The sequence below is a fragment of the Paenibacillus sp. JNUCC-31 genome (genome assembly GCF_014844075.1).
In the GTDB taxonomy this organism is placed as follows: Bacteria; Bacillota; Bacilli; order Paenibacillales; family Paenibacillaceae; genus Paenibacillus.
The window spans coordinates 922,742-1,038,084 of the sequence record NZ_CP062165.1; the positions used below are offsets into that span (position 1 = coordinate 922,742).

Below are 115,343 nucleotides of genomic sequence, written 5' to 3' on the forward strand. Positions count from 1 at the left end.
TGGTTGACCGGAATCAGGTTGACGTGGCACAACATGTTCTTCAGCACGCCTGCCAGTTCTGCCGCATGCTCCGGCTGATCGTTCACGCCACCAATAAGTGCGTATTCAAACGTAATTCTTCTTCCGGTTTTGGCCAGATAATAACGCAGTGACTCCATAACATCATCGAAAGGAAAACGACGGTTTACCGGCATCAGTTTGGAACGTAATGCATCGTTAGGCGCATGGATGGAGATCGCGAGGTTAATCTGCGTGTCTTCATCCGCAAACTTGTAGATGTTCGGTACGATTCCGCTTGTGGATACCGTGATATGACGCTGACCGATATTCAGTCCTTTTTCATGAATCATGATACGCAAGAACGTCATCGTGGCTTCATAGTTTTCAAAAGGTTCACCCGAACCCATGATTACGATGCTGCTGACACGTTCACCCCGTTCATCCAGAATTTTTTGGGCTTGCACAACCTGAGCCACAATTTCGCCAGCAGTAAGGTTACGCTTTAGTCCGCCCAGTGTGGACGCACAGAACGTACACCCAATCCGGCAACCAACCTGTGTCGTTACACAGATGCTGTTACCATAATTGTGCTTCATAATCACTGTTTCGATCGCATGATCATCATGCAAACCGAACAGGAATTTCACCGTTCCATCCTTGGATTCAAACTTCGTAATTTCGGTAAGTGTAACGAATTCAAACTGTTCAGTCAGTTTTTCACGCAGTGCTTTGGACAGATTCGTCATTTCACTGAAATCATTTACACGTTTCACATAAATCCAGTCAAAAATCTGACCACCGCGAAAAGCCGGCTCCCCGTTATCGATAGCCCACTGTTGCAGCTCTTCCAGGGAATAATCATATATAAAAGGTTTCATTTTGTTGTCAACACCTATTCCTTCTTTTCTTTTCATTCTTCCTATTCTATCACAAAGACCACTTTACATCCATGTATACCCTTGATGCCCGTACTTCATGCATTATAACACCTCAGTGTCTGCATCGCACCCTATCATCACTTTTTACTGATGTTCAACCTTCCTGTCTTATCACAAAGAAATCCGCCGAAGTTTCCCTCGGCGGTCATCCTTCCGTGCTTTATTAAACTGTTAATCGCCTATCCTTGTCAACCGCGCAATGAAAAATCCGTCACTGTGAGCGTACTGAGGCAAGATCTGCACCCCACCGTTCACAACCTTCCAATCGGCTGTTTCCGATCCAGACCAGACCAACTCTTCAGCCGCCTTGTATTCCGGATGCCGATCCAAAAAATCAGCGACCATATGCTCGTTCTCCGCAGGCTCAATCGTACATGTACTATACACCAGAATACCACCTGGCTTTAACAGTGGTGCAACCCGATCCAGCAGTTCACGTTGCAAGTTGGAAATATCCTTGATGTCTTCTGTGGATTTGGTCCATTTGACATCCGGCTTGCGACGAATAACACCTAAACCGGAACACGGTGCATCCAGCAGTATACGATCGAACGATGCCTCTGGGTAACGCTCATCCAGATCCAGAGCATCTCCTGTAACGGCATCAATGCAACTGAGTCCCAGACGATCCGCCTGATCCATAATCAATTGACGTTTATGAGCATGTACATCATTCGCAACAATCCGTCCACGGTCCTGCATTTTCTCAGCCATATGGGCGGTCTTGCCACCGGGTGCTGCACAGCAGTCCAGTACAATCTGACCTTCTTCAGGCCCCACTGCCTCGGCTACGAGCATCGAACTTTCATCTTGAACGGACAACAGGCCATCCCGATACCAGGACGTAAGTGCCATGTTGCCACCACTGCGAACGAGAATGCCTTCCGAACTAAGTCGGGAGGGTTCCACGATCGCACCCGTACTCTCCATCTCTTGCATCAATTTCTCACGTGTAGTCATTGTCGTGTTCACACGAACACTAACCGCAGGCGGTTCATTATTCGCACGACAAATCGCTTCCGCCGTCTCTTCGCCATACTGGCTGATCCAGCGTTTGACCAACCACAGCGGGTGAGAATGCTCAAGTGAAATACGCTCAGCTGCAGGCAGATGCTCGGGAATATGCAGTTGATCACGGTTACGGATCATATTCCGCAGAACCCCGTTCACCATACCGGAGATGCCCTGATGACCTAACTTTTTAGCCAGGTTGACGGCTTCGCTCACCACCGCGTGTTCCGGAATACGGTCCAGATATATCATCTGATACACGCTGATACGCAGCAAACTGCGAACCCAGGGTTGCAGTTTGGATACACCTTTGGCTACGTAACGTTCCAGAAAATAATCAAGGGTATTCAGTCTCGAAATCGTACCATAGACCAGTTCGGTAGCCAGCCCCGCATCTGCTGGGCTAAGCTCGGCTTCTTTCAAACGTCGGTTCAGCTCCAGGTTGCTGTAAGCCCCCTCTTGTTCAACAGCGCTGAGCACCTTCACTGCGAGTGCACGAGCAGATGTTTTGGGCCGCTCCGAGCGGGATGCACCATTTGCTGAAGATGAGGATGCAAATGAATTTCGTGCACCACCTGATTTCCCCGAGTTTGGACGACGCTGGTTTCCTCCGCGCCCGGACGCATTACCTGCGACTTTATGACCAGTCCCTGACGGGCGGCCCGGTGTATTTCCGCTCATTTCAGCACCATTCCTGGTTTCAGGGTACCGCCACGGGCGAAATCAGCGGCTTGCATTACTTTTTTGCCAGCGGGTTGGACCTCAGTAAGCCAGAGGGAACCATCACCTGTGCGAACTTCAATGCCGTTCTTGCCTAATTGCAACACTGTTCCCGGCTCAGCTTGTCCAGCATCCGAAGACGTGAGCACATCCGCCTGATTCGGATTTGCTGCTGCCCAGACCTTGAAGACCTGCTCATCCCACATCGTAAATGCACCTGAGAACGGCACAAGTCCGCGAATCTGATTAAACAGTTCACGCGATGTACGGTTCCAGTCCATCTTCTCGTCGTCCCGAGTCAGATTGCGGGCATACGAAGCCTCAGCTTCATCCTGAGGGACAGCCTTTGTTTCGCCAGCAACCAGCCGCGGCATTTCTTCCTGAAGCAACTTGGAACCCGCTTCGCTGAGCTTTACAAACATGGAACCTGATGTATCTTCATCCGTAATCGGCACTTCCACACGTGAGATCATATCCCCCGTATCCAGACCTTCCGCCATGAACATCAGCGTAACTCCCGTTACCAGCTCCCCATTAATAATGGAACGCTGAATCGGGGCCCCACCGCGATATTTGGGCAAAAGCGAACCATGCACGTTCACACAACCTCGAACGGGCATATCCAGCACAGCTTTGGGCAGAATCTGCCCAAAGGCCGCGGTTACAATCAGATCCGGCTGCCATTCGGCTAATCGGGCCACTGCTTCCGGATCACGCAGTTTCACCGGTTGAAATACAGGCAGGCCGTGGCGTTCTGCCGCAGCCTTGACTGGTGTTGGCGTAAGCACCTTTTTGCGACCCTGTGGTTTATCCGGCTGTGTCACTACGCCAACCACGTTATAACCCTCGGCTATAAGCATATCAAGAGAAGGTACTGCAAATTCAGGTGTTCCCATAAAAACAATATTCAAGTCGATCACTCCTTAGTTACGACGCGGCCCGGTTTGTTCGGCTGCAATTTCGTACACCTTTTCAGCAATATCTGTAAAGAGTACGCCATCCAGATGGTCAATTTCATGCTGGAATGCGCGTGACAGCAACCCGCTGCCCGTAATAATCAGTTCTTTGCCTTCACGGTCCAGCCCTTTGACTGTAACCGTCTCAAAACGGCGCACATCACCGTTAATCCCAGGGATACTCAGGCAGCCTTCAGGTCCAAATTGCTCTCCCTCACTCGAAATGATTTCAGGATTGATCATCTTGATCAAGCCCTGCTCATCTCCAGCATCGATCACAATGAGACGTTTCAAAATACCAACTTGTGGTGCAGCAAGACCTACGCCTTCAGCGTCATACATCGTATCTGCCATATCATCCAGCAGTTTCTGTACATTGGGTGTAACTTTGGTTACTTCTTTAGCTCTTTTGTGTAGTACCTCATCCGGTTCTTTCACGATAATACGAATCGACATGTTGTAAGCACCTTCCTAATCCTCATCATAATTTCAGGACATCAGGCTCATTTCAAAAATAAGTACTGATTTTCTGCTATGTAGCAGGTATCAAAAACTGATTTTAAGGTATCGAGCCATCATTCATGTTGTTTTTAATCTATGTTTATACCGCTTGTTTACATCCGCATTTTACTCCAAATGCTCACATTAACATTTGCGGGTCTACATCCAGACTAATTTGCAGTTTCTGCGCCTGAACATCGTCGTCCATGCGCCGGGCCGTCGCAAGCGCCAGTCCGATGGCGTCGACATCCCCCCGCCATTTTATCATACATTGGAATCGGTATCTATTCTTGATCCGAGGAATGGGTGACGCTACCGGTCCAAGCACGTCGAAAGCATCATTGCTGAAACGATCCAGGCTGCCTAACCAGCCAGCAGCATTTGCCTTTTCTTTCAGTATCCGTGTGTAGTTCTCAGCCAGACGGATCAATACCGGAAGCTGCTCATGTGAGAAGGTCACCAAAATTAGGCGACAGTAAGGTGGATACTGCAAATTGCGCCGATGCAACAGCTCCTCACGGACAAACGAAACATAGTCATGCTGACTCGCATGCCCAATCGAATAATGCTCTGGTGTATAGGACTGAACAAAGACCTCACCCGGAAGTTGATGTCGACCTGCACGACCCGCCACCTGGGTAAGCAGCTGAAATGTTTTTTCGGCAGCCCGGAAATCTGGCAAATTGAGTGCCGAGTCTGCTGTTATGACACCAACCAGGGTGACATCAGGAAAATCAAGCCCCTTGGCAACCATCTGAGTGCCCAGCAATACGTCTGCCTTTTTCTCGCGAAACTGCTTCAGCAGCTTCTCATGAGAGCCTTTTTCGCTCGTCGTATCCACGTCCATCCGAATGACACGAATACCCGGGAACAGTTTCGCCAACTCTTCCTCTACTCGCTGTGTACCTGTCCCAAAATATCGAATATGCTCACTACCGCAATCCGGGCACACTTCAGGCGCTGCTTCCGCATATCCACAATAGTGACAACGAAGATTGTTGGAGCGCTGATGATAGGTTAGCGAAATATCACATTCGGGACAGCCGGCAACATACCCACAGCTGCGACACATCACAAAGGTGGAATATCCGCGTCGATTCAGCAGAAGCACGGTCTGTTCCCCGCGTTCCAGCCGCTCCTCCAGCCCTTTGTGCAAGGCACGGCTGAACATCGAGCGATTTCCATCCTTCAGCTCTTCACGCATATCAACAATACGGACCTCCGGCAGCTTGTTGCCAAGTGCGCGGGTAGGCATCTCCAACAAAAGTGGTGCAAAGTCATCATTACTCTGTGAACGAGCAGCATAGTAACTTTCCAGCGATGGTGTCGCTGAACCCAGAACAACGACGGCCTGGTGCTGCTGTGCTCTTTTTACCGCTACATCACGGGCATGATATTTCGGGGTTTCTTCCTGTTTATATGAAGTCTCATGCTCCTCGTCCATTATGATCAGACCAAGACGACTGAACGGAGCAAAGACTGCTGAACGGGCGCCAATGGCAACCTTCACCTGACCTTCCCGAATTTTGCGCCACTCATCATAACGCTCTCCGCCAGACAACCGACTGTGCATCACGGCAACCTGGTCACCAAAGCGTCCTTTGAAACGCTCTACCATCTGCGGTGTCAATGCAATCTCGGGTACAAGCACAATCGCCTGCCGATCCTGTTCAATACAGCGCTGAATGGTCTGGAGGTATACTTCCGTCTTACCGCTGCCTGTTACACCATGAAGCAAAAAGACGCCATGGCGCCTCTCCTGCAATCGACCATTAATATTGTGATAGACATGCTGCTGCTCGTCAGTCAGATTCAGTGGCTCGGTCGCGCGAAACTTACGGCCCTGATAAGGGTCACGAAAGACTTCGACGTCCTCCGTCACAACTAGCCCTTTCTCCTCCAGCCCTTTGACTGTAGCTGCTGATACCTGAAGGGTGGCCAGCAATTCTTTCATCGCCATTGGCAGCAGTTCTTTCATTTCCAGCAAAAAAGCCAGAACTTCTTTCTGTCGTTGTGCCTTTGCAGGGAACGAAGTCAACGCCTCTTCCGCCGCCGCCACATCCACAGCCAGATTAATCGACTTCATCGTTTTTTTATTCAGCTTGTCCTTAATCGCCTGGCTCTCCAGTAACACGCCACTTAGCAACAGCTTCTTGATCAGCATCGCATGATTGGGATATTTCCGACTGAGTTGTTGCAGAGGAACCTGCCCGCGACTCTTCACAAAACGAATAATATCCTGCTGCACTTTCTCTGTCGTCGATTCCTCTCCCCATACAAATAGAACCTCTTCACTAGGCTCCGAACCTGCCGTTTGTCCGTCGAGGGCATCTCCAAGTGAGATATACCGCTCTGCTTTCCCTTTCAGCGCAGTTGGTACCATGACCTGTAAAGACAAAATGCGATTGCTGGCATAACGTTCACTCATCCATTCAGCCAATTCAACCAAATCTTCAGATAACGGCGGAACGATATCCAGCAACTCCTGAATCGGTTTGAGTTTGAAAGACTCCGTGCCCGTGCGAGGCACCAGATCAACAACGAAGCCCTGCACCGTCCGATGACCAAAAGGTACACCTACCCTGCTGCCAATCTCAATCCATTCACGCATGGATTCCGGCACCAGATAGTCAAAAGGCCGATCCGTCTGCTTCACAGGAACATCGACAATAACCTTGGCGATTTCCATATTAATTCCTCCCGGCAATGCGCTCCGCCGCAATCGAAAGCAACCGGCGGGCGACTTCTTCCTTCGCCACCACCTGAAGCTCTTCCACCAACCCTTCACGGTCATAGATGTGCACCGCGTTGGTATCTGTTCCAAATCCGGCACCCGCACGGGTGACATCATTGGCTACGATCAGATCACAGTTTTTCCGTTCCAGTTTCTCACGTGCATACCTTTCCATTGAATGGGTCTCAGCAGCAAACCCAATCAGAAATTGGTGACTCTTCTGCTTGCCCAGTGTTTCAAGAATATCTATATTTTTAATAAGTTCAAGCGATAACGTATCGCCCTTCTTCTTCATTTTCTCCGTGTACACATCCTTGGGACGATAATCCGCAACAGCTGCCGCCTTCACAACGATATCGGCATCCTCCCACTGGCCAGCCACTGCATCATACATATCCTGTGCCGACTGTACGGGAATTACATGGACATTGGCTGGTGGCGGAACCTCTGTATTGCCCATTACCAGCGTAACGTTCGCACCAAGATCACGCGCTACTGCCGCAATGGCAAATCCCATTTTCCCTGAAGAATCGTTTGTAATATACCTTACCGGGTCAATGCGTTCAATCGTCCCGCCTGCGGTGACTACAACCTTTTTGCCCTTAAGCAAAGAAGCTAGTTCATGACGTTCCCGTTTGGCTGACTCCTGTTGTTCAAAGAACCGTTCAACCACATCGACAATCGTCTCCGGCTCTTCCAGGCGCCCTTTGCCAACATACCCGCAAGCCAGCTGCCCTTCACCCGGCTCAATCATCAGGGTTCCCCGTTCGGTGAGCAGACACATGTTGTGCTGGACGGCCGGATGATCATACATATGTACATTCATCGCCGGAGCGATCATCACGGGAGCCGTCGTTGCAAGCAAGGTTGTTGAGAGCATATCATCGGCCATGCCATGCGCCATTTTGGCAATGACATTGGCTGTTGCTGGAGCAACCAATACAAGATCGGCCATATCCGCCAGATGAATATGCGAGACAACGGAAGGCTCCCGCTCATCAAATGTATCACTATATACCACATTTCGGGTCAAGGTTTGCAGCGTTAATTCGGTAATAAACTGTTTCGCGGAATCCGTCATAATGACATGGACATCCGCCCCTTTTTGTACCAGCCTGCTGCATAATGTCGCCGCCTTGTATGCGGCTATGCCTCCAGTTACACCGAGCACGATTTTTTTACCGTTCAACATGGTTATTCCCCCCGATATATATGACATTATAAGGATGAATAGAGAAAAAAATAACAACCTCGCGGTTGTCAAATAAAGCCGGCTTGCGCCGTATGCAGTTGAAGAGCGCCGCTAGCGGCTTACTCTTCTTCCTCTTCGTCCTGTCCTTTGATGACAACGAGCAGATCACCATAAATTTCTTCGAGTGCAACGCCAACCTGTTTATGGGATCTGGCATTTCTCAAATCCGTTTTCTCACCTTCACGAAGCTGTCTGGCACGGCGGGAAGCGGCAACAACAAGTGAATACTTGCTGTCAACTTTGTTCATCATTTCATCAATAGAAGGATACAGCATATTTACAAAACACCTCTTTGCATTAGTATAATCGCAATGCACCACTGACGGATCATGATGAATCGTCTAAACCACGTTAACCAGACGAAGCTGCTCTACCTATATCCTATGACAGCAGCTCCACTGATTATCGCAATCCTTTGCGGAATTGGATTATTTATTGATCTTACAATGTTCGGCGATAATAATGCTTTCTATTCGTTTACACGCCAAATCAATTTCGTCATTAACGACAGCGTAATCGTACTGCTCCAGCAGACTGATCTCATCTACCGCGACGGACATCCGGTGATCAATCGTCGCCTGACTTTCCGTACCACGGCCCTGAATGCGATCTTTAAGCTCGTCCAATGAAGGAGGCAACAGAAATACAAAGATCCCTTCCGGGAACTTCTCTTTCACTTTTAACGCGCCTTGAACTTCAATCTCAAGAATAATGTCCCGGCCTTCATTAATCGTTTTCTCCACAAAATCACGCGGTGTTCCGTAATAGTTCCCTACATATTCTGCATGCTCCAACAATTGATCTTCAGCAATCATGTTCAGGAACTCCTCATGGCTTCTGAAGAAATAATTGACACCATGTTCTTCTCCCAGACGAGGCTGACGAGTCGTTGCCGATACAGAATAAATCAACTCCGGCACCCGTTTGCGCAAAGCGCTGCATACTGTACCCTTCCCGACCCCAGATGGGCCGGACAACACAACCAGTAATCCCTTAGACATATTACACTCCATTTTATTCGTCGTTATCATCATCTTTCGAAGAAAGACGATGGGCGACCGTCTCTGGCTGTACCGCAGACAGAATGACATGATCGCTATCCGTAATAATAACGGCACGAGTACGTCTTCCGTACGTTGCGTCTATCAGCATATGACGATCTCTTGCCTCTTGTATAATTCTCTTGATCGGCGCCGATTCCGGACTCACGATGGATATAATCCGGTTCGCCGATACGATGTTACCGAATCCAATGTTAATGAGTTTGATTGCCATAATCAGGTTCTTCCCCCTATACATGCGACTCTTTTGCCGAAAAATGACCGCTCATTCGATATTCGCCGCTTGCTCACGAATCTTCTCCAGTTCCGCTTTCATCTCGACAACACGGTTCACCAGAGCCAAATGGTTGGCTTTTGATCCAATCGTATTAACTTCCCTATTCATCTCCTGAATAAGAAAGTCCAACTTGCGGCCTACCGGCTCATCACTCCTCAGCAGCTCCCTGCTCTGTCCAAAGTGACTCAGTAGACGCGTAAGCTCTTCCTCTATGTTAGAACGATCGGCAAACATAGCAATTTCCATACCTAATTTATGCTCGTCAAAAGGGAAAGAGCCTTCTTCCTGCATTTCCGTAAGCCTTTGTCTTAACTTGTTGCGATGATCACTCACCACAGTCGGGGCAAGAGCAAGCATCTCGGTATGCAGTGATTCCAGACGACCGACTCGTCGTTCCAGATCACTGGCCAGATGAAGACCCTCGCGAGCGCGCATCTGCTCCAGACCGGATAAAGCCTCTTCCAACCCAAGCTGCAGGACACGCTCCCATTCGTCTTTCTGTTCTTCCGGAATCGAACTTGTCCCATCCGAATGTACCATGACTTCTGGAAGTGCCAGCATATCCATAATACTCGGTCTGCCCTGCAAGCCATAGCGGCTTTCCAATTGCTCTGCGGCCTGAAGATAGGCCCTGACCGCCTGCTCATTCAGAACAGCGGGAAGAGCCTGGTCTTCATCTTTTTCTTTCATCACATAAACATCAATCCGCCCACGTTTTAATCGGCTCTGTACCTTTTTCCTCAATCCGTCTTCATAACACGTCCACTCTCTCGGGAGACGCATCATCACTTCGCAATAACGATGATTAACAGACTTGATTTCCAATTGTACCTTATAGCCCCCAAAATGAAAGGCGGATTGACCGTATCCGGTCATACTGAATGACATCGGCATCACATCCGTTACACTATTGTAATTGATTATTAGGGTTGAAACAAGTAGGACATTGATGCTCCGACTTCTCCCAGACATATTGGGTCAGTTCGGCCGTCATACCATAGAACATGAACGGAGTCATTAAATAGATTCCTTTGAAATATTCCGTAGCTACATCCAGAAGCTCCTTGGCAATCTTCACACCCATGGCCCGGCCTTCTTCGCCTTCAAGACCTGCCATCCGGGAACGCACTTCATCCGACAGCTGAATACCCGGCACCTCATTATGCAGGTACTCTGCGTTTCGGCCGCTGGCAAGTGGCATAACTCCCACAAAAATGGGTACATCCAAGTGCTTGGTCGCCTCATGCATGGCTACAATTAATTCAGGATCGTATACCGGTTGCGTCATAATATAGTCGGCTCCGGAAGCAATCTTTTTCTCCAGCCGCTGTACAGCTTTATCCAGATATTTCACATTCGGGTTAAATGCGGCACCGATAACAAATCCCGCCTTCTGCTTGAGCGGTTTACCGGAGAAGGACACACCGTCGTTCAACTGCTTGATCATACGTATAATTTCAAAAGAAGTCAGATCGTATACCGAGCTTGATCCAGGCAAGTCACCAAATCGTGCAGGGTCACCGGTTACAGCCAGTACATGGTTAATGCCAAGCGCGTCAAACCCCATCATGTGCGACTGTGTTCCGATCAGATTGCGGTCACGACATGCAATATGCACCAGTGAGCGCAATCCTGTACGATCCTGAACCAGATGACCAAGAGCCATATTACTCATCCGGGTAACCGCCAGGGAATTATCCGCCAATGTTAACGCATCTGCACCAGCCGCTTTCAGTGTCTCGGCCCCTTTCATGAACTTCGCAATGTCAAGATCACGAGGCGGGTCAAGTTCGACGATAACCGTATGGCGCTGTTTGACCAGATCCACAATCGTGGGCTGTCCACCCCGTCCGGATCGTTCATCTACATTCTCATGCAGGATAATTCGAGGTTTGGGCTCTGACGGATCAGGTTCCAGTATAGGTGCAGGTGTATATTCAACAAGAGCCTGGGCAATCGCCGTGATATGATCAGGTGTCGTACCACAGCAGCCTCCGATAATACGCGCACCCAGTTCAGCAAATTGCACTGCGGTCTGTCCGAAGTATTCCGGTGACGCGCCATAACGGAACTGACCGTCTACATAGTCCGCTGCCCCCGCATTCGGATACACAGACATGGGAATACCAATACGACCCGACACCGTTTCCATCGCCCGCATAATTCCGTTTGGACCTGAACGACAGTTGAAACCAATGACGTCAGCCCCCTGCTCACGCATGATTCGGAATGCCTCAGGCATCGTAAACCCATCCAGTGTATGCCCAACATCCTCCACAGCGAACTGTCCAATGACTGGCAAATCACTCAGCTTGCGCGCCTGTAGAAGAGCGATATCCATTTCCTCGATATCATAGAAGGTTTCGAGCAAAATGCCGTCCACTCCTTCATCCAGCAGTGCATATATCTGCTGCTGATAGAAACGCTTCAATTCACTCGTTGATACGTTCGTCCGCTTTCCTCCACGGATGGAGCCAACCGCGCCGAGAACATAACCATTTGGGCCAGCGACTTCTTTGGCAATGCGGGCACCGGCACGATTGACATCCTCCACTTTGGACTCCAAACCGAACTTGGACAGCTTATCGTAATTGGCAGAATACGTGTTGGTTTCGTGAATTTCCGTACCCGCATCGCGATAACGACGATGTACATCTGCCACCACTTCAGGTGAAATCAAGTTTAACTCTTCATATGAAATCCCTACTGGGAATCCCATCTGATACAGGAAGGTTCCCATCGCCCCATCCCCAATGAGAACCCGTTCCTGCATTACACTGCGCAAATCCGCCTTCATCCCTTTTCCCCCCGCCTGGCTGATCATTTCATACTAATGTAACACAAAAAACGTCCCGAAACGAAGAAAAACACAGGTTTTCCGTGAAATTAAGTCTTCATAACCATCTGGACAAAAGCATGAATGCCTGTAATTGCAAAAAAAAGAGGCCTCAGGCCTCTTCATCTAAACCGTCTTCTTACGAAGTGACTCCTTTGAACACAACTTCAGCTGGCCCAGTCATGTACACGTGATTGTCGACTTCGTTCCATTCAATATGAAGGTCTCCGCCCTTAAGGCTGATCACCGCTGTGCGATCCGTATGTCCGTTCAGAACGGAAGATACCAGTGTTGCACAAGCTCCGGTTCCGCACGCAAGGGTCGGTCCAGCGCCGCGTTCCCATACACGCATGTCCACATATCCGCGATCGCGAACGGTTGCAAACTCCACATTCATTTTTTTGGGGAACATGGGATGAACCTCCAGAAGTGGCCCCCATGTGGAGAGATCAAAATTCACAGCATCATCCACATAGATGACCGCATGAGGGTTACCCATGGATACAGCCGTAAATTTGAACTCCTGTCCGTTCGCTTCAATAGAATGATTCACCACCGGATTGGCGTCTACAGTTGTTGGAACTTGAAGTCCGTCCAAGATGGGTTCTCCCATATCAACACGAACGGTTTCCACTTTACCATCACGAATGTTCAGGCTGACAGGTTGTACACCTGCACCGATGGTTTCAATCGTAATCTGTTCTTGTGTCACATGACCGTGATCATATACATATTTCGATACACAGCGTATGGCATTGCCACACTGCTCTGCTTCGGAACCGTCCGAATTCATGATGCGCATCTGAAAATCCGCCTTCTCTGAAGGCAGTATATAAACCAGGCCATCCGCGCCGATGCCGAAGAAACGGTTGCACCATTTTACAGCCAATTCTGATGCATCGGCCGGAAGCTGTTGTTCCCCAAACACAACAATAAAATCGTTGCCGAGTCCATGCATTTTCGTAAATTCCATAACCTTGCCCACTCCTTTTGGCAGTCTGCTGCCAAAGCGTTATAAAAAAAGCTATCCTGCAAAATGCCGAGGGAACCTGCCTCGAATCATTTTGAGGATAGCATAACGAAAACGATAAGGAATTGCTATTAATTTTATGCCGAAAACTTTGTACTTTTCGGTACGAAGCGACCAGGGCCCATCCGGCGACGGTTACGACGACCTCCCCACACACTGCCTGCTCCCATGAGGAAGGTTGGAATGCCTGCGGCAACGATGGAAATGGCCCATTCACGCATGCCCAGCGGTACGGTTTTGAAGATAGGCTGTAACGGCTCCACATACATGACCGCCAACATCAGTACGATGGATGAAATGACTGCAAGAACCAGATACTTGTTTTGCAGTGGATTCCGGTGAAAAATAGAGCGGGAACTACGGCAGTCGAATACATGAATGAGCTGTGCCAGAACGAGCGTAGCAAAGGCTACGGATTGAGCTTTAATGAGCTGACCCGGTTGATCCGGCGCAGCCTGAAGAGTGAGCCAGAACGCTCCAAGTGTACAAAGTCCAATCAATACACCCCGACTGACGATTTTCCAGCCCAGTCGTCTGGCAAAAATGTTTTCCTTGGCGCCGCGCGGCTTGTGTTCCATCAAATCTTTTTCCGGCTGATCCACACCCAGTGCCATGGCCGGCAATCCATCGGTCACCAGGTTGACCCAGAGAATCTGGATTGGCACGAGCGGCAAAGGCAAGCCCATCATCATCGCAAAAAACATGGTTAAAATCTCGCCTACATTCGATGCAAGCAAATAACGGATAAATTTTCGGATGTTCTCATAAATATTACGGCCCTCTTCAATCGCAGCTACAATAGTAGAAAAGTTATCGTCACTCAGGATTAACGCTGATGCTTCCTTCGTCACGTCCGTGCCTGTGATTCCCATCGCAATACCGATGTCTGCCGCTTTGATGGCTGGCGCATCGTTCACACCATCTCCGGTCATCGCTACGACATGCCCTTTGCGCTGCAATGATTTTACAATACGCAGTTTGTGCTCAGGCGATACCCGTGAAAACACGTAAATGCCCTCCACCTGTTTATCCAGTTGATCGTCCGTCATGCCTGCCAATTGCTGTCCGCTAAGTGAAGCCCCGCCCCGTTGAAGAATGCCCAACTGCTGGGCAATGGCCTCTGCTGTGGTGCCATGGTCACCCGTAATCATAACGGTACGTATGCCTGCTCTACGGCATGTCGCAATTGCATCCCGTACTTCACGTCGTGGTGGATCAATCATGCCTGTCAGCCCTACAAAGACGAGCTGGCTCTCCGCAGCATGTTCATTATCCACTTTTTCATCCGGTCTCACATCGCGATAAGCCATTCCAAGAACCCGCAGCGCAGACCCGGCCATACTCTCGTTAGCCGCCATAACCTTCTGCCGCAGTGTGCCCGTGAAAGGCACAACATTGCCTTCCCACAAAATGTAGCTGCATTGTCCAATCAGCACATCAGGTGCACCTTTGGTATAGATCATGCGACCACCCTGATGTTGAACCAGGACAGACATCCGTTTCCGATCCGAATCGAACGGGAATTCCTGCTGACGTGCATATAATTCTTTCAATCCTGCAGGGGTGAGGCCCATCTTGGAAGCCAGCGTTACAAGTGCTCCTTCCGTAGGGTCACCTTTCAGTTCCCATACCACGCTGTCTTCCTTGACCGTTTCCTTAGCATGGTCTTTCTTTGTATCTTTCTTGCTATCCTTTTTCGTCTCTTTGCCTTTCTTTTTATTCCGCATCTCATCCGCAACACTCTCGATAATACTCGCATTGTTGCATAGTGCGCTAATCTGGAGCAGCCTCCGCAAGGTCTGATCACTCTTCAGTTCCACGTTACGACCGTTCTCCAGCATCTGTCCTTCTGGTGCATATCCGTCTCCGGTTACCTTAATGCTGCGTCCCTCCAGCCAGACATCCGTAACTGTCATCTTGTTCTGGGTCAGCGTACCTGTTTTGTCCGAGCAGATAACCGAGGCACAACCAAGCGTTTCGACGGATGGAAGCTTGCGTACGATGGCTTTTCGCTTAATCATCCGCTGTACACCAAGGGCCAGCGCAATGGTTACAATAGCCGGCAGACCCTCCGGTATGGCGGCCACCGCCAGGCTGACCCCTGCCAGAAACATGCCTACCGCGGGTTGTCCATGCAGAATACCTGCAACAACGACCATGACGGTTAACCCGAGCGCGACAAAAATCAGAATTTTACCCAGCTGTTCCAGCCTGTGTTGGAGTGGTGTTTCCTGTTCCTCCGTATTTTGGATCAAATCAGCGATTTTGCCCATCTCGGTATCCATCCCCGTACGGATCACCACGCCTTTGGCGGTACCACGAGTGACCATCGTTCCCATGAATCCAATATTCTTCTGATCTCCGAGCGGTACGTCTTCAGCAGCAATGGGATTGCAATGTTTGCTTACAGGAACCGATTCACCGGTCAATGCGGATTCCTCAACGTCCAGGCTGTTCGTCTCCAGCCAGCGTACATCAGCAGGTATACGGTCGCCGCTCTCCACAAAGACAATATCCCCTGGAACCAACTGCTTGGCTGCCAATTGTACTTCCTGACCAGACCTTAGCACCTTGGCAAGCGGTGCCGACAACTGCTTCAATGCACGAAGTGAGCGCTCGGCCCGGAATTCCTGTACAAAACCAAGGATGGCATTAAGTACGATGATGGCAACAATCGTTACAGCATCCAGGTACTCTCCAAGCAATCCGGATACCAGCGTGGCTCCCATCAATACCAGAACCATAAAATCCTTAAATTGATTAAGCAATAACGTAATTGGAGATATTCGCTTGCCTTCGCTCAGTTCATTCGAACCGACAGCTTTCCTCTTCTCCATTGCAGCTTCTTCGGTTAACCCTTCCTCTGGACTTACGCCAAGGGTATTACGAAGCTCCTCAACGCTTAGTTGGTGCCACTTGGTATGTTCCATGCTTCAAGATTCCCTCCCAGTCTGTATTTCCTCTGTAAAACCTCACCCTGCATCACCGGCTATGCTAATCCTCAGGCTGTACGCTATGCCGGACAAACTACCTGCTCTATATGTATTCGGACAGGGCCCCGATTAGCACCGAAAGGCAAATCCTTTCCCTGATGGACAGAATACGCTAAAATAAAGGTCAGCGGTTATTTATGAAGTAGCAATTTACTTTTGCAGTGCAAACGACGACGTATTTGCAGCGGGTGCTGTTTTTATTACATATACCGGTTGCCCGTTTCAGTTATAGATAGAGAGGAAGTTGAAAAAAATGGCATTGGACGGCATCGTAACACGAGCCATCGTACATGAACTGCAAGGCTGCAAGGGCGGACGCATTAGCAAAATTCATCAGCCTAACGGCCATGATGTGGTTCTGACCCTTCGGGCTCAGCGCGGGAATAGCAAATTACTTATCTCTGCCAGCCCAACGTATCCTCGTGTACACTTTACGGAGAAAACGTTTGTTAACCCAACGGAAGCTCCCATGTTCTGCATGTTGCTGCGGAAACACTGTGAAGGAGCAATCATTGAAGAGATTCGTCAAATTGGCATGGAGCGGATCATTCATATCGACGTACGTCAGCGCGACGAGTTGGGTGATGTTTCAGTCAAACGGATTATCATTGAATTGATGGGGCGTCACAGTAATATTGTTTTGGTCGATCCGATTACGGGGACCATCCTGGATGGTATTCACCACGTGACTCCGTCAATCAGTAGCTACCGGGTTATCATGCCAGGATTTTCGTACACAGAACCGCCAGAGCAACATAAAAGCAATCCGCTGGAAATAAACAGCACTGAATTTGAAAACAGCTACTCTGCTTCAGAAGAAGAGGCCTCACGCTGGCTCGTAAATTCATTCAGCGGTCTTAGTCCGCTGATCGCCGGAGAGATTACCTCTCGGGTACCTGCCAGTGACCGTGCCGATCAAGCTGCAAACAAGGATGATACTCGGATCGAAGCCGATGCGTTGTGGAATGCTTTTGAATCTGTGATGGGGCCAGTAAGAGACCACAACTACACCCCTGTGACCGGACTGAATGCCAAAGGCAAAATGATTTTCTCGGCTGTTCAGCTTCAGAGTATTCAGGACGCAGAGAAAACCTATGACACGATGAGCAAGTGTATGGAGGATTATTACGGAGACAAGGCCGAGCGGGATACTGTCAAGCAAAGAGTAAGCGATCTGCTGCGTTTCCTGCAAAATGAGCGTAGCAAAAACATTAAAAAGCTGGACAACCTGAACAAGGATTTGCTCGAAGCCGACGATGCGGACAAATTCAGATTATGGGGTGAGCTGTTATTCGCATCCCTGCACCAAGTCAGCAAAGGGGACAAAAGTGTTGAGCTGGTAAACTTCTATGATGAAGATCAAGCCAACATTACCATTCAGCTCGACCCATTGCTTACACCATCTGACAATGCACAGCGTTATTTCAAAAGATATAACAAATATAAGAACAGCCTGGCTGTCATTCATGAGCAACTCGGGAAAACGAAAGACGAGATCAACTATCTCGACAATCTGCTCCAGCAGCTGTCCATCGCTTCCATGAACGACATTGAGGAGATTCGCGAGGAACTTGTACAGCAGGGTTATCTTCGTGACCGCAACAAAAAAGGCAAGAAGAAAAAGAAAAACGACCGCCCAACGGTGCATCAGTTTACTTCTTCGGAAGGTATTGAACTTCTCGTAGGCAAAAACAACCTGCAAAATGAGTACGTAACCAATCGTCTGGCTTCGTCCAATGACACCTGGCTGCATACCAAAGACATCCCGGGTTCACATGTCGTCATTCGCAGCACTGACTTTGGCGAAGCCACCCTGGAAGAAGCTGCACAACTCGCAGCTTACTTCAGTCAGGCCAAAGAATCCAGCAGCGTACCCGTGGATTACACCCTTATTCGTCACGTTCGCAAACCAAGTGGTGCCAAACCAGGTTTTGTCATTTACGACAATCAGAAGACCGTGTTTGTTACACCAAATGAAGAGTTGATTAAGAGCTTGCCATCCACGATCAAAAACGGATAGCGTTCCCTGCTTTTGATTCGGATAGACAACTTAAAATCCCCCGAAACAGTGTCTGTTTCGGGGGATTTTTTGTTTTTCAAATAAATATGACCTGACTCTGGTAGTTCACTTTTTTTGAATATATATTCACTTAGGTGTATAATAATACGATGATCTATAAATCCACTTTTAAGGATGTGTCCCATGACCATACATATCAGACAAACCCAGCCTAATGATTTGCTTCCGTTAACCGTATTAATGCATGAATATGTCGTCGGATTTTATAACAACCCCTGGCCAGGTGATCAGGCAATCGAGCTTTTGATTAGAAACCTGCTTGATCAGCAAATTGGTGTTCAATTCGTCGCAGAACAGGACGGTGAACTTATTGGGTTCGCTACGCTCTACTTTACCTACAGCACGATGAAGGCAAACCGAGTTGCCATTATGAATGACTTGTTTGTGAAGGAGGCTTTGAGAGATGGCGAAGCAGAGACTGGACTATTTGAACACTGTCAGCAGTATACACGTGAACACGGATGTGCTTATATGTCCTGGATCACAGCAGCAACCAATGAACGGGCACAACAATTATTTGAACGTCTTGGAGCTGCTCGCGGCACATGGGTGAATTACTCCATCAACTAAATAAAATGGATTCAAAAAAGGACATAGAGACATGGGTAGCGACTAGCGCTCACCATCTTTCTATGTCCTTTAATCATTCTATCATTCTTATTCTTCACTTTGACAACAGATTCGTTCTATCCCAGTCTCGCCCAACATATAAAAATCTCCGACTTAAGACTTTCCGGCCGCGGCCCGAAGTTTATCGAGCACATCCATGGTTACGGTTTTGCTACCCAGATCCCCGTGGAAAACAACCCCTTGCCTTACTCCGTGGTAATCCGATCCGCCTGTTTGAATCAATCCAAATTCCCGTGCCAGTTCCGCATATCTGCGCTCTTCTTCTCGTCCATGATCGGAATGAACCACTTCAATACCATCAGGATTGGAGCCCACAACGATACGACGAACCAATTCATCGTCTTCGTATAAACCAGGATGGGCAATAACTGCAGCACCACCCGCATCTTTAATCCACTTGCATGCATCTTCCGGTGCCACTCGGGGAACCGACACAAAGCCCGGTTGGCCTTCAGCCAAATAACGGTTGAACGCATCCCTCATATCAGCGGCATATCCTTTGCGTACCAACACATCGGCCATATGAGGTCTACCGATGCTTTCATCCGGCTCCAGCGGTCGGCCAAGGTTATCAATGACCTCCTGCCAGCTGATTTCGAGTCCAAGCTCCTGCAGCTTGGCAATGATCCGATGATTTCGTTCTTCCCTCGCTTCCCGAAGTCCGCGCAGCCGCTCCAGAAATTTCTCATCTTCTGTATTCACATAATACCCCAGCACATGAATATCCTTGCCACCAGCGCGGGTACTAATCTCTACTCCTGCAACAACGTCTATACCAAACTCGCGGCCAGCCCGCTGTGCCTCGGCTACACCCGCTACCGTATCGTGATCTGTCAGCGCCATTGCAGCCAAGCCCCTTTGTTTGGCAAGCTTAACATTCTCGGCAGGTGGCTGCATTCCGTCCGAAGCCTGGCTATGGGTATGGAGGTCACAACGTCCTAGATGATGACTCATAAATAACAGCTCCTTTTAATCAGCTCATTACAGGTTTAAACGTTTGCCGTCTATTGCATTCCACCAATCTTGGGTCGATCATGCACTTGTCCAGCAACTGCATTTATTTTCCCTATTCTGTTGACCCTTCTAACGTTGCCTGCTCCTGCTGACGCAAATAATTCAAAAAGGCCACTGCCGACAAGGGAAGCAATGAAGATTTCAGATGTATGGCATAGAACTGCCGTTTGAACTCAAGTCCACGAATATCCACGATATGGACCAGTCCAAGGGCAAGTTCATGTTGGACGGATGATGGAGATAACATCGTGATTCCCACTCCCGCTTCCACAGCAGATTTTACAGCTCCCGTACTGCCAAGCTCCATCACCACATTCATGTCCTGTGGATCAATATTTCTCTTCTGCAACTGGTCTTCCATGACCTGACGGGTACCCGAGCCTTTCTCCCGCAGTACAAATGCGTAGTTCAGTACCTCTTCAAGCTCCACTTCCCCGCGATCAGCCAGAGCATGTCCAGCCGGAACCACCAGTTTCAGTTCATCCTGCATGACCGGCTCTACAATCATATCCGGGTGGTGGACCGGCGCTTCGATCAAACCAAAGTTAAGCTGATGTTTCAAAATATCATCCATAATTTGCGTTGTGTTCATTACTTTCATAACGATGGAGATATCCGGGTATTGACGGGCAAATGGCCCCAACATCCGTGGCAATACATATTCACCGATTGTCAAACTTGCCCCGAGCTGCAATCGTCCTTGCAGCATTTGTGTGAACGCCGACATCGCCTCATCAGTCTGTCTAACGAGTTCTACACTTCGTTTTGCATGAGGCAATAATGTTTGTCCAGCCTCGGACAATTCTATTTTCTTGGTCGAACGGAGCAGCAGTTTGGTGCCAAAATAATCCTCAAGGGATTGAATCTGCATCGTCACCGCAGGTTGTGTCATATGTAATGCTTGCGCAGCCGCTGAAAAACTCCCCTTCTCCGCAACGGTATAAAAAATATGCAATTGATGAAAATTCATATCTTCGCCCCTCTTCTGTACGCTTTCCCCATTGTAGCCGATTTCTATAATTACAACAAAAAAAGCATGCAGCTTGTCTGCATGCGATGTAGCCTGAATCTATTATTTCAGAAAATAGGGATAATTCCGAACTTTACTTATGCTTGCGACTGTTCTTAACAAGAGTCATTCGTCTTGAATGTCTCAGCCACGAATAATACGATTTCAGATCCCGCAATTCAATCGTCTCGGACATTTTCCCCAGAAACGTAACTACAATCATCTTATGAAGTGGATTGCCAGCGATATCATATTCCCCTTCAAGTTCGGAAAATTCAGCAACCACGACCAGATCTTCGTCGATGAGGTAGACATCCTGCTCATTACGGTAGTATGGTGTAATACGGTCCTGCTTCAGACACTCCCATAACCATGCCGCAATATGGTCATCATCATTACGTGTCGGCTCAATACGATCTGCGTACCGTACTTTGGCATGATGGGTAATGACGATGTCGGCCACTTTCTTGTCTCCAAGAGCCACAAAAAAAGGCTCGTAGGTGCTCCAACGTTGCATCACCTTATCACGCATGGGAATCACTCTCCACCAGATAGGACTTTCTATCTATTTCTTTACCCAATATATTACAACATAAGTCCCGTAACCTCAAGGCGTAAGTTCAGATTTTTTCACAAAAGCCGTTTTACACCTAATTCAATAAAAGAGCGGCCCCGAAGGACCCCTCAGTGTTCATCGTTTCGAAAGGAACAGTGGCAACAAGTTCACTGTTCATTCCCAACGATTTGTTATATTCCGTAAAAACTCGTTTTGTCCATCGTTTTGCTGGCATACTCTGTTTTGATCTCATTCCGGTAGGAACGTTCGACCTTGCGCACATAGGAAAGTCTGTTCACATTTTTCATCGTATCTTCAGCCCGCTCTGCATTAACATACATAACGACATAATGCATACGGCGGGAGATGTAATGAACGGTACCATATTTTTCGAGATTACGAGCCGCTTTCAAATCACTGACCCAAATAATAAATCCTGTCCTTTCCGCAAACATCATCGCTTCCCCGCCCCTTTCTATAATGGAGACCGGAGCCTCAAAAGGGTCCGGTCTATCATGAGTCTATTGGGTTATCATTCTCTAGCTACAACCACACTTGCCGCCGCTTCCACAGCCGCCTTTCGGATTTGGATCATTACTTGGTACCTTAATTGTGGTTGAAACTGCGAAGGCAATCGTCTCCGACATCTGGAACAACATCTCATCCAGCGATTTCTCCGCCTGTTTGAAACGCGCTACTGCCTCAAATTGTTCCAACTCCAGCTCCAACGCCTGAACCTGATCTTTCGCCGCGTGATAGTCCGGGTGAAAATGACCAAAACGCTGGGTTTCTTCAAATAATTCTTTCTTGGCGTTCAGCTTGCGTATTCCGGCCTGAATTTCAGGGTTCGTCTCCACTTGCTGCTTCCAATATAAATAATCCGATACTTCGGCAGATTGGTTAATCATGTCGCCCAGTTCATATGCGCCCGTTAACACTTGGGCCATATCGACCGTGTTCATTTCCGCTACGCTCATGAAATTCATCCTATCTATATATAAAGTTCTACTAACGTAGACTATTTCATAATAGCATATCCCCGAATAGTTAAGAAGAGTTTTTCCTGCAAATAGAAATTAGGGGAACAAGGGATCGGCGATTTGGAGCTGGTTCATGTTTTGGCCTGTTCAGGGATGATCAGACGTATCTCGCTCCATTCGGTGGGCGAAAATGTAAGCCGTTCGGGATGTACACCGATGTCTGACGAATGCCATCCTGTGAGTGTCCAATCTTCATAACCGTGAATCTGATCCGGAATAAAATAAATGACATCCTTGTCCAGCTTCAGACCCAGTTTGGTCTGCCATTCAATCGCTTTCGCTGCAATCTGACGAGCTGTGGACATATGATAACTCCTCCACTGGTTGTGCCATACCTCCGGAATCTCCCCATACCCGGGAAAAAGAACTGATTGCTCCGTGATCGACTCATCCTGATCATAAAGATGCAGATCAGGGCCTGTTTCAATGAGCCCCTCACGACCACGCACATTAAAGAGTTCCTTTTCCAGCTCAAGTCCTGTAATGGATTCCTCGGCAATTTGCATCCGTTCCGTCCTCTTCAGCTTTTCAGATAACTCTCGTCTGAAATCAAATATCCATCCATTCATGTTCTTCGCTTCATTGACCTTGTCCGTTAGACCGGTATTTTGATCAGCGTCTCCATGCAAATGTGCTGCTTCTTTTCCCCACTGCTGTATGGCCAGATTCACATGCTCAGGCAGACCTGATCCGGCATACCGTCCAAGAAAGCTGACCATAGCATCTGCGGTGAAGCCGATCACTGCTGCAGCGATGATCCGTTCCTTTGTCACCCGATATATAGACATCCGGTCACGACTTGCAAGCTCTGAAATCAACTCCAGGTTCCAGCGTACCTGCGGAGGTATATCTGGCGGAACCATAATTTCAAAGTCAGGCTGCACAAAAAAAGTCTGGTTTCCTGAATCCATTGCGCCATCATAGCCTGAATCTAACAAATTGACAGGTTCAATCAACCAGCGATAATACAACCTTCCTTCGGAAGTCTCACCTACTTCGCCATATCCAAACGCCGCCAAAAGATCAAGCCATCCCCGTGTTTTTTCTTTAATATCCATCCCTTCTTTTAGCCAATCACTGTCTGGAGTCGCTGTTGCGATAGCGAACCATTCATTGGAGCCTGGAGCAAGTAACGACAATTGATAGCGAAAATGCTGAAGTACCGGCTCGGCTGCACCGTATCGGTCCATGCATATGTTATAAATTACCCGCTGCATGGAAGGCCACGACAACGACAACCAGTGATCCAGACGATCAATGGATACATACATCCGGTTATGAATCTTTTCAATCAAACCCAGACTGAGAAGCACATCAAAAATAACAGCAACATGAACCGGGTACACATCCATAGAATTGTAGTGAATATCCAATCCAGCAAAATCTTCATGATCCAGCACCGTGATCCGGCTTAATTGCTTGACTATTCTCTTATGAACAGTCCCTTTGCCGGTGAGGGGAAGTCCTTGGTTCTGGCCTTCTCTAACCATCCAGGCCAAAATATGCAGAAGCTCTGCCGCAATATCGGGTTTCCCCTCTCGGATAACCTGAATCCCATGACATGATCTGGAGTTATTTTTCGTAATCTCACCCTGCACCTCGTCCACCTTCTGTTGTACGAAGTGTCCAACCCGTTCAGCATAGGTTATCGTCATTAAAGGAAGTAAAGAATGAGGTATGTAATAAAGCCGTTCGCCCCACGTCTTAAGCACGGCTTCAATCCATCCTTTTTGCTGAAGTGTAATAAATGCGGTTATAGCTTCTGCTCTGCTGAGGCCTATTGAAGCCCACTCTGCTGTTGACATCATGACGGAAAAAGGTTGTCCGGCCTGTTTGTGAAAAATCGCACCAAGTACCGTGTGCTCCATGCACGAAAGCTCGTTTAACAAACTCACATCCAGAAGGTCCTGTGTATTATTCATGGGCTGACCAATCCTTTCTCTTTATTTTAGACACGGAAATGAACATGGGTGATTCATTATAATTCATGAACAATCTTGTATTCATATCCTTGCTCAACCAGAAACATCTGACGACGTAATGCAAATTCTTGTTCCTTGCTGTCTTCCGATACAAGTGCATAGAAATAAGCTTTATTTTCTCCGGACTTCGGCCTTAGAATCCGACCCAATCGCTGGGCTTCTTCCTGTCTTGAACCGAAGCTTCCTGATATTTCAAGCGCAACAGCAGCATCTGGCAGATCTACAGCAAAATTGGCGACCTTGGATACGACAATCGTTTTGATTTCACCACGTCGAAAGGCTGCAAACCATTTCACTCGCTCTTGCTGAGACATCGTACCAGATATAAGTGGAGCATCAATTTCCCGGGCAATGGTCTCAAGCTGATTCAAATATTGTCCAATAACAAGAGATGGCAACCCCCGATGACGTTCCAGTATCTTTCGGATTACAGCTAATTTGGCCGGATTTTCGGCGGCAATACGAAATTGATGTTTGACCTCTGCTTCCAAATAATTAGATCTCAATTCAGTTGAAAAAGGGACACGTATTTCCTGGCATTGTACATCTGCAATCCAGCCTTGCTGCTCCAATTCCTTCCATGGCATGTCATATAACTTCGGACCAATAAGTGAAAATACATCTTGCTCACAACCATCTTCACGCACCAATGTTGCGGTCAATCCCAGCCTTCGTGTAGCTTGAATATCTGCCGTAGCTCGAAATACAGGTGCTGGCAGCAAATGTACCTCATCATAAATAATCAGCCCCCACTGACGTTCACTGAGCAATTTGATATGGGTAAAATCAGCATCCTTGGACTTTCTGTGCGTAAGAATCTGATATGTAGCCACAGTCACTGGTCTCACTTGTTTTTTTTGACCGGAATACTCACCAATCTGTTCACTGGTTATGGTTGTTTTATTTTGTAATTCCTCAATCCATTGCCGCACAGACGTGGTGTTAGAGGTCAAAATAAGGCATTCACATTGCAGGCGTTCCAGTACGGCCAATCCAATAACCGTTTTACCTGCCCCGCATGGCAACACAAGCAGACCACTCCCCCCCATACCCTCGCTGCCTTCAAAAGCATTCACAGCGTCTTGCTGATAAGGACGCAACTCAAATTGTCCTGAATGTGCGCTTGTATCCTCTTGCCAACCAAATGGAAGACTTGTTCCATTCCTGTATCCTGCATAATCCAGCACTGGATAACCCAAACGGGTCAATTCACGCTTCAGCAGTCCGCGCTTCTCCCCGTCCAACTCAAGCTCATGAGGATCGACACGTTCCATCCGGAAAGCCGAGATCGTCTTCATGCCGCTTAATTCATCCAGCAATCGCTCATCTTCACTGACAAGACGCATTTTGCCCTGACCTGTGTCAGACTGCAATTTCAACTTTCCATATTGATCCACAATTCTTCGGATATCCTGAATCAGGGCGGCAGGAACATTCCAACGGGACACTGATTCCAGACTCGCAATCACTTGATCAGCGCTCCATCCCAGTGCGGCGGCATTCCATAAAGACAAGGCCGTGATTCGATAGGTATGAAAAGCCGCTGGTGTCTTTACCAGTTCGGCATACATTCCCAGTTGAGCTCTGGCCTGATCAAATCCGGGATGGCCCACTTCAAGCAATACTGTAAAATCCCGCTGAACAATACAGGCGTCCGTTTTCTCCATTCCGCTTCCCCCTAATTAAAAAAAGTATCTATTCCTGTGAATAAGAGGCATCACAAAAAGTCCAATTCCGGTGTCTTCCGAAAATGAACCTATACAGTACAGCAGCTCAACCTTGACTTAACCTCTACAAAGACCATACCAAAAAAGCACCCTGCTCATACCTTGGTATGAATAGGATGCCCAACTGCATTCAAATCATTCGGCTGTATACCCCTTAGCCATGGCAATAAATAGCTTCACAGCATTTTGCATGGCATCTTCATCAAAGTCAAACTTCGGATGATGATGCGGATAAATCGCATTTTTCTTCGGATTACCTGCTCCGACAAACATGAAACAGCCAGGAATCCGCTGCAGATAGTACGCAAAATCTTCAGCGGGCATCATCATGGGTGACTTCTGTACAGAGTCTGCCCCGAATACGTCCACTGCTTCCCGAAAGAAACGGGCCGTTTCCTGCTCATCATTGACGACTGGAGGATACCCCATAATATAGTTCAACTGAGTCTCTGCACCATAGATTGCTCCTGTCTGAGCAACAATCGTATGAACACGTTCTTTCATGATACTGCGCGTCTCTTCGTCGAAGGTTCTCACCGTACCGGTCAATTTGCATAATTCGGCGATGACATTCTGTGCAGAACCGGCCTGCATCGTTCCAATGGTTAACACCGCTGGACGCAAGGGATCCACCGAGCGACTGACAACGGTCTGCAACTGCATCACCAGAGCAGAGCCAGCCACCAGACTGTCCACTGTAGACTGTGGCATGCCGCCATGTCCACCTTTTCCTGTGATCTCAATATAGAAGTCATCTGCCGCTGCCATCATCGGTCCTGGTGTACTCGCAGCCACGCCCACAGGAAGCGGGGTCCACAGATGAATGCCATAGATGACATCCACCCCTTCCAGTCCGCCGTCTGCAATAACCTTGAGCGCGCCACCTGGAAGCAATTCTTCTGCTGGTTGGAACAAAAAGCGTATCTCACCCTTGATCTCATGTTTATGGCGACTAAAATAAAGTGCCGTTCCCAGCAAAATGGATACATGCCCATCATGGCCGCAGGCATGCATGGCTCCTGCATGTTGTGACGCATATTCAACGTCCTTCTCATCCTGGATCGGAAGTGCATCCATATCCGCACGAAGCATCACGACAGGCCCTGGGTTATCCCCCCGAATGGTTCCAATAACCCCATGCCCGCCCACGTGACGTTTCACTTCAACGCCAAAACTCTCCAGCATACCCGCTATAAAAGAGGATGTCTTCTCCTCATGAAAGGAAACCTCAGGATTCCGATGAAGATGACGACGCCATTCTACCATGTGGATTTGCAAATCATCCCACCATATATTGTTTGTCATGTCTCTCCATCCTTTCGCTCTCTGAACGGGACTTTCATCAAGCCCGAACCTTCCTCTTGAAACCTATTGCTGTATATTGTAGCAGAATTGGAAGAAAACCGATACGAATGACCCCTGGAAAGCTTGCACGGGAAGGGGAAACATACTATCATAAACTAGAGAAAAGAACGAGATTTATACTCTCGGAAGCTTATGAGGAGGATCAGACGCTTATGATTTTTGAGAATACAGGCTTGGATGGCTTGAAGAGCGACTTGGCATACCTGGATGAGAGCGCCGAGAAAGTCGGATTTGTCCGGTGGCAGTGGGAATATTATCGTGCTACATATGATTACAAAATTGAAGATGAACAAACCAAATCGGAATACTTTGTACGTATTAATACCCGTGCGATCGATGGCAAACTCGAAAAACCGGATACGGTTCTCGCGGTTGAAGCTGTTTATCTTGGAAAAGCAACCTTCCCGCATGGCCTGGATTATGACTCTACCGTACCGCAGCCAGTCGTGAAGCTGGCGGCCCAAAAATTACAGCAGCTTAAAGAACTGCTGGAAGCTTAGGCTGGGCCGAATCATGAAACAACAAACGGCCCAAACGAAAACGAAGAGAGGCACGCCGGATTTCCAACTGCTAATCCTCACTTTATTGTTGGTGGGCTTCGGACTGGTGATGGTATTTAGCTCCAGTTCCAGCATTGCAATTGCAAGCAAAAGTTTTAACAATGATGCCCTGTTCTTCACGAAAAAACAACTACTGTGGGCGGTTCTCGGTTTAGTGGGCATGTTTTTTGCCATGAACATCCGATTTAACAAATACAAAAAGCTTTATGCACCGTTTTTCCTCTTTACCACGGTGATGCTATTAGTTGTTTTGGTTTCAGGTGCGATGTTGAACGGTGCACGAAGCTGGATTCGAATCTTTGGATTCAGCGTCCAGCCCGCCGAGTTTGCCAAAATCGCTATCATTTTGTACCTGGCTGCACTAATTACCAAAAAAGGGGAACGGTTCAGGGATCTTAAGACAGGGTACATCCCTGTGCTGGTCATTGTTGGATTCATTGCGGGACTGATCATGCTGCAACCTGACTTTGGTACATGCTTCATTCTCGTGGCTACATGCGGCCTTGTCATCTATGCAGGCGGGGCCAGCATGAAACATATTATGGGTTCCATTCTGCTGGTTGTGCTCGGAGCCGCATTGGCACTGGGAGCAAATGCCCTGTTTTCCTCCGTATCTTCTCCAGATACGACAAATGGCTCAGCTACAGAAGCAACAAAGAACTACAAAATCGATCGGATTCATGCGTTCCTTGATCCATTATCCGAGAAAACTGGAGGAAGTCTTAACCTCTATCGCTCCCTGGTGGCAATTGGGGATGGGGGCATCACTGGCTCTGGTATCGGGCAAGGTACGATGAAGCTGCATTATTTGCCGAATGCCTATAATGACTTCATTTTCTCCGTCATTGGGGAAGAGCTTGGTTTTATTGGAAGTGTCCTGTTTCTGCTGGTCTACCTGTACTTCATCTGGCGAGGAATTATCGTATCCCTCCGCTGTCCAGATCCATTCGGGACACTAGTCGGTATTGGGATTATGGGATTAATCGCGATCCAGGCATTTATCAACATCGGGGGCGTAACGCAAACCATTCCGGTGACCGGGGTTACTCTTCCGTTTATCAGTTATGGCGGTACCTCACTCTTTGTAATGATGGTGGCGATGGGCATCGTGCTCAGCATCTCACGCACTAATAATCTGGACGTCATCAAGGAAGAGAAAACGAAGTCAGTGACGGTTCAGACATCACGTACCTCTCCCGCGCTTCGTTCACGTGAATCCATTCGTCGAATTCGGTAATGAGAAGTAAACGTTATTCGAATGGTTTTTGAACCAAGTCCAGATGAAAGCAACCAAAAAGACTTCGCATCCTATTTATTCGATGCGAAGTCTTTTTGGTGTTGTCTATCTCGATGAAGAATCGGTAGATGTACCGTTGTTCTTCCCTTACGGTTAGTTAAAGTTTACAGGTCGTCGCCTCTGAAAGATACGCCTTCTACCTTTACATTAACTTCAACAACACGTAATCCGGTCATGGTCTCTACCGCTTCTCGAACATTCTGCTGGAGCATGCGAGAAACTTCATGAATCGGTGTCTCGTACAGGACGATGATGCGCAGATCAATGGCTGCTTCCAGCTGGCCGACCTCAACGCCTACGCCTTTCTGTACGTTTTTACCGCTCAGGCGCTTGGCCCAGCCCTCTGACAATCCTCCAGACATTGCGGCAATTCCGGGCGTCTCCATCGCAGCCATTCCGGCAATTTTCGCCACTACGTCATCGGCAATCCGGATGTTTCCGCCCTCCAGTTGAAGTTGTTCTGCCATGCCACATCCTCCTTCACTTCGTTACTCGTATTTTAAATCCTTTCCACCCCAAAAAGCAAATTAAACTCGAAAAGATGCGTTTACAACCTACCACGATTTGGTTATATTGAAATATGAAAATAATCTCATACGAATTTTTATGATGATGTTTAAAACAAAATAATCAGTTAACCGAGGTGTTTGTTGTGAGAAACCGGATTTCATCCATTTTGCTGATTGTTACTTTTGCACTCAGCGCCGTCGCCCACTACATGAAATGGGATTCGATTCTACAGTTCGTGATATCAGCCATTTCGGTTATTTTCGTAGCCGGTTTTCTAGGCAAGGCTACCGAAAATGTAGCCCATTATGCCGGTCAGCGGCTGGGCGGATTTCTGAATGCTACCTTCGGCAATGCCGCCGAGTTGATCATCGCCATTTTCCTTGTTAAAGAAGGACTATTTGACATGGTTAAAGCGAGTTTGACTGGTTCTATTATCGGTAACCTGCTGCTGGTGCTCGGTTTAAGTATTTTTGCTGGCGGACTCAAATTCAAAATTCAGAATTACAATGTATCGCTTGCCGGTCTGAACGGCTCCCTGATGATTGTAGCTATCATTGCTCTGTTTATTCCAGCCGTCTTCCTGAACACCCATTCCATTACACAGAAGGATACGAATACACTCAGTCTCATTGTCGCAGGATTGCTGATTCTTGCCTACATCGCCTGGTTGCTTTTTTCCATGGTGACTCACAAGAACTATCTTGCCGATGTCACAGAGGATAGAGATGAAGAATTACCACATGAACACGCACCGGAGTGGTCGAAGAAAAAATCGATTCTCTATCTCGTTCTGGCAACAGTCATGGTTGCTTTCGTCAGTGAATGGCTTGTGGGTACGCTTGAAGTGTTCACCGAACAGTTTGGCCTGAGTGAGCTGTTTGTCGGCGCCTTCCTCGTTGCCATTATCGGTAACGCCGCCGAGCATAGTGCAGCCATCATGCTTGCCATGAAAAACAAGATCGGCGCCGCCGTGGAAATCGCGGTTGGCAGCAGTTTGCAAATCGCACTCTTCGTTGCACCTGTTCTGATTTTTGTCAGTTATTTCATGGGTAATACGATGAATATTGTCTTTACAACGATTGAACTGGTTGCCATCGGTGTATCCGTGTTTATAGCCAAGTCCATCACTCAGGACGGTTCAACGAACTGGTACGAAGGTCTGCTCCTGTTAGTCGTGTATATCATTCTGGGCGTATCGTTTTTCTTGGTGTAAACCCGCTCAGCACTTCCCCATCTTAGGTAATTTAGCGTAAGAGGCAGCCGAAAATACATTTTCGGGCTGCCTCTTTATTTATCACTTCGCCTCCAGTACATCAGACTACCCATTTCATTTCAAACGTACAAAAAAAGCATGCAAACACCTGCATGCCTTCTATTCTGACCCACGCTATTGCAGGCTATTGCTCATTCTTCTTATTCAAAGCTTCATATAGAATTGCCAGATTCCGCTCAAGCGCGCTAACCAGCTGCTTACCTGCACCTTCTGGAAGAAGCCCTGCACGAACAGCAAAATCAACTTCCTTGGAGAACCCATACATCTGTGTATCCAGTACTTCCTCATAGAGAGGGCAGTAGCGGGTAGCCAGATTCTCCATCTGTACTTCTATAAGCTTCTGTATTTTATCTGCATCTTCTTGAAGAAGACTGATCGCTTTCAAGTGCAACTGGTCCTGCAGATCAGATGAAGTCATGCATTTTTCCCCCCTATGTCCCAAAATCGCGTAAAGACGTTCTACCTCTAATATTAGACGAAATCAGGAGCTAATACAAGAACCTGACCAAAATAAGCATACAACCTGAAGACCACTATTCCTGCCTAATCCCCCTATTTTCCGGAGGTCTTGCCGGATACCCGAATTATCTCATGCAAAAAAAGCACCTCTGCCCATTATTGGCAGAGATGCTTCCTCGAGTCATTACTCGGATGCGATACTTACATTCAGTCCATGCTTGGCAAATACTTCTGACATGGCTGCTTTGGCTTCTGCTGCATCCGGGCCATGAACATGCAGTTCATAGCTGTGCGTGCTGATTAACGTTGTAAACAGCCCAAGAATACTTTTGACATCGATATACTTGTTCTCTGAATGAAGCACGATTGAAGAAGTAAACTTGCCCGCTGTTTGAGCAATTTCCACTACCGCTGCATTATTACTCGACATAGGAATCCCTCCGTCTTTTCACTTTTGGTATCATCTATTAATTACCACTACATGATACCGTGAATCCGCTTTCCTAGCAACAGCAAAATGCTGTTCCTACTTCAGACGGTCTGGATTAAGGCATTCCAGCTCAGGAATCACGAAAATCCCGTCTTTACGGATCAACACATCATCAAAATAAATTTCGCCACCACCGTAGTCCGGGCGCTGGATTAATACCAGATCCCAGTGAATGGAGGAACGGTTTCCATTGTCTGTTTCTTCATAGGCCTGCCCTGGTGTAAAGTGCAAGCTGCCTGCGATTTTTTCATCAAACAGAATGTCCTTCATCGGGTGCAGGATATGTGGATTGAATCCAATGGCGAATTCACCGATATGACGAGCTCCCTCATCTGAATTCAGAATTTCATTAAGACGTTCTGTGTCGTTGCTCGTTGCTTCAACAATTTTGCCGTCCTTGAACGTGAACTTGATATTCTCAAAAGTAATTCCGTTATACAGCGTTGGCGCGTTATAACTAATCGTTCCGTTCACGGAATCACGTACAGGAGCGCTGTACACTTCGCCATCCGGAATATTTTTTTGGCCAGAACATTTCTCTGCACCGATACCTTTAATGGAGAAGCTCAGGTCCGTTCCTGGTCCAGTGATACGCACTTTGTCTGTGCGTTTCATCAGGTTGGCCAGGGAATCCTGGGCTTTGTCCATTTTGGCATAATCCAGGTTGCACACGTCAAAGTAGAAATCTTCAAACGCTTCTGTGCTCGTATTCGCCAGCTGCGCCATGCTTGCATTCGGGTAACGAAGCACAACCCATTTCGTATGTTTAACCCGCTGCTCACTATGTACAGGATGGGAATAAAGTGAATTGTACATTTTCATTTTTTCTTCCGGTACATCGGACAGATCGTTCACATTTTCTCCTGCACGAATACCGATGTAACAGTCCATTTGCTTCATCCGGTTCAGATCAATCTCTGCCCAGGTTTTCATCATGTCTTCTGTCGCACTTTTCAGCATCGCACGCTGTACCGTCTTGTCTGTCAGCTGTACAAAGACGTTACCACCTTTTTTGCCTACTTCTTCAATAATTGCATTCATCAGATCACGTTCCGTGCCGATCATTTCAACCAGCACATTTTCGCCGGGCTGTACATCTACAGAGTAGCCCACCAGATTGGCTGCGAGCTTCTGAATTCTTGGGTCCTTCATCTTGTAAACTCCTCCTGTCATCTGCCATCTTTGAATTGAACAACGGTAAATTACGATACTATTGTAGCATGCTACAACGATCCCGTCAGCAGGCAGTCACTCAAACTCGTTTACTCATAAGACCTGAAATTTACATCAGTGACAAGTGCTTCTTTGTTGCTTTTGTTGTTCATGTCTTTATAGTCCACCTGGCTTTCCGAGGAAAGTCGCAAAGGCAAGCTGGTTTTGCGATCCACCGTAAGATGATATACCGTCTGTACGTTGGCCTGTTTCATCATCTGTTCCATCGACGTTTCTCCTTGCTCCCACACTTTATTCAAGTCTTTCTCCAGCTTCTCCTGGCTCGCCCCCTTCACCCTACTGGCCTTGTGCATATACTCTGCACGTATCGCATTCATCTCGTCATGAAGCTGAGCGAGTGCCCAGGTTTTGGCGTCTTTGGGCGCAAGTTCAATCCGCAATATTTGGGTTCGGCGACCTGAACCGTACTCGGACTTAATCGTTTTGTTCAACCGATCGATACTTTCCATTTGAGCGATTGGATTAAAACGGGAAAGCGAACCGCGCAGGGGTTCGTGTTCGGCTGTTAAAGCCATCCACTGTCCTTGTTTTCGTTCAAATGAAGCGCTAAATCCGCTCGGTTGACCGTTATTGTTCACAGCGGCGGCATTCACCCCTTTTACTCCTGTTCCGACAGCAGTCACAGCTCCAGGCAGCCTCGTTTGCAAAGTCAGTCGATCATGATTCTCAAGCTTGCCTTCAAATTTGAACTGATTCTCGAATAGTCCGCTGCTCTCACGCCGCAGTCCCGCCTCTCCATCAAAACTCAACGTTTCTTTACCGGCAATCCCCGACAGTGCCCGTGAGAATAATTCCTCCGGACTCTGATTTCGCTGCAGCAGACCGCAACCAGGAGCACACACCACCACAATACTCAGAATCAACAATAACCCACGAACATACCGACGGTTCAACATGTTCTACTTCACCCTTTCGTCAACTTTCTCCATAGCCTGCCCCTCCCTTATTTGCTTATACTTCCTTCCTTTGGCATTACTGCTTCCCAAAATAAAGAGAGGACGACTCCTCAAACGGAATAGTCCTCCCTTAGCGTGTAACTTCGTGTTCTTCCACGACAATCCGGTTTCGACCGCCATGCTTCGCACTATACAGAGCCATATCAGCGCGGTAAAATAACGATTCCACACTGACCTTCTCATCCATCCAGTTCCATTCAGCAATACCACTGGATACGGTCACGGAAGGCCTTGTCTCTTCGGCCACCCTCCTGCGAATGATTTCGGCATATTCTAGTGCCTGACGAGAACCAATCTGCGGCATATAGATGGCCAGTTCTTCCCCGCCCCATCTGGCTGAGATATCACCAGGCCGAACAGAACTTGTTACAATATCACTCACCTGTTTCAATACCTGATCACCCGTTTGGTGCCCAAACGTGTCATTCACCTGCTTAAACTGATCAATATCTACCACAACCAGTGAACCACAGAATTCATTCGTCTGCCGTTCATGGATCACACTATCCAGGTAATGCCTCACATACAACCCTGTCAGCATATCCAGGTTCGCCAAACGTCGCACCTCGGCATGAAGCGTCGCATTGGAGAGTGCAAGTCCGATATGAATGGACAGCATCTGGAGCAGACGGTAATTATCATACGAAAAATATTGCTTTTTCGTATGTCCCAGTAAAATTGCCCCCTTCACTTCACCATTTACCCGAAGGGGCGACGCCATCAATGACATGGAGCCAGTGAGATCCATGAATACCGAAGACACCTTATCGTATTTCCCATAATCAGACAGAATAAGCGGTTCTTCTTTCTCATAGAGCAAACCTACAATACCGTAGTCCACCGGGAAAGATTTGCGGCATATTTCATGCACATTGGATGACATCACTTCAAATTGTTTTGTACTGTCGTTCAGTTGAAGGATACAACACGTTTCAGCCTGAAAAATGTCCTTCAACTCCTGCTCGGAGAATTGATAAATTTCCATTAGTTGCAAGCTTTTATTCAAGCGTTGCGTCAGATCATTGATTAGACGAAGTTCTTGGATTAACATATTCGATTGTTCATGCAATTTGGCATTTTCAAAGGCTGTCCCTGCTGTATCTGCCATCATGGTGATGAGTTTCAGATCGGAATCTTCCAGTAACTCCTCATTCATTTCAATATGGAATACACCATAGATGCCTTGTTTTCCTTTTAGTGGAAGGCCTACTTCCAGAATACGCTGTTCCCCTTCGTCTGACCGAACAATGATAAGCTTGCCCTCCATAAACGAACGAACACAGATATCTTCTCCCCGTTCATGAACAAGCAATGGTTTGATACGGGGATTGAAGCTGCTCTGATCCTGAGACATGTACAGTTTCATGCAAGTGGTTGGATATAAATAATCAATACTGTCAAACACTTCATCCAGAATTGCATCTACATCCATTTTGTCATGCATCCGTTGAACGATCTGGAAAAGAATCGATCTTCGGTGTTCTTCTCGTGCAGTTTGCTCATGAGCACGTAACAGATCCGTCATAAATATGTATTCAAATCTTCGGTAAAAGCAGGTACGAAAATGCATTGCCTCCGATCGAACAACGGCTTTAGACGTTTCATATTGATTTTGCTCGTAGGTTATTGCAGTAAATACAGCGAACATATCCTGATTTGTCCTGGAGAACAGCGGCTCCGCAAGGAGAAGGAACTCTCCATGTTCAGTGGAACCCCGCAAGGACTGTGCTTGTCCTGATTCAAGGCATTGTAATACCGTGGGATATACATCCAGCTCCGGAGACTGCTCATTATCGTGCCCCATGCAGATGCCTTCCGTATTCCATACGTTATAAGTCATTGGAGATCTGTCTGCGTTTGGCTGACGCTGGGTTTGCCAATCGGTATATGCTTGCTGTAACAAACTTCCCAAATATGAAAAATCAAAAGGTGTGATGTCCATTTTTTGCATCCAGAATACATGCTCTTCGTGAGGAGCGACAGAAGATGCGGAATCGCCCGAACTTCGCGAAATCAAGCTGGCTGGTATGCTTCTTAGATGTTCTAACATGTCAGGCGCTCCTTTGCACCGTTTTTGCATCCAACAAATCGGATGCATTAATCTGCAGACGTTATCGCAAACCTGCAAATCCTATGCGATAACCTTAATGTACAAGATCATTTAAAGTTAAGATACAATCTATTTTACTCTCTTTAAAGGTTTTTTGCATCCATATTTCAGAAAATTGTCCCATTATTTTGGGCCTAATGACCTATCGACAAATTTAGACGTTTTTTTTCGTTTCTCACACGCTTGACTTTGCTTCTAGTAAACTGTAATATAAATTGTTGATGAAGACTACTAATGGGTCTTTAAATTTGGGCATTACCGGTTGTGTCACCCTCATTCTTTTTGTTGCTTTCAGGACAGCGGCTGAACTTTCCTGATCGTTCTATGCGAGGCTTGGCCCGCATCAACAAATTGGAGCGCAAACAGAGCCCTATATGAACTTAACTAAAAAGGAGCTACTTTAAACATGGCACGTTACACTGGTCCTAAATTTAAATTGAGCCGTCGCCTCGGCATTTCCCTGAGCGGAACAGGCAAAGAATTGAAACGTCCTTTCCCTCCAGGTCAGCACGGAGCAAACCAACGGAGAAAAATCAGCAACTACGGTATGCAGTTGCAAGAAAAACAAAAATTGCGTCACATGTACGGTTTGGGCGAGAAGCAATTCCGCACTCTCTTTGCTAGAGCGCAAAAAATGCAAGGTATCGCGGGTGAAAACTTCATGTTCTTGCTTGAGAGCCGCCTTGACAACCTCGTTTACCGTCTTGGTTTTGCTAACTCCCGCGCAGGTTCGCGTCAGTTGGTATCCCACGGTCACGTAACTGTAAACGGCAAAAAAGTCGACATCGCTTCTTACCAAGTAAGCACTGGCGACGTTATTAGCCTGCGTGAAAGAAGCCGCGGTCTTTCTTCCGTTAAGGAAGCTTTGGAAAACCGTTCGCATCTTCCTGCATACGTAGAATTCAACGATACAGCTCTGGAAGGTAAATTCATTCGTTTGCCTGAGCGTTCGGAATTGTCCCAAGACATCGACGAAAAACAAATCGTCGAGTTCTACAACCGTTAATCGTTGCATTTTATTAAAGCTTCACGGCAAACAGCTGTCCGAGATTTCTCGGCAGCTGTTTTTTTATGTGTTTTTTTAGTTGCATATACATAATAAACCCCAAGTAAACCCTCTACCCACCTACCCGTCATAGCCACTTTGCAGACAGGCAACTTCCATGTTTTACTGAAATTCTTCAGGGTTTCTCATGATATTTAATTTAATTTCGCATGATATATATCATTATGCAAGAAAGAATGGCAATTTTCGACCATTGCTTGTATTTCTCAGGCATGCAAACCCGCCTTTTTATGCTATAATAAGTGCTGTTAAAAGGAGGAAGACACTGAATGGTTGATGTTAATAAGAAAAAGCCTGATGAACAGCCTGCCCGCAAGCGCAGTTTTGCCCGCAGACTGGGTAGTGTCGTCAAATGGATAGTTGTCCTGGGATTCATGGGGGTGCTATTTGCAGGAGGTGCTTTGATGGGTTACGTCAGTTCCATTGTGAAAGACGAACCCGTCCGGTCAAGGGCCCTGATTGAACAGAAAGTCAGCGAAAACTCCATCACAGGCTTTGCTTACTTTGCCGATGGCAGTCCGATCGGCCAATTACGAACAGAAGAAGACAGGCGTCCGGTCAGCTTTGACCAGATCCCGCAGAAAGTTATTGATGCTGTTATTTCGATTGAAGACAATCATTTTTACGAACATAAAGGTGTAGACATGAGCGGAACGCTCCGCGCTGTGAAACAGAAAGTGCTGAAAGAATCTGTTCAAACGGGCGGCAGCACACTGACTCAACAATTGGCCCGGCGTGTATTCCTCAATCTGGATCGAACCGAGGACCGGAAAGTGAAAGAAATATTACTTTCGCTCCGACTCGAACGTTTCCTGACCAAAGACGAAATTATGACAGCGTATTTGAACAAGGTTCCTTTTGGTAACGGCTCCAGTGGATATAATGTATATGGAGTCAAGGCAGCTGCCAAAGGGCTGTTCAATATTAATGATTTGAGCAAATTAAACACAGCTCAGGCTGCTTATCTTGCAGGATTGCCTCAGCTCCCCTCCTCTTATTCTGCCTTTAATGGAAAAGGCGACTTTGTTGAGGACAATTTTGAGCGTGCAATCAATCGTCAGCATCTGGTCTTGCGTCGTATGCTGGAACTGGCCAAAATTGATCAAACCGAGTATGACGAAGCTCTTGCTTTTGATATCAAAAGTTCTCTCGCACCCAAAACCATCAAAGCTTACAACACTTATCCATACCTTATGATGGAAACGGAACGACAAGCTGCTCAGATTTTGATGAAACAGCTGAATTCGGATAAAGCTGAAGGCACGGATGCCACTGCGGGTACAGCCAAGGATTCGGATACCGATACACCACAAAAAGAAAGCGGCGCCCTGCTGGAAGAAGCCCAGATGCAGTTGCGTACAGGTGGATACCGCATCTATACAACCATTAACAAAAGTGTATACAAAACGATGCGTACCATTGCCGAAGATGACAGTAATTTTTCAGCTGACGATTCCGTGAAAGGAAAAGAACAGACTGCTGCCATACTCATCAATCACAAAACGGGTGCTATTCTTGGCATGATTGAAGGCCGGGATTTCCAGGATGAACAGATGAACTATGCAACCCAGATGATGCGTCAGCCAGGTTCGACCATGAAACCTATTGCCGCATATCTGCCTGCATTGGATGAAGGTCTTGTTCAACCGGCCTCCATTATCGATGATTCACCGATCATTCTGAAAGACGGCCCGAACGGATTCCATATTCCGAAAAATGCCAACAATCGTTACCAAGGACTCGTGACAGCCCGCCGAGCACTGAACTACTCATTAAATGTACCTGCTCTGAAGCTGTTCAACGAAGAAGTCGGGATCGACAAATCATGGGCTTTTGCCAAGAAGCTCGGAATCACCACCATCCAGAAGGATGACTACCAGGCCCAGACCGGCGTTCTTGGAGGTCTTCAGTACGGTGTAACCGTTGAGGAGCTCACTAGTGCGTATGGAGCCATAGCCAACAACGGTGTATACAATGATTCCTATATGATCAGCAAAATTGTAGACTCCAAAGGAAATATTGTATATAAACACGATGCAGAACCTGTTCAGGCCTTCTCTAAACAGACCGCATACCTGATGACAGATATGCTCCGTACCGTTATTACGGAAGGAACGGCAGATAAAGTCCGTGAAAATTACAAGTATTTCAAAAGTGTGCCGATCGTAGGTAAAACGGGTTCAACCCAAAACTATGCGGATGTCTGGTTCGAAGGCTACACGCCAGATGTCACACTGGGAGTTTGGGTTGGATACAAACAGTCAGTAAACACACTGGAAACCAAATCACAAAAGAAACGCGCTCAGCAACTATGGACCCAAATCATGAATCAAGTCATTGCCACAGACAAAGAAATGTTTGTCACGGATTCATTCAAGAAACCATCCGGGATTGAGACACGAACTGTATCAGCTTATAGTGGCAAATTGCCAACTTCGTTGACAGACAGATATGTCACCGATATTTTCAACAGCAAATTTGTGCCGAAGGACAGCGATGATGGTGTCGCCAAAGCCAAGTATATCACCTACAATGGTGTAAACTACATTCCGCGCGATCAAACACCTGGAGACATGACGAAAGAGAAAACGGTTGTTAAACGCAAGAAACCAATCTCTGATCTCATCAAAGAATTGCAAAGCGCTTTCTCACGGATGAGTCGTCACGAATCACTTGGGTATTACCTGCCGGAAGATGCGGATGCCGACATGCCGACACAGATTGATCCAAGAACGGATAACGGCAAGGCACCAGATGCGCCAGGCAATGTAAGAATATCCGTTGGGAACGGTAACGCCGTGATTACGTTTAACGCCACACCGGAAAGTGATGTCGTCGGATATCGTCTCTATCGCTCCGTCAATGGTGCCGGATTCCAGAATCAGGGGCAGGTTGTCCTGACAGGTGAGTCCAGATCATTTACTGCATATGCACAAGGTGGAAACTTTGCGTTCTACGTCACTGCAGTGGATGTCGCTGGTCGTGAGTCTGCTCCTAGCGCAGCAGTTAGCAGCGCAGGAGTGGCAGAACCTCCTGCAGATGAAGAAATAAAAGAACCGATTACTGTTCCGGGAACCGTAGTTACCCCGGAAGATTCCGAGAATGGAAACACCGCAACGACGGCTCCGGCTGCTCCTGGTCAGGTCAGCGTTACGGCTCTCTCGCAAGGACTGCGCATTCAGTGGGCATCCAATCCTGAAGCGGATGGCGTCCAAAGTTATGCTGTATATTATAGTGAAACGGGCGCAGATCCTTACACCAAAATTGGAACGACTTCAGGTACTTCCATGGATTACGGAGTGCCTGCATCCACAAGCGGATGGTTCAAAGTATCCGCCAGCAACAGTGTAGGCGAATCTGAACCGTCCGGGGCCGTGCATTTCCAACCTTAATACAGAGTTATCAAGATTCCACTTTTAACCCCATTCTCGCATCTTGAGGATGGGGTTTTGTTTTGCATGGATACCCAAAAGCAAAAGCCTGATCCGCAATGAGACACGGATCAGGCTTTGAATTGGAATCATGGGACAGGCAGACGTGTTGCATCCGCTGGTTTATTCTTTAGTCTTCAATGGTCGACAGGTCACCCGTTGGCAGATCCAGCTCCCAGGCTTTCAGGACGCGGCGCATAATCTTGCCAGAGCGGGTCTTCGGCAGTTTATCCTTGAACTCAATCTCACGCGGAGCGGCGTGAGCAGACAAGCCCTCTTTTACAAATCGATAGATCTCTTCCTTCAGCTCAGGTGTCGGCTCATACCCCTCACGGAGTGCCACAAAGGCTTTGATGATCTCCCCCCGAGTTACATCCGGCTTACCGATTACGCCCGCCTCTGCTACTGCAGGATGCTCTACGAGCTTGCTCTCCACCTCGAAGGGACCAATCCGTTCACCAGAAGAGTTAATCACATCATCAATCCGGCCCTGGAACCAAAAGTAGCCATCTTCGTCCATATAAGCGGAATCTCCGGATACATACCAGCCAGAGAGTCGGAAGTATTCTTCGTATTTGGCCGGGTTATTCCAGATCTTCGCCATCATGGACGGCCAGGATGTGCGAATAGCCAGGTTCCCCATACTGTATGGCGGCAGTTCCTGTCCTTTATCATCAATAATGGCGGCTTCAATTCCCGGTAATGGACGACCCATGGAACCTGGTTTAATTGGCATGCCTGGATAGTTACAGATAAGCTGTGCACCCGTCTCCGTCATCCACCATGTATCGTGAATTCGCTGTCCATAGGCTTTCCAGCCCCAACGGACAACTTCGGGATTAAGTGGTTCACCTACGGACATGACGTGACGAAGACTGCTCAGATCATGCTGGGCAATGGTCTCTTCGCCCGCCCCCATTAACATTCGGAAAGCAGTCGGTGCACTGTACCATACGCTGACTTTATTTTTCTCAATGGTGCTGTACCAATCTTGCGGACTAAAACGTCCCCCACGTATAACATTGGTCACGCCATTCAGCCAGGGTGCAAAAATTCCATAAGATGTGCCCGTAACCCAACCAGGATCAGCGGTGCACCAGTATACGTCATCTTCGCGCAGATCGAGTACCACCTTGCCGGTGTAATAATGCTGAATCATCGCATTCTGCACATGATATACACCTTTCGGTTTGCCTGTAGAGCCGGAAGTATAGTGAATCAGCAGACCGTCTTCACGGGTCAGCCATTCCACTTCCATATCATCCGAAGCCGCGGACATCTCTGCATCAAAGTCGATGAGTCCTTCTTCCGTTTGCGGACCTCCACCCACAACAAAAATATGCTTGAGTTCCGGCAATTCGGAACGTTTGATTCGTCCCAGCAATTGGGGAGTCGTCACCAGTGCCACAGCTCCGCTATCCTCCAAACGGTCCTTCACCGCAGTCTCCATAAAAGCTTCAAATAACGGACCTACAACAGCCCCGGCTTTCAATGTGCCCAGCAGACTGAAGTAGAGCTCAGGACTGCGAGGCATAAAAATAAACACGCGATCGCCCTTGGTTACCCCATATTTGCGAAGAACGTTACCGAAGCGACTCGACTGCTCACTTAAATCAGCAAATGTATATGCCTCTTCCCGCGAAGCATCACTGTATAAAAGTGCTATTCTTCCGCCTCTTCCTTCCAATACATGACGGTCTATCGCTTCATGCGCCATGTTGACTTTTCCGCTGGCGTGCCACGTAAAGTGCCTTTCAACCGATTCCCAATCAAACCGGCTTCGGGCCTCCGTGTAATCGCCCAGATTAGATTCAGACACAACCGTTTGCAGCATCTCACCATGTGCTTGACTCATGCTTGCCAGCCTCCTTCAACTCGACATCTCGATTCCCATTATGGGTCACTTCTCATTGCCTTTGTGTTGACTGAACTTCCAGTTAGCGCTTACATTAGTAGAGAGAACTTCTCATCATGTACTTGCCAGGCCAAACCGATGAATCCAAACTGCTGTTGATTTGTGAACATTTTTTGTCTACGCAATTATAGCAAATCTTTTCAATCATCGTCTATGGCTTTTCAAATTTTTGGTTTTTTGCTATAAATATGTGTTCATAAAGATCGGTTTTCAGTACCAAGAAGATGGGATGAAGCTAGAAAGGGAGTAGCGGAGCGTAGGGAAAACTACGTGAGCAACTACAATGTTTCCGAAGGAAACATACTTCGCAAGCATCCGCTTATTTCGGCTGAATTCCATATTCGATGCTGATGATGCCACTAGGCATCCTTCGTAATCAAAAGCGGACTTTTTGAACAACCTCTATAAGTAGGGGGAGAGAGGAGCATGAACTATGGAGCATATCAAGGAGTATCATATGCGTTCCATCTTCAAGTCCGGCCACCGAATCACCATTGAAGGACCCGTTCAGGCCGAGACGATTAAGCAGCTTGAATTTCATGCAGATCTGGATGCCTTCAGACGCCCTTCGGAACAACAGGAGGCATTGGCCGAAATTGCCGCATTGCCCGAAGGTCGAATCATCATTGCACGGGAAAATGAAACCATTGTCGGCTACGTAACGTTCCATTATGCAGATGAATGCGAACGTTGGTCCGAAGGCAATATGACCGATCTGATTGAGCTGGGTGCTATTGAGGTTGCAGATGCCTTTCGATCGCTGGGGATTGGACGGGAAATGCTGCTCACTGCGTTTGAAAATGGACAGATGGAGAAATATATCGTATTTACAACAGAATATTACTGGCATTGGGATTTGAAAGGCAGCGCCCTTTCCGTATGGGATTACCGCAAGATGATGGAAAAATTGATGGAAACCGTAGACATGACCTGGTACGCCACGGATGATCCGGAGATCTGTTCTCATCCGGCGAACTGCCTCATGGTTCGCATCGGCAACCAAGTGCCCTTGGAATCCGAGGAACAGTTCGACCGGGTGCGATTCCGCCATCGTTTCATGTACTGATTACGAATCCAATATGTATGATTTCAGAAAATGTATACATAGAAAAACCGCCTGTTCATGAACAGAGTCATCACGGATGAACTGTTATGAATACGCGGTTTTTGTTGTCTTTTACCCTTTAATCATGCCCAACATATGCATCCGTAAGAGGGTTACATATGTTCCAGCATATGTTCCACAATACGGTGGGAACGCCGGGAAGACTCCACCGTGAACTCGGCAAAGTTCACATGTGCTGATCCATCCGCTTTGTCAGACATGGCGCGAAGGACAACGAACGGAACACGGTTCATGAAACTGACCTGGGCTACGGCAGCCCCCTCCATCTCCGCGCAGGCCCCATCCATTTCGGTATACAGCATGTTCACCGTATCCTTGTCAGCAATGAACTGATCTCCTGACAGCACTTTGCCGATCAGATAGTTCGCTCCCTGCGCTTTGCAGGCTTCTTCAGCCAACGCGATAAGTGATGCTTCCGCCGGGAATGCAGACGTCTCCTGGTAAGGGATAACCCCGCGCTCAAATCCAAGTGGTGTCACATCCATATCATGCTGTACACACACCGACGAGATGACCATATCCCCAATGTTCAACTCCGGATTAACTGCGCCTGCGACACCTGTGAAAATAATACGGTTAACCTGGAAACGATCAATCAAAATCTGTGTCGTCACAGCCGCATTCACTTTACCCACACCTGACTTGCAGACCACAATCTGCTTACCCAGCCATTCGCCTGCAACATAGGTGATTCCGGTTTGTTTTACCGTCTCTAATTGCTTCATACCAGCCAAGAGAAGTTCTACTTCCTCATCCATTGCACCAATAATGCCAATTGTTTCCCGCATGTTCTAACCTCCTGTTATGCATTCTGTATGTTGAACCTGGACTCGTTTCCCTCCAAGTGTGTTTTCCGTTTACGTGCTGAGCCCCATCCAGCACAAAAGCTCCGTTTCCGGAGCTTTCGTAATTCCACTATGTAGAGAGAATGCCTTCTCCCTTTCTTATTTAAACTACATCTGCATGGCTTACAGACAGACGAAGAATTGTTTCATGCGGCAAAATAACCCGTGGGTTCTCCACATTTTCTTTCTTCATCAGCTTGGTCAGCAAACGCATCGCTACAGCGCCCAAGTCATACATCGGTTGAGCTACAGTTGTCAGCTGAGGACGGACCATGGAAGCCATACGAATGTTATCCACACTGATGATGGAGAAGTCATCCGGTACTTTCAGACCTTCATCCTGAATGCTGTGAATAGCACCAATTGCCATCTCATCTGTTGCTGCGAAAATCGCCGAAGGTTTTTTCTTCAATCCGAGGAAATACTTCATCGCTTCCACACCAGACTCATAACGATAGTTACCAATGCGTACGAGATCTTCCTGGTATTCCATACCCGCTGCTTCAAGTGCTTTCTTGTAGCCTTGGAAACGAGCATAACCGTTGGCAGGATCTTGCAGTGTACCACTGATCATTGCAATTTCCTTGTGTCCATGACGGATCAAGGTATTTACAGCGTCAAATGCCGCAGCTTCATGATCAATATCTACAGAAGGGTACGTGCCCTTCTCGTCACTTGTTGCACAGAGAACAATCGGCACAGCCGCTGACTGGAACGCCTGAATATGCTCGTCCGTCACTGTTCCACCCATGAAGAGCAGACCGTCCACTTGTTTCTCCAACAACGTGTTAATTACACGAATTTCTTTTTCTTTCTTCTTATCCGCGTTACACAAAATAATGTTGTAGTGATACATATTCGCGATATCTTCAATCCCGCGGGCAATCTCTGCAAAGGTTGAGTTCGAAATGTCCGGAATAACGACCCCGACCGTGGTTGTCTTCTTGCTCGCCAGACCTCTGGCTACCGCATTCGGACGATATCCGAGCCGATCGATGGCTTCATATACTTTTTTGCGTGTTTGTGGCTTAACATTAGGGTTATTATTAACAACCCGTGATACCGTTGCCATAGAGACACCAGCTTCACGTGCCACATCATAAATGGTTACCGTCACAGTACTTCTCTCCATTACCAGTAAATTTTCATACCATTTTCATTAAGATTTATATTACGACAAATTTATGCATTAATCAATTAAAATAGGCTTTAGGACTCACGCAGTGCATTCGTGATTGTGGTTGAAGTAATATTCGAATGGGAAGTATGCCATACAGGAATTCCCTTTTTGACTAGAATCGCCTGCGGAGATTCGTGCTTAACACCCAGCTTATCCGCTGCTTCATTGGACACAGGACGGTCTTCCACTACATAAATGATCCCGTATTGCACCTGTTCACTTGGACTATTTTGCAAATAATCGTTCATCTCCTGATAGGCACTCGCGCTGATCGGACAGCGTGTACTGTGCTTAAACAGAAGCAAAGGTTGATCCTCGGTAGCCTCCACTGCGGAGTTTAGCTGTTCAATACTTGTCATTTTAGTCATGTCAGCCATTTGATATACATCCCCCTTTACCAGGATTACCGCTATGTTGAGCGTTTTCACTCTACGATATCTTAACAAAAAGAGAGCAAAAAAGCCAATTTTCATGAAAACAAGCATTTTACACGTCAAAATTAGACAGCATTCGAGAAGTGCGCCTGCCATACAAAGCCGGATAATTGCCCCAATCTGCGCTCCGTTGTCTCAATCCACTCTGCATCGCCGGATTTCTGGGCGTACCCCATAATATCCAGAAGCAGATTAATGCGTTCTTCTACAGCATGCTGCATCCGATGTTCCATCTCGCGATCTGTAGCATCAGGCCAGGCCAGCAACTGTTCATGCAGGAGGTCTGCAAGTTCATTTCGCTCCCCAAACGATACATCCTGTTTCGCAGGCTGTTCTCCCAACGTACTGATGCACGCTTTCAAATCCGGCTTGACCGGCTGAAGCACTTCGTAGGAAACACAATCTGTACACGCAAATACAGGTACGTTACGAATCTCCACTTTTTTGGCGTATACCACCGTTCTTAATTCCAGTTCCATTACATGTCCGCATCTGCACGTCTTACGCACAGTCATCACCTCACTCGTTCTATAGCTCTTATATAGATATCATTCGACCTAATTCCGCTCAAATCCTGCTATAAACCATAGGTTGCACAAATTACCACTGTCCCCAGATGAAGGTTGTCGAATGTAGGGATTCATTGCATTGTAATCGCTTGCGTGGTTGGAGAACATGCATGACAATGAAGTCACCATGAGAATCTGTTACAATAAAGACGCTATGTGCTACTTACCGTAAAAGGAGAGATGATGATGAGACTAACAGGCAAAAAAGTCATCGCCCTGGTCGATGAAGAATTCGAAGATCTGGAACTGTGGTATCCGGTGCATCGTGTTCGCGAAGAAGGAGCCGAAGTGCATCTCGCCGGAGAGAAAAAAGGCAAAACCTACATCGGTAAATATGGTGTTCCTGCAGAGGCGGAATACAGTTTTGAAGAACTCGACAGCTCACAATATGATGGAATTCTTGTACCCGGAGGCTGGGCACCGGACAAGCTGCGACGTTATCCCAAAGTACTTGAACTCGTCAAGGAAATGCATGCGGATCAGAAACCCATCGGTCAGATCTGTCACGCAGGCTGGGTATTGATCTCTGCCAAAATACTGGACGGGGTTACCGTCACTTCTACCCCGGGAATCCGGGATGACATGGAAAATGCCGGAGCCATCTGGAAAGATGAAGCTGTTGTCGTAGATGGACACATCATTTCGGCTCGTCGTCCGCCTGACCTTCCTCCGTATGGCAAAGCATTTTGTGATGCCCTTGCTGAAAAATAAAGAAAAAACCCATGCCATATTGATATTGGCGTGGGGTTTTGTTATTAAATACTTCTTTTTTCCATAATTGTAAAAAAGTAAATATTTTCACTTAAAGGTATTTAATAGAAATCAACCAATCTAAGATGCATTTGATCCGCTCTGTTCATCCGGGCTACCCATCGAATCATTGAAGACCTGCAGACGCTGTTCGATGTCTGCACTTGTCCGCAGGGTGAAGCATTCCTGTGCTGCCTCTTTGGCAGCCGCAGTTGTCGTATTCAATACCCTGTGCTTCACACGCAGCAAGGATTGTGGGGACATGCTCAAATTGCTTATACCTAGTTCCAGCCATATAGGGATCGAACGCTCGTCTCCGGCCATCTCCCCACACACACTGACATCGATCCCTGCAGTGTGTGCCGCTTCCACTGTCGCGCGCAGCATGCGCAGTACGGCAGGATGATACGGGTGATACATGTGAGCAATCTGCTCGTTCATTCGGTCTACAGCCAGCACGTATTGCACTAAATCATTCGTACCGATACTGAAGAAATCAGCTTCCTCGGCAAGCAGATCGGCGATCATCACCGCTGCTGGCACCTCAATCATGATGCCTACCTGAATATGCGGATCGTACGGCAACTTCCGCTCGTCCAGGTCAGACATCGCTTCACGCAGGATTTCATTGGCCTCCTGAAGTTCTTCTACCGAAGAGATCATCGGGTACATAATTTTAACATTACCGGCAGCACTGGCGCGCAAAATGGCTGTAAGCTGTGTTTTGAACAGATCTTTGCGGTCCAGACTGATTCGAATCGCACGATATCCCAGAAACGGGTTATCTTCTTCCGGAAGTTCGAAATAGTCGAGCTGCTTGTCACCACCAATATCGAGCGTACGAATAACTACCGACTGACCTGCCGTTTTCTCAGCAACAAGACGATAGACCTCATATTGCTCCTGCTCCCCCGGAAATGTAGCCCGGTCCATGTAGAGGAACTCTGTCCGGAATAAACCAACGCCCTTCGCCCCATGTTTCAATGCCATATCCAGTTCCTTGACGGAACTGATGTTAGAAGCCAGATGCAGAACGGAGCCGTCTTTGGTTACCGCATCCACTGTAGCAAGTACCTGCAACTGTTCTTTTTTCTTCAATTGTTTGCTGCGAATCATCGTGTAACGTTCAATTGTCTTACGATCCGGTTCTGTAAATACCAGGCCGTTATCTCCATCAACAACCAGCATATCCCCGGTCTCTACCGGCATGCCAAGACTCGCTTCCAGACCGGAAACGAGTGGAATGCCAAGGGCACGGGCCATAATAGCGGAGTGCGACGTTTTACCTCCGATGAGGGTCACGATGCCCAGCACATGACTTGGATTCAAATGCGCAAGTTGAGAGGGAGACAGCTCTTTAGCCACAAGAATATAAGGCTGTGTATCCGATGGAAGCGTAATTTCCGGTGCACCCAGCAAATGCTTTAACAATCGGTTTCCAACGTCCTTGATGTCTATGGCGCGTTCCTTCATATATTCATCTTCCAGCAGATCAAACATGGTGACAAAATGATCAATCGCTTCTTTGACGGCCACTTCTGCCGCCTTGTATTGACGCTCAATTATGCCACGAATCTCGTTCATGAATACGGGATCTTCCAGAATCGCCAGATGCGCATCAAAGATGCTGGACTCTTCCGGCCCAACGACTTCCTTGAACTCATTCTTGATATATTCAATCTCATCCTTCGATGTCCGTATGCCCTCGTACAGCCGTTCGAACTCTTGGGCGAGATCCACCGAATCCATCTTCTGATCCGGCAGATCCCATTCCCAACTGGGCAGGACAAATGCTTTGCCGATGGCTATGCCTGCAGCGCCGTTGATGCCTTGTATCTTCATTCTACCCCTCCAACGTTCCTGTCATAGAGCACCACGGACATAACGGATGCCTGACCTTTCTTAACTTGCTTAAATGGAGCAAAACTCCATGATTTAACACGATCTGGATTCGTGATCACCATCGGTGTCGTCAGCGACGCCGCCTCGGCTCGCAATACAGCCAGGTCAAACTTGATTAACAACTGACCCGGCTCCACCGTGTCCCCTTCCTGAACAAAAGCTTCAAAGTGCCCTTTCAACTGGGATGTGTCGATCCCGATATGCAACAGGACCTCAAGTCCTTCCCGGGTTGAAATCCCCAAGGCATGCATCGTCGGATACATGTGCATAATCGTTCCGTAGACGGGTGAGACCAGTTCTCCTTTTTCCGGGACAAAGGCGACTCCGTCACCCACAAGCTTGGCTGCGAAAATCTGGTCAGGTACCTCTTCAATCGGTAACATCTTACCCTGAACCGGAGCGCAGAACAGAACCTGCTGCAGATCCCGTTCGAGCAGCTTTGCAATCTCTTCCCGGATCAATTCCGAGTAGGTGCCAAATACGACTTGTACGTTACCGCCACCCAGCTTGATAAGGCCTGCGGACCCCATACTCTTCATTGCACCTGTATCGATTAACCGATCATTATGCACCGTGAGACGAAGCCGTGTAATACAGGCTTCTACCTGCACAATGTTTTCTTTCCCACCCAATGCTTCCAAAATGAGAGGCGCCTGATAGGGAATGTTACCTACCCAATCTTCCAGCATGGAACCCTCTTCACGGCCTGGAGTCGGAATCTTGAACGTGCGGATCGCCCATCTGAACAGGAAATAATAAACCAACCCATATAGTATGCCAACCGGTATGATCTTCCACGCATTCTCCGATAGATGAAAATTGAGTATGTAATCGATAATGCCGGCGGAATAAGAGAAGCCGTGCCTGATATCAAGCCAGTAGCTGATCCACATCGCAAGACCCGACATGACTGCATGCACGATAAACAGATATGGTGCAGCAAACAAAAAGGCAAACTCAATCTGCTCCGATACCCCTGTCAGAAAACAAACAAGCGCGGAAGTAAGAAATGTTTTTTTGATTTTCGGTTTTAGGTCTTCCCTTGCTTCCTGAATAATGGCAAAGGCAATCGCTGGAATTGCGAACATCATGATCGGGAACAACCCCGCCATAAAATATCCTGCTGTCGGATCGCCTGCAAAAAAACGTGGCAAATCCCCTTGCACAATATTTCCGTCTGCTGTTTCATACGTTCCCAGTTGGAACCAGAACACATTGTTAAGCAGATGATGCAGCCCAAAGGCCACCAGTACCCTGTACAGGACCCCATATATAAACAGCCCAAAACCGCCGAGACTGTATTCCCAGGTGGCGATGGCGTTCAATGCATGTTGCAGTATGGGTGCGATCCATAACATAAAAAAGGAGAACAGCGCCGAGCACAGTCCAACAATGAGCAAAACAAACCTTGAACCGCCAAAAAACTGTAAGATTTCGGGCAATTTAATGCTTTTGAACCGATTATGCGTCACCCCGGCGAGTGCGCCGAGAATAATTCCGATTAAGGAAGCAGGTTGAATGGTGTCATCCCCGAAATTGCGAGTCACCTGATCATATATCACAATACCAGCCAGAGCAGCGAGTCCCGCTTGTCCGGCCTGGTTGGAGAGTCCCAGCGCTACACCGACAGCGAACAAATACGGCAAAAAATAAAAAATACCGTGTCCGGCCACGGTAGACACTTCACCAACAACTTTCAATCCCCAGGCGTCCCAGGGCAAACTGCCAACACTCAGCAAAATTGCGGCGGCGGGCAGGACCATTGTAGGCAGCATTACCGCTCGTCCGAGCTGCTGCAAGGATCCGAGCCAATTCATGGCGACCTCTCCTTTCTATCCTAGATGGTAAGCTTTACGCAACGTTTTGTCAAAGCAAAACAGTAACCAATTGGCAATTTGTATCCCACTTCCTTCAGACATGACAAAAAGGAGTCCAAATCTGTGTTGCCCCATAACTACATGGAGCGGAGCAGCGCTTTGATTTCAACTTCATTCCTCATAATCTGCAAATGGTACCCTAAGTTTAAAGTTCATAAAACAGAAAAAATCCCGCCAACTCGAGGTTAACGGGATTTTTCAAGAATCGAGACTTAACCGCGTCCAGCACCGCGCAGAACGATGGAGTCCTCTACCTTGATACAACGATTCGTCACTGCTGTCATACCGCTCTCAGCAGCAATCTGTACGGCTTCATCACTGTGAATACCAAGCTGGAGCCATAATACATTGGCCTTGATCGCGGCAGCTTCACGAGCGACATCCGCACAATATTCATCACGGCGGAATACGTTCACAATGTCAACCGGCTCAGGAATGTCCGCGAGTGTAGCGTATACCGTCTCACCGAGAATCTCGCCTTGCACTTGAGGATTTACCGGTATGATACGATATCCTCTGCTTTGCATGGCCTCCGCTACCATATAGGAGGTACGATCCGATTTGTCCGATAAGCCGACGACTGCGATGTTGCCTGCCTTGCGCAAAAGTTGTCCAATTTCTTCACGAGTAGGGTTGTTAAATTCCATGTTCAAGCACCATCCTTTTCTGCTTAACGTGTTATTTTACTCTTTTACCCATTGAACCGAGGCGCCAAGCGCCTGCAAATGATCGAAATATTGCGGATAAGACTTGGCTACATGGTGTGCATCCCGAATACGAAGCGGCTCCTTGGAACGCAGACCAACAACAGTGAGTGCCATAATTACGCGATGATCGTAGTGAGCGTTGATCTCAACGCCACCCTCGACACCTTCTGGACGACCGTGTACGATAATCTCGGCTTGACGCTCCTCTACGTTGGCACCTGCCTTCCGCAGCTCGTTCAAATAATCTGTAATGCGATCACATTCCTTGTAACGTAAGTTCTCTACATTATAGAACCGTGAAGTCCCTTCCGCAAATACAGCCGCAGCTACCATCGCGAGCACCGCGTCCGTCGCGGCATCTCCGTCAAATTCGACAGCCTTCAATTTACCGTTACCTTGTACATGTACCACATCGTTCTCATGCGTCAACGGCACATCCATCATGCGCAGAACGTCAACGATGGCACGCTCACCCTGTTTGCTCTGTTCCATCAATCGCAAAATTTTAACATCCGATTGGGTGACAGCCGCGGCCGCGAGGACAGCTGCTGAACCCGGATAGTCTCCCTGAACAGTATACGTTTGCGGTTTATAAGCCTGACCCCCGGGTACACGGAAGGACATATAATCATCACTTGCATGAATGACGATACCTGCCTGCTCCAGTACTTCCAGCGTCTGACCAATGACCACTTTGGATTTCAAGTCATTCAATACTTCAATCGTGCTGTCTTCTGCCAGAAGAGGAGTTACAAACAATAATGCGCTCAAGTACTGGGAGCTGACCGAACCTGAGACTTGAATATGTCCACCTTTGGCCTGACCGCCTTTGATCGTAATCGGGAGTCGCCCTTGCTCGTGCTGAACCTCAACACCAAGCTGGCCAAGTGCGTCAATCAGATCATCATGTGGACGTTTGCCGAGAGAATCCGGGTACGTATTCACAAACGTTACTTCAGGGCAAAGTGCTGTTACGCCCATAAGGAAGCGCAGTACGGCTCCCGCATTGCCGACATTCAATTCCCGCACATCACGGGGATGGCTGCCAAAGCCCTTGATAACGATTTTGCTGTCATCCTCTTCAAGCTCGGCTCCAAGATCGCGAATACATCTGCGCATAGCATCACTATCTTCACTATGTGCTGGATAATGAATCGTACTGGTGCCTTCTGCCAGTGCAGCAGCAAGCAGGTAGCGTGTGGTGTAGTTTTTGGAAGACAGGGCTCCAATTTCCCCGCTTAGGGTTGGGGTTGGATTAACGATAACGTCCATGGATGAATTTCTCCTTCATTGATTATAATGTGCTTCTTAAAATTCATAAGATGGTCCTGTTACATATAAGTATAAGATTCCTTGCAGTCATGCTATTCTGCCAAATTGACATTCCATGCATCGCTTGGGTATCATTAAAGGCGTTAAGTCCATACAGAAAAGAGGACCTGAATATGACACAAATTGCTGAAATTGAAACTTCTGAGCTCCGCCGCCGTTTAAAGGCGGGAGAAAAGCTCCAGATGATAGACGTCCGTGAGGACGATGAAGTCGCGCAAGGCATGATTGAGGGAGCCAAGCACATCCCGCTTGGGCAGATTCCGGACAGACTGTCTGAAATCGAAAAATCAGGTGAGATTGTCCTGATCTGTCGGAGCGGTTACCGCAGTGAGCGCGCCTGTGAATATTTACAGCAGCTCGGCTACGATGGCTGCACCAACATGGTCGGCGGCATGCTTCAATGGCAACAGGAAGACTAACACAGCATCAGGGGCGTGGCTCATGCATTAGATACAGCAAGCAAGCTGCATCAGCAGTCTTGCATAGCTTAGCTGAGCCAAGACCTCTGCAAGTCAAACGGGCCCATCGGCCCGTTTTTTATATCTACCTCCCCCGATGACATGGCTCCACTAATCCTTAACTCCCCGCCACAATCTTTTTCCATATGCGAAAGTTATCCCTCTCCGGTGCCTCGGCCATGTACTCATGTGTACAGTCAATTCCTGCATTCAATTACGAGAATATGAAATAATTACAAGCTTAGACGCGGTAATGCGCTAAAATTAGACGAGTCACTTCAGCAGCGGATAACTCCGTAGTATCCACCGTGTAATGTGCGAACCGGTATGCGTCCTTCCGTTCCTGCATAATGGTCTGTATGCGTTCCTCCGCATTACCTGCCAAGAGTGGACGATTATCACAGCCGCTAACGCGCTGTACAATCACTGCCGGATCCGCAGTCAAGGCAACCACCCATCCGTTCTTAGACATGACATCACAATTGTCTGAACGCAGAACGACACCGCCTCCTGTTGCAATTACCTGCGCCTTCTTCTCCAACACCGAGCATAACATGCGGCTCTCGGCATCGCGGAAATACGTCTCTCCCTTGCCTGTGAACAATTCAGGAATCGTACAGCCTTCCTCTCTCTCCACCGCGGCGTCCACATCAATCAGTCGGTAGCCCAGCTCGCGTGCGAGCATGTCAGCAACAGTTGATTTGCCCGTTCCCATCATGCCGATGAGAATAATATTGTTAGACTTGCTCAAGGTGTACACTCCTTTATTTCAAGCAATTCGTGAGCACTTTTGTCCTATCATAACACAGCCCTGCGGACGGGGAAAGGCCATTCCGTTTTGGTCGCGACTTCCCCTTGAGTCTCTGCAATCACTCCAACGCATATCGAAGTAAGTCCATCTACACCATAGGATTCTAATGAACTCAGATGAGCTAATTTCCGAGATCCAGGGGATTATTAAATTCTAACGAATCTCAGTAAACCTATTTCCAAAAATTCCATCAGAACAGCCTACTTTCGCTTCATATCATCGAAATAAGCCCTTCAGAATTCGTTAAAAAATAGAAAAGTCTCATCTTCTCAACATAGAACGTCTCATGTTCGTAACTCCAGGCGAGATTACAATACCACTAAAAAAGAGACCTGGAGTTCATCGGTATTAACCGATTCTCCAAGCCTCTGTCCATGCTTCTCTTTCAGCCAAGGCTCCTGAATCAGGACGCTTTAGCCCAATCTCATGGATCGTATATATGATACTATTCCATCCAGTTGTGGTGGAAGCTGCCTTCTTTGTCCAGGCGTTTGAACGTATGAGCACCGAAGTAGTCACGTTGTGCTTGCAGCAGGTTTGCAGGCAAACGCTCTGTGCGGTAGCTGTCATAGTAGGACAACGCGCTGGAGAAGCCAGGAACCGGAATGCCTTGGGTCACGGCAGCTGCAACAACTTCACGCCATGCGCCTTGGTAGGATTCAACGATATTTTGGAAATATGGGTCCAGAAGCAGGTTTTTCAGTTCTGCATCTTTGTCGTATGCTTCCTTGATATTTTGCAGGAACTGTGAACGGATGATGCAACCACCGCGGAAGATCATGGCGATGTTGCCGTATTTCAGATCCCAGCCGTATTCATCGGAAGCTGCACGCATTTGGGCAAAGCCTTGCGCGTAGGATACGATTTTACTTGCGAACAGGGCTTTGCGCACATTCTCGATGAATGCTTTTTTGTCACCGGAGAATGCTTCAGTCGCTGGTCCGTTCAGGATTTTGCTAGCTGCTACACGCTCGTCTTTCATCGCAGACAGGAAACGGGAGAATACGGATTCTGTAATCATGGACAAGGGTACGCCGAGATCCAGTGCGCTTTGGCTTGTCCATTTGCCTGTTCCTTTTTGACCTGCTGCATCCAGAATGACATCAACCATCGGTTTGCCAGTTTCCGGATCGTATTTGGAGAAGATATCGGCCGTAATTTCAATCAGGTAGCTGTCCAGCTCGCCTTGATTCCATTCCGTAAAGATCGCATGCAGCTCTTCAACAGACACATTCAGCACGGATTTGAGCAAGTGATATGCTTCACCGATCAGCTGCATATCTCCGTATTCGATACCATTATGCACCATTTTCACATAGTGTCCGGCACCGTCTGGTCCGATATATGTACAACAAGGATCGTCTCCGACTTTGGCCGAAATGGCTGTCAGGATCGGTTCAACCAGCTTATACGCACTTTCCTGTCCGCCTGGCATAATGGAAGGGCCTTTCAGTGCGCCTTCTTCACCACCGGATACACCTGTACCGATGAAGCGAATGCCTTTGTCTTCCAGCTCTTTGCTGCGACGTTGGGTATCAGGGAAGTAGGCGTTACCCCCATCAATGATGATGTCACCCTCATCCAGATGAGGAAGCAGTTGTTCAATGGTTGCGTCGGTTGCTTTACCTGCTTGTACCATGATCAGGATTTTGCGTGGGGATTCCAGGGATGCCACAAACTCTTCAATGGAGAATGTGCCTGTCAGATTTTTACCTTCGGCTTCTTTCAGAAGATCGTTGGTTTTCTCCGGGGAACGGTTAAATACCGACACCGTGAAACCTCTGCTTTCAATGTTAAGGGCCAAATTTTTGCCCATTACTGCAAGTCCAATGACACCGATCTGTTGTTTCGCCATCTGGTCCTCCATCCTTTGCTCCAATTAATTTTATTGAAATGAACTCTCAACAATACCCCCATTTTAACGGTTTTACGCATAGAAGTGAACCCCGGACCATGGTCGCACAGCGAGAAAACACCCCAATTGCCTGAGGTGTTCATCGTATTTTCATAAATACAGCATGACATTCAACCTTCCAGCATCAACAAATGTCCTGACAACTGTTTTAAAACTGCACGACAGGCATTCGCTTTTTCGACGTTATTCAACTGAATGGCTGCGTGCAGACGTTCCAGTTCATCGTCCACTTCCATGCGGAGCAGCATGAGCCGCTCCTCGCCTTCGCGCGAGAGGAACATGTCTTCCATCTCTTCCGCCGTCGGCGCAGGTTCCTTTTGAAAAATGACACGCTGTTTGAACCCGGATACTTCCACAAGACGAATGACTTCCCCAAACAAAATATTTTCCACGGTCATCTGCTGATCCTTAAACCGTTTTACCACGGCGTGCCCGCGGGTATCCCCAATCAACTTCTCCAGCCATTCTGCAAGCTTTGCGTCCTTGATAATGTAATCTCCTGTCATCTTGTAGTTCCCACTGCGTGTCTGTTGAAAACGGAGCTTTACCAGCTTGCGTCCGGTGCGGACTGACAGGATAAAAAAGGATTCGTCCTCGCTCCAATATAGTGAATACCCCTCACGAATTAGGTCTTTGATCAAATTTTGGATATGCCGACGGTTGAACCGCAGCTCCAGATTGCAATATTCAACTTCATAACTCTTATTCACGGCACTCCCTCCTTCTGTACCGGATGTGCTCCGGCCATCTTCTTCCATCGCTTCTTCTCAATCGGCTTACCCTATTTTATACTTCATTTTATGTAAGGGTACTTGGTTATTTGACTATTTTTCACCGAATGCAGCTAAGGACCTCACGTTTCCGCAGGAGCACAGGGGCAAGCCCCCGATTTTCATGATATAATGGACGCGAAATGGAGGATTACAGATGACTTTCTCAGGTTTTAATAGTAGTGATTTTGATGTATTTCAGGTCCCGGGGCTGGAACCGCGCATGGAATTGCTCATTGAACGTGTTCGACCGAAGCTGGAAGAGCTGGGTACTGAACTTACGCCTTATCTGACAGAATTATGCGGAGAAGAGATGTTTGTGCATGTTGCAAAACACGCGCGCCGTACCGTCAATCCTCCAAAAGATACATGGGTCGCCTGGGCTTCGTCCAAGCGTGGTTATAAAGCACTGCCTCACTTCGAAGTAGGCATGTTCGATACACATCTGTTTGTTATTTTCGCCATCATCTACGAAAGTCCGAACAAAACAACGTTTGCGGAGGGCCTCGAACGCCAGCTGGATGAAGTGCGCAGCAGTTTGCCTGGAGAGTTCTATTGGTCCATGGATCACATGGCTCCTCACGGTACACTGCAACAGGACATGCAGGATGAGGATTTTGACAAAATCATCACCAAGCTGAAGACGGTAAAAAAAGCCGAGGTCATGTGCGGGCTGCGCGTGGATCGGGATGATCCATTAACTGCGGATGGGGACAAGTTCCTGAAGACGGTTCGTTCCACGTTCAAAACGCTGCTGCCGCTGTACAAGATGTCTTTATCGTAGGTGGACTTGCGGGGTACGAAGACCGTTTAATTCAGAAAGAACCTGGTCAGCAGGCAGAATAACTTTCTGTTGTCATCGACCTGGATGCGCTATGCAACACCAAAAAGGGAGTCCCACAACCTGTATGGTTGATGGAACTCCCTTTTGTTAATAGAACATCCTCATCAGACCTCAATCGGTTCATTTGACAGGAGCTGTTCGATACGGTTTACGTGATAACACATAGTGCACAACGGCAAGTCCAGCCATAACGACAGCACTCCCGATAAATGGAGCCGGATGACTAATGTGATCCCACAGCAGCCCGGATACAATCGGCCCTACGACCATACCTGATCCCTGAAGGGTCAGGAAGAATCCCCAGATCGCTCCGCGTTCTCCTTTGGGAATCAAGGTGGCCACAAATGCATTCCAGGCCGGGAGAATCATCGCATAGCTAACACCAACCAGCATGACGATGCCGAATACAACAGGAATGGACGTAATGGAAGAAAAGGCAAACAGGCTCACTGCTGCCATCAAAAAACCGATGTTCAGAAACGGTGCCGTTCCAAATCGGTCTACCATTTTCCCCACAGGCAACAGTGCAATGACTGTAATACCTCCACCCGCGATTAGCAACAAACTGTACAGGTTAGGCGAGATATGCAGATCTGTGCGAGTGTACAGCGTAATAACCGGGCTGAGCAAACCTATGACAAAGGATTGCATGAACAGCGCAGGATATACAAGGGGATTGACATTCAGCGTGCTGCGCACTCGTTGCAGCGTCCCCTGTACACTCTTCTGAAGTCGAATAAACGGTGTAAGCAAATTCGGTTTGGCTGGAAATTTCATATCTGCCCGTTTGGATTCTTCCACATGTTCTCCTTCTACAACGACACGTCCGGGAAGAATCAAGGCAACCAGAATGACCAGGATTGCCACACCCATCAGCACCAGAAAAATAGTACGATAATCGTGATGTGTTCGCTCAAGCAACCAGTTCATGCCGATTGGCCCAAGTCCGGTTCCCCCAAGAGCCGCCATCTCCAGCGCGCCCATGGCTGTGCCGTTCTTGTTCTGTGGGCCCGACATTGCCGTCACGCCTGTCATGGCACAAGGCCAAAGGGGTGACGTCCCGATTCCGAGAATGAGACAAGCCATGGCAAGCCCAAATGCACTTTTGAAAAATATAATCATGATTACAGCAATCAATGTACAGATCAGTGCCGTCACCATGGTCGCGCGGAACCCGATCCGTTCTGCTGCCCAGCCGGAGGGAGCCCGGAACAGATTATCTCCCAAATATTGAAGGGCAAAGGCCACACCAATCACGCCAGCGGACAGGCCCAGAATATTGTCCATATACACGGGCAGAATAGCGACCAACAGGGCTCCTTTGATAATTTCAACTAGAAAAAGTGTTAGCCACATGGCGATAAAAAAAGGTGAGCGCAGGATTTTGGCTGGTTTTGTATTGGTTTGCATTCTTTTTCCCCTTTCGGTGCTTGCTTGCCCATCTCCTATCCTTACTGTAACCCTAGGGGATGTGACCAAATCTCGGCAATTCGAAAATTTGTCAAGCAATACTGCTTGCATTCGGTTCTACATTTGCTATACTCATCTTTGTTTAAGATTACAAAATGATGAGTTTCAGCGAAGCTGAACTATTCCGTGATCGCAAGAAAAACTTCCGCTACATGCGGTCTGTCTTCATAGAATTTACGTCGAAAGACGTTTTTCTTACAAATTATAATTAGGAAAGGTTGTGACAGCACTGATGGATCACCACCGTACGCCGCTGTTTACCGCTTTAAAAAATCACGCGGCACTCAATCCGGTGCAATTTCATATTCCGGGACATAAAAAAGGATTGGGAGCGGATACCGAATTCCGTGAATTTATCGGTGATAATGCCTTCTCCATAGATTTGATCAACATCGCACCACTGGATGATCTGCATCAGCCCACCGGAGTCATTCAAGAAGCACAAATGCTGGCTGCAGATGCCTTCGGAGCCGATTATACCTATTTTAGTGTACAAGGTACAAGCAGTGCGATTATGACGATGATTCTATCGGTCTGTGGACCGGGCGATAAAATTATTGTGCCCCGTAATGTGCACAAATCCGTTCTGTCTGCCATTATTTTCTCAGGCGCGAAACCTGTATTTGTCTCTCCCGCACAAGATGCCAATCTTGGTATCGATCACGGGGTGACCATTCAATCCATACGCAGGGCGCTGGAGCGCCATCCTGATGCCAAGGCATTGCTCGTCATTAATCCGACTTATTACGGGGTATGTACAGATCTGAAAGCAATCGTTGAGCTGGCACACAGCTACCAGGTCCCTGTCCTTGTGGACGAGGCTCACGGCGTACTCATTCATTTCCATGAGGATCTGCCACTGTCTGCCATGGCAGCTGGGGCCGATATGGCTGCGACGAGTGTTCACAAGCTCGGTGGCTCCATGACACAGAGTTCCATACTCAACCTAAACACGAAGAATGGGTATGTGAATCCGCAGCGTGTACAGACGATTCTGAGCCTGCTCACATCCACATCAACCTCATACATTTTGCTTGCTTCCCTCGATACATCGAGACGCAATTTGGCTTTGCATGGTCATGAAATTGCACAGAAAGCGATCGATCTGGCTGAATTTGCAAGACGCTCCATTAATGATATGGATGGATTATATTGCTTTGGCAAAGAGCTGCTGGGCACAGAGGCTACCTTCAATTATGACCCAACCAAAGTAACCATTCATGTTCGTCATCTTGGAATTACAGGCTACGAAACAGAGAACTGGCTGCGTGAGCATTACAACATTGAGGTGGAACTCAGTGATATGTATAATATTCTGTGCCTCATTACGCCAGGAGATACGGATGATTCCGTAGAGATCTTGCTAAGCGCCTTGCAAGACCTGTCCCGTACGTATTATCAGGTGAATCCTGCCCATGAACTGGTAGTCAAGGTTCCGGATGTGCCTCAGCTGATGCTGACTCCGCGTGATGCGTTCTATGGGGATACCGAAGTCATTCCTTTCAAGGAATCCGCGGGCCGGATTATTTCGGAATTCATCTACGTTTATCCGCCAGGTATTCCGATTCTGCTGCCAGGTGAGGTTATCACCCAGGAGAATATCGACTACATCATTGATCATGTCGAAGTTGGACTTCCTGTAAAAGGACCCGAAGACCGGAGCGTCACCAACGTTAAGGTTATTGTTGAAGCTGATGCCATTTTCTAAATCATCCTCTTCCAATTATGGATGATTTTTCAAAGGACCAAGCCCTCGCTTGGTCCTTTTATTTTTCGAATGCAGCATTGCTCTGTCTTTGTCCAAACTTGGATTATGAACGTTGATCCATTTGCATTTTCTCACCTATTCTGTCGGTTCTTTTGAAGAAAAAACATATAAAATTGTGAAAAAACAAACAAAAGACCCCTTGATATCAAGGAGCCTTCATGCTTTATTCCAAAAGGTTGACTACTCTTGGCTTGCAACGAGTTCGTTGTACGCCGCTTCAACGCGGGCCCACTCTTCTTCGTCTTCAATATTGTAGAGCACCATTTCTTCGTCTTCTTCTTCCATACGCAGAATGATACCGTCAGCTTCAGGATTGTTACGTTCCAGCAGGAGCGCATAAACATGCTTCTCCACGTCAAACGTCTCCACCAAAACCATCTCCACGTCATTTCCGTTCTCGTCTGTTAGTGTCAGAAGAACTTCTTCATGCTCGTGGTCGTGGTCATGGTCTTGACCGTATCCGCAGGCATCGCCGTGTTCATGTGTGTGATCGCTCATTGAAATACCTCGCTTTATAAATAGAAATTGTGTAACCTTGCATATCGTAACATGTTCAATGACCCAGGTCAATTTTACGGACAAGGTTATTTTTGCTTCATTCGTTGAGCGCGGTAATGATTTTCTCGGTTACAAGCACATAGTTACTGTTTGCATTTTCTTTAATATAAAAACCGATTTGGTACTTGCCAGCCCGGCTGAAATCATACGTAAAATCATACGTACGGAACCAGAAGTTGTCCTTCTGTGTCTTTAGCTCCTGAGATTGAATATCCTTAACCTCACCACTTGGATTGGTTATCGTCACCTTCACAGCAGCTATATCCGTTGTTAAACTGTCCACTTGTGAGAACACATTAAATTTAAGTTTACCCACGTTAACATTACCAAATACGGTATCTCCCTTGAAGAGAAAAATATGTACATTCGGTTTGATCACCGTTACTCTCTTGTTTGTGCTATCCCATCTGGCGATTCCGCCCGCTTCCCTTACAGGTACATAGGTCGTTCCGTCAATCAGATAACCACCGTCAGCTGCTTCCTTGCCGTTTATGAGAACCCGAATCTTCTCGTTCACTGAATCTGCAAACAATAAAGACCCGCCGAGCAAGGAGAATACCGTGACACACAGCAAAATTTTTTTCCATTTCATTCCGTCAATATTCCCTCCCCTGCTGCTAGCTGTTGTACATTTATACTGCAGGTTCATCCACAAAGTTGCGCTGTTTTTCATCATTTTTCATTTTTTATCCAGAATTTCTTCCACCCCTTGGAACGATCAAAAAGAGGCAACCCTTGTTAAAGGATGCCTCTATAGTATTGTTGTTGGAAATGCGTAATTATACGAACTTATCCCAGATTACTAAGTGTTCAACTATATCTACGAAGAAGTATGACGCGTCAGTATACATGGGACGCCCTTGCCTACAGCGCCCTCTGTTCGCATCCGTGCTGCATAATCCATTCCTCGTGTGCAGGGTGTTTTGCAGCGCTCGCATACATCCGAAGTGACCAACTTCATGGATACACGGAGTTTGTCACTCTTTAACGCAGGCGCCTTCTTTCCCTTTGCTTTTGCCATCCCGGATTCCCCATTTCCCCAAGTGCTTGTTGATGTAATGCATCATATGGGGATTCGCCCGGTTGTGTGTCAAAAGGAATAAACGAGGTGCATGTTATCGTTAAATGAAGCCGCCGTTAGCCCGCAGCGTCTGTCCTGTAACCCACTGAGACTCCTCACTGACGAGAAAAGAGATTACATTCGCAATGTCTTCCGGTTCGCCCAGACGACCGAATGCATTCAATTTACGCAGCCCCTCGAGCTGTTGCTCTGTCTTCCCAACGGTGAACAGTTCGGTATTCACCGGACCTGGTGCTACGGCATTAATAGTAATCTGTCTGGAGCCAAACTCCTTTGCAAGCTGACGGGTAATCTGCTCCACCGCTCCTTTGGTTCCAGCGTATACGCTGTATCCCGGAAACATTTGTCCCGTTACAGAGGTAGAAAAATTAACGATTCGGCCCTGCTTCTCCATGTGTTTCAGTGCTTGCTGACAAGCAAAGAATGTCCCTTTCACATTGATTGCAAACTGCTGATCAAATTCCTCCTCCGTTACATCTGCCAGAGGCGTCGTCTTCATGATGCCTGCATTGTTGATCAGAAGATCAACTTTGCCAAGCTGGCTGATCGTTTCTGAAAATAAACGCTCCACGTCTTCCTTCCGTGCAAGATCGGCCTGGACCGTAATGGCACGCACTCCTTTTTGGCGAGCGATTTCCGCCACTTGCTCTGCTTTGTCCGGACTACTCGCGTAGTTGATGACGACATCCGCACCCAATTCAGCGAGTTGCTCCGCAATGGCACGTCCGATTCCCCGGGATGAGCCTGTTACAATGGCCACTTTACCTGTCAACTTTTTCATTTCCGATTACTTCCTCTCTTCATTCAAATGTAATAATCCCTTTTCTATCAACAACCATACTTGGGCAAATTCCGCATCAATGTTGTCACTCTGCCACTCATAGGCATGTGCCGGATGGTGAAAACGAGCTGTAGCTTGTAGAATTGCCGTTGCTACCTGATCGGGGTGATCGAAATTGAACTGGCGCTCTTGCCGGATAATCTCGCTCAAATGACTTACCAGATGTTGTACATGTTTGTAGATGATATCTGCAGATTCCTGTGTAACACGTGCATACATCTCAAATAACTCTGCATCAGATTCGGCATAATGACGTTTACGAGCGATTAACGCTTCTATATATACCTTCAGATGTTGAATTCCTTCTCCGATGTAATGCTGATCCTGAGTTATCGCCGTCAGAGGCGCAATAATCTCATCTTCAAGCCATTGTGCGGTTACGCCCTCCAGTAATTCTTTCTTGCTTTTATAGTGTCTGTAAATGGTTCCATGGCTGACCCCGAGCAATTTAGCGACATCGGTAACCGATGTTTTGGCGACACCAAAGCGTCGGAGGGTTTCCTGCGTTGCTGCAATAATTTGTTCTTTGGTTAAAAATTCAGAAGTTTGTGTTTTGTCCATACGAATGAGATGGTTACACCATCCTCAAGTCACCTCCGTTGAACTTAGATTAACACAGATTATAACAAATGACAATTATTGATTTTTGTCATTTGTTATTTCATGTATGTATTTTATATGTATAGAAGTAAAGGAGTAAAAAAAAAGAGCCCATAAATATAAGGCCCTTTTCCCAAGTGTTCTTGTTTTTCACCTAAGTGATTTAAATGTGCTTAAGTTTATAGTGGAGCAGTGTGCTATAAATACACGATCTCACCTTATCCAATGATACTAAGAAGATTAGAAAACGTACTTAAACAATAAGAAGATGACCACAAGAATGCCACCGAGGATCAACCAGTTGCTAATTTCCCACCAAATGCTTTTCCCTCCGGATAAAAGCTGTTCTTCACGTTCTTCATGGCGCTGTTTGTGTGTATGTGACTCGGAGGCATGGGGCGGCTTGCTAAAGTCCATCATATACATTCCCCTTTCCAGCAGCTTTAGTCTTTATTGTTCCATTATAACCCATAATTGAATGGAAATTTAATAATAATTTAAAAAATGTTATGTAAAACCACCCTATTTGCCTGAAAATTAAAGACAGGGTGGTTTGGGTATATACCGCGCTTCTTAAAATTATATTCATGGATGAACGAGCTAACTTGTATCCATTCAAGCTTTCTTATTTGACAGATAACTCTTCTTCCGTAACCCATTTGTGATTTTTCACCGGATCTCCACCTGTTGTCGGTGTATAATCAACCATATATACAGTAGTCTGCTCCGCCGAATCAATGGTTGCTTTGGCACCTTTCATTCCTGGCATGTGGTCAGCATCCAGCACAACCTCTGCTCCTGCGGCATACGGCTGATTTGTATGATCTTGAATTTCCTCCTGAATAACCCATTTATGATTTTTCACCGGATCTCCTCCCGTGGTAGGTACATATGACACCGCATAGGCCGTTGTCTCATAGGCCCCCACAATCGTTGCTTCTGCACCCTTCATTCCAGCCATATGGTCTGTGCTCATAACGGCCTGGCTGCCTACTGGGTAAGTAGGATTGCTCTTTTCATGTAATCCTTCCGGTACATCTCCCGAATCAGAATGGTGCATTGCTTCCGTGCTTGCAGGATGACTGCCGCTACTACTACTGCTGCTGTTCTGCTCAGCGCTTTTGCCACATCCACTTAACATTAGACTTCCAACCATTACCGTAGTCAGCCCTATCATTACGTATTTTTTCATGAGTTGCACTCCTTTGGGTTTTCAATTTACATACTCATAATATACCCCATATGGGTATATTTCAACCAAGATTAGTATCTTTGTCTAATACCGGTTTCTCTGAAAAGGTAAATAACATACGAAAAAACCTCCGATTTTTCGGAGGCCTTCAGTATTTTAGGTATTTGATTCGGACTTTAAAAATTGGCTCCAAGATGAAGCTGTTTAATTGACCTGGCTCATTGATTAAGCCATTTCTACAGAAACATTGACATTGCCTTTGATCGCTTTGGAATATGGGCAGTAGTCATGGGCAAGTTTGACAAACTTCTGTGCTGTCTCCTCATCCAGACCGAGAATTTTAACTTCCAGATCTACTTGAAGCTTCACCCCGTTATCTGTAGGGTCCGTAACAAGCATCACCGTAGCAGATACCGTGCTTCTTTCAATTTCAACTTTGTGTTTCTTCAATTGAAACTCCAGAGCAGAATTAAAGCAAGCACTGTACCCCGCTGCAAACAATTGCTCCGGATTTGTAGCTGTCGTCACTTTGCCTCCCAATTCAGGTGGAGCAGCAACATCGAGCATAAATACGTTATCCGGCGATTGTACGATTCCTTGACGTCCGCCTGTATTGATGACTGTAGTTTCATATAATGTTTTCATTTTGTATCGGCTCCTCTTCATCATTGAAATGTATTGGTTAAATTTCATTTATCGTTTTTACTTGTTAACAATTTAATTGTACACAATTTAATTTTGTTTGTAAACTGTTTTTGAAAAATAAAAAAGAGTCAGCCTCTTAAGGCGACTCTTGTAATATTCTGATGCCATCCCACACGTGCATGGACAGCACTTAAGCAGACGTTATTATTGGGCTTGTATCAGCCACTATCGATTTATATTTTTCTTCATGCCAATCGTAAATCTCTCAAATCCCAGTTGTGCATAATAGGATTCCAACCCCTCAGAGCATAGCAATTGTGGAATCACTTGGTTAGCCTCGCAATGCTCTACCATTTGCTGCATCAATGCCTTGCCGATTCCTTGAGATTGATAGTCAGGCAGGACGCATACTCCGCATATCACCCCTGTGATCACTCCGTCCGATATGATGCGTCCCATGCCGACAAGGCGCTGTTTCTCATATGCATATAAGGCATACCAGCTATTGGTGCACATGCGTTCCAAATCTTTGAGAGTCAGATTTAACAGATTCCAGCCCAAAGCTTCATATAGAGCAAGCAATTGTTCGAAATCCTTAGGTGGTTCCACTGAATAAATGATCGTGTTCATCGCCTGTTCTCCCTCTTTCCCTGTAATCAGTTGCTCCAAATATCACTTTCATCTGGGCACTTGAAGTAAGCCTGAACGAAGATATACCACCCACGACCTCTACCCAGACGGGTAACCCTTCGCGCAGAAAATGAATGATAAGCTGTTAATGACCTTTGCCAAAAGACACAACGTTACCCGCTTGGCGAAAAAAAAAGAAGCCTCACATCGTAAGGCTTCTTGTGTATGATCTGTAGTGGGCTCGAACCACTGACCCCTACCCTGTCAAGATAGTTTGACATGATAGTTGATCTCTATGCTATGTACAATAAGGATTAATATAAGGTAAGCCACTAATTTATCAGTCCAACTAATAACAGTATATAGTGGCTTGGGTAACTTGTAAAGGTGTTCCTGATATTCATGAAGATGGTGGTTCATTTTCTACATTAAATTAGAGATTTCAACTGAATACGATAGAACTTATACACGGATGAATCTGTCTTTAAAGTGGCTTTTAGTTGAAAGTAACCTTGAGGAACAGATGAACTAACCATTGCGGATTTAAGCACTACACTTGTACCTGATTGGCTAGAAATGGTTGCTTTATTTGTAGTGGATACTTGATCGTCTGCATACAATGACCATGTTACATCTTCTTGGTTTGGTGACACGCTAGAAGTCCATGTATCTGTTTTATTACTTGTAATTGTGGTACTCCCCGTTACTATAATTGTTTTATTTGTTGGACGATAATAATCTAAATGCATTGGAATATAATCATATATATTCGAATCTGAATCAAGAGTTACCTTAATGTAGCAGTCTTCTGGAATACCTGCGTTTACATTATGAATATTTGCTGTGTGCTTGGTGACATTTGTTAACTCTACAATAGTTGCAGGAACTGGAGTTGTCATATTTGCATATACCATTGAGAACGTAACACTCGGCTCAAAAACTTCAACCTCATTGTTATATACCTTCACTGTAATTAAAGCCGACTCATTATACATTAAAGAAGATTTATCAGATGTAGCACTTATAGTATACTTATCTGCTAACTTAACATTAACAACAATCGAGTCTTTATAATAGACATTGTTACTTAACTGGACTGTGATCGTCGTGGCTCCCTCCCCTACTGTTGTAATTATTCCATTAGAATTGATAGTAGCGACATTGGAATCAGAGGAGGAGAACAACATAGCAGATCCAGATAGAGACTTGTAAACTAACTGAGAACTCTCACCAACATTTAGCAATATATTATTAGACGGTGAAACAATCTTAACTGAACATGTTAATCCATCAGCCACATTATTAATCAAATCGTCTGTTGATGATAATTGGTCTACTTGTGCTGTAATCTTACATAGCCCTACACGTTCGTATGTATCTATGCCTGTAACTTTGAATGCCTTGCCTTTAATCAAAAACCTGTCATTTAATTTAATCTTTTGTGAGTCTATACTATCCTTCATTGTTACGTAAATAGCGCCTGAAGGCAAAGTTATATATTGACCTGTATCTAATCCAAATGTTGCAGTTTCTATGTAAGCATCTACATAATTATAAACACAATTTTTATTGAAAATAATTGTAAATGGAAGTCTACGCATAATCCCCTTGTATTTATTGTAGCGTTCTGTGCTTATCTCAGTAATTAGGATATACTTATTACCTTCATGAACAATAATATCACCACAATGAATATGGGATAGGGAACTGATTTTCTTATCATCATATATTTGCTCAAGGTTTGTATTCGTGATAACCACTCGCGTTGGTTCAACAGATTCATTGATGTAAACATCCGTACCAATCTGACTCTGGATAAATTCAAAATCGGCTGTATCTGAAATATTGAATAAATCAAACATAATACTACTCCTTCCATTAAGAATTAAATAACATAAACATTGAATTATTACTGTTCATATCATCTGTGACAACCATCATACGAATTTTCCGTTCAAGTTGATCAATGCGGTTTTGAATTGAATCAGCAAAATCAGTAATAGTGATATCATCACTTTTGTAGGATTTCATCATGGAGGGATTGTTGGCAATACTATTTAACACAGATAGGGCTGCTGAATAAATATTACGTTTATCTATGTTGGAAAATGGGGAGTATTCCGCTTCAGAATCAGTTACTCCTTCTTCTTCAAGGTAAACTGATAATTCAGTGGAGGACAAAGTGATGCCTTGTGTCTCTAATTTAAGGCGTTCCGTAAACTTCATAATGATTCTCCTTTGTAATGATTTTTTCGTAAGAAAAAAACCTACTGGCTAGAGTAGGTTTGAGTATATGTATTTATTTCACTTGAAAAATGGTTCGTTATCCCTCTGTTTCTGATCCTCTTTTAATTTCCATTTCAAAAAATCATTCATTTCTTTATTCGTATAATCCTCTAATCTTTTTGGTTCTGATTTATTAAAAGCCCCACAAGCCCCAAGAAGGATAAAAAATACAATAATGAGTCCAAAACATCCAAGGATAGGTTTAGCGTCACTTTTTATTTGTTTTATATTTTGGGCTCTCTGTTCTTCTGGAGTCAATGTAATAACCTGGGTTTCGTCATTTACTTGTGACGATTGAACTACTTTTTGAATTGCATTAATTTCAGTACCGCATTTATTACAAAATAAACTATCTTCAGATAAATCGGAACCACATTTTGTACAAAATAACATCTTCACATCTCCAATACTATATTTCCCATTATAATATCATTATCAAAGACATAGGTATATAGAAATAGAAAATTATGTTGTTAGTGGTTCCAAATGACTATAATCATGCAAGGAATCTGTCTCAGCAATATATCGTAAATATCTTTGGCTCTTCGCTCTTCTGATACCAATCCTCTAATTCTCCAAATTAGATTTTGTACACAGAATTTATATTCGATGAAATAATTCCATTTTTTTGTTCATGTGTAATTGCATTGGCTACAGAAATGTTTTCCAGTTTTGAGGTATCACATCCACCAATTAAGTACCCACTACTTCAAAATCCCCATGTAAATATGCGTATTAGTACAAATAATTCACCATTCCACATTAAACGGCTCCAAATTGCTCAGAAATAGACTACTAACTACAGCAGATAGTGGTCTATCAGGTATACAATGTATCTTATATACCTGATATTCAGGAAGCGGATAGATGATTATAAATTTTACAAAAAAAAGTAAATAAAATAAGAGGAATTCAACTTTGTTTCTGCTTTATGCTAAATTAGCACTCGATACAGAATATTCCTATAGTAACAGGTGTGCGTTTGTTAACATATTACCCTCATCAATTTGTCTATGTTTTAATTATGTTTTTATAATATCATCAATCAACAACGTCACCTACTTTTAGTTAGTAATATCATTATTAATTTCACTGCCTTCTCTTTCCTTATCTCCTTCACTGGTCAATCTAATCATTTCACTGTTCACATCTGTTGTATACGGACTATGACCAAGAATGCTTTCAATACTGATTGCACCCATTCCCTTCAACTTAGACAGATTATCAATGACATCCTTCTCACTTTGCGGCATAGCATATTGGAAAGTAACATCAAGTGTATCCCATTCTTCATCAGTAAACTTCATTCCTTGTAACTCTAAAAGTCCTCTAATCTTCTCATATCTTTGTTTCATGCCATCTTTGATAAATTTCTCACTTATCATGGCTTTAAGATTACTCAATGAGAACATTAGTTTAATACTAACCTCACTAAGATTACTTATATCAACCTTACCAATGACTACTCCAGGTGTTGAACTAATATCAAGTAAACTGGTCATAAGGTGTTTATACAATGTTTCAAATGCTGCATGATCAAACTTATTTTGAGCAAACATAAAGTCAGCATCTGAATCAAGAACAAGCCCACCACCTAATATTTCTGTAGGCAATCCATCACCTTTAAGTTGTTGTCCCTTGACAATCGGAATACCTGTAATGTATTTATAGAAAGCATCTGTACTCTTACTAATCAAATCCTCCATACTGTCTAGGATAGTTATATAATCATCTAAATCACTTCTACCAAACACATCATTAACAGGATTATCATTACAATAGATTACAGGCAATCCAGTTAGATTATCGAATGTTCCCTTTAAATGTAGTTCTCCACCAGCATTGGTATACTTCTCAACTCGATCTGGATAGTACACATTATAAAACGTGACATTATTAATAGTGTAACTCTCTACAAATGCAATGTATTCATTATCAGCATCAACTACTGGATAACTATCTGCTACATCAATAAGTTTACTTGTAATCTTACCATTCTTAATAAATACATACTCATAGGCGTTACCGTAACGATTAACATTATGTACTAGGTCAAAGTCAGTCTTATCATAACTGTTTCTATATACCGCACTAACTGCTTCTACTACCTTTTCATTACCCGTTAGAGTAACCTTATTACCAATCAGATAAGCCGTACCAAACTCCAGTAACCGCTTTGCATACTGTAAAACGATACGTCTAGGAATAAACTCCTTGCCATTAAACATCTCATTAGGACGCTTATTAATAGCATGTGAACCTGCAAGATACTCTTTGGTATCTAGAATATTCATTACTCTCATTTGATTATGTACTTCATTAACATACTCGGCAAACCATTCATTGCCATAACCAAATTCCTCAATGAATTGATTAATTGTACCCATTTCACACGCTCCTTATACATACCATTTGTTATTTTTCATTGCTTGAACTGCTAACGAATGAGCAATGACCATATCATCATGATTGTTTGCCCCTCTTTTGTTTCCCATTTTTCCGTTTATCTCAATAAAAAGAATCATCTGCTGAAGGGTTTCCTTATCATTAACAAGGATTAGGCCCTTTTCAAATGATTCCTTAAAGTCGCTTATCATAATTGCTTTTGTTTTATCCGTTGTAAGCCATCCAAGGGCAAACTTCTTATTACCCTTCTGGTCAAACGTCTTATGTTTATATAGATTCATGTATTGATGATCATTTCTAAGACGTTCAATTACTGGCAATCCGTAACTATTCTTTTCAGGTGCAAGGAAAGCGTAATTATAGTATCTGCCAATCACATTAAGCACTTCTGCAAACTCATATACACTTACTTTATTATGATCAAATGCCAATACTTGGACACCATCAGCATCCATCAACGTTAACGTACTTGAGTCACCGCCTGAACCACTTGCAACATCACTTCCTCCGTAGTATCGCACACCACGTTTAGGTAAATGGTAGACATTCAAACCTTTACCTATATATTTGAGTAACGTTTCAGGTAATTCAGTTTTCAACTCATCCTTACTTATTGGATCTGGAACATTTTCTAAGTGTTCTAATATCTTCCCTTGATCAAATACGTTCTGTCCACTTGTTTTGAATGCTTCTTCTGGATAGGATGGGAACTCTGTTTGGAAGTCCGTTAGTGACATTGAACTTAACTTCCATTGTCTCCACATCAACATACGAAGGTTGGCTCCCATATCGTGGATTCGTTTCTCTTCATCAGTTAAATCTTTTGTTAATAACCGTTGCCCTCTATTTTGTGCCTTGAACCATTCCTCTGCAATATCATGTTCAAATTTAAACTGGTCTTTATAGGCGTTACTCGTCCAACCATAGAAGAATGCTTTATAGTTAGTTCTACCTTTCCAAGAGCGCATGAACAAGTCATAGTAATAATTACCTGTACCATTTGCCGTTGTCTCGATAACTAATTTACTTGTTGGATTCTTGGCTAATGCTTGCTCCAAACTAGTCAAAACCTTTGATTGGTCACCTTGATAAAAGGCAAATTCCGAAAGCAATGCAAACTGATATGTATTACCCCGTCCAATCTGTTTACCGTCACTGGCTGCTATCTGTACCCTAGAACCATTGCTTAAACATAACTCACCACGATTATCTCTATCAGTCTTAGGAAATGGATACTTTGTTCTTGGCAGATTTTCATTCATAAACTTTAACCGTTCAAATAATGCCGTAACTGACTCACCTGATAATGAAACAATCATATAACTTGTATTGGGATACTTGACCGCATTATATAGGCAATAGGCCAAACTCATTGTACTAAATCCAATCTGACGAGATTTGGAAATGATATTAAACTTTTGCATCTGGACAATAAAATCAGATTGTTCCTTATTTAACACAAAGGGAATTGTATTCCCCTCATTGTCAACAATCTTAACAAAGTTCTTGGCAAATGCCTTGAAATCATCCATAACCATATCAAATTTACTTTTCTTTTTTACCGTTGCTACTGCCATTTAATCTCCTTCCTGAACGCAAAAAAGAGCCGCTAATTTATAACGACTCCATTTATATCCTCAATCCTATGTATTTGTTTTGTCCTGCTTCTTCAATACTAGAATAATATCTTTAACTTTATCCGGTAATGGAATACCGAGTTTACCACCGTTTTCTGTCAAACTAACAAACTCTATAAGACAAAAAGCACCTGACACACCATCTGATACTATTCCATTGCCTTTTAATACTGCAACCTCAATTAGATATACGGCTCCAATCAAAAGGATAATATATAGTTTCTTGATCAATCCTTTTGTTCCGATCCTGCTATTTACTTTCTTTTCATACATGCCAACCATAATACCAGTGATAAAGTCTATAGCCATCAATCCAATAAGAACGGTGAAGACTAATCCGAATCCTCCAACCATCCATGATACTATTCCAGTAACTATACCAATCAAAAATTTAACAACAACATCCAAGCGTTCCAATTTATCACCTCCTTAATTAACAGTTTAAAACCATCACGAAAATTCGTGATTGTCATAATGAACTTCACGAAATCAGACTATCCACAATTTGCGTCAGTTTAACGTTGTATCAGAACTCAGGCCATTTTGTCCTAACTCACGGCTCAACTTCTTTGAGTGGTCACGATTTGTTACATCCGAATCTGACAATACTCAATTACAAATCATTATTGAGTTTTCAGATTTCCATTTTGGAATATCTGCCCATCAAATTTGCAGTAGAGGTTTACAATTCTAGATCGTCTTCATCTTCTTCATCGTTCTTAGCAAAGAATTTTTCTGCTTCTTTGTTATGTAGATTTATTTCCTTCATCAGTTTAAGCATCATTTCAATATCCTTTGGATTAGGGTTCGATTCAACTTTAATTTTCAGTTGCTCATATATCTCTAACAGGTCATTAGCCTGCTTAGTAGCCAACACAATGCTAGTAATATGTTTAAACTCAGGAGTACGTTCCCATCTGTAATAAGTCCCCATAGACTTCAAATCAACCTGTTTAAGGAACTCTGTCTCAGTCATTTCTTTCTCTCTGTCCATCCACAAGTTAAATTTATATTTAACATACAGTTGTTTTTTATAAGGCAACTTCTTCAACACATCATAAATTGTCATCTACTTAACCTCCAAAACAAATATGGTATACAGACTTAAAAAGTTCACGCATGACTAGATACAGATTGTATGCCATATACCCAACCATCACATAAACAGCCCCTATCACCAACTTGTTAAACATCTTACCCATCATTTTATTCATTTAGATTATCTCCTTTGATTTAATCCCCTTGTTCACTTACTTTTATAAAGTTGTACGTTTTTACCTACAATAGATTATTTATTATTTTAGGATGGGCTTGGGTTCTAAAAGTCCTTGCCTTAAAAAGGACTAGAAGTATTAACGAGCAAATCAATTAAGCGATAATACTTTCATATTGTCGTCTAGGTAACATCTTCTTCAATTCTTTATCTGAAAAATAATACTTCAAGCACTGACTAAAGTCCTTACCACTATTGGTAACAAATGTATCGGTAGATGAATCAACTGGAACATCAAAATTGATTCGGTACAAATTCGGCAAATTACATTTTCCATTACTGACCTTACCCTTTACCTTTCTGTTCCGTTCGGCTTCAATTACACCAAACTCAATCAATTTATTAACTTGCGTTCTAACTGTCTTTTCTGTAATCCCTGTAGCACTTGCTATACTGTTAAAGGTAAAATAAAAAACGCCTTGCATATTCGCATGACGTTTGGAGTGAATCAACATGGCATATGCAATTAATTTCTGATTCTTGTCTGGACAGTTATCCATAATCCATTTAATTTCACTAAGAGAAACCGTCAAATCTTTATTCGTTGCCGCTAAATTGTAATTACGTTCATAGATATCTTTTACAACTTGGTCAATGTCCTTATGACATTCCTCTAAACTAGATGAATAATTCTCTGTCTTCTGCTGATCCATCCATGAATGCAATTCTACATTGCATTCTTCTTCTTCTAACCCACTGTACTTAAGATACATACCAATCAATAGTATTGAATTGTGTCGGCTACCTTGAACTTTTAAACCATTCTGTAACAAGTCAATAGCCCTACTTATGGAATAATCCTCTGACTGTGTATGGTTTTCAGGTGCGACATAACTACTTATTGCCTTTTCTGTTTTAATGATCGTATCACTATCAAAGTCAATCTCATCTTCCATGTCCAGAATATCTAAAACCTGTTTACGTTGTATCTTCTTAATGGTGAACAGATATTCATGGCTCCCTGTTTCAGTCATAACCTTTAAGCCATCTTCAACTTTACAAAATCCGCAATAGTTACCGCTAAATTGATGCTTACCTAGAGGCAACTTAACTCCTAATTTATCCGTTACACGAAATTCCACTTTGTTGCCAGCATCAAATATATTAGTTAATTCAGCATAGTTGATAACAAAATCAAAGAATTTCTTTGCTTGTTCAATGGAAATCAAGTCCTCAAAGAAAATGTCAATGTGATAACCTTTGTTGCCACTAAAACTAATATAATGTTCGTTAATGCCAAGATTGTACAAAACATATGAAATCTTATATGTAACCCACTTGGCTTGATAGGCATCATGAAAGTCAACGTCAAAGGTCATAAACTTACTAAAGAACTTACTGAACGTTCCAACTGTCATGATTCCTTCTAAGTGCTTCTCAAACTGCCAATCCATCAAAGGCTTAACCTTGTTTCCCTTTGCATCTTTGCTTCCCTTTGTGTATTGCTTATAACCAAAAGGATACTGAATCAAATAGTGTCCACGCTGAATAATATACAATTCACTTAATTGCTTAATTACATCCTTCATTTAATCCCTCCATTAAAAGCCATTCCATTAAATTAATTACTTACTTTTTCGTTGTTGCATGAATGCCGTTACTGCTTGATAAAGTGAATCGGATTTCGTAAATTGCCAAAATTGGTCTTGTGATTTAACATTCAATCCTGTGCAATTAAATTCAATCCCTATGTCATAACGCAAATGCTTTACCAATCCTTTGTCATACACATAAAAAAAGTTGTTATCACGTTCCATAGTTTTTTATCTCCTTTGTTCATAGAAGAAAAGACAGCCTAGTAGACTGTCTTACTTCCCATGGTGAATTTAAATTTGTTTTTGTGAGTTAATGCCATGCTATACAGACCATTTATATCGTGCTTACTGTATTCCTTGTCTTTTGCTAGTTCATAACGTCCAGTATTTTCAAACGTATGAGTCAGTTTGAATTGCTCTGCTGATAAACTTAGTGGAAACTCAAATAAGCCTTGCATGGCTGCAAGGTTAATGTTTGTTTCAAGTATTCCGTTTTCGTTTACCCTAATTGGTGCGTCTAAATTATATTGTGATTTGACACGGTAAAACTCACACTTATGTATTCCTGAATCTAAAATATCCAATAGTTCAAATAGTTCTAATTGTTCCAGCCAACTTCGATTTATTGCCCTGAAATCATTGTTAAAATAGCCAAGAAACGTGCTATCTATTGCAAGCAGTATAATCTTACCTTCTCGACTCTCAGGCATTGGAACATTATGATAACTAATGATTTGGAGCAATGTAGAGCCACAATACTTTGTATAATAGTTATCTCTACTTATTCCTGTTACTGAATTGACATTTGCTGAATTTGGATTTACTCGATCTGTCCGACTTATTTTAGTTATATGGTTATCCCAAACCTTTCCACGTTCAAGAGCCATGTCTACACCAATTACTTGTTTACCTGTATTTTTTGCTTTAAATATGTTGCTGAAATCGTAGAAGTAATTAATCTGATACCCTCTAATCTGTTGTAAATATAAACAAGACAATAAAGAGTCTAAATCATTCGACAAGCACAAGTCATACTTTCCTTGTTCAGTATCATTACACCATTTTGGAAATTTGCTTTTAAGTTGTTGGATCATATTAGATGAAATTGATCTCATCTAACTCTTACATTTTGATACTCCCTATTATTAGTTAGTTTAAATCACTAACCTATTCAAAAGGGAGTTAAAGTCAATCCTTTCATTTTTACACCTACCTTATTAGTTTTAGTTATTACCTTCAATGAATTGTTTGTATCTTTCTATTCTCTCTGGTGACATTTCACCTTTATTATTTTCATACAAACTTATCAGGGTACTGCTACATTTGAGATGTTCTGTAACGTCTATTTGTTTAATGTTGTGTTGGATTCTTTTTATTTTCCAATCCATTCGTTCAGACATAGAATTCATCTCCCTAAAATTATTTATAAAAAAAGAGTGGAGTAAATCCCCCACCCTTCATTATGTATTAGGCTTTAAGAGTATATTGTGCTACTGCTTTCTTACTTGCTACTTTCAGCGTACCTTCTGCGATTACTTGACCTTTGACGCTATCACCTGTTTTCGCAAGTGCTTCGAATTGGGCTTCACGAAGGAATGCCAGAGACAATGCAGAAGCATCAAATACAGTCATTTTGTCGGCAGACGCATGACGAGACAAGAGCAGATTCAAGTTACCATAGTTAGTACGGATAACATCAACGATAATGCCGAATACGTTAGTTTGGCTGTATGTGTAAGAACCTTTGTAAAGCGCATCAATTTGTTCTTTAATATCAGCATTGACCAAACCAAAGTATTCACCTGTAGGGAGTCCTTGATCCCACAGTTTCTTTACAGTGGACTTAATTTCGGCTTCTGTAATGATTTTAGAAGTTGCACCAGTAACCAGGTTAGATGGATCAGCCCAAGTTTCAAGTCCAGCCATACGGCGAACAAAAGGAGTTGCAGAACCATCATTTTTGATACCTTTGGTCACTTGCTTCTCGATATTCACTTTAAGTTCTGTCAGACGGTCTGCAACCTCGCTAGAGAAGATTTTTCCTTGACCTTGTACATTGATTGCATTTGCTGTACCCGATACAGACACACCCTTCTGGAACAGTTCAAGAACGTTGTTCATTTCAGCACGTCCAGATTGGTAGAACTTCACATCTTCGTTACCTTCAATTACAGACACATCTGCATCATTGGAATATGCTTTTTCTCTCCAAGTGTGAACAGTTCCATTCGCCTTCTCAGTCAGTCCTTTAGCCAAAATCAAAGATGTAAGTGGCGTGTCAGTGATGCCAATTTTAACGATTTCTTTAGCGAGTGAAATAGATTCTCCGGCAGTAAGATTATTAGATTTAAACATGTTTTATCAATCTCCTTAGATTTGTTTTAGTTAAATAGTTTAGATAATTTTGCGCCAATCATTCCAGTAACATCATTCTTAGCCGCTGCTTGATCGTATGTGCTTGTTTGTTTGTGTTCATTAGGAACATAGGCATTGGTTACTTTTCTTGCTTCTAAAATTGTAGTTAATGCTTCAATCTTAGGCTTCAGTTCATCCAGATTAGCGACATTGAAAAAGTCAGCAAAGTCTTCTAGTCCACTCACCTTTAACTCAATTGCAAGTTCTTTCATAAACAATTCCTGTTCACGTTGTTCAAGTGCTTTTTCTGAATCTGATTTCTCCACTTGCTTGAACTGAAGCAGGTCATTACGCTCAGTCATCAACGGTGTAAGAACTTCAGTTTCCCAAGTTGATTTTGAATCTGCAAGCATCTGGTCAATGTGTGCTTGTTGTTCTTCTGTAAACTCCATTTAATCCATCCTCTCCTTAATAAAGTTCCTCCAACTAAACTTTTTCACAAAAAAAAGAAACACTTCAAATGAAGTGCCCAAGTTATAGAGGTTATAAATATTGAAAACAAAATGCTGTGAAGGAAACCAATCCTTCATTCAATCCATGCAATTATATGGAATCAATGAAATGCTGGTTTTTGATGAATTCTATCACTATATAAAATTTTTAGAGAATACTTGAACACATTAATACGTAAGAGTTTTTAGGCTGTTTCTAAAAAGTAACGTTTTCTATTTTCTTCCCTGTTAGTACTTTTAAAAACCAAGCACGAAGAATTCCCCCCCCTACATTACCTAATCTTTTAGATACTTTAAAAACACTGATAAATCAACGTTTTTTTGAAGAAAAATATTATTTTTGTGTCAATTTTCGCAAAAAACGCTCAAATTGTATTGTTGTACAAAATTAATCCATGTCTCTACTATATGAAAACCTGATCGCACCTAAAAAAGCCACTGTTTACAAGGTTTTTTTAGGTATTATTTTTGAATGTGTGTCGTTTTGCTCAAAAAAATCAATAATGAAGTTCATTTATTTGTATAACCGGAGTCTCCCTAAAACACCTATCTAATTCTATGCTAGAAAAATAGAAAACCCTTGTATATCAATTTTTTTCTATCATTGATGGCTTGTTTGAAATGATTACATTAAAAATTTCGAAGATCAGAAACTCCCACAAACATCAGTTATCCCGAACAATTAAAAACACAATACAACATATGTCTTATCTTACCCCTGCATATTTCACGGGATATCCGCGACAGCCACGTTATCACAACGTTACTGTTTCGACCTGTCCCCATTAGGTCATCGTCAGGCGGTCACAAAGCGTATAAACTCGTCTTACAAAACATTCGAACTTGAAAATACTTATTCCCATTGTCATCTATAATGTACATTTCCTCTCCAACATTCTCAAATTGAACTTCCCACTTGATAGGATAGGTTTTTCCAACTGTGACATTAGGTAATTTTTTCGGGTTAGACATTATACGTATAAACTTTGCATCTTCTTCTGAATGTGTAAGGGTAACGATTGATTTCATTTTAATTACTCCCTTCGATTTATATACAATTGGATTTTTCAATTATTACAAATCCATTCCATTTAAGGGGTTATATTTCGCATTCTGTTCTCTTAATGCAGTTCCCCAAATGCTGAGATACTTTTGAGTCATACTGATTTGACTGTGACGAAGCATCTTTTGCAAAGTAAAAACATCACATCCATTCATTAACATACGGTGAGCAAATGTATGTCTAAAGGTGTGACAAGATAGGCGCACATCTTTAAAGTTCATTGCTGCTTTCAATCGTCTGAAGAGTGATTTTACCGATTCAACTTTAAGTTGTTCATTTTTCCTATCACTTGTAAATACATACTCTGACAATGTTTTGAATGTTTGACGACAGAACACTTGGTATTCAGAAAGTTCCTTAATTAATTTATCAGTGAGTGGAATAGAAGACTGCTCTCGCTTCTTGCCATACACAGTGACTGTGCCTGACTTGAAATCAATATCATTCCATTTCAAATTAATTAATTCACCTAACCGCACACCAGTCCCTAACAATGTGATGATAATTGTATAGTCGCGGTAGGCATGGAATGTCCTGTTCCTGCTATTGATACGGCGATAGTAATTTAACATCTGAGTGATGTGATAATCACTAAACGCTTCAATTTTAATATCTTCTTTGACATATGAAAGACGTTTTATCGGATTTTTTTTCGAGTCGATAATCTCAACTTCTTCAAGGTAATTGAAGAAAATTTTAATTGTGTGAAGTTTAGAGTTTCTTGTCGTGGGATTGTTTTCTCGTTCCTTTTGACAGTATAAAAGGTAGGACTTAATTAAAGATGTGGTAACGTCCTCAACATTAACAATCTCTTGCTCACTACAAAAGGCTTGAAATTCTTTTAATGTAAGAAGGTAAGCCGCAATCGTTTTAGGAGATAAATTTTTGTATTCTCGATCATCCTTAAATTCTTGAACAGCAAATTTTAAAATCAAAAAAACCACTTCCTTAATCAGAATATGATGTCCTGATAATTAAGTGGCTTCTTGGATTGGAATAGCGTCCTTACATGAACACTATCTAATCAAACCTTATAAAACGTTTAAAACCCTTGTAAAGCATTGTGTATGATCTGTAGTGGGCTCGAACCACTGACCCCTACCCTGTCAAGATAGTGCTCTCCCAGCTGAGCTAACAGATCATGATAACTGATTGTTTTCCAATCAAGTAACAGTATCATACCAAGTAACCGCGTTCATTGTCAATTGTTTTATTGGTAATATTTCAATAAAATATGTGCATAATAAAGGAAGGATTACCATTTAACGACGAGGTGACTTTCATATGAGGAACATAAGAGAACGCAAAGCACGTTCATATCTAACAGCTAAAAACGTAACCTGTCTGCTTGCGCTTGTTATATTAATCAGCGCTGCTGTCGGTTGTAGTTTAGAGCGGGATGAACATACCGTACAATTTCAACAGTTGCAGCAGCCCAATGAGGTTAATGATGACCTTCCTGTCTGGCTGGATGTGTATTCCAAGTCTGTCGTACATGACGTATACTCACCACAAGGGCACGTTGAAATCTTACCCTGAGGAATATCACATCGCATCTCACTCGTCTTCTTCATCCCACTTTTTGGAATACGCCTTCTTGGTCACATAATATAACAAAGCAATCATCCCGGCCGACATCAAAAGTGTAATTGCCATCACTCCTGCCATGCCCATGAATCCCACCGCCTCTCCCAGTATGTTCCAGACTAACTATACAGGAAAAGCATTTTTTTGTATAATTCAGTCTGATATGCGCGTAGAGCAGAAAGAAGGAATGGAATTGGCAGCCGAGATCCGTTATGTAACCACCGAAGAACAACTTCAGAAAGCACTGGGCATTCGCAATGATGTTTTTGTGATTGAGCAGCAAGTGCCTGCTGACATTGAAATTGATCAATATGATATCATTAGCCCTGATGTGCATCATGTATTATTAAGTACAGATGGACAGGCCGTAGCCACAGGTCGTCTGATCTATTACGCGAAGGATACCGCCAAAATGCAGCGCATCGCTGTACTTAAATCTCATCGTTCCTTTGGTTACGGGAGTGTCCTGCTCCTGGCCATGGAAGAAAGAGCGCGTGAGTTGGGCCTCTCCTACTCTATTTTGGATGCACAGTGCCAAGCCCAGACGTTCTATGAGAAGCTCGGATATGAAGTCATCTCGGAAGAACCTTTTTATGATGCAGGTATTCTGCATGTTCGTATGAAAAAGAGCCTGTAAACGTTATAAACTAGTCTTGGCATAGTAAAATCGTCAAGTGGTACATACTTTCTTAGCATTTGGACAGGCTAAAAAGGAAACCAGATTCCTATTTGGTCAGAGAAGGAGAGTGTGACATCATGGATCAAACGACACGCGAAAGCTTCACAGCAGTACAAAAAAATGGTGACGGCGATCTGACGGCGTTCCAAACTTCAGCAGGACGTGTACTGGATTACCAACAAGCTCTGGCAGAAGTAAAAGCAGGAGCCATAGCCGGAGTGAACGTATTTAAAGGTAAAGATGGCGAAATGTACATTCGTGGTGACGCCGACGGGGACCCAACCAATAACCTCGACCAGCTTCCTATGTTCTAAAATAGATGCATGCAAGGGCGCCAATCCGGGCAATCCGGGTTGGCTTTTCTTTATTTCACGCTAATACTCGGTAAAATATTTCACGGCATCGCCACCAGACTGGCTTTTGCGAATCGTCTGTGTCTCCTGCTCCCATGCCTGCAAGATAAGTATGCCTTCCAGAGTGGACTTATTTTCCCACAGGATATGCTGCCTGCGCTCAAGCTCCAGCAATGACTCATGAATTATGGCTTTGCCTCGGCCCGTCTTGTTCTCCAGTTCATCCATTCGCGGTACACGCCGCCGCTGTCCCACATAATTAACGATAATCCGCAGAATTTTGCGTTCAAAATCATTCAGCATATTTCTTCCTTCCCATCCTTATGGAGTACAGGACGCCATGCTAAAATACCTTGCTCCAGAAATGTTCGGGGTGACCCCTCTTTTCCTGCCGATGCTCTGATCATTCCGCCTCGCACACTGTTGATTCGAATCTGCCGCTGCGTAATATGTCCTGCACGATCCATGTAGACGAGCTCCACCATCTGACCAATATATTTCCCTAGCATAATCATCCCTCCAATAAGAACATTTGTTTGTATTCATTATTATATGCGAACATCAGTTCTTTATTCAACAACTAAAAAAAGGATTTTATTGAAATGAAAAAACCAGACTTTCCCCTTTTAACAAAGAGCGCCTGGTTACATCTGTTCACTTGTGGGATCTTACATCCCGTTCACATATCAGCTCATGACTTTACGTATGATCAACGTCGATCCGATTCAGTGAATTGTACCTTTTTCAATTGCTGTGTAGACGGATTAAAATCAATATTCACATATACTGCAAATTCTTTGCCCTCTTTGTTACGAACCCATAGCTTAAACTGTTCACGGGATTGATCTGCTGTAAGTGATGTGCGGCCAATATGTTTATAGTCCAAAATATCCACATTATACTTCGTTTGTGTTTCTTTTACCGCAATAATCCCCCACTTTGCATAATCGGGAACCGCACCTCCAGTAGCCGAGGCTGTAGTGAATCCTGCCATACTTAGAACCACCGTCATCAGTGTAACGATGAGCATTTTCATGTGCACTCACTCCTTGGGCAATAGGTTTCCTGTTATCCTGCCCGTCCGGGTTTCATTTTACACGAATAAACGCAATGAGTTATGCCATCCTTTAGTCCCATTTGGTTGTTTTTTGTTTAAAGCATCCACTAAACGTGTAATAGGCCATGATAGAACGAACCCATTATCTGGAATAGCTAAGGACTGAAACACTATTCTGAGGAGGTACCATTCCAATGTTCAAACGCATGGATGAAATCCTGATCGAGATTCCTAATGTCGAGAAGCCTGACCCGAATGCAGCTGCTGCCATTCAGGAATTGCTGGGTGGCAAATTTGGAGAAATGTCAACATTGAACAACTACCTCTACCAATCGTTTAATTTTCGTTCGAAAGAGAAGCTGAAGCCCTTCTATGATCTAGTGATGAGTATCACGGCCGAGGAATTGGGTCATGTGGAGCTGGTGTCTCACGGTATCAACCACTGTCTGCGGGGTTCTACAGAATACAAAGAACCGGACGATACACCGCTGGGTTCGGTCAAAGACGCGCGTCTCTCCTATCATTATCTGGCAGGAGCACAAGGCGCGATGCCATTCGACTCCATGGGCAACCCGTGGACGGGGGCGAATGTATTCAACAGCGGCAATCTGGTTGAGGATCTGCTGCATAACTTCTTCCTCGAATGTGGTGCCCGTACCCATAAAATGAAGGTATATGAGATGACGGATCACCCGGCAGCGCGGGAAGTCGTCGGCTTCCTCCTCGTCCGCGGCGGCGTGCATGTCGTGGCGTATGCCAAAGCGCTTGAAATCGCCACAGGTGTCAACGTGACCAAATTGGTTCCGATTCCGTCCCTGGACAATAAATCCTTCAACGAGGCCCTCAAATATGAAGAAAAAGGCGTACACACCAAGCTGTATACCTATAGCGATAAGGACTTTAACGCCATCAGTCAGATCTGGAAAGGCACTCACCCCGAAGATGGACAACCTCTGGAAGTCATTCAAGGTGTGCCTAAAGGATTCCCGATTCCCGAGGCTCCGGCAGTGGAGGAAGAGTTCGCACCGGGCATCTCCAAGGAAGATTTCAATGAAATTGCACGCCGTCTGAAGATGGCCGGGAATATTACGGATTAAGGTAGCGTTATGTAGTGGATGAATAGTTGTTGTTGATTGTGAATGAAAATAAATTAAGCCCTCAAATCTTTGCTGCTTTGGTAGCAGGATTGAGGGCTTTATGTTGATCTATTTAAAAAATGGATTTCATGCTGTTGATGAACTTTTGCCCTGTGTTTGCCTCCGTCAGCGTAATGTCCCACATCACTACATTGGTTATCGGATTTGAGCCATCGTTCATTACTTTTATAGTCAGTTCATTAACCCCTCTTAAAGGAGTTTGGAAAGAATCAGGCTGGTTCTCCACAGGGTCAGCTGATAAACCCAGGGAATAAATCTCTGTTCCATCAGCGATAAAGCTTATGGTAATCGTCTCATTGCTCGCCGTATGGGAAACATCGTCCGGAATAGCGAAATAACCTCCCATATTTTTATATTTGCCGTTCAAGAGATATGAAAACTCATTTGTTTTTTGGCTTCTTCCGCGGTACAGATTGATTTGAGGTTCGACATTTGTCTGGCCTACTGTAAAACCGGAGAGTTCTTCATCCCATACTACAGCCCCGTCACTCGAAGCAAGTTCATTCAGTGCAACGCTTTTTCCGTCAACGTTATCTAAATAATGATTGAGTCCGCCAACAACGGTGATCGTACCCATTGAAAAAATAATCGCTGTCAGAAAGATTCGAATAAGTCCTTTTAATGTATTCCGTCGATGCCTTACGATCCGCTGTGCCCCATATCCCACGGCAGCCCCTAAAGTATTAATGAGGATATCGTCTATATCAAACGCTCCTAAACGGGAAATCATTTGCAAAGCCTCTAACATCGTAATACAAAGAATAAATATGCTAATAAAACGAATAAATCCACAGCGAAAGAGGAGCGGAATGACCATCCCGAAAGGGATGAACGCTATAAAGTTCCCCATTTCAAAAAACCAAATCGTAAAATCTCTCCCCATTGGAAAATGTAAAGGAATTCCTTGAGGGGTTAAGCTGTATCGCAAGCCCTGATCAAGACTGGACGAGCTTCTATCGAAGCCCAGAAATAAGAAATAAAATGTTAAGCAAGTATATAACGACAACAATATAATGATACGTTTTCTTGACTTTCCTTGATACAAAATCACACCTTCTTTTTTCAATAAACTGCTACATGATCAAACCATTAGTCCAAAGAAGTCGCCAAAACCGACTCCTCATCACTTCAATTAGTATGTTTGTTGGCTCCCAGTCGAAACCCCTGAACAAATGCAGCTTCGCTGTGCATGCCATCACATACAGGTAGGATATTTATGCAGTCAGCTCATTCATAGTGATTGCGGGATAGGAAGCAGCGCTGTTCTTTCCGGGACGAACGCTGCTTCCTTTTTTATTTTTGGAGCTCGTCGTAAATCTTCTCAATCCCTTTGCGAACGATGTCTGATCGGTTCGTATTCAGCTTCTCAGCCGAAGCATCGAGCTTGTTCATAATTTCATCATCGACACGTATCTCAATCGTTTTCCTTTTGGGTTTGTCAGATTTAGGACGTCCCATCTTCTTTGAGGACATCGCTTCACCTCTTTTTTGTCTGACAATAACATATTATCGTCAGGACAAAAAATAAATTTATTTGTGTAAAACATACGTTCGTCTTTTCGTGGATCGTAGATTAAACATAAGCAGATCATCAATTCTACTCCGCAAAAAAACAGCACTCAAGTTATATGAGACTGAAGGCTTGAGCGAACTCCACCGTATGGATTTGATTTTTCGCCAGAAAAAACAACCCTGAAAGGCCAGGCCGTTCAAGGTTGTTAAGGACTGCTCCTCAGTTGAACTTTCCTGAGTCACAAAATAAAAAATACGCTTCTTAAATTGCTTGTTATTGTATTTTATTCAGTAGCGGCACTATAACCTCATCCAATTCCTCAAGTGTCTCACTTTTTGTAGGATTTTCTAATATCCTTTCTAAATCATCCTTCAATATTATTAGATATTGCGAAGGTAACCTACTGATTAAACCACTGAGCATAAAATATTCCCACTGTGGATCTTTTGTTTTAAATACATTTTGGATATGGGGAATCAGTTCTTCTCCGAATCTCAAAAGTAAATCTTCTACGGATCTGGAAATGGGCCAATTTCCATCTTGTAACCACTCAAACAGCTGCGGTAAAATTTCTTTTAATTCCTCATTACTTAATACACTTAGCTTACGCACCGCTTCAAAATCATGTTTGTCTTGTGGTAACATCTCTCTTATGTTCATACAACGCCCCCTCCCCACCATCATAAAGCTATGAATCCCGTCATTCTCCGTCCTGGGTCTCGACTTGTTCCTCGTCCTTCACGATCACATGAACGACTTGCCCTTCATTCGCTGTCATCGCATCTCGCATAAGAATGGTCCATGTCCCTGAATCTGCATCAAATCGGGTATCTTCAATGACAGGAATATGGATGTTCTCTGCATCAGGTGAGCGCAGTCCGCTTCGAATCGCATCCACCTCCGTCATATGCGCACCATCCGGTGTCACGGGGCACGATACGGCGATCGTTTCTGCTCTGGCTTGCCCGGGATACGGCTCGTTTTCCGGACTGCCATCGGTCCAGATTTCTACGTAAGCGCCGAGATGCGGATCAGGCGCATTGGAGAACCATTTTGCCGGATAATACCGACTCGCTCCCGCACTTCCACTGAAGTCCTCATAGGCAGGTTCAACGACCAGAATGGAATCGTCCTTGCGATCCACGACATAGCCGGTAAACCCGTTTTCCCTTGAGCTTTCTGCTCCCGTTCGATCATTCACACATTCGCCCTGCCGCGAACAGCCTGTAAGACATACGATGAGAATCAACAAGGATATATAAACGATCCAACGATGAAACATATGTAATTCCCCCTCCATGAATCTGTTTCTCACCTAAACGCTCCCTATATAGGTAATGTTGCACAGAGGAGAAGAGCACTGCTAACGTGAACATCACGTACATCCAATCACTTCTTCCGGTACTGCTTGAACGCATACCTCCCCCATAAGAACAACCCTACACATAACAAGAGGGCGCAATATGCCCAAACAAACAGCAATGCCAGTCCGAAGCCGATGTTGGCTCCGATATAGCCTCCCTTCAACTCCGTATATAGTGCATAGCCCAAAGGTGCTGTTCCTAGCACAAAAATCCCGATAAACCATCCGCCCCAACGTCTGAAATTGGATTTTGCACCACCGTATCCCGTCTTTTTGACCCCTTCCCATAAGAACACCAGTACAAGGATCAAGATCAACCAGGTCATAAACAATTGCAACATCGTGTTTGCCTCCTTTAGAAGAACCATTCTTACCTCTATGCACAAAAGAATCCGTATATATGCTTATTTTACATGATGAGCACTTTCAATAAACGAATTTGTTTTCATTCATAACGATAAAGATATGTTTAGAATGTTGATGTGCAAGGCAGAGCATCAGGATGAACGCATTACGCAGCAAAGTACCCTTTCCTTTCACTAATGATTACCCTAACCGAAAGGGTCGTAACAACATTTGGAGACCAGACTGCTCCTTACCCATACAACTGCTGGGGCAGAGACAGTCGTTTCAGTAGCTGCACAAAAAAATGCCTTCGTCTTGCTCCTGTTGAGCCGACGAAGGCATATCTGCAAATGCGTTGTTATCCTGTTACATTCACGCACCAAACTGCGCATAGTGCAGACGGCTATATACGCCACCTGCTGCAAGCAATTCCTCATGACGCCCTTGCTCCGTAATGCCCTGCTCGGCCACAACGATAATGCGGTCTGCATTTTTGATGGTAGCCAATCTGTGGGCAATGACCAAGGTAGTCCGTCCTTCAGACAATTCGGCAAGTGATTGCTGGATCGCAGCTTCCGTCTCAGTATCGAGCGCAGATGTGGCTTCGTCCAGGATCAGAATCGGTGGATTCTTCAGGAACATGCGTGCAATCGACAAGCGTTGCTTCTGTCCACCAGACAGCTTCACGCCGCGTTCCCCAATTAGCGTATCCAATCCTTCCGGCATGGAATTAATGAGTGTTTCCATCTGTGCACGGCGAGCGGCCATCCAAATCTCTTCTTCCAAAGCATCCAGCTTGCCATAGGCAATATTTTCCCGGATGGACCCATCGAACAGGAACACGTCCTGCTGAACGATTCCAATCTGGCTGCGCAATGAATCCAGCGTCATGTCCTGGATCTCCTGACCATCGATTGTGATGCGACCTTCCAGCACATCATAGAAACGAGGCAGCAGACTGCACAGCGTTGTTTTCCCTGCACCCGATGGTCCAACCAGAGCCACCGTTTCGCCAGCCTGAATATCCAGATCGATGCCTTTGAGAACAGGCTCCTGATCCGAGTAGCCGAAGGTCACCTGCTCATAGCGTATATCTCCACGCAAGTGGGATACCTTAACAGCACCCGGACGATCTTCCACATCCGGTTCCATGTCGAGCAACTCCGTATACCGTTTGAAGCCCGCGATTCCTTTGGGATACGTCTCGATCACAGAGTTAATCTTCTGAATGGGTGTAAGGAACACATTGGACAGCATAATAAAGGCAATAAATTGTCCATAGCTCATACTGCCTTGAATGACAAACCATGTGCCGCACACCAACACAAAGAGGGAAACCAGCTTCATCAGCATGTAACTGACGGAAGAGTTCCAGGCCATGATTTTGTATGCGATCAGCTTCGTTTGGCGGAAACGGCTGTTATTCACAGCAAACTGTGCTTTCTCATGCTCTTCATTGGCAAAAGCCTGAACAACGCGAATACCACTTACGTTGTTTTCGACACGTGCATTGAAGTCCGCAATATCCCCGAACATTCGGCTAAATGCCTTGGACATCTTGCTGCCAAAATACAGCGACAGATAGATAATGAGCGGCACGATGATAAACGTTAACACCGCCAGATTTCCGTTAATGCTCATCATGATGCTGAATGCACCCACCAGGGTCATCACTGCGATAAATACATCCTCTGGACCATGGTGGGCAATCTCCCCTATATCCATCAAGTCATTCGTCATGCGAGACACCAGATGTCCGGTCTTGGTATTGTCAAAGAAACGGAACGATAGCTTCTGTACATGATTGAAAAGAGCCTTACGCATATCGGTTTCGATATTAATCCCCAGCTTGTGTCCCCAGTAGGTAACGACAAAATTGAGGAACGAGTTTAACAAATAGATAGCGAGCAGTGCAAGACATGCCCATAATATCCAATCCCAGCGTCCTCCGGGCAACAGGTCATCCACGACTCGATTAACGGCTAGCGGGAAGGCCAGTTCCAGCAGAGCTACGAAGATCGCGCAGCTAAAATCTAAGATAAAGAGCTTTTTATATGGTCTGTAATAGGTAAAAAAACGACGAAGCATGGGCTAAAGCCCTCCTTATAGCAACCACACAGCATGATTACTTTTATTTCGTCCTGCTCAAGAGGAACAGGAAATATGGCGCACCAATGATCGCAACGAGAATACCTGCCGGGATCTCGGATGGTTGCAAAATGACACGTCCAAGCGTATCTGCCACAAGGACAAGCAATGAACCAATAAGTGCGGATGCAGGCAAAAGAAACTGATGTTTTGGTCCAACGAGACGACGTGCCAAATGTGGACCGATCAGACCCACGAAACTGATCCCTCCGCTGACGGATACGCATGATCCGGCCAGTCCCACGGCAGCAGCCAGCAAGATCAGTCTTTCACGCTCCACCGGAGCACCAAGACCACTCGCTGTCTGATCTCCGAGGTTCAGTACATTGAGCACACGAGCTTTATACAGAACAAGCGGCACAAGGACAAGGAGAAACGGCAGCAGCGCCGTTACGAATTTCCAGTTGGAACCCCAGATGCTTCCAGCCATCCAGGTCGCCACAAATTGGTACTTCTCCGGGCTGAGCCGCAGGGTGAGCACGATCATGGCCGAGCTGATCCCTGCCGCTACACCAATCCCTGTGAGCAGCATGCGGGTAGGCAGGAGACCCTCTCCCTTTTTATAGGAAAGTACATAGATCAGAAAAGCAGCAAAGGTCGCCCCGATCAGGGCCAGAATAGGCAGCAAAAATATCGGAGCCGCTGTCGTTGTCGGAAAAAAAGAAACAAATAACATCACAACCAACCCAGCCCCAGCATTGATACCGAGAATACCTGGATCAGCCAGAGGGTTTCGGGATACCCCCTGCAGAATACAACCGGATAGCGCAAGTCCGGCACCGACCAGAACCGAAATGACAATACGCGGCAAGCGGAATTCAAACAAAATCAAGTCCTGCTTGGGTGTTCCCCCACCAAACAACGTACGTATCACTTCAAGTGGCGAGAGCTTGGTAAACCCTGTATTCATACTGACGATAAAAGCCGCAATAATTAACGCGCCAAGTACAATTAATACCATGGTGCTTTTGGTTTTCTTTTTACGCTCTGTTTGAACCAGCGTTGAGGATTCCATATTACAGGCTCCTCCTTTCTTTACGCGCCAGATAGAGGAAGAAAGGTACCCCGATCAGGGCAACCAGGGCGCCAATCGGCGTCTCGTATGGCGGGTTAATCATACGTGCGGCCAGATCTGCGAATACAAGCAGCAGACTGCCCATCACAGCAGAACAAGGAATAATCCAGCGATAATCGACCCCAACCAATTTACGCGTTAGATGGGGGATGATCAGACCCACGAAACCAACCGCTCCAACAACGGATACGGCTGCACCCGCAAGAATCAGTACCACAATCAGACCAACCAGCTTAATCAGCCCTGTACGTTGACCCAATCCAATAGCAATGTCTTCTCCCAAACTAAGTAGCGTAATGGAACGGGAGATAATCAGACCTGCAATAAGTGCACCCAAAATCCAAGGGAACATGACTTCCAGTTGAGACCACTTTGTTCCGGCGACACCACCGGCTGTCCAGAATGCAATATCTTGTCCAACCTTGAAGTACAGCGCTATTCCTTCACTGAATGCAGAGAGCATCGCAGATACCGCAGCACCTGCCAGTACCAGCCTGAGCGGCGTAAGTCCCGATTTGGACGCTGCACCGAAACCATAAACCAGAAGAACGCCAAGTCCTGCCCCCAGGAAGGAGTACAGAATGATATACATATACGACATGCCCGGGAAAAAGGCAAAACAGACAGCTAGCGCAAATCCTGCGCCGGCATTCAGTCCGAGCAACCCGGAATCTGCCAGCGGGTTACGGGTCATCCCCTGCATAATTGCACCGGCTACAGCGAAGCAGGCACCAACCATCGCTCCACCAAGAATGCGCGGCAACCGAATCTCCCATATGATCTGGTGTGGAGTGAGGTCGGGATTGAAATTGAAGATCGCTTGCCATACTACGCTCAGCTTAATATCTGCCGCTCCAAACGAGATGGACAACGCCATCCCCAGAGCAAGCAGCAGAACCCCCCCGGTCAGGATTAATGTGGCAGCCCAGGGACGAGTGTGTATATGGGCGGTCGGCGATTCTGTATCGTGACTTGCCGGTGAAGCTTTCGAACTCATATGCGCCCACCCTCATTATGAGTGGAGTAGACATATCCTATGTACATACCAATCACCTCTCTATTAATACCAAACTAATAACGATAATGATATTGATTATCATTCCCATAGATCATTGTAAGTCAACTAACGGTCTCTGGCAATGGACAAATGGGACAAGTTTATTGCATAAATGAATTTTTGTATGCAAAAAGGCTACATCGGATCAACAGATCCCATGCAGCCTCATGATCTCAATACGATAATTAACGGGTATGTACAGCAGTTAGCGCTGCAAGTACATCAGGGACATCGGTAATGATCCCTTGCACACCCATGTTGATTAGTGCCAGCATCTCGACAGGATCATTCACTGTGAACGGGTGCGTTGCAATGCCCTGAGCGAGCGCAGAAGCAACTTCTTCTTGTGTTACAGCCAGCTTATAGGGATGAAGAGCAGAGGCTTCGAGTTTGGCTGCATAATCATACGGACGATACAACTTTTCCATATATAGAAGTGCTGTGCGGATTTCCGGAGCTAGACGTTTGCACTTCACTAGTGAGGCATGATTGAAGCTCGATAGGATCACCTGTTGTTCCATATCCCAATCCCGAACTGCTTTTATGATTTTTTCTTCCATCCCCTTATAACTAACCATGCCATTCTTCAATTCCAGGTTAAGTAGGATATTCTTCCCACGCACCAGATCGAATAATTCATCCAGTGATGGAATGCGTTCCACAGCAAAATGGGCATGAAACCATGTGCCTGCATCAAGAGAACGCAATTCTTCAACCGATTTATCCTTGACCCAACCTTCCGTTCCAGCTGTTCGACTTAACGTCTCATCATGAATTAGCACCAACCTGCCATCACTGGACAATTGCACATCCGTTTCTATACCTGTCGCCCCAAGCTGCAAGCTGCGTTCAAAAGCAGCCATCGTATTTTCGGGACAAATAGCAGATGCTCCCCTATGAGCAATGATATCTATGCTTCTCATTCCAGCGCCTCCTGAATTCAAACGTTAAATCTACTATTCCCACTATACATACGATTTGTCATACCCATATTAACAGAACGTTTAATTATGTCCCTGTGAACACATTGATAGAGGCGTATGGGATAACATCCAGCGGGCTGGGGATTCACTCATTTTTGCGAACTCAATCTGCAAATCAACATAACATAGTATGAACGATAGAAGTGCCGCACTCCGTCATAAGGAGGTTGACTATTGAAGCCCCTAACAAAGAAATACACCGCACCTCCAAAATCATTTTCCAAAAAGGATTCCATACCCAAAATTTCAGCAAAAAACAAATCCGCTATCCCTTGCCGTAAATCACGGACCCCTCCTGGATCACATCGACGCATACATCAGGCGTCCGTTCGGGGCCTGGTTGTACCCGACAAAACGGGTAATCAAACATCCGTTTCTACAGCACAGCACAGACTAGATCAGTTAGCTTTAATCGCTGCCATCCTTGCTCTCATTGCCGCCGCCATCGGACTGTACATTGCCTGGAAAACACTTATCTTGCCTGGTGGTGGCGGTACTATTGTAACAGTTTAGCTTCCCGTCTCAACTCTGTATCTCTTTTCCATGGAGACAGAGTTTTCTTTTTGCGGCAAACAAAAAAACCGTTCCCCCGAAACACCGACAATCGCCGGTGTCTCTATGGAAAGGCCTTTTCTTCATACGCCATTATCCGGGCGCTGTGTCCCCGTCCGGGAATAGCAGGCCAAATTACAGAATGAAGGTGCGGGAGATAATAACCAGCAGAATGAACAATACCAGAATGGCGCCTGTGGATGTCCAGACTCCACCGCCGAAGCCTCCGTACCCGTAACCTGCGCCTTTAATTTCGCTCATGAGTGACACTCCCCTCTTAAGAAAGTACACTATAGACTATGTCTCGGGTCTGAAGTTGCTTGGGCAGAACGGAAAGTTTTCCGCAGGAGCGGGTAGTCCAATATCATGCATGCAGTTACTTCTCATTCAGCTGAGTCCATTTCTGAGTCAATTGTGCAGGGACATACGCTGCCATCCGGGCAAGCAGCTCAGCAGGGTCGGATTCAAGACTCCACAGACTGAGATGTGAAGTATTAGAGAATCCTTCGTGCACACTATGCTCCACCATTCTCATTAGCGGCTCGTAATATCCATTCACATTCAATAAACCCACCGGTTTACGATGAATGCCGATTTGTGCCCAACATAATACTTCGAATAACTCTTCGAACGTTCCCATTCCACCAGGAAGCGCCACAAATCCGTCAGAAAGTTCAGCCATCGTCGCCTTGCGTTCATGCATCGTTCCCACTTCAATTAGTTGGGTAAGACCACCATGAACAACCTCTCCCCGGAACAAACCCGTCGGCATGACACCAATCACTTCTCCACCCTGCTCCAGAGCAGCATCTGCGACTGCACCCATTAATCCCATGCGCGAACCGCCATAGACAAGTGAATATCCACGATCAGCGATCTGTTTCCCCAATGTTACAGCCTGTTGTGTATAGTCGGGGTGATTCCCCGGGTTCGAACCTGCAAAAACACATATACGTTTCACTGGAATTCACTCCTTCTCATTTATCTATTTCATTAGTGTATACCACGAGTGTAAAACCTATGTTACATCACCAACTTGCTCCGCTCAACAAAAAAACACCCGACCGTTTGCAGCCGGCCGGGCTCCCATATCAGTGTATATTATTTAGAAGGGGTTGTTACTACTTACTATAACGGCCTAACATTAAATCCGTATGATCTTTACATGAAATGAATATTAAATATCAGCGTACTTATCGTATTCCACGTCGTGAGCGCACAACAAACATATGCTTGTCCTTACGAAGAATCCGGCCGTCTGCAAGCTCAACCTGATCATCATCATGGCGTAAAATGGTTGTGGATAACGCTACAATCTTGGCCCGACGCCAAATCATAACCTGTGATTTGAAATAGATGGCATTTTCAAATTGCACGGCCTTTTTCATCACATATCCAACCTTATGCACCTCGGAACGCGCTTTTTTCAAGGGAAGACTCTCTTCTGGCAACGGCCGGATCATTGCGATATTGTCGAACGATACTTTGATCCGTTTCGGTCCGATTCGTACACAATCCGCTTCTTCATCCCACTCTACCAGCGTTCCTTTCAATGGCTCTCGTATGCCAGTTGCCCGATATACAGCTACTTTTCGTCCTACCCAATGTCGCAATGTTTCCACCCCCATTTTGTCTAGATTTCCGGTATCGTCCAATCAATTGGCTCAATACCCTTGGAGGTCAGAAAGTCATTGGCTTTGGAAAAAGGACGACTGCCCAGAAAGCCACGGTGCGCCGCGAGCGGACTTGGATGTGTAGATTCCAGCACCAGATGTTTATCCCGGTTAATGAAGGCGCCCTTCTTCTGGGCATGACTGCCCCAAAGCATAAATACCATCGGTTCTGAACGTTCATTTAATGCCCGGATGATAGCATCTGTAAATGTCTGCCAACCGAGGCCCTGATGGGAATTCGGCTGTCCTTCCCGTACCGTCAGTACGGCATTAAGCAACAGTACGCCCTGCTCCGCCCAATGAACCAGTGATCCATGATTGGGAATCGGCAAACCCAGATCCGCGTGAAGCTCCTTGTATATATTTTTCAAAGAAGGAGGAGTTCGCACCCCGGGTCTGACTGAAAAACTTAATCCGTGAGCCTGACCCGCTCCATGGTAGGGGTCCTGACCGATAATCACTGCTTTCACCTGATGATACGGTGTCAGTTTCAGGGCCGAGAACAAATCCTCCTTGGGAGGAAAGATGGTCTGTGTTTTATATTCAGCGGCGAGTTCATAACGAATACGGTTGAAATACTCAGCTTCAGTCTCTTCCTTGAGCACAGTGTCCCAATCATTATCAAACATATGTATAAGCTCCTTTCCCTGATGAATACATACCCGTGCAGCCCTCATAACGGACTGCCACCTGCGAGAGCCGCATGATGCGACTCATAGACTATCCACCATTTTAACATAACCGGAGACAGCAGACCAGAAGTGCGCATCAAGGCAATAGGTCACCTGTATTACTAACGTTGCAATTCAGGAATATCAGACTTAAACAGGTACAAGATTCAATTCACGTCCGGGTACAGAATATGGACAGGAAGAACCCCCCTGAACTATGCAGCGTATAGACGAATAAAATTTCAGTCTTTGAGGGCTACGTTCCACACACAAAAAAGGACGGCAGTTATCAGCCACTACAGCTCATAAAAGCGCCCTTTTGTTTGGATCAGGTGTTAATGCATTCCCTGCTATGCCTTCGGCATTGTTGCATCATTCAATTCAAGCCCTAGTTTTTGATTAAATCAAGCGTTTCGTCAAACCATTGCTTCTGATCCTCAATCTTGTTTTCGTTGCCGATAACACAGCGTTGCTGCTGTTCCAATATCGAGGATACCAGTTCGGCAAAACCAATAATATCCCTTTCCGTTGTGCTCAGTACTTCATCCCGTTCTTTCTGCAAATCCGCCTCGGTGACATTGGACAGATAACACTCCAGAGAGAATGATCCTTCGCCATGAGGAGTTCTCGGCGTATCCAGGTCCTGGATGGCACCAATGATATACCTTGTCATCTCCCGTGTATCTGCTTTGAACTCCTTCAAGTATTGCGGTATCGCTTCATATACTTTATATGTTTTCTCAAGATTCGGGTCACGGTACGATGCAACATAGCTGTCTCCATTACGTCTAAAACCTGACATGCAGCCATAGGCTCCGCCTTTGGCTCTAATATTGTTCCACAAGTAATCCAAGGACAGAATTCCTTGCAAGACACGAAGTGAGCCTGTGTATGCATATCCTTTATCGATAAAATTACCCGTTTGAACAACATATTGGACTTCAGATGGTGATCTGAACCCTTCCTTATGCTGTACAGGTGTGAATACCGCTGTTTCCTTGGCAACGTCTTGGGTGAACAGTTTCGCCTTCAAATCGGACACTTGTTTCTCCAAGCCCGCATATCCCTGATCATCCGCTGTGTAACTCACAAGCAAGTTCTCCGGTCTGAAAATAAAACTGGTCAACGATTGAAGACGGGTCGACAGCTCTTCTTTTCTTGCCTCAAAGTTCGCCTGAAGATCCTCAAGCCACTGGTAAAAAGCGATACCGCTAACCGATTCCCTAAAGTTTGCAACTGCCGAATGTTTGGAAGTCGACCGGCCAATTCCTGCGGAATGTCCCCCGCTGATCATGTTGCGCTGCAAATTGCCTTTCAGCTGAGAAATAATTTCGTATAAACGCTTCGAATCATTAAATTTGGACGTGAACACGATTTCTTTGATCATGTCAAACGCAAACCCAAGCTTGTCATATAACACTTTGGCATTGAATTCATAGGTAGCCCTGAAGTCTTTGTGCTCATGTGCGTTTGCATACGTACCAATCCCGCTGTGAATGCCCCCGGAATGGATATGGATTTCATTCGATAATTCATTAAATGAGAAATTTTGAGTATCGACGTAACCCAGCACACTTTTTAGCAATCCAACATAAGGCAGCAAGTGCCGTGGGACTTCCTTAATATCGAACAACAATCTCAGATAACCAATCCCATTGGTATAGATGTTATGGTGCAGAACAGTAGTACCTTCGACCTGATGGAACGTCTGATACAGCGTGGATGCTTTCGGTTCAATATCCTCTATTGATAACGTTGGAATGACCTGCTGTTGTTCCTTGGTTGAAGGCGCATTTTGATATTCCGCGAGTGCCTCGGTTCTCTGAATGAATTGCTGAATTTCTTCTTGGCTCAACCGAGCCTTAACCGATTTCAGATGCGCTTTCAACGCTTCCTCTTTTCGAGCATTCAACCCTTTATCCGGCGTGACTGCGACAAAAGAAGTATGTGGATTTTTCAGTATATACTGTTCAATCAATTGCTCGAAATAACCCTCGTTCATCTTCGTTCTCAGCTCGGCAAATACATCATTGGCTTCCAAATGAGTGAAAGGAGCCTCATCATCATACAGCCAGCTTTGCAATGAGGAGAAGCCATAGATCAATCCTTTGGGCATTCTTCCATAGTCAGCTTCCCGGTGATTAAACTCATAGGAATTAATGCCTGCGAGCAGCGCTTTTGGATCAAAACCATCCTTCACCACACGCTCCAGCACGTCTTTCACCGTACCCAGAAAATCCTCTTTGCTCGACAGATTGCTCTTCTTCAGTCCGATGGTGAACACAGGCTGATACAGACTGTCATCATACGTACCATATACATCCTTTGCAATTCCTTTATCCAGCAGCGCCTGTTTCAGAACAGCTCCCGGAGCGTTGAGCAATGCGTACAGCAAAATTTGAAAAGAAATGTTTAGCTCCTTGTCCAAACTTGTTCCAATAACCGCATTATAGGTCAGAAAGCTGTTATCCACTTCCGATTCCGTGCTGCCGGCCGAGTATGTCTTGACTGCGTCGACTCTTTCTTCGAATGCAGGCTGGAGCTGAATGGCAGAATCAATCTCGATTCGATCATATTCACTCAGATAGTTCTCGTCCAGCCACTGCAATTTTTCTTCCATATCCATATCCCCATACAAATAAATGAAGCTGTTGGAGGGATGATAGTATCTGGAGTGAAAATCCAGTAATCCCTGATAGGTCAAATTGGGAATTTCATCCGGGAATCCACCGGATTCACAGGAATATGTAGTATCCGGGAAGAGTGAATTCAGAACTTCCCTGCGCACCATCCGTTCTGGTGAAGAAAAGGCGCCTTTCATTTCGTTATATACAACACCGTTATAGGTTAACTCATCTTCGGCTGAAGTCAGGTTGTAATTCCAACCTTCCTGCAGAAATATTTTTTCATTATCATATATATTCGTGTTGAGTACCGCATCCAGGTAAATATCCATCAGGTTATGGAATTCATGGTCGTTGCGGCTTGCAATCGGATAGATCGTTTTATCAGGATACGTCATCGCATTCAGAAATGTATTAAGTGAACCCTTCAACAATTCAACGAAGGAATCCTTAGCCGGGAATTTCTTGGAGCCACAGAGTACGGAATGCTCCAGGATGTGAGCCACACCTGTGTTATCTTCCGGAGGCGTGCGGAAACCGATACTGAACACCTTGTTATCATCCTCATTGGATAAAAGTACAATTTTGGCACCGGATTTTTGATGTTCCAACAGATACGCGTCTGATTTCAACTCTTCGATTCTGCGTTCCTGCAGCACCTTATATGGCTTAAGCTGTTTCAACATGGGCTGAGTCCTCCGTCCATACGATTATTTATTTTGTTTTGCAACCATGAGTTCTTCATCTCAAAGGTAATTTATGCCTATGGATAGTATACACCATCGTTCCTGATAATTCATAACGGGGCTCCCCTTGGGGCGTCTTCTGATATGTATTATGATGTGATTATATTTATGAACTTGGATTGTACGGAAGAATTCAAAAATCCGGACAAAAAAAGATCGCATGAACAACTTGTTTAACAAGTGTCATGCGATCTTTTTTTAGGATGCCGAGGACCGGGATCGAACCGGTACGGTAGTCACCTACCGCAGGATTTTAAGTCCTGTGCGTCTGCCAATTCCGCCACCCCGGCATATGTATGTATTGCTTCATCACTTCGGGCGACAAGAAATATCTTACCATGAAATTTATATCTTTGCAATACCTTAACAACACATAATTCAAAAAAAATGAAACAGGCACTGCCAGCGTGAGCAAGCAGTGCCTAGAAAGTTCGAGTTGCGGTCCCGAACTTTCTATAAACCATCTATATTAAGGGAGGTGTAAAATAAGAATACCTCCCCAACATTAAAGAAACCTAAAATCAGGCTTAAATTAAACTAAAAAAGAAGAATAGGTGCAATTCGGTCTGCCTCTTCGTCACTGCATTCCACTACCACCAGGATGTGCCCCTGTACCAGCCATTCTTCATAGTAATTGGCATCCTTTTCAGAGACCCCTGCTTCTGTCAAGGTTAGCACCAGATCATCCGTCTCACTTCCAATCTCGTTGCCTGCGAGTTTTCGTACCGCTTTTCCTATGGACATCGTCTGATCCATCCTCTTGCCCAGACCAGCAAGTACACCTTTAAGCGCCCCTAAGGCTCCATCCGTCCCTGCACCCTTCAGAGGCATCGGCAGACCGGTCTTCTCACTTACCACTTCAAGATTGACCTGCTCTTTGGCTACCGCTCCTAAATATTTATTTGCTATCCCTTCCTCTTTCAGTTTATTTAACAGGATAATGGCTTCATTCTCCGTACGCGCAAGTCCGATCAATAACTGTGTCACTTGCATTCCCTCCCTCTTATCCATATATAACCCCAGCAGCTTCTTCAAAAACCGATAGTCCACACTAAGCCCAATCACCTATGTAAAATATAATTTCTTATCTGGAAATTCATACCTAGTTCTGATAGACTAGATAAAGAAGACAAATTAACCATTGAATTATTGACATATTGAATTCATATTCCATAACCAGGAGCAATGACTTATGAAAAAAGAGGTAGAAATTGCCATTCGCCGTAATCAACAAATCATCGTCCGCAATACAAGCGGGCAAACCGTGACAGGATTCCCGGAACGTACAGCCGATGCGTCCATTCTCTCCTTGCGTACCGTCCACGGAAGCCTGTGGATTCCATTCGACGAAGTTGAACAAGTCACACGATTGTTAAGCATTCGCTCTCATCATTCAAGTGGAATGCATCTGTGTACAGCTGATCTGTAATTCCAGATGAAGCACCTCTCTATTTATAGGCAAGCAAGACGTGTGTTCATATCTTCAGTCACACCATAAAACCAGACGCATCAACGTCTGGTTTTATTTTTTATAACTTGCACTTTACAATGTACTTTAAAAATTCCGGTATTAGTGCCTCTTACAGTTCTTCCACCATCGTTACTTCACTACAAACTTCACTCGTGTCCCATCCGGATATGTACTTAACTGGTTTCCAACCCATGAGCCTGCACCACGATTATCTTTAGGACTAATATATTGAATATCTGCACCCGCCCCACCTTCCGCACACATCGCCATTGGCCATTCATCCCGATCTTTACCTTTTTTGACGGGCACACCTTTGAGGGATAGATCACGATTACCCTCCGCCCCACTTCGATCAATGGTACATACATCCGAATGCCCTTTATTAATCGCCGTTTGGATGTGTTTGGCCGTTTCGGGATACCGCTCTGACGGGAAAGTGATCGTATGATCCACATGCTTGCTGCTTCCTCCTAATTGGGATGGAAGATCCAGTGACCACTCCCCTCCAACCCAGGCATAGAGTGCAACCATTAACATGGCAACCAGCGCGAATACCTGCTTTTTGAATCGCTGGTTCCCCTTGCCCTTTCTCCTTCTGCGTCTTCTACTCATGTTGTCTCTCCCCCATTCAACTCTTGCATTATACCAGAACGTTAGTTCGTAAAACAATGCAAAACATAAAAAAAAACAGCCGAAATCTCCGGCTGTTCTGCTTATACTAACCCACGTTAGGAATGGCCTGTTGTCGAAGCAACGGCAAAGTAACCTCAAACTTCGTACCTTTCCCTTCCACGCTCTCTACCGAAATTTGGCCATTCATCAGTTCAAGCAGCTCTTTGCATATGGTGAGCCCCAGTCCAGAGCCGCCAAATTTCCGTGAATGAGAGACATCAGTCTGAGTAAAAGCTTCAAACAAATGATTGATCTGAGTATCCGGAATGCCGATCCCTGTGTCACGTATAGTGAACACTAAGGTAACCATATCCCCGCGAAACTCTTCCACATCCATCTGTAATTGCACTTCACCATGTTCCGTAAATTTGATGGCGTTACTAAGCAGGTTATCCAACACTTGCCGAAGACGAAGAGGATCTCCTGTGAGTACGTCAGGAAGATTCAGGTCTGCGTGACAGAGCAAGCGGATTTGTTTATTCTGCGCGGCAGGTTCATGTGTCTTGATGATCTGTTGTACCAGTTTCAACGGTTGAAATTCAATTTGTTCCAACATCATTTTCCCTCGGCCCAGCTTAGCCATATCGAGACTGTTGTTGACAATATTTAGAAGGGCTTCACCTGACTCACGTGCCAGCTCCAAATATTCCTTTTGCTCATCGCTGCTTTCACCCATACTAATAAGTTCGATCATTCCCATAATTCCGTTCAGGGGTGTGCGAAGCTCATGGTTCAATTTGCCGATGAATTCCAATTGTCCCCTGCTGTTCATTTCTGCCAGTGACGCAGCCATTTGCAGCTGCTGTTCAGCATATTTCCGTTCTGAAATATCGTATTGAATCCCTACAAAAAAGAGACATTCTCCTGATTCATTGAAGATGGGATCGATATTTAGTTCATTCCAGAACTTCTGTCCATTTTTCGTATAATTCAAGATGTCAATCTTCATGGAGTGTTGCTTTTCCAACGCTTCGCGAATCTGCTTTACGGTGTCCGTGTCTGTCTCCGGCCCCTGAAGGAACCGACAGTTTTGTCCAATTGACTCCTCCGCACTGTATCCGGTCAATTGAGTAAAATACTCATTTACAAAAATCAGTGGAAATTCAGGCAAGGTTGCATCGACTACGGTCACGGAAGATTTAATTTTAGAGATGATAAACTCCCATTGAATAGCGAGTTGATTGTATTTGGTCATGCGTCCTCCTTCATCTCACCAATCTTTAGTGTTCATGTTCCGAATGAAGCTATAGATTAACCCGATGGTATGTGATTATATAATGACAATATAATTAATTGTAACATAGTTATTCAATTCATGTGTTCCTTGGGTAATGTCTGTTAAATAACATTTACAACAAAACTTATCATGTCATCAGGAGGGAGCCTCATGAAATTTCTGTTAATCGTCATTATTCTTATTTTGATTGTTTTCTTCTTCACGAGACGTAAGCGTTAATTTTGAGCCGGTCATGTACAATGAGGAAGGAAGATCGGGTATGAAAACCCTCTTTTTTATATTCATGACACTTTGTATCATCAATCTCTGCTTTCCGAAATTCGGCTGGTACCTGCGCTACGGCTGGATTTCCCGGGGCGAAACGGAGCCTAGCCCTCCTTATATGGCTATAACCAGAATGACCAGTCTGTTGATGCTGCTTGTTGCTTTTACACTCGTTGTGGCTTGAATCATAGGAATGAGAGCATGGCTGTCCTCTTGGACAGCCCTTTTTTGGTACTTCAATGATGGGAAAATGACAACTTTGTTTGTGGTGCATTCACAACGGTACTCGTAATATATACTTATCGTTGTGTGGAAAGGACACCTAAGCATGAACATCGCATTTTATCCATACTGGGCTGCCAAAACGCTGCTCTCTCTCATTAATGTCATATATATCATGGTTATTACAACCTTTATTTACGGACAGACCGGGTCGGTCCTGTATGCTGCACTGTTTCCATTTATTCAAATGACCGCACGTATCGTGGCAGGACTTACTGCTCCATTGCTTGTGAACCGTTTTGCATTCTCCCGGCTTATCCTGAGTATTCCTTTAACCAAAACGTTACTGATCACCGGAATCGCCATTGCCTTTACCGATCTCACTGCTCATATCCCTCTCCTTCTCGTAGGAGTGGCGATTCTGTCGTTTATGGACGGATGGGAATCTCCGCTGTTAAACACCTTAACACCGCGGTTAGTTCAAGGAGAAGATCTCGTAAAAGCGAATAGCCTGCTCTCTTTCTCCAAACAGACGGTGACTATCATCGGTTATGCGATGACAGGATTCATCGTGATGCACTGGGGAGCTTCACAGACATTCTGGGCGGCTGCAACCTTGTCATGGGTCGTACTGCTTCTAATGAGTATGATTAGCTCGCTGACCCGCGACAATCAGGAACAAATAGAGAAATCCGCATCCAAACGGGATGCGCTGCGGGAAGGCTGGATTATGCTTTGGAAAAATCGGTCCCTGCGACTGATTACATTCATGGATCTGGTTGAAGGTCTGGCCGGCTCCATCTGGATCGGTGCGATCACGCTTGCTTTTGTGAAAGAAGCTCTCGGCCAAGAAGAAGGTTGGTGGGGGCTTATCAACTCCAGTTATGCTGCGGGTACCATTCTTGGAGGTGTTGTGGCTATCGTACTGGCGACTCGCATACAAAGACATCTGATCTCCAGCATGGCCATCGGTTCTCTTGTATTCAGCCTGCTGACCGTCATTTACGGCTTGAATAGCCTTCCTTGGCTTGCTCTGGTGCTGTGCGTACTTATGGGTCCCGCTTACCAGATTCGTGATGTCGCTCAGCAAACGGCTTTTCAGAGCAGTGTGCCTGTCGAATCCCTCTCCAAGGTATACGCGGCACATCAAATCATCCTATCTACTGCCATGAGCCTATCTACAGTCATTTTCGGTCTTATTGCGGATCAGCTTGGGGTTCGACTGGTATATGTGATTGGCGGGGCTCTGCTTATGGTGTCAGCGCTTTGCTCTTTCTCGTTAAACCGAGTTAAACGAAGTAAGGATACGACAACACACTCGCATAATTCTTGATTCAAAATAAAAGACGAGCAGTTATCTGCTCGTCCCAAGCTGCTTCCGAAACACTTCGGTGCAGCTATTTTTTCTCAATCCAAACGATAATCTGTCAGCGGCTTGCCTTGTTTATAATACAGCGCGGGTGACAGTATATTAAAGAAAATATGCACATCAGGAAGATCTGCTTGTTCCAAAATATCTTGCATGGATGATGCAATCCGATTATGAATCTCCTGATCACGCTGGAACATAAGGATCTCTACTGAAGCCGGAGAAGGCGTAAGAGCTTGTACATCATGACGTTCTGCCTTTACTCTCTCTCGCGGAATATTGGTAATCAAGGCCATCTGTTCCGTAATGCGGGGTACAACTTCCTCCAGTTGGGGTCCTGTGAATCCTTTAAAGCGAATAAACGGCATTGCTATCCCTTCAATCTATGTTATTAGTCTCTTATGTGATTTTAAGCACATTGTTTTCGGTTGTCAAATGAAAGCTCGTTGCTGCTCATCTGATTCACACAGGAAAGCCCCGCCGAAATTTCAGCGGAGCTTTGTTTAACCATCCTTTTCTTAACTAGATCCGACTCAGCACCAGAAAGATTTCGTGATGATAACGAGCAGGATGAAGAGTACCAGAATTGCGGCAGTAGAAGTACACATACCGTTTCCAATTCCTCCAACATTATTACAACCGTATCCAACTTCACTCATTTCATTTGGCCTCCTTTGAATTTCAAGGTATGCCATAACATATGCGCTATCCATCCAAATGACCGGGCGCTTTGGCAAGCTCGCCAGCCCATTTCATGGCCATTTCTTGCCGTTGTGCTATAAGGAAGGAGTTACTTGAAAATTCACCCGTCTTGGTTCCGCTCCATGAGGCGCACCCGTTACTTCCCCCTTGTTCAGAACGATTAATCGTGTCCTGGTATCGTTCTTGGCTTCCAGAACCAATCCTCCGTCAGGAGCGATACAATAAGCGATCGGGATTGAAATTGCACTGTCACGATACGAGCCGTCCGCGTGGCTGGTACCCATAACGATACATTGATTTTGTAATGAAATCTGTCGTGCCTTTTCGATCCATTCCGCATACTGCTCCTCACTGAACATCCCCACACCAATCGAATGCATAATGATATCCACTTTTCCTATATTTTCATTGCGAAAACCTTGCTGCACCAATTCGTCGCATAATAAAGTACTTATGATCCAATCCTGCTCCTGAACGACCTCAGCAGGTGTATACTTCGCCTTTTCCAGTATAGTCTCTCCTGCCTTATTAATAATGATTGAGCGATCCTTGGGACGTTCATCCAATCTGCGATGACCTGATACAATCATCGTTCCGTATGCAGCCGCCAGACGGCTCGCCTCGTCTACGTTCTGATTCAGATACCCTTCCGGGAAAAATAACAGATCTGCTTCCGGATGTTGGTTTAACTCCGTTTCCAATTGTAACAGTTGTTGCTCCAGCTTGGGTTGTCCAATAATAATCTTCAACGTTCATCCCCCATTCATTAATAAAAGCCGGTTCGTACCTGAATCAGGTACGAAACCGGCTTAAAGGTTGTACAGGCAGTTTTTCTGCCCCTTGCACTCGCTTCAAGAGTAACTGACTTCACGTATCGCTCAGTGAGACAATTACCTTTACAGTTCAGATCGTATGTAATTAGGCATTTCTGTGTTCAATTCTATCATAAAGCTCCTGCCCATCATAGCCACGATCTGTAGCTACATCCTTCGCAAAAAGTGCGCTATCCGCATTCCCGGACAACATCCCCCACGCCCCCAATACCCACGCAAATGGATATAGCAAAATAGTCAGAACCTTCTTCATATACTGAACCCCCTATTCCTTTTGTCGGAAATTAACGTATGATTATCCCATTAATACGTTAATTAGAGAAGAAGATTTCAAGTAAATATCACTCAAAGCTTCTCAGCAAAGCCATCGCTTCTTCATGATCAGGTTCCAAAGCCAGAACTTTCCGGGTGTACGCCAGCGTCTCTTCTTCCAATTCAAGTTCATAACAACACACGGCCAAGTCATAAAGTACAGCCGTATTCCGTTTCCTTGCATCCGTGTTCAACGAAAGCTCGAGAAACCGCTTGGCATCTTCATACATATACATCTCATACAATAATTGTCCTGCCAGAAAGGCCACGTCTCCTTGATGCTTCATTACATAGTAAGAAGACCACATGGTGTGGATTCCATGCTGAATATCAAGCATCTCTTCATCACTTGCTTCAGGGAGAAGATTAGAGATTCGGTTAGCACTATGAATCAAGAACTCTGCATCATATCCGCCGAGACGCCAAAACGGTAAAATCTGCTTTAGTTGCATCGTGCCAACCTGTTGATCCATCCACTCTTTTATACTGAAAAAGTCATCTGGTCCAAAGCGTTCAACAGATCGATGGTAAGCGAGCCGTGTATTCACATACGCCATCGGTTCGTCCACCATTAACATATATCCAACATTCAGATCCTTGTAGTGATGTGTTGTGAAACGAGTCTGCGCCCCTTGGCTTTCCAATATATATTGAATTCCATGATAATTAGCCGTCAAAGAAAAACTCCCATGAAGAACGAATTCAGGAGGCTCGGCAAACTTCCAGTTGTCCAATCGGTGATCTCCTTTATCCGCCGTAATTAACACATATCCAGACTCCGACAGCCTGTTTAATCGCTCAAGACAGGACAGACCGATCGCCGGGAACAGGATGTGCGAATCTTCCAGTTCTTCCTTGTACAATTCAATTAGTTCCTGATACGGGTAATCCTCTTCACTGTATTCAGGTGCGCGACGGTACTCATAACTCAGTGTCATGTTCTCCAGCAATTGAGCAGGTTCAGGGTATGTAGAGGGATCTGGCGATTGAAGGAGTATGTCACACTCATAGATCTCACCCTCACTGATGTAAATCAACTCCTGAGGAATACTGTCAAAAAAGTAATTCGCAATCAATAGCAAGGGCTGCTTCAGATCACCTGGCCGGATAACCGTGCCCGCTACCACCAGATTCAGTACCGTATCCTGTATGGCGTCAAAGCGTGCAAAATCCAGTATCCCTTGTTGAATAAAAGATTGCATGGAAGGATGCTCTTTCCACCCCATTACATTATTCTCTACCAGATCAGTCATTACATATCGAAAAGCAGGTAACTCCACCCCTGCAAAATCCTTTAACTCCATCAGTTTAATTAGGATCTGGTGCGCCAAACGTCCTACGCCCGCTCCAAGTTCGAGAATGGTCACCGTCTCAGTGGTCTGTCCCTTGCTCGCGAGGTCCTGAAGAAAACCAAAAATCATCTCGGCATACGCTGTGGCAATCATCGGATTACTCGTAATATATTGCGGTACCTGATTATCCATCCAGGCGCGTAACCCCTTCTGTTCATAATAGGCTCGCTGCCAATCCCACACAGGGGCTTCACTGAAGCGGTATCGCTGTCCTTCATTTTGCATCATGAATTGTAAACCTGCTTTCCATTCAAAATTTCATCGGCCTCTTGGACTTTCCGTTTCTCACCCTTACAGACCGTTCCCTTCATCTCTAACGCATTATATCACAAACGATGCCAGATCCATGAAAGTGCTATATGTACTCTCATCATTAGAAAAAAAACCTGCCTTTCCCAAGGCAGGATGGTAAACGATCCGTTAATAGGTTAATGTTTGATCTGTAACGAGGCTGAGAGCCAGGAGAATAGCTCTAAACGTCAGTCCGAATCACGGCTCCATCAAAGTTCTCAGGGCCTACACGGATCGCTCCCAGCAAGTTAGAGCTGATGAACGCCGTATATGTTAATTGAGGGGTCAATTTCCAAAATAAACATCTAGTTTGCCAGTCGGCGGAGTGGTTGCCATCCAAACTGCAGCCAAATTATCGGGTGCATACGTGGTAGCGGTGATATAATCACCAATTAATACTGTAGGCATCGGGGAATTACCGTTGGGATTAAACGAAGTGGTCGTAAGTCTGCGATTGGTAAAGGTAGCTCCTCCGTCAAATGATTCAGCAACATACACATCTAAAAGGAACCCGTTAATTTGATTAGAATAATAAATAACCCTTACAGTTCCCGTGAATGGCGAAACCGTAATGGAGGGGAAGAAATTTTGCGAACCAGCGGGTGCTCCGGTAATGCTAACGGGAACTGACCATAGAAGCCCATCCGATGATTTGCACAAGAATATGTCGGTGTAGCCATTCCGGGCATCATTCCAGGTTGCATAGACAGAACCACTATTGGCTCCATTCGATATGTCAGCACCCAAACTCAAATTGGTCTGAACTCGAAAAGCATAATTCGTAACAGGTAAAGGGGATGGCGCAGGTACTACTGAAGAGATGAAAGTGGACTGTCTCTGGACGGGAGGCTGGTAGGAAATCCCTCCATCATAGGATATGCGTAATAGTGCCGAAGGGCTGGCAGGGCCAGTGACAATATATCCTGCATAAACTTCGCCTGAAAAACCTACAGTTATTGATGAACGGTCATGTATCCCTCGCGGATCGGATATTCGGTCAGGTGTCTGCCAGCTTAACCCTTGATCAGTAGATCTTTGGACAAAAATAGAGGAAGCAATCGTTGCAAGTGGCGTGTAGCCGACATAAGCATTTCCCCTGTATGGACTCCCCGGAGAGCGATCCACTGCGATAAACGGCTCATCATTATGAACGATAGTACCATATCCCTTGTTCACAAACACGGGAGGCGTCCAGGTCACTCCATCATCCAGGGATGCATAACTGATAATTGTTCCGTCATTATCACCGTTAAATACATGAACTGTCACTATGAACGTACTAGGAAATGTGTAATCTATGGTTGGTGCTTCAGCTCCCGCGTATCCGGCAGGCTGCTGCAAAATGGTCGTTGTCCATGTCAGGCCAGTATCGACAGAACGATATAATCCAATGAGCGTAGGACCTGTACTTGTATCTACTGCAACCGCACACATGATATTCGGAAGCAACTCGTTGGCAGCAATCGAAGGTTCAAACTGATTTCCACCGAGTGCGCCTGTAATATTTACAACGGGCAAGCTACTCACCTCCATCAAAAATTAGGTGATATTCGTAAATCGGTCAATTAATGTCATTTCAGATTGCAACACCCGTTGAATAATCCCACCTGTAGAATCCACACCGTACACATGAATGATTGTACTCGTAGCGCTAAAGTAGTCCGATTGAACCTCGTAAAAAGCTGCATTGTTCAAGGCATAAATCAAGGTCCGGGATGCCTGGGGTATGACTTGAAATAAATCGTGCCCGATTGGAATTCTCGCGGTTTGAGTAGTATCCCACTTAAAAACTTCAATCTCGATATTCACAGGAATATTAAGTGAGTCATTTAAACAAGTCACAAGGACTTGTGTAGCCACATTTCCACTCGTTGGTGAATTGTATATCAATCCTGTAGAGTTTGGCAATTAAACCACCCCTCCTCTTTAAACCGCAGATCCACTACACTATTTGTACGCTTTTTCCGTTTAAAGTAGTACGAATTCTTTGTAGTAAAAGGGAATACAACAAAAATCCTTACTAGGAACAGCAAGGAATGATTATGCTCATCATTTTCGAACATGTACAGGCTTGTTTCGGGCTTAGTGAAATATAGTCTGTAACAATAGAAAAAAACCCTTGCTGCACAAGGGTTTTGAGAGAATGGGCCCTACAGGACTCGAACCTGTGACCAATCGGTTATGAGCCGACCGCTCTAACCAACTGAGCTAAGGGCCCTGAACAAAAATGTATAACGTTCAGATGATGGCTGTGAATCATCCTGTAGAACTAAATTGCGGGGGCAGGATTTGAACCTGCGGCCTTCGGGTTATGAGCCCGACGAGCTACCGGGCTGCTCCACCCCGCGTCAGTAAAAATATTAAAACAGCGACTTAATTAATATACACCATACCCCATCTATATGTCAAGGGGTAATGTCAGGGAATAAAACGAACACCATATCTTCCTTTGCGTGATCGATACACTTCCACTTCCGCCGGTTCATTATGACCATAAATCCACCCATCCTGCTCCATCCGCTTCGCAAGACATCCTGCCTGAAATTTGGTTGCATACAATTTGCTGAAATATACCCAGTGCATTCCATTCGTCCTTTCTTGGAGTCATCATTTATCCCTGCTTTTGTAGAATACCCCAATTCCATAAAAATAGCCGCCAAAGAAATAAATCTCCAGCGGCAACATCTGTAATTATTTTACAATTCCTTCAACGCTCATTGAAACGTGGCTTTAGGGTCCTTCTTCAATTTCTCCAGCATTTCGTTACCCTTTGCAGCCCACTCGCCAAGTGCTTCTTTTGGGGTCTTTTTATTCGCAAGTACTTGATTGAAGTACTCCATTCCCTTATCACTCACTTGGTACAGGCTCGGCATTTTCTGATACATTTTATCCATATTGGTATTGGTCGGAGGAACCGGCTTCAGTGTATAGAATGCCTGGATGTTGTAATCCAAACCATCCTTTGGTTTAATGAAGCTCTTCCGAGAAACCATCTCATAACTGCTGCGTGCTTTGATCTTGGCCCAGTCTTCACTGTTCATATACTTGATCAATTCCCATGCATCATCCGGGTTCTGGGCTGAACTACTAATGGCCATAAGGTTGCTCAGATAAATATTGCCACCGATTTCGGGAGCTTCCGGATGAACCGGAGGTGTGACAACATCCCATTCTACCTTCGTAAAGTCTTTCATTTTATCCGCATTTTTGTTGGCATCAATCAATTGATTAATGTAGCTGTAATCTCCAATCACCATAGCTGCTTTGCCACTCAGGAACAGATCACCCTGAAGCGGATTATAACGTCCGCCATCATCCTGATCCTGTGGCTCATCTCCTTTAGGGATGACCTTATCTATGGCAAGTTTGCTAATGGTACTCCATACTTTCTCCCATTGAGGAGAATCTACGGTCATTTTCTCTGCTTTGTCATCAAAAACTTTCAGCTGCAGAGAGTTATAATACTGTGACATCGTATAGTATGGAGAGCCACCTTGATAGGTACTGAAAGAGAAGCCAAACACATGGTCTTTACCTTCACCCTTGGTCAGACGGGTACCCAGGTTGAAAATATCGTCCCACGTCATATTATCCGTTGGAGGCTCTACGCCTGCTTTCTCAAACATGCTCTTGTTGTAGAACAATGCTGAAGAGGAGAACGTTGGTGTCAAAGCGTAGATGCTCTGATCTCCCAAATCCTTGATTCCTTCGAGAACACTTGGCACAATATCCGAAGTATCAAACTTGTCTTCCTGGATCAGTGGGTCCAGTTGTTTCACCATGTTTTCCTGAATTAACGACTTGATTGTCGACGTATCCGCCACGATGACGTCTACCGGGTTATCCCCTGTCATAATCTTCTTCAAACTTTCCATGGTATCCGGAACGTCCTTCTGCTCTTCCTGGTTACCATATCCATACATACTGCCCTGATCTACGGCAGGAACAACTTCAATCGTTATATTCGGATGTGTCAATTCAAAAGCATCGGTAAACTGCTGCCGGAAATAGCTGTCATCCTGGCCCCCCCACATCGTTGCTACACGCAATACACGCTGCTCGTTATCCTTGGACTCACTCGCTGTACAACCCGCAAGCAGCGGCAATGCCAGACTGGCTGTAGCCAGCACGGCTAGCACCCGTTTTCCCCAATACCTGTTCTTCATCTCCCAATTCCCCCTCTAAAATTATCTTGGCGGTGTAATGACAATACGTTCACCGTCAAATTCCAATGTGGCACGATTATCAATGGACAGCGCCTCCAGATACTCCTTTGGCACCTGAAGCCGGCCCGCCCGGTCAATGATGACAAAGGCTTCATGAATGTCCTGGGCACCCGCCTCCGACAAGTCATGTTCGTCATCCAGATTCGGATTGCGCTTCACGAACTCGGTGCTGGTCAAGCCGTCCCGGATCGCCACGATCCGGTCCACCTTGCCAGCCAGAGTTAGATCATGAGTAACAATCACAATCGTGACCCCGAGCTCCTTGTTCATTTTGCGAAAAATACCCATGATGGTATCACAAGTCTCCGAGTCCACCGAACCTGTCGGCTCATCTGCAAGCAGCAGCTTGGGACGATTCGATAACGAGATGGCAATCGCCACCCGCTGCTGCTCCCCACCGGACAACTGATGCAGCTTGTTGTGCATCCGATCCTTCAGTCCAACCCACTCCAGCAGCTGCATGGCATAGGCACGATCGCGCTTCCCTCCCAAGATCATGGGCGTTTCTACGTTTTCCAGTGCTGTGAGGTATGGCAGCAGGTTACGGCCGTTATTTTGCCAAATGAACCCTACGGTATGACGTTTGTACTCAACCAATTGGGTATCCGTCATTTTCAGCAAATCCCAATCTCCAACAACGGCTGTACCGGCTGTTGGACGATCCAGTCCACCCAAAATGTTGAGCAATGTGGATTTACCACTGCCACTATTACCGATGATGGCCATCATTTCACCTTGATTGACAGTCAGATTGAGACCTTGAAGGGCAACGACTTCCACATCGCTGGATTTAAAAATTTTGACAAGTCCTTCGCATTGGATCACGTTTACCTCTCCTCTCCCATTTTGACTGCCTGGTGAACACGCAGCCTGCGGATTTGCCACAGCAGCATCGTTGCGCCAATGACCAGCATGACCACGGTCACGCCGTACAGTTGCAGCATGTCTTTCTCTTCAAATACAATCCGAAACGGAGGTACCTGTGCAGACACATTATCCGTGGTTTGCAGGAAGGGCAGGAACAGACGGCTGGATACTTGACCAATACCTATACCCAGAATGATCGAAAGACCCGCCGTAAACACCTGCTCCAGCAGCAGCATGCCGCTCAATTGCGCCCGTGATAACCCCATTGCCCGCAATACACCAAACTGCACTACACGCCCGGATAGATTAAAGAACCAGTACAGAATGTATCCAATTAGAGAAATAATCACTGACACCAGGAATCCAAGACTCAGTATGCCGAACACGCCACCCCTTGACGGATGCTTGCCCTGGGATACCAGTTCTGTCCGCACATCGCGTACAGACGATAACTCAATGCCTTCTGCTGCAAGTTTCTCCATCAAAGGAGCGACTTTGGCATCCGGCTCCATCTTCAGCCAGACCTCATATGGGATCAGAGGCACCTGATCATAGATATAGTCCAGATTGGCAATGAAAAACGGCATTTGATCCGGGTACTGAGCAGGCCAGTAAGGAATAATGCCAAAGACCACAAATTCAATCGCCTGACCCTGTACACCAATGGAGACGAGGTCTCCGGTTTTGAGCTTGAATTTGTCTGCAAATTTGGAAGAGATCAATACGGCCCCTTCATATTTCCCAAGCAAGTCGAGGTACTTATAAGGATGTGCTGGGAACAGATCGTTGCGGAACCACGCCACTTGGGCAAAGTCCACATTGTCGATCCCCACCAGCATTCCCTGCCCACCTGATTTGCCAGAGACAATAATATTGCCTTTCGTCTGCAGCACTCTTGCTGCATGTTCGACACCATTCAGGCTGCGGAACACTTCAAAAGGTGGCTCGGAATAGATCATCTTGGTGGGTTGAGAAGAACCACCGCCACCGCCATTCCCTCCGCCTGTACTGCCGCCTCCAGAGCCACCACTACCATTACCTCCACCTTGCTGCCCACCACCTGAGCCACCGCTTTGTCCGGAACCAGTCGGCTTAACCTCAGGTGTACCTTCCCATACCGTCTGCATAATAACATCCGTACCATATCGGTATAACGTGCGCTCGGTCGAGTTCAGATCAATGGTTCGAGCCGCTGCCGAGTTATACACACCAAGTCCGAGTGTCAAAACAAGCAGGATCATCAAAGGATAATAAGAAGATGATGACCGCGAAAGCTGTGTCAGCGTCAGGTACAGCGGAACCGGAAGAAACTTGCGCCCGATCAGCTGAATGAGCTTCAGAATCCACGGGAACAACCGCAGGAAGAAAAGCCCCAGCGCAAAGATGGCGAGTGCAGGTACAAAGAACAGAAACGGCTGTACCTGAAGCTGATCTGTCGTCATTCCGGTCTGGAAGGTCAACATTTGCCGTTCATAGAACAGATAATATCCATATCCTGCCAGGGCAAGCAACGCAATATCCAGGAACCAGCGCTGCCATACCGGCGCACGATCCGTGC

115 protein-coding genes and 4 tRNA genes (2 of these 119 running past the window's edge) are annotated in these 115,343 nt (G+C 45.3%); 20 read left to right on the forward strand and 99 right to left on the reverse strand.

Features of this window, described 5'->3' with window-relative positions; translation table 11 throughout:
* From rlmN to JNUCC31_RS04000, 13 genes are all read right to left on the reverse strand, one after another.
* Nucleotides 1–878, reverse strand: the 5' portion of a protein-coding gene (gene rlmN, locus JNUCC31_RS03940; protein WP_062324423.1) for a dual-specificity RNA methyltransferase RlmN. The gene continues 163 nt to the left of window position 1, outside the view; only the first 878 of its 1,041 coding nucleotides appear in the window; its start codon is at nucleotides 876–878; its stop codon lies off the left edge, out of view.
* Between the two features lie 231 nt (nucleotides 879–1,109).
* Nucleotides 1,110–2,630 (reverse strand): 16S rRNA (cytosine(967)-C(5))-methyltransferase RsmB, encoded by a 1,521-nt coding sequence (rsmB, locus tag JNUCC31_RS03945; RefSeq protein WP_192268716.1) that lies wholly within the window; start codon nucleotides 2,628–2,630, stop codon nucleotides 1,110–1,112.
* Nucleotides 2,627–3,580, reverse strand: coding sequence for a methionyl-tRNA formyltransferase (fmt, locus tag JNUCC31_RS03950; protein ID WP_228469498.1), 954 nt, complete (start codon nucleotides 3,578–3,580; stop codon nucleotides 2,627–2,629). Before fmt ends, rsmB begins: the two co-directional genes overlap by 4 nt.
* Before the next feature lie 12 nt (nucleotides 3,581–3,592).
* Nucleotides 3,593–4,081 (reverse strand): peptide deformylase, encoded by a 489-nt coding sequence (gene def / locus JNUCC31_RS03955; protein WP_192268718.1) that lies wholly within the window; start codon nucleotides 4,079–4,081, stop codon nucleotides 3,593–3,595.
* 184 nt (nucleotides 4,082–4,265) lie between these two features.
* Nucleotides 4,266–6,815 carry a primosomal protein N' gene (gene priA, locus JNUCC31_RS03960; RefSeq protein WP_192268720.1) on the reverse strand — a complete coding sequence of 850 codons (2,550 nt, stop codon included), beginning with the start codon at nucleotides 6,813–6,815 and terminating at the stop codon, nucleotides 4,266–4,268.
* A gap of 1 nt (nucleotide 6,816) precedes the next feature.
* A complete protein-coding gene (gene coaBC, locus JNUCC31_RS03965; RefSeq protein WP_192268722.1) occupies nucleotides 6,817–8,052 on the reverse strand; it encodes a bifunctional phosphopantothenoylcysteine decarboxylase/phosphopantothenate--cysteine ligase CoaBC in 1,236 nt (411 codons plus the stop codon).
* Between the two features lie 119 nt (nucleotides 8,053–8,171).
* Nucleotides 8,172–8,387, reverse strand: a complete 216-nt coding sequence (gene rpoZ, locus JNUCC31_RS03970; RefSeq protein WP_024631120.1) for a DNA-directed RNA polymerase subunit omega — start codon at nucleotides 8,385–8,387, stop codon at nucleotides 8,172–8,174.
* A 153-nt stretch (nucleotides 8,388–8,540) separates the two neighbouring features.
* Entirely contained in the window at nucleotides 8,541–9,113 is a 573-nt protein-coding gene (gene gmk, locus JNUCC31_RS03975; RefSeq protein WP_024631121.1) for a guanylate kinase, read from the reverse strand.
* A 13-nt stretch (nucleotides 9,114–9,126) separates the two neighbouring features.
* Complete coding sequence (remA, locus tag JNUCC31_RS03980; RefSeq protein WP_006209218.1) at nucleotides 9,127–9,387, reverse strand: extracellular matrix/biofilm regulator RemA; 261 nt, start codon at nucleotides 9,385–9,387, stop codon at nucleotides 9,127–9,129.
* A 51-nt stretch (nucleotides 9,388–9,438) separates the two neighbouring features.
* The gene (locus JNUCC31_RS03985) at nucleotides 9,439–10,338 is read right to left on the reverse strand and encodes a YicC/YloC family endoribonuclease (protein WP_192268724.1); all 900 of its coding nucleotides are present in this window, start codon (nucleotides 10,336–10,338) and stop codon (nucleotides 9,439–9,441) included.
* Nucleotides 10,339–10,357: 19 nt separating this feature from the next.
* Nucleotides 10,358–12,247 (reverse strand): bifunctional homocysteine S-methyltransferase/methylenetetrahydrofolate reductase, encoded by a 1,890-nt coding sequence (locus tag JNUCC31_RS03990; RefSeq protein WP_192268726.1) that lies wholly within the window; start codon nucleotides 12,245–12,247, stop codon nucleotides 10,358–10,360.
* Between the two features lie 178 nt (nucleotides 12,248–12,425).
* Nucleotides 12,426–13,259 (reverse strand): diaminopimelate epimerase, encoded by an 834-nt coding sequence (gene dapF, locus JNUCC31_RS03995; RefSeq protein WP_192268728.1) that lies wholly within the window; start codon nucleotides 13,257–13,259, stop codon nucleotides 12,426–12,428.
* Nucleotides 13,260–13,393: 134 nt separating this feature from the next.
* Nucleotides 13,394–16,246 (reverse strand): calcium-translocating P-type ATPase, SERCA-type, encoded by a 2,853-nt coding sequence (locus JNUCC31_RS04000; RefSeq protein WP_192268730.1) that lies wholly within the window; start codon nucleotides 16,244–16,246, stop codon nucleotides 13,394–13,396.
* A gap of 316 nt (nucleotides 16,247–16,562) precedes the next feature.
* On the opposite strand from JNUCC31_RS04000, the gene JNUCC31_RS04005 reads away from it, so the two are divergent.
* Together JNUCC31_RS04005 and JNUCC31_RS04010 are read left to right on the forward strand one after the other, a co-directional pair.
* Nucleotides 16,563–18,329 carry an Rqc2 family fibronectin-binding protein gene (locus JNUCC31_RS04005; RefSeq protein WP_192268732.1) on the forward strand — a complete coding sequence of 589 codons (1,767 nt, stop codon included), beginning with the start codon at nucleotides 16,563–16,565 and terminating at the stop codon, nucleotides 18,327–18,329.
* Nucleotides 18,330–18,512: 183 nt separating this feature from the next.
* The gene (locus tag JNUCC31_RS04010; RefSeq protein ID WP_192268734.1) at nucleotides 18,513–18,959 is read left to right on the forward strand and encodes a GNAT family N-acetyltransferase; all 447 of its coding nucleotides are present in this window, start codon (nucleotides 18,513–18,515) and stop codon (nucleotides 18,957–18,959) included.
* 153 nt (nucleotides 18,960–19,112) lie between these two features.
* Here JNUCC31_RS04010 and JNUCC31_RS04015 read toward each other — a convergent pair whose 3' ends face one another.
* From JNUCC31_RS04015 to JNUCC31_RS04050, 8 genes are all read right to left on the reverse strand, one after another.
* Nucleotides 19,113–19,973, reverse strand: coding sequence for a PHP domain-containing protein (locus tag JNUCC31_RS04015; protein ID WP_192268736.1), 861 nt, complete (start codon nucleotides 19,971–19,973; stop codon nucleotides 19,113–19,115).
* Between the two features lie 112 nt (nucleotides 19,974–20,085).
* Nucleotides 20,086–21,003, reverse strand: a complete 918-nt coding sequence (locus JNUCC31_RS04020; protein WP_192268738.1) for a selenium metabolism-associated LysR family transcriptional regulator — start codon at nucleotides 21,001–21,003, stop codon at nucleotides 20,086–20,088.
* A gap of 133 nt (nucleotides 21,004–21,136) precedes the next feature.
* Nucleotides 21,137–21,574 (reverse strand): hypothetical protein, encoded by a 438-nt coding sequence (locus tag JNUCC31_RS04025; protein ID WP_062324249.1) that lies wholly within the window; start codon nucleotides 21,572–21,574, stop codon nucleotides 21,137–21,139.
* Nucleotides 21,575–21,789: 215 nt separating this feature from the next.
* Nucleotides 21,790–22,053 carry a YlbG family protein gene (locus tag JNUCC31_RS04030; RefSeq protein WP_063565591.1) on the reverse strand — a complete coding sequence of 88 codons (264 nt, stop codon included), beginning with the start codon at nucleotides 22,051–22,053 and terminating at the stop codon, nucleotides 21,790–21,792.
* Between the two features lie 84 nt (nucleotides 22,054–22,137).
* On the reverse strand, nucleotides 22,138–22,575 hold the full coding sequence (locus JNUCC31_RS04035; protein WP_192268740.1) for a YlbF/YmcA family competence regulator: 438 nt from the start codon (nucleotides 22,573–22,575) through the stop codon (nucleotides 22,138–22,140).
* 134 nt (nucleotides 22,576–22,709) lie between these two features.
* On the reverse strand, nucleotides 22,710–24,560 hold the full coding sequence (locus JNUCC31_RS04040) for a helicase-associated domain-containing protein (protein ID WP_192268742.1): 1,851 nt from the start codon (nucleotides 24,558–24,560) through the stop codon (nucleotides 22,710–22,712).
* A 56-nt stretch (nucleotides 24,561–24,616) separates the two neighbouring features.
* Entirely contained in the window at nucleotides 24,617–26,287 is a 1,671-nt protein-coding gene (locus JNUCC31_RS04045; RefSeq protein ID WP_192268744.1) for a DNA repair helicase XPB, read from the reverse strand.
* 195 nt (nucleotides 26,288–26,482) lie between these two features.
* A complete protein-coding gene (locus tag JNUCC31_RS04050; protein ID WP_192268747.1) occupies nucleotides 26,483–27,652 on the reverse strand; it encodes a M20 family metallopeptidase in 1,170 nt (389 codons plus the stop codon).
* A 212-nt stretch (nucleotides 27,653–27,864) separates the two neighbouring features.
* On the opposite strand from JNUCC31_RS04050, the gene JNUCC31_RS04055 reads away from it, so the two are divergent.
* Together JNUCC31_RS04055 and ftsW are read left to right on the forward strand one after the other, a co-directional pair.
* Nucleotides 27,865–28,212, forward strand: coding sequence for a YugN family protein (locus tag JNUCC31_RS04055; RefSeq protein ID WP_053784292.1), 348 nt, complete (start codon nucleotides 27,865–27,867; stop codon nucleotides 28,210–28,212).
* Between the two features lie 13 nt (nucleotides 28,213–28,225).
* Nucleotides 28,226–29,509, forward strand: coding sequence for a putative lipid II flippase FtsW (gene ftsW, locus JNUCC31_RS04060; RefSeq protein ID WP_192268749.1), 1,284 nt, complete (start codon nucleotides 28,226–28,228; stop codon nucleotides 29,507–29,509).
* 164 nt (nucleotides 29,510–29,673) lie between these two features.
* On the opposite strand, the gene JNUCC31_RS04065 is transcribed toward ftsW, so the two are convergent.
* Nucleotides 29,674–30,036, reverse strand: coding sequence for an Asp23/Gls24 family envelope stress response protein (locus JNUCC31_RS04065; RefSeq protein ID WP_024631137.1), 363 nt, complete (start codon nucleotides 30,034–30,036; stop codon nucleotides 29,674–29,676).
* Between the two features lie 185 nt (nucleotides 30,037–30,221).
* On the opposite strand from JNUCC31_RS04065, the gene cax reads away from it, so the two are divergent.
* Nucleotides 30,222–31,292: a calcium/proton exchanger gene (gene cax, locus JNUCC31_RS04070; RefSeq protein ID WP_192268751.1), complete on the forward strand. Its 1,071-nt coding sequence runs from the start codon at nucleotides 30,222–30,224 to the stop codon at nucleotides 31,290–31,292.
* A 184-nt stretch (nucleotides 31,293–31,476) separates the two neighbouring features.
* On the opposite strand, the gene JNUCC31_RS04075 is transcribed toward cax, so the two are convergent.
* The 5 genes from JNUCC31_RS04075 to JNUCC31_RS04095 form a co-directional block, all read right to left on the reverse strand.
* Complete coding sequence (locus JNUCC31_RS04075) at nucleotides 31,477–31,770, reverse strand: Fpa/YlaN family protein (protein ID WP_024631139.1); 294 nt, start codon at nucleotides 31,768–31,770, stop codon at nucleotides 31,477–31,479.
* A gap of 225 nt (nucleotides 31,771–31,995) precedes the next feature.
* Entirely contained in the window at nucleotides 31,996–32,241 is a 246-nt protein-coding gene (locus tag JNUCC31_RS04080) for an HPr family phosphocarrier protein (protein ID WP_062324243.1), read from the reverse strand.
* 96 nt (nucleotides 32,242–32,337) lie between these two features.
* A complete protein-coding gene (locus JNUCC31_RS04085; RefSeq protein ID WP_192268753.1) occupies nucleotides 32,338–33,453 on the reverse strand; it encodes an aminopeptidase in 1,116 nt (371 codons plus the stop codon).
* A 110-nt stretch (nucleotides 33,454–33,563) separates the two neighbouring features.
* A complete protein-coding gene (locus tag JNUCC31_RS04090) occupies nucleotides 33,564–34,430 on the reverse strand; it encodes a hypothetical protein (RefSeq protein ID WP_192268755.1) in 867 nt (288 codons plus the stop codon).
* Between the two features lie 130 nt (nucleotides 34,431–34,560).
* A complete protein-coding gene (locus JNUCC31_RS04095; RefSeq protein ID WP_192268757.1) occupies nucleotides 34,561–36,540 on the reverse strand; it encodes a sensor domain-containing diguanylate cyclase in 1,980 nt (659 codons plus the stop codon).
* Nucleotides 36,541–37,006: 466 nt separating this feature from the next.
* Between JNUCC31_RS04095 and rpsD the strand changes: the two genes are divergently transcribed.
* Together rpsD and JNUCC31_RS04105 are read left to right on the forward strand one after the other, a co-directional pair.
* On the forward strand, nucleotides 37,007–37,606 hold the full coding sequence (gene rpsD / locus JNUCC31_RS04100; RefSeq protein ID WP_062324239.1) for a 30S ribosomal protein S4: 600 nt from the start codon (nucleotides 37,007–37,009) through the stop codon (nucleotides 37,604–37,606).
* Between the two features lie 329 nt (nucleotides 37,607–37,935).
* Complete coding sequence (locus JNUCC31_RS04105) at nucleotides 37,936–41,058, forward strand: transglycosylase domain-containing protein (protein ID WP_192268759.1); 3,123 nt, start codon at nucleotides 37,936–37,938, stop codon at nucleotides 41,056–41,058.
* Nucleotides 41,059–41,227: 169 nt separating this feature from the next.
* On the opposite strand, the gene acsA is transcribed toward JNUCC31_RS04105, so the two are convergent.
* Entirely contained in the window at nucleotides 41,228–42,952 is a 1,725-nt protein-coding gene (gene acsA, locus JNUCC31_RS04110) for an acetate--CoA ligase (RefSeq protein ID WP_192268761.1), read from the reverse strand.
* Between the two features lie 493 nt (nucleotides 42,953–43,445).
* Between acsA and JNUCC31_RS04115 the strand changes: the two genes are divergently transcribed.
* Nucleotides 43,446–44,078 carry a GNAT family N-acetyltransferase gene (locus tag JNUCC31_RS04115; protein ID WP_192268763.1) on the forward strand — a complete coding sequence of 211 codons (633 nt, stop codon included), beginning with the start codon at nucleotides 43,446–43,448 and terminating at the stop codon, nucleotides 44,076–44,078.
* A 152-nt stretch (nucleotides 44,079–44,230) separates the two neighbouring features.
* Here the strand turns inward: JNUCC31_RS04115 and JNUCC31_RS04120 are convergent, their stop codons facing one another.
* The 4 genes from JNUCC31_RS04120 to JNUCC31_RS04135 form a co-directional block, all read right to left on the reverse strand.
* Nucleotides 44,231–44,926 carry a 5'-methylthioadenosine/adenosylhomocysteine nucleosidase gene (locus JNUCC31_RS04120; RefSeq protein WP_192268765.1) on the reverse strand — a complete coding sequence of 232 codons (696 nt, stop codon included), beginning with the start codon at nucleotides 44,924–44,926 and terminating at the stop codon, nucleotides 44,231–44,233.
* Between the two features lie 160 nt (nucleotides 44,927–45,086).
* On the reverse strand, nucleotides 45,087–46,100 hold the full coding sequence (gene ccpA / locus JNUCC31_RS04125) for a catabolite control protein A (RefSeq protein WP_024631149.1): 1,014 nt from the start codon (nucleotides 46,098–46,100) through the stop codon (nucleotides 45,087–45,089).
* A gap of 92 nt (nucleotides 46,101–46,192) precedes the next feature.
* The gene (gene ytxJ / locus JNUCC31_RS04130; protein WP_192268767.1) at nucleotides 46,193–46,540 is read right to left on the reverse strand and encodes a bacillithiol system redox-active protein YtxJ; all 348 of its coding nucleotides are present in this window, start codon (nucleotides 46,538–46,540) and stop codon (nucleotides 46,193–46,195) included.
* Between the two features lie 122 nt (nucleotides 46,541–46,662).
* Nucleotides 46,663–47,076 carry a hypothetical protein gene (locus JNUCC31_RS04135; RefSeq protein ID WP_192268769.1) on the reverse strand — a complete coding sequence of 138 codons (414 nt, stop codon included), beginning with the start codon at nucleotides 47,074–47,076 and terminating at the stop codon, nucleotides 46,663–46,665.
* Nucleotides 47,077–47,349: 273 nt separating this feature from the next.
* On the opposite strand from JNUCC31_RS04135, the gene JNUCC31_RS04140 reads away from it, so the two are divergent.
* Nucleotides 47,350–47,877 (forward strand): type 1 glutamine amidotransferase domain-containing protein, encoded by a 528-nt coding sequence (locus JNUCC31_RS04140; protein WP_192272721.1) that lies wholly within the window; start codon nucleotides 47,350–47,352, stop codon nucleotides 47,875–47,877.
* Nucleotides 47,878–47,997: 120 nt separating this feature from the next.
* Here JNUCC31_RS04140 and ptsP read toward each other — a convergent pair whose 3' ends face one another.
* The 4 genes from ptsP to aroA form a co-directional block, all read right to left on the reverse strand.
* Nucleotides 47,998–49,758, reverse strand: coding sequence for a phosphoenolpyruvate--protein phosphotransferase (ptsP, locus tag JNUCC31_RS04145; protein WP_192268772.1), 1,761 nt, complete (start codon nucleotides 49,756–49,758; stop codon nucleotides 47,998–48,000).
* The gene (locus JNUCC31_RS04150; RefSeq protein ID WP_192268773.1) at nucleotides 49,755–51,635 is read right to left on the reverse strand and encodes a glucose PTS transporter subunit IIA; all 1,881 of its coding nucleotides are present in this window, start codon (nucleotides 51,633–51,635) and stop codon (nucleotides 49,755–49,757) included. The genes ptsP and JNUCC31_RS04150 overlap by 4 nt, the downstream gene beginning before the upstream one ends.
* A gap of 272 nt (nucleotides 51,636–51,907) precedes the next feature.
* Nucleotides 51,908–52,342 carry a CoA-binding protein gene (locus JNUCC31_RS04155; protein WP_192268775.1) on the reverse strand — a complete coding sequence of 145 codons (435 nt, stop codon included), beginning with the start codon at nucleotides 52,340–52,342 and terminating at the stop codon, nucleotides 51,908–51,910.
* Between the two features lie 36 nt (nucleotides 52,343–52,378).
* The gene (gene aroA, locus JNUCC31_RS04160) at nucleotides 52,379–53,674 is read right to left on the reverse strand and encodes a 3-phosphoshikimate 1-carboxyvinyltransferase (RefSeq protein WP_192268777.1); all 1,296 of its coding nucleotides are present in this window, start codon (nucleotides 53,672–53,674) and stop codon (nucleotides 52,379–52,381) included.
* Nucleotides 53,675–53,847: 173 nt separating this feature from the next.
* On the opposite strand from aroA, the gene JNUCC31_RS04165 reads away from it, so the two are divergent.
* Nucleotides 53,848–54,153: a rhodanese-like domain-containing protein gene (locus JNUCC31_RS04165; protein WP_192268779.1), complete on the forward strand. Its 306-nt coding sequence runs from the start codon at nucleotides 53,848–53,850 to the stop codon at nucleotides 54,151–54,153.
* Between the two features lie 280 nt (nucleotides 54,154–54,433).
* Here the strand turns inward: JNUCC31_RS04165 and JNUCC31_RS04170 are convergent, their stop codons facing one another.
* The 3 genes from JNUCC31_RS04170 to JNUCC31_RS04180 all read right to left on the reverse strand — a co-directional run bounded on the left by JNUCC31_RS04170 (nucleotide 54,434) and on the right by JNUCC31_RS04180 (nucleotide 57,628).
* Nucleotides 54,434–54,943, reverse strand: coding sequence for a shikimate kinase (locus tag JNUCC31_RS04170; protein ID WP_228469501.1), 510 nt, complete (start codon nucleotides 54,941–54,943; stop codon nucleotides 54,434–54,436).
* A gap of 505 nt (nucleotides 54,944–55,448) precedes the next feature.
* Nucleotides 55,449–56,858, reverse strand: a complete 1,410-nt coding sequence (gene gndA, locus JNUCC31_RS04175; protein WP_192268781.1) for an NADP-dependent phosphogluconate dehydrogenase — start codon at nucleotides 56,856–56,858, stop codon at nucleotides 55,449–55,451.
* 170 nt (nucleotides 56,859–57,028) lie between these two features.
* Entirely contained in the window at nucleotides 57,029–57,628 is a 600-nt protein-coding gene (locus tag JNUCC31_RS04180; protein WP_192268783.1) for a hypothetical protein, read from the reverse strand.
* Between the two features lie 217 nt (nucleotides 57,629–57,845).
* On the opposite strand from JNUCC31_RS04180, the gene JNUCC31_RS04185 reads away from it, so the two are divergent.
* Entirely contained in the window at nucleotides 57,846–58,472 is a 627-nt protein-coding gene (locus JNUCC31_RS04185) for a YktB family protein (RefSeq protein WP_192268785.1), read from the forward strand.
* 180 nt (nucleotides 58,473–58,652) lie between these two features.
* On the opposite strand, the gene JNUCC31_RS04190 is transcribed toward JNUCC31_RS04185, so the two are convergent.
* Complete coding sequence (locus tag JNUCC31_RS04190) at nucleotides 58,653–59,942, reverse strand: MFS transporter (RefSeq protein WP_192268787.1); 1,290 nt, start codon at nucleotides 59,940–59,942, stop codon at nucleotides 58,653–58,655.
* A 292-nt stretch (nucleotides 59,943–60,234) separates the two neighbouring features.
* Here JNUCC31_RS04190 and JNUCC31_RS04195 point away from each other — a divergent pair, with 292 nt between their 5' ends.
* The gene (locus JNUCC31_RS04195) at nucleotides 60,235–61,710 is read left to right on the forward strand and encodes an aminotransferase class I/II-fold pyridoxal phosphate-dependent enzyme (protein ID WP_192272725.1); all 1,476 of its coding nucleotides are present in this window, start codon (nucleotides 60,235–60,237) and stop codon (nucleotides 61,708–61,710) included.
* A 240-nt stretch (nucleotides 61,711–61,950) separates the two neighbouring features.
* Here the strand turns inward: JNUCC31_RS04195 and JNUCC31_RS04200 are convergent, their stop codons facing one another.
* The 25 genes from JNUCC31_RS04200 to JNUCC31_RS04320 form a co-directional block, all read right to left on the reverse strand.
* On the reverse strand, nucleotides 61,951–62,268 hold the full coding sequence (locus JNUCC31_RS04200) for a DUF1292 domain-containing protein (protein ID WP_192268789.1): 318 nt from the start codon (nucleotides 62,266–62,268) through the stop codon (nucleotides 61,951–61,953).
* Between the two features lie 97 nt (nucleotides 62,269–62,365).
* Nucleotides 62,366–62,920, reverse strand: a complete 555-nt coding sequence (locus JNUCC31_RS04205; protein ID WP_192268791.1) for a stalk domain-containing protein — start codon at nucleotides 62,918–62,920, stop codon at nucleotides 62,366–62,368.
* Between the two features lie 228 nt (nucleotides 62,921–63,148).
* Complete coding sequence (locus JNUCC31_RS04210) at nucleotides 63,149–63,349, reverse strand: hypothetical protein (protein WP_082704281.1); 201 nt, start codon at nucleotides 63,347–63,349, stop codon at nucleotides 63,149–63,151.
* Nucleotides 63,350–63,449: 100 nt separating this feature from the next.
* Nucleotides 63,450–64,190: an SDR family oxidoreductase gene (locus JNUCC31_RS04215; RefSeq protein WP_192268793.1), complete on the reverse strand. Its 741-nt coding sequence runs from the start codon at nucleotides 64,188–64,190 to the stop codon at nucleotides 63,450–63,452.
* A 6-nt stretch (nucleotides 64,191–64,196) separates the two neighbouring features.
* Nucleotides 64,197–64,811, reverse strand: a complete 615-nt coding sequence (locus JNUCC31_RS04220; protein WP_192268795.1) for a TetR/AcrR family transcriptional regulator — start codon at nucleotides 64,809–64,811, stop codon at nucleotides 64,197–64,199.
* A 279-nt stretch (nucleotides 64,812–65,090) separates the two neighbouring features.
* A complete protein-coding gene (locus JNUCC31_RS04225) occupies nucleotides 65,091–65,270 on the reverse strand; it encodes a hypothetical protein (RefSeq protein ID WP_192268797.1) in 180 nt (59 codons plus the stop codon).
* 205 nt (nucleotides 65,271–65,475) lie between these two features.
* Nucleotides 65,476–66,042: a YdhK family protein gene (locus tag JNUCC31_RS04230; protein ID WP_192268799.1), complete on the reverse strand. Its 567-nt coding sequence runs from the start codon at nucleotides 66,040–66,042 to the stop codon at nucleotides 65,476–65,478.
* A 225-nt stretch (nucleotides 66,043–66,267) separates the two neighbouring features.
* Nucleotides 66,268–66,687: an organic hydroperoxide resistance protein gene (locus JNUCC31_RS04235; RefSeq protein WP_192268801.1), complete on the reverse strand. Its 420-nt coding sequence runs from the start codon at nucleotides 66,685–66,687 to the stop codon at nucleotides 66,268–66,270.
* A 225-nt stretch (nucleotides 66,688–66,912) separates the two neighbouring features.
* The gene (locus JNUCC31_RS04240; RefSeq protein ID WP_192268803.1) at nucleotides 66,913–67,317 is read right to left on the reverse strand and encodes a GNAT family N-acetyltransferase; all 405 of its coding nucleotides are present in this window, start codon (nucleotides 67,315–67,317) and stop codon (nucleotides 66,913–66,915) included.
* A 428-nt stretch (nucleotides 67,318–67,745) separates the two neighbouring features.
* Nucleotides 67,746–69,179, reverse strand: coding sequence for a hypothetical protein (locus tag JNUCC31_RS04245; protein ID WP_192268805.1), 1,434 nt, complete (start codon nucleotides 69,177–69,179; stop codon nucleotides 67,746–67,748).
* Between the two features lie 16 nt (nucleotides 69,180–69,195).
* A complete protein-coding gene (locus tag JNUCC31_RS04250; protein WP_192268807.1) occupies nucleotides 69,196–69,543 on the reverse strand; it encodes a hypothetical protein in 348 nt (115 codons plus the stop codon).
* A gap of 78 nt (nucleotides 69,544–69,621) precedes the next feature.
* The gene (locus JNUCC31_RS04255) at nucleotides 69,622–69,996 is read right to left on the reverse strand and encodes a zinc-ribbon domain-containing protein (RefSeq protein ID WP_192268809.1); all 375 of its coding nucleotides are present in this window, start codon (nucleotides 69,994–69,996) and stop codon (nucleotides 69,622–69,624) included.
* A 671-nt stretch (nucleotides 69,997–70,667) separates the two neighbouring features.
* Entirely contained in the window at nucleotides 70,668–71,990 is a 1,323-nt protein-coding gene (locus JNUCC31_RS04260; protein WP_192268811.1) for a phage portal protein, read from the reverse strand.
* 12 nt (nucleotides 71,991–72,002) lie between these two features.
* A complete protein-coding gene (locus JNUCC31_RS04265; RefSeq protein WP_192268813.1) occupies nucleotides 72,003–73,586 on the reverse strand; it encodes a phage terminase large subunit family protein in 1,584 nt (527 codons plus the stop codon).
* Between the two features lie 66 nt (nucleotides 73,587–73,652).
* Nucleotides 73,653–74,063 (reverse strand): phage holin family protein, encoded by a 411-nt coding sequence (locus JNUCC31_RS04270; protein WP_228469503.1) that lies wholly within the window; start codon nucleotides 74,061–74,063, stop codon nucleotides 73,653–73,655.
* A 265-nt stretch (nucleotides 74,064–74,328) separates the two neighbouring features.
* Nucleotides 74,329–74,715, reverse strand: coding sequence for a hypothetical protein (locus JNUCC31_RS04275; RefSeq protein ID WP_192268815.1), 387 nt, complete (start codon nucleotides 74,713–74,715; stop codon nucleotides 74,329–74,331).
* Between the two features lie 299 nt (nucleotides 74,716–75,014).
* The gene (locus JNUCC31_RS04280; protein ID WP_192268817.1) at nucleotides 75,015–76,448 is read right to left on the reverse strand and encodes a TOTE conflict system archaeo-eukaryotic primase domain-containing protein; all 1,434 of its coding nucleotides are present in this window, start codon (nucleotides 76,446–76,448) and stop codon (nucleotides 75,015–75,017) included.
* A gap of 36 nt (nucleotides 76,449–76,484) precedes the next feature.
* Entirely contained in the window at nucleotides 76,485–76,676 is a 192-nt protein-coding gene (locus JNUCC31_RS04285; RefSeq protein ID WP_192268819.1) for a hypothetical protein, read from the reverse strand.
* A 38-nt stretch (nucleotides 76,677–76,714) separates the two neighbouring features.
* Entirely contained in the window at nucleotides 76,715–77,548 is an 834-nt protein-coding gene (locus JNUCC31_RS04290) for a hypothetical protein (protein WP_228469505.1), read from the reverse strand.
* Between the two features lie 129 nt (nucleotides 77,549–77,677).
* Complete coding sequence (locus JNUCC31_RS04295; RefSeq protein WP_192268823.1) at nucleotides 77,678–77,854, reverse strand: helix-turn-helix transcriptional regulator; 177 nt, start codon at nucleotides 77,852–77,854, stop codon at nucleotides 77,678–77,680.
* Between the two features lie 67 nt (nucleotides 77,855–77,921).
* The gene (locus JNUCC31_RS04300) at nucleotides 77,922–78,809 is read right to left on the reverse strand and encodes an SU10 major capsid protein (protein ID WP_192268825.1); all 888 of its coding nucleotides are present in this window, start codon (nucleotides 78,807–78,809) and stop codon (nucleotides 77,922–77,924) included.
* 26 nt (nucleotides 78,810–78,835) lie between these two features.
* A complete protein-coding gene (locus tag JNUCC31_RS04305; protein WP_192268827.1) occupies nucleotides 78,836–79,261 on the reverse strand; it encodes a hypothetical protein in 426 nt (141 codons plus the stop codon).
* Nucleotides 79,262–80,125: 864 nt separating this feature from the next.
* Nucleotides 80,126–80,350 carry a hypothetical protein gene (locus JNUCC31_RS04310; RefSeq protein WP_192268829.1) on the reverse strand — a complete coding sequence of 75 codons (225 nt, stop codon included), beginning with the start codon at nucleotides 80,348–80,350 and terminating at the stop codon, nucleotides 80,126–80,128.
* Nucleotides 80,351–80,395: 45 nt separating this feature from the next.
* Nucleotides 80,396–81,319, reverse strand: a complete 924-nt coding sequence (locus JNUCC31_RS04315) for a tyrosine-type recombinase/integrase (protein ID WP_192268831.1) — start codon at nucleotides 81,317–81,319, stop codon at nucleotides 80,396–80,398.
* Between the two features lie 133 nt (nucleotides 81,320–81,452).
* Nucleotides 81,453–81,525, reverse strand: a tRNA-Val gene (locus JNUCC31_RS04320).
* A 143-nt stretch (nucleotides 81,526–81,668) separates the two neighbouring features.
* On the opposite strand from JNUCC31_RS04320, the gene JNUCC31_RS04325 reads away from it, so the two are divergent.
* The 3 genes from JNUCC31_RS04325 to JNUCC31_RS04335 all read left to right on the forward strand — a co-directional run bounded on the left by JNUCC31_RS04325 (nucleotide 81,669) and on the right by JNUCC31_RS04335 (nucleotide 82,964).
* Nucleotides 81,669–81,923 (forward strand): hypothetical protein, encoded by a 255-nt coding sequence (locus JNUCC31_RS04325; protein WP_192268833.1) that lies wholly within the window; start codon nucleotides 81,669–81,671, stop codon nucleotides 81,921–81,923.
* Nucleotides 81,924–82,164: 241 nt separating this feature from the next.
* Nucleotides 82,165–82,608 carry a GNAT family N-acetyltransferase gene (locus JNUCC31_RS04330; protein WP_192272729.1) on the forward strand — a complete coding sequence of 148 codons (444 nt, stop codon included), beginning with the start codon at nucleotides 82,165–82,167 and terminating at the stop codon, nucleotides 82,606–82,608.
* A gap of 119 nt (nucleotides 82,609–82,727) precedes the next feature.
* Entirely contained in the window at nucleotides 82,728–82,964 is a 237-nt protein-coding gene (locus JNUCC31_RS04335; protein WP_192268835.1) for a DUF3892 domain-containing protein, read from the forward strand.
* Nucleotides 82,965–83,024: 60 nt separating this feature from the next.
* Here the strand turns inward: JNUCC31_RS04335 and JNUCC31_RS04340 are convergent, their stop codons facing one another.
* The 3 genes from JNUCC31_RS04340 to JNUCC31_RS04350 all read right to left on the reverse strand — a co-directional run bounded on the left by JNUCC31_RS04340 (nucleotide 83,025) and on the right by JNUCC31_RS04350 (nucleotide 84,039).
* Nucleotides 83,025–83,306 carry a hypothetical protein gene (locus JNUCC31_RS04340; RefSeq protein WP_192268837.1) on the reverse strand — a complete coding sequence of 94 codons (282 nt, stop codon included), beginning with the start codon at nucleotides 83,304–83,306 and terminating at the stop codon, nucleotides 83,025–83,027.
* On the reverse strand, nucleotides 83,300–83,512 hold the full coding sequence (locus JNUCC31_RS04345; protein ID WP_192268839.1) for a hypothetical protein: 213 nt from the start codon (nucleotides 83,510–83,512) through the stop codon (nucleotides 83,300–83,302). The genes JNUCC31_RS04340 and JNUCC31_RS04345 overlap by 7 nt, the downstream gene beginning before the upstream one ends.
* A 200-nt stretch (nucleotides 83,513–83,712) precedes the next feature.
* The gene (locus JNUCC31_RS04350) at nucleotides 83,713–84,039 is read right to left on the reverse strand and encodes a DUF3889 domain-containing protein (RefSeq protein ID WP_192268841.1); all 327 of its coding nucleotides are present in this window, start codon (nucleotides 84,037–84,039) and stop codon (nucleotides 83,713–83,715) included.
* Between the two features lie 215 nt (nucleotides 84,040–84,254).
* On the opposite strand from JNUCC31_RS04350, the gene JNUCC31_RS04355 reads away from it, so the two are divergent.
* Nucleotides 84,255–85,157 carry a manganese catalase family protein gene (locus JNUCC31_RS04355; RefSeq protein ID WP_192268843.1) on the forward strand — a complete coding sequence of 301 codons (903 nt, stop codon included), beginning with the start codon at nucleotides 84,255–84,257 and terminating at the stop codon, nucleotides 85,155–85,157.
* A gap of 112 nt (nucleotides 85,158–85,269) precedes the next feature.
* On the opposite strand, the gene JNUCC31_RS04360 is transcribed toward JNUCC31_RS04355, so the two are convergent.
* From JNUCC31_RS04360 to JNUCC31_RS04400, 9 genes are all read right to left on the reverse strand, one after another.
* The gene (locus JNUCC31_RS04360; RefSeq protein WP_228469506.1) at nucleotides 85,270–86,283 is read right to left on the reverse strand and encodes a VanZ family protein; all 1,014 of its coding nucleotides are present in this window, start codon (nucleotides 86,281–86,283) and stop codon (nucleotides 85,270–85,272) included.
* Nucleotides 86,284–86,510: 227 nt separating this feature from the next.
* Nucleotides 86,511–86,690 carry a ribbon-helix-helix protein, CopG family gene (locus tag JNUCC31_RS04365; RefSeq protein ID WP_192268848.1) on the reverse strand — a complete coding sequence of 60 codons (180 nt, stop codon included), beginning with the start codon at nucleotides 86,688–86,690 and terminating at the stop codon, nucleotides 86,511–86,513.
* A 313-nt stretch (nucleotides 86,691–87,003) separates the two neighbouring features.
* Nucleotides 87,004–87,390: a DUF5071 domain-containing protein gene (locus JNUCC31_RS04370; RefSeq protein WP_192268850.1), complete on the reverse strand. Its 387-nt coding sequence runs from the start codon at nucleotides 87,388–87,390 to the stop codon at nucleotides 87,004–87,006.
* Nucleotides 87,391–87,430: 40 nt separating this feature from the next.
* A complete protein-coding gene (locus JNUCC31_RS04375) occupies nucleotides 87,431–88,012 on the reverse strand; it encodes a DUF3221 domain-containing protein (RefSeq protein WP_192268852.1) in 582 nt (193 codons plus the stop codon).
* 107 nt (nucleotides 88,013–88,119) lie between these two features.
* Nucleotides 88,120–88,434 (reverse strand): hypothetical protein, encoded by a 315-nt coding sequence (locus JNUCC31_RS04380; RefSeq protein ID WP_192268854.1) that lies wholly within the window; start codon nucleotides 88,432–88,434, stop codon nucleotides 88,120–88,122.
* Nucleotides 88,435–88,810: 376 nt separating this feature from the next.
* Complete coding sequence (locus tag JNUCC31_RS04385; RefSeq protein ID WP_192268856.1) at nucleotides 88,811–90,526, reverse strand: ABC transporter ATP-binding protein; 1,716 nt, start codon at nucleotides 90,524–90,526, stop codon at nucleotides 88,811–88,813.
* Between the two features lie 43 nt (nucleotides 90,527–90,569).
* The gene (locus JNUCC31_RS04390; RefSeq protein WP_192268858.1) at nucleotides 90,570–91,601 is read right to left on the reverse strand and encodes a FecCD family ABC transporter permease; all 1,032 of its coding nucleotides are present in this window, start codon (nucleotides 91,599–91,601) and stop codon (nucleotides 90,570–90,572) included.
* Nucleotide 91,602: 1 nt separating this feature from the next.
* Nucleotides 91,603–92,658 carry a FecCD family ABC transporter permease gene (locus JNUCC31_RS04395; protein WP_192268860.1) on the reverse strand — a complete coding sequence of 352 codons (1,056 nt, stop codon included), beginning with the start codon at nucleotides 92,656–92,658 and terminating at the stop codon, nucleotides 91,603–91,605.
* Nucleotides 92,659–92,903: 245 nt separating this feature from the next.
* On the reverse strand, nucleotides 92,904–93,641 hold the full coding sequence (locus JNUCC31_RS04400) for a glycerophosphodiester phosphodiesterase (protein WP_192268862.1): 738 nt from the start codon (nucleotides 93,639–93,641) through the stop codon (nucleotides 92,904–92,906).
* Nucleotides 93,642–93,875: 234 nt separating this feature from the next.
* Here JNUCC31_RS04400 and JNUCC31_RS04405 point away from each other — a divergent pair, with 234 nt between their 5' ends.
* Nucleotides 93,876–94,214, forward strand: coding sequence for a hypothetical protein (locus JNUCC31_RS04405; protein WP_192268864.1), 339 nt, complete (start codon nucleotides 93,876–93,878; stop codon nucleotides 94,212–94,214).
* A gap of 174 nt (nucleotides 94,215–94,388) precedes the next feature.
* Here the strand turns inward: JNUCC31_RS04405 and JNUCC31_RS33115 are convergent, their stop codons facing one another.
* From JNUCC31_RS33115 to JNUCC31_RS04435, 7 genes are all read right to left on the reverse strand, one after another.
* Entirely contained in the window at nucleotides 94,389–94,514 is a 126-nt protein-coding gene (locus JNUCC31_RS33115; protein ID WP_228469508.1) for a YjcZ family sporulation protein, read from the reverse strand.
* Between the two features lie 115 nt (nucleotides 94,515–94,629).
* The gene (locus JNUCC31_RS04410) at nucleotides 94,630–95,214 is read right to left on the reverse strand and encodes an LOG family protein (RefSeq protein WP_192268866.1); all 585 of its coding nucleotides are present in this window, start codon (nucleotides 95,212–95,214) and stop codon (nucleotides 94,630–94,632) included.
* Nucleotides 95,215–95,446: 232 nt separating this feature from the next.
* Complete coding sequence (locus tag JNUCC31_RS04415; protein WP_192268868.1) at nucleotides 95,447–95,866, reverse strand: hypothetical protein; 420 nt, start codon at nucleotides 95,864–95,866, stop codon at nucleotides 95,447–95,449.
* Nucleotides 95,867–95,886: 20 nt separating this feature from the next.
* Nucleotides 95,887–96,603, reverse strand: a complete 717-nt coding sequence (gene ung, locus JNUCC31_RS04420; protein ID WP_267132499.1) for a uracil-DNA glycosylase — start codon at nucleotides 96,601–96,603, stop codon at nucleotides 95,887–95,889.
* A 382-nt stretch (nucleotides 96,604–96,985) separates the two neighbouring features.
* The gene (locus tag JNUCC31_RS04425; RefSeq protein ID WP_192268872.1) at nucleotides 96,986–99,907 is read right to left on the reverse strand and encodes an insulinase family protein; all 2,922 of its coding nucleotides are present in this window, start codon (nucleotides 99,905–99,907) and stop codon (nucleotides 96,986–96,988) included.
* Between the two features lie 264 nt (nucleotides 99,908–100,171).
* A tRNA-Leu gene (locus tag JNUCC31_RS04430) sits at nucleotides 100,172–100,257 on the reverse strand.
* A 247-nt stretch (nucleotides 100,258–100,504) separates the two neighbouring features.
* The gene (locus JNUCC31_RS04435) at nucleotides 100,505–100,954 is read right to left on the reverse strand and encodes a general stress protein (RefSeq protein ID WP_192268874.1); all 450 of its coding nucleotides are present in this window, start codon (nucleotides 100,952–100,954) and stop codon (nucleotides 100,505–100,507) included.
* Between the two features lie 205 nt (nucleotides 100,955–101,159).
* Here JNUCC31_RS04435 and JNUCC31_RS04440 point away from each other — a divergent pair, with 205 nt between their 5' ends.
* Nucleotides 101,160–101,396, forward strand: coding sequence for a hypothetical protein (locus JNUCC31_RS04440; protein ID WP_192268877.1), 237 nt, complete (start codon nucleotides 101,160–101,162; stop codon nucleotides 101,394–101,396).
* 171 nt (nucleotides 101,397–101,567) lie between these two features.
* Here JNUCC31_RS04440 and JNUCC31_RS04445 read toward each other — a convergent pair whose 3' ends face one another.
* Nucleotides 101,568–102,050, reverse strand: coding sequence for a NucA/NucB deoxyribonuclease domain-containing protein (locus tag JNUCC31_RS04445; RefSeq protein ID WP_323374361.1), 483 nt, complete (start codon nucleotides 102,048–102,050; stop codon nucleotides 101,568–101,570).
* A 106-nt stretch (nucleotides 102,051–102,156) separates the two neighbouring features.
* A complete protein-coding gene (locus JNUCC31_RS04450) occupies nucleotides 102,157–103,305 on the reverse strand; it encodes a sensor histidine kinase (protein WP_192268879.1) in 1,149 nt (382 codons plus the stop codon).
* 325 nt (nucleotides 103,306–103,630) lie between these two features.
* On the opposite strand from JNUCC31_RS04450, the gene JNUCC31_RS04455 reads away from it, so the two are divergent.
* The gene (locus tag JNUCC31_RS04455) at nucleotides 103,631–103,795 is read left to right on the forward strand and encodes a DUF6199 family natural product biosynthesis protein (protein WP_228469510.1); all 165 of its coding nucleotides are present in this window, start codon (nucleotides 103,631–103,633) and stop codon (nucleotides 103,793–103,795) included.
* A gap of 144 nt (nucleotides 103,796–103,939) precedes the next feature.
* Nucleotides 103,940–105,166: an MFS transporter gene (locus JNUCC31_RS04460; RefSeq protein WP_192268883.1), complete on the forward strand. Its 1,227-nt coding sequence runs from the start codon at nucleotides 103,940–103,942 to the stop codon at nucleotides 105,164–105,166.
* Between the two features lie 74 nt (nucleotides 105,167–105,240).
* Here the strand turns inward: JNUCC31_RS04460 and JNUCC31_RS04465 are convergent, their stop codons facing one another.
* The 13 genes from JNUCC31_RS04465 to JNUCC31_RS04525 all read right to left on the reverse strand — a co-directional run.
* Nucleotides 105,241–105,570: a DUF1904 family protein gene (locus JNUCC31_RS04465; protein ID WP_192268885.1), complete on the reverse strand. Its 330-nt coding sequence runs from the start codon at nucleotides 105,568–105,570 to the stop codon at nucleotides 105,241–105,243.
* A 165-nt stretch (nucleotides 105,571–105,735) separates the two neighbouring features.
* Nucleotides 105,736–105,861, reverse strand: a complete 126-nt coding sequence (locus JNUCC31_RS04470) for a sporulation protein YjcZ (protein ID WP_192268887.1) — start codon at nucleotides 105,859–105,861, stop codon at nucleotides 105,736–105,738.
* 117 nt (nucleotides 105,862–105,978) lie between these two features.
* Nucleotides 105,979–106,653 carry a carbon-nitrogen hydrolase family protein gene (locus JNUCC31_RS04475; RefSeq protein WP_192268889.1) on the reverse strand — a complete coding sequence of 225 codons (675 nt, stop codon included), beginning with the start codon at nucleotides 106,651–106,653 and terminating at the stop codon, nucleotides 105,979–105,981.
* 169 nt (nucleotides 106,654–106,822) lie between these two features.
* On the reverse strand, nucleotides 106,823–106,990 hold the full coding sequence (locus JNUCC31_RS04480; protein ID WP_192268891.1) for a hypothetical protein: 168 nt from the start codon (nucleotides 106,988–106,990) through the stop codon (nucleotides 106,823–106,825).
* A gap of 88 nt (nucleotides 106,991–107,078) precedes the next feature.
* Entirely contained in the window at nucleotides 107,079–108,629 is a 1,551-nt protein-coding gene (locus JNUCC31_RS04485) for a tetratricopeptide repeat protein (RefSeq protein ID WP_192268893.1), read from the reverse strand.
* Between the two features lie 348 nt (nucleotides 108,630–108,977).
* Complete coding sequence (locus JNUCC31_RS04490; RefSeq protein ID WP_192268895.1) at nucleotides 108,978–110,210, reverse strand: sialidase family protein; 1,233 nt, start codon at nucleotides 110,208–110,210, stop codon at nucleotides 108,978–108,980.
* Between the two features lie 21 nt (nucleotides 110,211–110,231).
* Nucleotides 110,232–110,600 (reverse strand): hypothetical protein, encoded by a 369-nt coding sequence (locus JNUCC31_RS04495; protein WP_192268897.1) that lies wholly within the window; start codon nucleotides 110,598–110,600, stop codon nucleotides 110,232–110,234.
* Nucleotides 110,601–110,836: 236 nt separating this feature from the next.
* Nucleotides 110,837–110,910, reverse strand: a tRNA-Ile gene (locus JNUCC31_RS04500).
* A 56-nt stretch (nucleotides 110,911–110,966) separates the two neighbouring features.
* Nucleotides 110,967–111,040, reverse strand: a tRNA-Met gene (locus JNUCC31_RS04505).
* Between the two features lie 70 nt (nucleotides 111,041–111,110).
* Nucleotides 111,111–111,275 (reverse strand): hypothetical protein, encoded by a 165-nt coding sequence (locus tag JNUCC31_RS04510; RefSeq protein ID WP_017687342.1) that lies wholly within the window; start codon nucleotides 111,273–111,275, stop codon nucleotides 111,111–111,113.
* Nucleotides 111,276–111,406: 131 nt separating this feature from the next.
* Nucleotides 111,407–112,858 (reverse strand): ABC transporter substrate-binding protein, encoded by a 1,452-nt coding sequence (locus tag JNUCC31_RS04515; protein ID WP_192268899.1) that lies wholly within the window; start codon nucleotides 112,856–112,858, stop codon nucleotides 111,407–111,409.
* Between the two features lie 21 nt (nucleotides 112,859–112,879).
* Nucleotides 112,880–113,743: an ABC transporter ATP-binding protein gene (locus JNUCC31_RS04520; RefSeq protein WP_192268901.1), complete on the reverse strand. Its 864-nt coding sequence runs from the start codon at nucleotides 113,741–113,743 to the stop codon at nucleotides 112,880–112,882.
* 2 nt (nucleotides 113,744–113,745) lie between these two features.
* On the reverse strand, nucleotides 113,746–115,343 hold the 3' portion of the coding sequence (locus JNUCC31_RS04525; RefSeq protein ID WP_192268903.1) for an ABC transporter permease. Its footprint extends 1,306 nt past the window's final position; only the last 1,598 of its 2,904 coding nucleotides appear in the window; its start codon lies off the right edge, out of view; its stop codon occupies nucleotides 113,746–113,748.

Bases quoted from the DNA above. Each gene is read 5' to 3' on its own strand.
- JNUCC31_RS04000 (WP_192268730.1), bottom strand. From the start codon at position 16,246: ATGGAACATACCAAGTGGCACCAACTAAGCGTTGAGGAGCTTCGTAAT.
- JNUCC31_RS04245 (WP_192268805.1), bottom strand. From the start codon at position 69,179: ATGTTTGATTTATTCAATATTTCAGATACAGCCGATTTTGAATTTATC.
- ptsP (WP_192268772.1), bottom strand. From the start codon at position 49,758: ATGAAGATACAAGGCATCAACGGCGCTGCAGGCATAGCCATCGGCAAA.
- JNUCC31_RS04370 (WP_192268850.1), bottom strand. From the start codon at position 87,390: ATGAACATAAGAGAGATGTTACCACAAGACAAACATGATTTTGAAGCG.
- JNUCC31_RS04155 (WP_192268775.1), bottom strand. From the start codon at position 52,342: ATGGAATTTAACAACCCTACTCGTGAAGAAATTGGACAACTTTTGCGC.
- acsA (WP_192268761.1), bottom strand. From the start codon at position 42,952: ATGAGTCAAGCACATGGTGAGATGCTGCAAACGGTTGTGTCTGAATCT.
- JNUCC31_RS04445 (WP_323374361.1), bottom strand. From the start codon at position 102,050: ATGAGTAGAAGACGCAGAAGGAGAAAGGGCAAGGGGAACCAGCGATTC.
- JNUCC31_RS04005 (WP_192268732.1), top strand. From the start codon at position 16,563: ATGGCATTGGACGGCATCGTAACACGAGCCATCGTACATGAACTGCAA.
- JNUCC31_RS04515 (WP_192268899.1), bottom strand. From the start codon at position 112,858: ATGAAGAACAGGTATTGGGGAAAACGGGTGCTAGCCGTGCTGGCTACA.
- JNUCC31_RS04235 (WP_192268801.1), bottom strand. From the start codon at position 66,687: ATGAAAACATTATATGAAACTACAGTCATCAATACAGGCGGACGTCAA.
- JNUCC31_RS04135 (WP_192268769.1), bottom strand. From the start codon at position 47,076: ATGGAACTGGAATTAAGAACGGTGGTATACGCCAAAAAAGTGGAGATT.
- JNUCC31_RS04010 (WP_192268734.1), top strand. From the start codon at position 18,513: ATGACCATACATATCAGACAAACCCAGCCTAATGATTTGCTTCCGTTA.
- JNUCC31_RS04260 (WP_192268811.1), bottom strand. From the start codon at position 71,990: ATGGGTACAATTAATCAATTCATTGAGGAATTTGGTTATGGCAATGAA.
- JNUCC31_RS04040 (WP_192268742.1), bottom strand. From the start codon at position 24,560: ATGAATAATACACAGGACCTTCTGGATGTGAGTTTGTTAAACGAGCTT.
- JNUCC31_RS04295 (WP_192268823.1), bottom strand. From the start codon at position 77,854: ATGTCTGAACGAATGGATTGGAAAATAAAAAGAATCCAACACAACATT.
- JNUCC31_RS04485 (WP_192268893.1), bottom strand. From the start codon at position 108,629: ATGATGCAAAATGAAGGACAGCGATACCGCTTCAGTGAAGCCCCTGTG.
- JNUCC31_RS04215 (WP_192268793.1), bottom strand. From the start codon at position 64,190: ATGAAAAAGTTGACAGGTAAAGTGGCCATTGTAACAGGCTCATCCCGG.
- JNUCC31_RS04225 (WP_192268797.1), bottom strand. From the start codon at position 65,270: ATGATGGACTTTAGCAAGCCGCCCCATGCCTCCGAGTCACATACACAC.
- JNUCC31_RS04065 (WP_024631137.1), bottom strand. From the start codon at position 30,036: ATGGCAGAACAACTTCAACTGGAGGGCGGAAACATCCGGATTGCCGAT.
- aroA (WP_192268777.1), bottom strand. From the start codon at position 53,674: ATGGACGTTATCGTTAATCCAACCCCAACCCTAAGCGGGGAAATTGGA.
- JNUCC31_RS04470 (WP_192268887.1), bottom strand. From the start codon at position 105,861: ATGAGTGAAGTTGGATACGGTTGTAATAATGTTGGAGGAATTGGAAAC.
- JNUCC31_RS04015 (WP_192268736.1), bottom strand. From the start codon at position 19,973: ATGAGTCATCATCTAGGACGTTGTGACCTCCATACCCATAGCCAGGCT.
- JNUCC31_RS04200 (WP_192268789.1), bottom strand. From the start codon at position 62,268: ATGAGCGATCACACACATGAACACGGCGATGCCTGCGGATACGGTCAA.
- JNUCC31_RS04395 (WP_192268860.1), bottom strand. From the start codon at position 92,658: ATGAGTTCGAAAGCTTCACCGGCAAGTCACGATACAGAATCGCCGACC.
- rpoZ (WP_024631120.1), bottom strand. From the start codon at position 8,387: ATGCTGTATCCTTCTATTGATGAAATGATGAACAAAGTTGACAGCAAG.
- dapF (WP_192268728.1), bottom strand. From the start codon at position 13,259: ATGGAATTTACGAAAATGCATGGACTCGGCAACGATTTTATTGTTGTG.
- ftsW (WP_192268749.1), top strand. From the start codon at position 28,226: ATGAAACAACAAACGGCCCAAACGAAAACGAAGAGAGGCACGCCGGAT.
- JNUCC31_RS04050 (WP_192268747.1), bottom strand. From the start codon at position 27,652: ATGACAAACAATATATGGTGGGATGATTTGCAAATCCACATGGTAGAA.
- def (WP_192268718.1), bottom strand. From the start codon at position 4,081: ATGTCGATTCGTATTATCGTGAAAGAACCGGATGAGGTACTACACAAA.
- JNUCC31_RS04345 (WP_192268839.1), bottom strand. From the start codon at position 83,512: ATGCTAGGGAAATATATTGGTCAGATGGTGGAGCTCGTCTACATGGAT.
- JNUCC31_RS04095 (WP_192268757.1), bottom strand. From the start codon at position 36,540: ATGTTAGAACATCTAAGAAGCATACCAGCCAGCTTGATTTCGCGAAGT.
- JNUCC31_RS04355 (WP_192268843.1), top strand. From the start codon at position 84,255: ATGTTCAAACGCATGGATGAAATCCTGATCGAGATTCCTAATGTCGAG.
- JNUCC31_RS04150 (WP_192268773.1), bottom strand. From the start codon at position 51,635: ATGAATTGGCTCGGATCCTTGCAGCAGCTCGGACGAGCGGTAATGCTG.
- JNUCC31_RS04480 (WP_192268891.1), bottom strand. From the start codon at position 106,990: ATGAAGAAGGTTCTGACTATTTTGCTATATCCATTTGCGTGGGTATTG.
- JNUCC31_RS04285 (WP_192268819.1), bottom strand. From the start codon at position 76,676: ATGGAACGTGATAACAACTTTTTTTATGTGTATGACAAAGGATTGGTA.
- JNUCC31_RS04510 (WP_017687342.1), bottom strand. From the start codon at position 111,275: ATGCACTGGGTATATTTCAGCAAATTGTATGCAACCAAATTTCAGGCA.
- JNUCC31_RS03985 (WP_192268724.1), bottom strand. From the start codon at position 10,338: ATGTCATTCAGTATGACCGGATACGGTCAATCCGCCTTTCATTTTGGG.
- JNUCC31_RS04425 (WP_192268872.1), bottom strand. From the start codon at position 99,907: ATGTTGAAACAGCTTAAGCCATATAAGGTGCTGCAGGAACGCAGAATC.
- JNUCC31_RS04455 (WP_228469510.1), top strand. From the start codon at position 103,631: ATGACACTTTGTATCATCAATCTCTGCTTTCCGAAATTCGGCTGGTAC.
- JNUCC31_RS04375 (WP_192268852.1), bottom strand. From the start codon at position 88,012: ATGTTTCATCGTTGGATCGTTTATATATCCTTGTTGATTCTCATCGTA.
- gndA (WP_192268781.1), bottom strand. From the start codon at position 56,858: ATGGCGAAACAACAGATCGGTGTCATTGGACTTGCAGTAATGGGCAAA.
- JNUCC31_RS04205 (WP_192268791.1), bottom strand. From the start codon at position 62,920: ATGAAATGGAAAAAAATTTTGCTGTGTGTCACGGTATTCTCCTTGCTC.
- JNUCC31_RS04340 (WP_192268837.1), bottom strand. From the start codon at position 83,306: ATGCTGAATGATTTTGAACGCAAAATTCTGCGGATTATCGTTAATTAT.
- JNUCC31_RS04300 (WP_192268825.1), bottom strand. From the start codon at position 78,809: ATGTTTAAATCTAATAATCTTACTGCCGGAGAATCTATTTCACTCGCT.
- JNUCC31_RS04335 (WP_192268835.1), top strand. From the start codon at position 82,728: ATGGATCAAACGACACGCGAAAGCTTCACAGCAGTACAAAAAAATGGT.
- JNUCC31_RS04465 (WP_192268885.1), bottom strand. From the start codon at position 105,570: ATGCCGTTTATTCGCTTTAAAGGATTCACAGGACCCCAACTGGAGGAA.
- JNUCC31_RS04265 (WP_192268813.1), bottom strand. From the start codon at position 73,586: ATGGCAGTAGCAACGGTAAAAAAGAAAAGTAAATTTGATATGGTTATG.
- JNUCC31_RS04250 (WP_192268807.1), bottom strand. From the start codon at position 69,543: ATGAAGTTTACGGAACGCCTTAAATTAGAGACACAAGGCATCACTTTG.
- JNUCC31_RS04210 (WP_082704281.1), bottom strand. From the start codon at position 63,349: ATGGCAAAAGCAAAGGGAAAGAAGGCGCCTGCGTTAAAGAGTGACAAA.
- JNUCC31_RS04165 (WP_192268779.1), top strand. From the start codon at position 53,848: ATGACACAAATTGCTGAAATTGAAACTTCTGAGCTCCGCCGCCGTTTA.
- JNUCC31_RS04230 (WP_192268799.1), bottom strand. From the start codon at position 66,042: ATGAAAAAATACGTAATGATAGGGCTGACTACGGTAATGGTTGGAAGT.
- JNUCC31_RS04325 (WP_192268833.1), top strand. From the start codon at position 81,669: ATGAGGAACATAAGAGAACGCAAAGCACGTTCATATCTAACAGCTAAA.
- JNUCC31_RS04390 (WP_192268858.1), bottom strand. From the start codon at position 91,601: ATGGAATCCTCAACGCTGGTTCAAACAGAGCGTAAAAAGAAAACCAAA.
- JNUCC31_RS04365 (WP_192268848.1), bottom strand. From the start codon at position 86,690: ATGTCCTCAAAGAAGATGGGACGTCCTAAATCTGACAAACCCAAAAGG.
- rsmB (WP_192268716.1), bottom strand. From the start codon at position 2,630: ATGAGCGGAAATACACCGGGCCGCCCGTCAGGGACTGGTCATAAAGTC.
- JNUCC31_RS04305 (WP_192268827.1), bottom strand. From the start codon at position 79,261: ATGGAGTTTACAGAAGAACAACAAGCACACATTGACCAGATGCTTGCA.
- remA (WP_006209218.1), bottom strand. From the start codon at position 9,387: ATGGCAATCAAACTCATTAACATTGGATTCGGTAACATCGTATCGGCG.
- JNUCC31_RS04400 (WP_192268862.1), bottom strand. From the start codon at position 93,641: ATGAGAAGCATAGATATCATTGCTCATAGGGGAGCATCTGCTATTTGT.
- JNUCC31_RS04255 (WP_192268809.1), bottom strand. From the start codon at position 69,996: ATGTTATTTTGTACAAAATGTGGTTCCGATTTATCTGAAGATAGTTTA.
- gmk (WP_024631121.1), bottom strand. From the start codon at position 9,113: ATGTCTAAGGGATTACTGGTTGTGTTGTCCGGCCCATCTGGGGTCGGG.
- JNUCC31_RS04090 (WP_192268755.1), bottom strand. From the start codon at position 34,430: ATGTTGAACCGTCGGTATGTTCGTGGGTTATTGTTGATTCTGAGTATT.
- JNUCC31_RS04190 (WP_192268787.1), bottom strand. From the start codon at position 59,942: ATGCAAACCAATACAAAACCAGCCAAAATCCTGCGCTCACCTTTTTTT.
- JNUCC31_RS04385 (WP_192268856.1), bottom strand. From the start codon at position 90,526: ATGCTTCGTCGTTTTTTTACCTATTACAGACCATATAAAAAGCTCTTT.
- JNUCC31_RS04195 (WP_192272725.1), top strand. From the start codon at position 60,235: ATGGATCACCACCGTACGCCGCTGTTTACCGCTTTAAAAAATCACGCG.
- ytxJ (WP_192268767.1), bottom strand. From the start codon at position 46,540: ATGGCTGACATGACTAAAATGACAAGTATTGAACAGCTAAACTCCGCA.
- JNUCC31_RS04020 (WP_192268738.1), bottom strand. From the start codon at position 21,003: ATGAATTTTCATCAATTGCATATTTTTTATACCGTTGCGGAGAAGGGG.
- JNUCC31_RS04025 (WP_062324249.1), bottom strand. From the start codon at position 21,574: ATGCGTGATAAGGTGATGCAACGTTGGAGCACCTACGAGCCTTTTTTT.
- priA (WP_192268720.1), bottom strand. From the start codon at position 6,815: ATGGAAATCGCCAAGGTTATTGTCGATGTTCCTGTGAAGCAGACGGAT.
- JNUCC31_RS04055 (WP_053784292.1), top strand. From the start codon at position 27,865: ATGATTTTTGAGAATACAGGCTTGGATGGCTTGAAGAGCGACTTGGCA.
- JNUCC31_RS04350 (WP_192268841.1), bottom strand. From the start codon at position 84,039: ATGAAAATGCTCATCGTTACACTGATGACGGTGGTTCTAAGTATGGCA.
- ung (WP_267132499.1), bottom strand. From the start codon at position 96,603: ATGAGGGCTGCACGGGTATGTATTCATCAGGGAAAGGAGCTTATACAT.
- JNUCC31_RS04030 (WP_063565591.1), bottom strand. From the start codon at position 22,053: ATGTTTGCGGAAAGGACAGGATTTATTATTTGGGTCAGTGATTTGAAA.
- JNUCC31_RS04380 (WP_192268854.1), bottom strand. From the start codon at position 88,434: ATGTTGCAATTGTTTATGACCTGGTTGATCTTGATCCTTGTACTGGTG.
- JNUCC31_RS04310 (WP_192268829.1), bottom strand. From the start codon at position 80,350: ATGAAATCAATCGTTACCCTTACACATTCAGAAGAAGATGCAAAGTTT.
- JNUCC31_RS04280 (WP_192268817.1), bottom strand. From the start codon at position 76,448: ATGAAGGATGTAATTAAGCAATTAAGTGAATTGTATATTATTCAGCGT.
- JNUCC31_RS04275 (WP_192268815.1), bottom strand. From the start codon at position 74,715: ATGACAATTTATGATGTGTTGAAGAAGTTGCCTTATAAAAAACAACTG.
- JNUCC31_RS04450 (WP_192268879.1), bottom strand. From the start codon at position 103,305: ATGACCAAATACAATCAACTCGCTATTCAATGGGAGTTTATCATCTCT.
- JNUCC31_RS04290 (WP_228469505.1), bottom strand. From the start codon at position 77,548: ATGATCCAACAACTTAAAAGCAAATTTCCAAAATGGTGTAATGATACT.
- JNUCC31_RS04460 (WP_192268883.1), top strand. From the start codon at position 103,940: ATGAACATCGCATTTTATCCATACTGGGCTGCCAAAACGCTGCTCTCT.
- JNUCC31_RS33115 (WP_228469508.1), bottom strand. From the start codon at position 94,514: ATGAGCGAAATTAAAGGCGCAGGTTACGGGTACGGAGGCTTCGGCGGT.
- rpsD (WP_062324239.1), top strand. From the start codon at position 37,007: ATGGCACGTTACACTGGTCCTAAATTTAAATTGAGCCGTCGCCTCGGC.
- JNUCC31_RS03990 (WP_192268726.1), bottom strand. From the start codon at position 12,247: ATGAAGGCGGATTTGCGCAGTGTAATGCAGGAACGGGTTCTCATTGGG.
- JNUCC31_RS04440 (WP_192268877.1), top strand. From the start codon at position 101,160: ATGAAAAAAGAGGTAGAAATTGCCATTCGCCGTAATCAACAAATCATC.
- JNUCC31_RS04185 (WP_192268785.1), top strand. From the start codon at position 57,846: ATGACTTTCTCAGGTTTTAATAGTAGTGATTTTGATGTATTTCAGGTC.
- JNUCC31_RS04120 (WP_192268765.1), bottom strand. From the start codon at position 44,926: ATGCGGGAAACAATTGGCATTATTGGTGCAATGGATGAGGAAGTAGAA.
- JNUCC31_RS04045 (WP_192268744.1), bottom strand. From the start codon at position 26,287: ATGGAGAAAACGGACGCCTGTATTGTTCAGCGGGATTTTACAGTATTG.
- JNUCC31_RS04220 (WP_192268795.1), bottom strand. From the start codon at position 64,811: ATGGACAAAACACAAACTTCTGAATTTTTAACCAAAGAACAAATTATT.
- JNUCC31_RS04240 (WP_192268803.1), bottom strand. From the start codon at position 67,317: ATGAACACGATCATTTATTCAGTGGAACCACCTAAGGATTTCGAACAA.
- coaBC (WP_192268722.1), bottom strand. From the start codon at position 8,052: ATGTTGAACGGTAAAAAAATCGTGCTCGGTGTAACTGGAGGCATAGCC.
- JNUCC31_RS04075 (WP_024631139.1), bottom strand. From the start codon at position 31,770: ATGACTTCATCTGATCTGCAGGACCAGTTGCACTTGAAAGCGATCAGT.
- JNUCC31_RS04115 (WP_192268763.1), top strand. From the start codon at position 43,446: ATGGAGCATATCAAGGAGTATCATATGCGTTCCATCTTCAAGTCCGGC.
- JNUCC31_RS04085 (WP_192268753.1), bottom strand. From the start codon at position 33,453: ATGAAGGACCCAAGAATTCAGAAGCTCGCAGCCAATCTGGTGGGCTAC.
- JNUCC31_RS04140 (WP_192272721.1), top strand. From the start codon at position 47,350: ATGATGAGACTAACAGGCAAAAAAGTCATCGCCCTGGTCGATGAAGAA.
- JNUCC31_RS04035 (WP_192268740.1), bottom strand. From the start codon at position 22,575: ATGAGCGTAGCGGAAATGAACACGGTCGATATGGCCCAAGTGTTAACG.
- JNUCC31_RS04080 (WP_062324243.1), bottom strand. From the start codon at position 32,241: ATGTCGAGTAATAATGCAGCGGTAGTGGAAATTGCTCAAACAGCGGGC.
- JNUCC31_RS04105 (WP_192268759.1), top strand. From the start codon at position 37,936: ATGGTTGATGTTAATAAGAAAAAGCCTGATGAACAGCCTGCCCGCAAG.